Annotated in this window: 108 protein-coding genes and 2 tRNA genes (2 of these 110 cut by a window edge); 62 read left to right on the top strand and 48 right to left on the bottom strand. The window is 65.2% G+C overall.

Features of this window, described 5'->3' with window-relative positions; genetic code table 11:
- From ACI48I_RS11725 to ACI48I_RS11690, 8 genes are all read right to left on the bottom strand, one after another.
- Window positions 1–1,017, bottom strand: the 5' portion of a protein-coding gene (locus ACI48I_RS11725; RefSeq protein WP_193686719.1) for a hypothetical protein. 87 nt of this gene lie to the left of the window's left edge; the window shows 1,017 of its 1,104 coding nt (coding positions 1–1,017); its start codon is at window positions 1,015–1,017; its stop codon lies beyond the left edge, outside the window.
- Between the two features lie 49 nt (window positions 1,018–1,066).
- On the bottom strand, window positions 1,067–2,626 hold the full coding sequence (locus tag ACI48I_RS11720) for a hypothetical protein (protein ID WP_498574266.1): 1,560 nt from the start codon (window positions 2,624–2,626) through the stop codon (window positions 1,067–1,069).
- 45 nt (window positions 2,627–2,671) lie between these two features.
- Window positions 2,672–5,461: a type VI secretion system Vgr family protein gene (locus ACI48I_RS11715; protein ID WP_498574265.1), complete on the bottom strand. Its 2,790-nt coding sequence runs from the start codon at window positions 5,459–5,461 to the stop codon at window positions 2,672–2,674.
- A 122-nt stretch (window positions 5,462–5,583) separates the two neighbouring features.
- Window positions 5,584–6,813, bottom strand: a complete 1,230-nt coding sequence (locus ACI48I_RS11710) for an MFS transporter (protein WP_193686721.1) — start codon at window positions 6,811–6,813, stop codon at window positions 5,584–5,586.
- Between the two features lie 165 nt (window positions 6,814–6,978).
- Window positions 6,979–7,848 (bottom strand): hypothetical protein, encoded by an 870-nt coding sequence (locus tag ACI48I_RS11705; protein WP_498574264.1) that lies wholly within the window; start codon window positions 7,846–7,848, stop codon window positions 6,979–6,981.
- 14 nt (window positions 7,849–7,862) lie between these two features.
- Complete coding sequence (locus ACI48I_RS11700) at window positions 7,863–8,651, bottom strand: hypothetical protein (protein ID WP_498574263.1); 789 nt, start codon at window positions 8,649–8,651, stop codon at window positions 7,863–7,865.
- Window positions 8,648–9,157: a hypothetical protein gene (locus ACI48I_RS11695; protein ID WP_193686724.1), complete on the bottom strand. Its 510-nt coding sequence runs from the start codon at window positions 9,155–9,157 to the stop codon at window positions 8,648–8,650. The genes ACI48I_RS11700 and ACI48I_RS11695 overlap by 4 nt, the downstream gene beginning before the upstream one ends.
- 50 nt (window positions 9,158–9,207) lie before the next feature.
- Window positions 9,208–9,498, bottom strand: a complete 291-nt coding sequence (locus ACI48I_RS11690) for a DnaJ domain-containing protein (protein WP_193686725.1) — start codon at window positions 9,496–9,498, stop codon at window positions 9,208–9,210.
- 265 nt (window positions 9,499–9,763) lie between these two features.
- Here ACI48I_RS11690 and ACI48I_RS11685 point away from each other — a divergent pair, with 265 nt between their 5' ends.
- From ACI48I_RS11685 to ACI48I_RS11675, 3 genes are all read left to right on the top strand, one after another.
- Window positions 9,764–11,518, top strand: a complete 1,755-nt coding sequence (locus tag ACI48I_RS11685; RefSeq protein ID WP_498574262.1) for a glutamine--tRNA ligase/YqeY domain fusion protein — start codon at window positions 9,764–9,766, stop codon at window positions 11,516–11,518.
- 196 nt (window positions 11,519–11,714) lie between these two features.
- A complete protein-coding gene (locus ACI48I_RS11680; RefSeq protein WP_193686727.1) occupies window positions 11,715–13,544 on the top strand; it encodes a CHASE domain-containing protein in 1,830 nt (609 codons plus the stop codon).
- Window positions 13,545–13,795: 251 nt separating this feature from the next.
- Window positions 13,796–14,530: a glycine-rich domain-containing protein gene (locus tag ACI48I_RS11675; protein ID WP_498574261.1), complete on the top strand. Its 735-nt coding sequence runs from the start codon at window positions 13,796–13,798 to the stop codon at window positions 14,528–14,530.
- 229 nt (window positions 14,531–14,759) lie between these two features.
- Here the strand turns inward: ACI48I_RS11675 and ACI48I_RS11670 are convergent, their stop codons facing one another.
- Both ACI48I_RS11670 and ACI48I_RS11665 read right to left on the bottom strand, forming a co-directional pair.
- Window positions 14,760–15,020, bottom strand: a complete 261-nt coding sequence (locus tag ACI48I_RS11670; RefSeq protein WP_193686729.1) for a hypothetical protein — start codon at window positions 15,018–15,020, stop codon at window positions 14,760–14,762.
- Between the two features lie 25 nt (window positions 15,021–15,045).
- The gene (locus ACI48I_RS11665) at window positions 15,046–15,939 is read right to left on the bottom strand and encodes an SDR family oxidoreductase (protein WP_498574260.1); all 894 of its coding nucleotides are present in this window, start codon (window positions 15,937–15,939) and stop codon (window positions 15,046–15,048) included.
- A gap of 12 nt (window positions 15,940–15,951) precedes the next feature.
- On the opposite strand from ACI48I_RS11665, the gene ACI48I_RS11660 reads away from it, so the two are divergent.
- The 3 genes from ACI48I_RS11660 (at window position 15,952) to ACI48I_RS11650 (ending at window position 18,814) form a co-directional block, all read left to right on the top strand.
- Window positions 15,952–16,980, top strand: coding sequence for a CDP-6-deoxy-delta-3,4-glucoseen reductase (locus ACI48I_RS11660; protein WP_498574259.1), 1,029 nt, complete (start codon window positions 15,952–15,954; stop codon window positions 16,978–16,980).
- 115 nt (window positions 16,981–17,095) lie between these two features.
- Window positions 17,096–18,346 (top strand): MFS transporter, encoded by a 1,251-nt coding sequence (locus ACI48I_RS11655; protein ID WP_498574258.1) that lies wholly within the window; start codon window positions 17,096–17,098, stop codon window positions 18,344–18,346.
- A 72-nt stretch (window positions 18,347–18,418) separates the two neighbouring features.
- Window positions 18,419–18,814 carry an HPF/RaiA family ribosome-associated protein gene (locus ACI48I_RS11650; protein ID WP_193686733.1) on the top strand — a complete coding sequence of 132 codons (396 nt, stop codon included), beginning with the start codon at window positions 18,419–18,421 and terminating at the stop codon, window positions 18,812–18,814.
- Window positions 18,815–18,857: 43 nt separating this feature from the next.
- Here ACI48I_RS11650 and ACI48I_RS11645 read toward each other — a convergent pair whose 3' ends face one another.
- Window positions 18,858–19,679, bottom strand: a complete 822-nt coding sequence (locus tag ACI48I_RS11645) for a helical backbone metal receptor (protein ID WP_193686734.1) — start codon at window positions 19,677–19,679, stop codon at window positions 18,858–18,860.
- A gap of 111 nt (window positions 19,680–19,790) precedes the next feature.
- On the opposite strand from ACI48I_RS11645, the gene ACI48I_RS11640 reads away from it, so the two are divergent.
- Both ACI48I_RS11640 and sbcB read left to right on the top strand, forming a co-directional pair.
- Window positions 19,791–20,756 carry a GGDEF domain-containing protein gene (locus tag ACI48I_RS11640; protein ID WP_498574257.1) on the top strand — a complete coding sequence of 322 codons (966 nt, stop codon included), beginning with the start codon at window positions 19,791–19,793 and terminating at the stop codon, window positions 20,754–20,756.
- Between the two features lie 77 nt (window positions 20,757–20,833).
- The gene (sbcB, locus tag ACI48I_RS11635; protein WP_498574256.1) at window positions 20,834–22,282 is read left to right on the top strand and encodes an exodeoxyribonuclease I; all 1,449 of its coding nucleotides are present in this window, start codon (window positions 20,834–20,836) and stop codon (window positions 22,280–22,282) included.
- A 94-nt stretch (window positions 22,283–22,376) separates the two neighbouring features.
- On the opposite strand, the gene pyrF is transcribed toward sbcB, so the two are convergent.
- Complete coding sequence (gene pyrF / locus ACI48I_RS11630; protein ID WP_498574255.1) at window positions 22,377–23,198, bottom strand: orotidine-5'-phosphate decarboxylase; 822 nt, start codon at window positions 23,196–23,198, stop codon at window positions 22,377–22,379.
- 149 nt (window positions 23,199–23,347) lie between these two features.
- Between pyrF and ACI48I_RS11625 the strand changes: the two genes are divergently transcribed.
- From ACI48I_RS11625 to ACI48I_RS11595, 7 genes are all read left to right on the top strand, one after another.
- Window positions 23,348–23,974: a LemA family protein gene (locus tag ACI48I_RS11625; RefSeq protein WP_193686738.1), complete on the top strand. Its 627-nt coding sequence runs from the start codon at window positions 23,348–23,350 to the stop codon at window positions 23,972–23,974.
- A gap of 2 nt (window positions 23,975–23,976) precedes the next feature.
- Window positions 23,977–24,813 carry a TPM domain-containing protein gene (locus ACI48I_RS11620; RefSeq protein WP_498574254.1) on the top strand — a complete coding sequence of 279 codons (837 nt, stop codon included), beginning with the start codon at window positions 23,977–23,979 and terminating at the stop codon, window positions 24,811–24,813.
- An 11-nt stretch (window positions 24,814–24,824) separates the two neighbouring features.
- On the top strand, window positions 24,825–25,343 hold the full coding sequence (locus ACI48I_RS11615) for a TPM domain-containing protein (RefSeq protein WP_193686740.1): 519 nt from the start codon (window positions 24,825–24,827) through the stop codon (window positions 25,341–25,343).
- An 87-nt stretch (window positions 25,344–25,430) separates the two neighbouring features.
- Window positions 25,431–26,195: an SDR family NAD(P)-dependent oxidoreductase gene (locus tag ACI48I_RS11610; protein WP_193686741.1), complete on the top strand. Its 765-nt coding sequence runs from the start codon at window positions 25,431–25,433 to the stop codon at window positions 26,193–26,195.
- A gap of 578 nt (window positions 26,196–26,773) precedes the next feature.
- Window positions 26,774–27,085 (top strand): hypothetical protein, encoded by a 312-nt coding sequence (locus ACI48I_RS11605; protein WP_193686742.1) that lies wholly within the window; start codon window positions 26,774–26,776, stop codon window positions 27,083–27,085.
- Window positions 27,086–27,162: 77 nt separating this feature from the next.
- Entirely contained in the window at window positions 27,163–27,561 is a 399-nt protein-coding gene (locus tag ACI48I_RS11600; protein WP_498574253.1) for a VanZ family protein, read from the top strand.
- A gap of 166 nt (window positions 27,562–27,727) precedes the next feature.
- The gene (locus ACI48I_RS11595) at window positions 27,728–28,420 is read left to right on the top strand and encodes a hypothetical protein (RefSeq protein ID WP_193686744.1); all 693 of its coding nucleotides are present in this window, start codon (window positions 27,728–27,730) and stop codon (window positions 28,418–28,420) included.
- 257 nt (window positions 28,421–28,677) lie between these two features.
- On the opposite strand, the gene ACI48I_RS11590 is transcribed toward ACI48I_RS11595, so the two are convergent.
- The 5 genes from ACI48I_RS11590 to ACI48I_RS11570 all read right to left on the bottom strand — a co-directional run bounded on the left by ACI48I_RS11590 (window position 28,678) and on the right by ACI48I_RS11570 (window position 35,657).
- Entirely contained in the window at window positions 28,678–30,483 is a 1,806-nt protein-coding gene (locus ACI48I_RS11590) for a glycoside hydrolase family 2 protein (RefSeq protein WP_193686745.1), read from the bottom strand.
- Window positions 30,470–31,567, bottom strand: coding sequence for a galactokinase (gene galK / locus ACI48I_RS11585; RefSeq protein ID WP_498574252.1), 1,098 nt, complete (start codon window positions 31,565–31,567; stop codon window positions 30,470–30,472). Before galK ends, ACI48I_RS11590 begins: the two co-directional genes overlap by 14 nt.
- Window positions 31,567–32,655 (bottom strand): M24 family metallopeptidase, encoded by a 1,089-nt coding sequence (locus ACI48I_RS11580; RefSeq protein WP_498574251.1) that lies wholly within the window; start codon window positions 32,653–32,655, stop codon window positions 31,567–31,569. Before ACI48I_RS11580 ends, galK begins: the two co-directional genes overlap by 1 nt.
- Window positions 32,652–33,746: a galactose-1-phosphate uridylyltransferase gene (gene galT, locus ACI48I_RS11575; RefSeq protein WP_193686748.1), complete on the bottom strand. Its 1,095-nt coding sequence runs from the start codon at window positions 33,744–33,746 to the stop codon at window positions 32,652–32,654. Before galT ends, ACI48I_RS11580 begins: the two co-directional genes overlap by 4 nt.
- 396 nt (window positions 33,747–34,142) lie before the next feature.
- Window positions 34,143–35,657 carry a dipeptidase gene (locus ACI48I_RS11570; RefSeq protein WP_193686749.1) on the bottom strand — a complete coding sequence of 505 codons (1,515 nt, stop codon included), beginning with the start codon at window positions 35,655–35,657 and terminating at the stop codon, window positions 34,143–34,145.
- A 139-nt stretch (window positions 35,658–35,796) separates the two neighbouring features.
- Here ACI48I_RS11570 and ACI48I_RS11565 point away from each other — a divergent pair, with 139 nt between their 5' ends.
- Complete coding sequence (locus tag ACI48I_RS11565) at window positions 35,797–36,660, top strand: pirin family protein (protein WP_498574250.1); 864 nt, start codon at window positions 35,797–35,799, stop codon at window positions 36,658–36,660.
- A gap of 67 nt (window positions 36,661–36,727) precedes the next feature.
- Window positions 36,728–37,750, top strand: coding sequence for an asparaginase (locus tag ACI48I_RS11560; protein ID WP_498574249.1), 1,023 nt, complete (start codon window positions 36,728–36,730; stop codon window positions 37,748–37,750).
- A gap of 103 nt (window positions 37,751–37,853) precedes the next feature.
- Here ACI48I_RS11560 and ACI48I_RS11555 read toward each other — a convergent pair whose 3' ends face one another.
- Window positions 37,854–38,714 (bottom strand): hypothetical protein, encoded by an 861-nt coding sequence (locus ACI48I_RS11555; RefSeq protein WP_193686752.1) that lies wholly within the window; start codon window positions 38,712–38,714, stop codon window positions 37,854–37,856.
- A 213-nt stretch (window positions 38,715–38,927) separates the two neighbouring features.
- Between ACI48I_RS11555 and ACI48I_RS11550 the strand changes: the two genes are divergently transcribed.
- The gene (locus tag ACI48I_RS11550) at window positions 38,928–39,713 is read left to right on the top strand and encodes a hypothetical protein (protein WP_227496552.1); all 786 of its coding nucleotides are present in this window, start codon (window positions 38,928–38,930) and stop codon (window positions 39,711–39,713) included.
- Here the strand turns inward: ACI48I_RS11550 and ACI48I_RS11545 are convergent.
- The 8 genes from ACI48I_RS11545 to ACI48I_RS11510 all read right to left on the bottom strand — a co-directional run bounded on the left by ACI48I_RS11545 (window position 39,710) and on the right by ACI48I_RS11510 (window position 50,977).
- Window positions 39,710–42,382 (bottom strand): hybrid sensor histidine kinase/response regulator, encoded by a 2,673-nt coding sequence (locus ACI48I_RS11545; protein ID WP_498574248.1) that lies wholly within the window; start codon window positions 42,380–42,382, stop codon window positions 39,710–39,712. The two genes, ACI48I_RS11550 and ACI48I_RS11545, sit on opposite strands and share 4 nt — an antisense overlap.
- 184 nt (window positions 42,383–42,566) lie before the next feature.
- Window positions 42,567–43,616 carry an aldose epimerase family protein gene (locus ACI48I_RS11540; RefSeq protein WP_498574247.1) on the bottom strand — a complete coding sequence of 350 codons (1,050 nt, stop codon included), beginning with the start codon at window positions 43,614–43,616 and terminating at the stop codon, window positions 42,567–42,569.
- A gap of 170 nt (window positions 43,617–43,786) precedes the next feature.
- Window positions 43,787–45,424: a M28 family peptidase gene (locus tag ACI48I_RS11535; RefSeq protein ID WP_498574246.1), complete on the bottom strand. Its 1,638-nt coding sequence runs from the start codon at window positions 45,422–45,424 to the stop codon at window positions 43,787–43,789.
- Between the two features lie 74 nt (window positions 45,425–45,498).
- Window positions 45,499–46,869 (bottom strand): HD-GYP domain-containing protein, encoded by a 1,371-nt coding sequence (locus tag ACI48I_RS11530; RefSeq protein ID WP_193686756.1) that lies wholly within the window; start codon window positions 46,867–46,869, stop codon window positions 45,499–45,501.
- Between the two features lie 110 nt (window positions 46,870–46,979).
- A complete protein-coding gene (locus tag ACI48I_RS11525; protein WP_498574245.1) occupies window positions 46,980–47,966 on the bottom strand; it encodes a DMT family transporter in 987 nt (328 codons plus the stop codon).
- Window positions 47,967–48,189: 223 nt separating this feature from the next.
- Complete coding sequence (locus ACI48I_RS11520) at window positions 48,190–48,615, bottom strand: KGG domain-containing protein (RefSeq protein ID WP_193689161.1); 426 nt, start codon at window positions 48,613–48,615, stop codon at window positions 48,190–48,192.
- Window positions 48,616–48,872: 257 nt separating this feature from the next.
- A complete protein-coding gene (locus ACI48I_RS11515; protein WP_498574244.1) occupies window positions 48,873–49,454 on the bottom strand; it encodes a PEP-CTERM sorting domain-containing protein in 582 nt (193 codons plus the stop codon).
- Window positions 49,455–49,483: 29 nt separating this feature from the next.
- Window positions 49,484–50,977: a PhoX family protein gene (locus ACI48I_RS11510; RefSeq protein WP_193686759.1), complete on the bottom strand. Its 1,494-nt coding sequence runs from the start codon at window positions 50,975–50,977 to the stop codon at window positions 49,484–49,486.
- A 264-nt stretch (window positions 50,978–51,241) separates the two neighbouring features.
- Between ACI48I_RS11510 and ACI48I_RS11505 the strand changes: the two genes are divergently transcribed.
- Window positions 51,242–51,332: transfer RNA gene (locus tag ACI48I_RS11505), tRNA-Ser, on the top strand.
- Window positions 51,333–51,623: 291 nt separating this feature from the next.
- On the opposite strand, the gene ACI48I_RS11500 is transcribed toward ACI48I_RS11505, so the two are convergent.
- The gene (locus tag ACI48I_RS11500; protein ID WP_498574243.1) at window positions 51,624–52,427 is read right to left on the bottom strand and encodes a FadR/GntR family transcriptional regulator; all 804 of its coding nucleotides are present in this window, start codon (window positions 52,425–52,427) and stop codon (window positions 51,624–51,626) included.
- A 216-nt stretch (window positions 52,428–52,643) separates the two neighbouring features.
- Between ACI48I_RS11500 and ACI48I_RS11495 the strand changes: the two genes are divergently transcribed.
- From ACI48I_RS11495 to ACI48I_RS11475, 5 genes are all read left to right on the top strand, one after another.
- Window positions 52,644–54,296 carry an L-lactate permease gene (locus tag ACI48I_RS11495; protein ID WP_193686771.1) on the top strand — a complete coding sequence of 551 codons (1,653 nt, stop codon included), beginning with the start codon at window positions 52,644–52,646 and terminating at the stop codon, window positions 54,294–54,296.
- Window positions 54,297–54,335: 39 nt separating this feature from the next.
- Window positions 54,336–55,823: an FAD-linked oxidase C-terminal domain-containing protein gene (locus tag ACI48I_RS11490; RefSeq protein ID WP_193686772.1), complete on the top strand. Its 1,488-nt coding sequence runs from the start codon at window positions 54,336–54,338 to the stop codon at window positions 55,821–55,823.
- Between the two features lie 38 nt (window positions 55,824–55,861).
- A complete protein-coding gene (glcE, locus tag ACI48I_RS11485) occupies window positions 55,862–56,935 on the top strand; it encodes a glycolate oxidase subunit GlcE (RefSeq protein ID WP_498574242.1) in 1,074 nt (357 codons plus the stop codon).
- Between the two features lie 12 nt (window positions 56,936–56,947).
- Entirely contained in the window at window positions 56,948–58,213 is a 1,266-nt protein-coding gene (gene glcF, locus ACI48I_RS11480) for a glycolate oxidase subunit GlcF (RefSeq protein ID WP_498574241.1), read from the top strand.
- Window positions 58,214–58,297: 84 nt separating this feature from the next.
- Window positions 58,298–58,621: a hypothetical protein gene (locus tag ACI48I_RS11475; protein ID WP_498574240.1), complete on the top strand. Its 324-nt coding sequence runs from the start codon at window positions 58,298–58,300 to the stop codon at window positions 58,619–58,621.
- 233 nt (window positions 58,622–58,854) lie between these two features.
- Here the strand turns inward: ACI48I_RS11475 and ACI48I_RS11470 are convergent, their stop codons facing one another.
- The 3 genes from ACI48I_RS11470 to acs form a co-directional block, all read right to left on the bottom strand.
- Window positions 58,855–61,125 (bottom strand): TonB-dependent receptor, encoded by a 2,271-nt coding sequence (locus ACI48I_RS11470; protein ID WP_498574239.1) that lies wholly within the window; start codon window positions 61,123–61,125, stop codon window positions 58,855–58,857.
- 176 nt (window positions 61,126–61,301) lie between these two features.
- The gene (locus ACI48I_RS11465; RefSeq protein ID WP_498574238.1) at window positions 61,302–61,673 is read right to left on the bottom strand and encodes a DUF2946 domain-containing protein; all 372 of its coding nucleotides are present in this window, start codon (window positions 61,671–61,673) and stop codon (window positions 61,302–61,304) included.
- Window positions 61,674–61,732: 59 nt separating this feature from the next.
- Complete coding sequence (acs, locus tag ACI48I_RS11460; RefSeq protein WP_498574237.1) at window positions 61,733–63,730, bottom strand: acetate--CoA ligase; 1,998 nt, start codon at window positions 63,728–63,730, stop codon at window positions 61,733–61,735.
- A gap of 202 nt (window positions 63,731–63,932) precedes the next feature.
- Here acs and ACI48I_RS11455 point away from each other — a divergent pair, with 202 nt between their 5' ends.
- The 5 genes from ACI48I_RS11455 (at window position 63,933) to ACI48I_RS11435 (ending at window position 67,795) form a co-directional block, all read left to right on the top strand.
- Window positions 63,933–64,544 (top strand): TIGR00645 family protein, encoded by a 612-nt coding sequence (locus ACI48I_RS11455; protein ID WP_193686778.1) that lies wholly within the window; start codon window positions 63,933–63,935, stop codon window positions 64,542–64,544.
- Window positions 64,545–64,567: 23 nt separating this feature from the next.
- Window positions 64,568–66,100 (top strand): fumarate hydratase, encoded by a 1,533-nt coding sequence (locus tag ACI48I_RS11450; RefSeq protein WP_193686779.1) that lies wholly within the window; start codon window positions 64,568–64,570, stop codon window positions 66,098–66,100.
- Window positions 66,101–66,154: 54 nt separating this feature from the next.
- Complete coding sequence (murI, locus tag ACI48I_RS11445) at window positions 66,155–67,018, top strand: glutamate racemase (protein WP_498574236.1); 864 nt, start codon at window positions 66,155–66,157, stop codon at window positions 67,016–67,018.
- 75 nt (window positions 67,019–67,093) lie between these two features.
- Window positions 67,094–67,169, top strand: a tRNA-His gene (locus tag ACI48I_RS11440).
- A gap of 215 nt (window positions 67,170–67,384) precedes the next feature.
- Window positions 67,385–67,795 carry a hypothetical protein gene (locus ACI48I_RS11435; protein ID WP_498574235.1) on the top strand — a complete coding sequence of 137 codons (411 nt, stop codon included), beginning with the start codon at window positions 67,385–67,387 and terminating at the stop codon, window positions 67,793–67,795.
- Between the two features lie 40 nt (window positions 67,796–67,835).
- Here the strand turns inward: ACI48I_RS11435 and ACI48I_RS11430 are convergent, their stop codons facing one another.
- The 8 genes from ACI48I_RS11430 to ACI48I_RS11395 form a co-directional block, all read right to left on the bottom strand.
- On the bottom strand, window positions 67,836–68,633 hold the full coding sequence (locus ACI48I_RS11430) for an anti-sigma factor family protein (RefSeq protein ID WP_498574234.1): 798 nt from the start codon (window positions 68,631–68,633) through the stop codon (window positions 67,836–67,838).
- Window positions 68,630–69,139, bottom strand: coding sequence for an RNA polymerase sigma factor (locus ACI48I_RS11425; protein ID WP_498574233.1), 510 nt, complete (start codon window positions 69,137–69,139; stop codon window positions 68,630–68,632). The genes ACI48I_RS11430 and ACI48I_RS11425 overlap by 4 nt, the downstream gene beginning before the upstream one ends.
- Before the next feature lie 28 nt (window positions 69,140–69,167).
- Complete coding sequence (locus ACI48I_RS11420; protein WP_498574232.1) at window positions 69,168–69,545, bottom strand: COG4315 family predicted lipoprotein; 378 nt, start codon at window positions 69,543–69,545, stop codon at window positions 69,168–69,170.
- 167 nt (window positions 69,546–69,712) lie between these two features.
- On the bottom strand, window positions 69,713–70,102 hold the full coding sequence (locus ACI48I_RS11415) for a YXWGXW repeat-containing protein (protein ID WP_498574231.1): 390 nt from the start codon (window positions 70,100–70,102) through the stop codon (window positions 69,713–69,715).
- A gap of 242 nt (window positions 70,103–70,344) precedes the next feature.
- Complete coding sequence (locus ACI48I_RS11410; protein WP_193686785.1) at window positions 70,345–70,689, bottom strand: energy transducer TonB; 345 nt, start codon at window positions 70,687–70,689, stop codon at window positions 70,345–70,347.
- Window positions 70,690–70,771: 82 nt separating this feature from the next.
- Complete coding sequence (locus ACI48I_RS11405; RefSeq protein ID WP_498574230.1) at window positions 70,772–72,538, bottom strand: methyl-accepting chemotaxis protein; 1,767 nt, start codon at window positions 72,536–72,538, stop codon at window positions 70,772–70,774.
- Between the two features lie 471 nt (window positions 72,539–73,009).
- On the bottom strand, window positions 73,010–73,996 hold the full coding sequence (gene dusA / locus ACI48I_RS11400; RefSeq protein WP_498574229.1) for a tRNA dihydrouridine(20/20a) synthase DusA: 987 nt from the start codon (window positions 73,994–73,996) through the stop codon (window positions 73,010–73,012).
- 99 nt (window positions 73,997–74,095) lie between these two features.
- Window positions 74,096–75,028: an NAD-dependent epimerase/dehydratase family protein gene (locus tag ACI48I_RS11395; protein ID WP_498574228.1), complete on the bottom strand. Its 933-nt coding sequence runs from the start codon at window positions 75,026–75,028 to the stop codon at window positions 74,096–74,098.
- A gap of 258 nt (window positions 75,029–75,286) precedes the next feature.
- On the opposite strand from ACI48I_RS11395, the gene ACI48I_RS11390 reads away from it, so the two are divergent.
- The 4 genes from ACI48I_RS11390 to ACI48I_RS11375 all read left to right on the top strand — a co-directional run bounded on the left by ACI48I_RS11390 (window position 75,287) and on the right by ACI48I_RS11375 (window position 79,177).
- On the top strand, window positions 75,287–76,144 hold the full coding sequence (locus ACI48I_RS11390; RefSeq protein WP_193686796.1) for a flagellin N-terminal helical domain-containing protein: 858 nt from the start codon (window positions 75,287–75,289) through the stop codon (window positions 76,142–76,144).
- 201 nt (window positions 76,145–76,345) lie between these two features.
- Complete coding sequence (locus ACI48I_RS11385; protein ID WP_193686797.1) at window positions 76,346–77,203, top strand: flagellin N-terminal helical domain-containing protein; 858 nt, start codon at window positions 76,346–76,348, stop codon at window positions 77,201–77,203.
- Between the two features lie 202 nt (window positions 77,204–77,405).
- Window positions 77,406–78,263 (top strand): flagellin N-terminal helical domain-containing protein, encoded by an 858-nt coding sequence (locus ACI48I_RS11380; RefSeq protein WP_498574227.1) that lies wholly within the window; start codon window positions 77,406–77,408, stop codon window positions 78,261–78,263.
- A gap of 80 nt (window positions 78,264–78,343) precedes the next feature.
- Entirely contained in the window at window positions 78,344–79,177 is an 834-nt protein-coding gene (locus ACI48I_RS11375) for a hypothetical protein (protein WP_498574226.1), read from the top strand.
- Window positions 79,178–79,335: 158 nt separating this feature from the next.
- Here ACI48I_RS11375 and ACI48I_RS11370 read toward each other — a convergent pair whose 3' ends face one another.
- Genes ACI48I_RS11370 through ACI48I_RS11340 form a run of 7 tightly spaced genes read right to left on the bottom strand, consistent with a single transcriptional unit; the run spans window position 79,336 to window position 85,567 of the window.
- Window positions 79,336–81,429, bottom strand: coding sequence for a flagellar biosynthesis protein FlhA (locus ACI48I_RS11370; protein WP_498574225.1), 2,094 nt, complete (start codon window positions 81,427–81,429; stop codon window positions 79,336–79,338).
- Entirely contained in the window at window positions 81,426–82,559 is a 1,134-nt protein-coding gene (gene flhB / locus ACI48I_RS11365; protein ID WP_498574224.1) for a flagellar type III secretion system protein FlhB, read from the bottom strand. Before flhB ends, ACI48I_RS11370 begins: the two co-directional genes overlap by 4 nt.
- Entirely contained in the window at window positions 82,552–83,328 is a 777-nt protein-coding gene (gene fliR / locus ACI48I_RS11360) for a flagellar biosynthetic protein FliR (RefSeq protein ID WP_193686802.1), read from the bottom strand. The genes flhB and fliR overlap by 8 nt, the downstream gene beginning before the upstream one ends.
- Window positions 83,329–83,598: a flagellar biosynthesis protein FliQ gene (gene fliQ / locus ACI48I_RS11355; protein WP_498574223.1), complete on the bottom strand. Its 270-nt coding sequence runs from the start codon at window positions 83,596–83,598 to the stop codon at window positions 83,329–83,331. It abuts the gene before it with no gap.
- A gap of 14 nt (window positions 83,599–83,612) precedes the next feature.
- Window positions 83,613–84,401 (bottom strand): flagellar type III secretion system pore protein FliP, encoded by a 789-nt coding sequence (fliP, locus tag ACI48I_RS11350; protein WP_498574222.1) that lies wholly within the window; start codon window positions 84,399–84,401, stop codon window positions 83,613–83,615.
- Window positions 84,398–84,736, bottom strand: a complete 339-nt coding sequence (locus tag ACI48I_RS11345) for a FliM/FliN family flagellar motor switch protein (protein WP_193686804.1) — start codon at window positions 84,734–84,736, stop codon at window positions 84,398–84,400. Before ACI48I_RS11345 ends, fliP begins: the two co-directional genes overlap by 4 nt.
- Window positions 84,737–85,567: a FliM/FliN family flagellar motor switch protein gene (locus tag ACI48I_RS11340; RefSeq protein WP_498574221.1), complete on the bottom strand. Its 831-nt coding sequence runs from the start codon at window positions 85,565–85,567 to the stop codon at window positions 84,737–84,739.
- A gap of 386 nt (window positions 85,568–85,953) precedes the next feature.
- On the opposite strand from ACI48I_RS11340, the gene fliE reads away from it, so the two are divergent.
- From fliE to ACI48I_RS11255, 17 genes are read left to right on the top strand one after another with little or no spacing between them, the layout of a single operon-like run.
- A complete protein-coding gene (gene fliE / locus ACI48I_RS11335) occupies window positions 85,954–86,289 on the top strand; it encodes a flagellar hook-basal body complex protein FliE (protein ID WP_498574220.1) in 336 nt (111 codons plus the stop codon).
- Between the two features lie 29 nt (window positions 86,290–86,318).
- Window positions 86,319–88,037 (top strand): flagellar basal-body MS-ring/collar protein FliF, encoded by a 1,719-nt coding sequence (gene fliF / locus ACI48I_RS11330; RefSeq protein WP_193686807.1) that lies wholly within the window; start codon window positions 86,319–86,321, stop codon window positions 88,035–88,037.
- Window positions 88,018–89,037, top strand: a complete 1,020-nt coding sequence (locus tag ACI48I_RS11325; protein WP_193686808.1) for a flagellar motor switch protein FliG — start codon at window positions 88,018–88,020, stop codon at window positions 89,035–89,037. The genes fliF and ACI48I_RS11325 overlap by 20 nt, the downstream gene beginning before the upstream one ends.
- The gene (fliH, locus tag ACI48I_RS11320; protein ID WP_193686809.1) at window positions 89,034–89,720 is read left to right on the top strand and encodes a flagellar assembly protein FliH; all 687 of its coding nucleotides are present in this window, start codon (window positions 89,034–89,036) and stop codon (window positions 89,718–89,720) included. Before ACI48I_RS11325 ends, fliH begins: the two co-directional genes overlap by 4 nt.
- Window positions 89,717–91,033, top strand: a complete 1,317-nt coding sequence (gene fliI, locus ACI48I_RS11315) for a flagellar protein export ATPase FliI (protein ID WP_193686810.1) — start codon at window positions 89,717–89,719, stop codon at window positions 91,031–91,033. Before fliH ends, fliI begins: the two co-directional genes overlap by 4 nt.
- Window positions 91,030–91,479: a flagellar export protein FliJ gene (gene fliJ / locus ACI48I_RS11310; RefSeq protein ID WP_193686811.1), complete on the top strand. Its 450-nt coding sequence runs from the start codon at window positions 91,030–91,032 to the stop codon at window positions 91,477–91,479. Before fliI ends, fliJ begins: the two co-directional genes overlap by 4 nt.
- A 21-nt stretch (window positions 91,480–91,500) precedes the next feature.
- Window positions 91,501–92,847, top strand: coding sequence for a flagellar filament capping protein FliD (fliD, locus tag ACI48I_RS11305; RefSeq protein WP_193686812.1), 1,347 nt, complete (start codon window positions 91,501–91,503; stop codon window positions 92,845–92,847).
- A gap of 10 nt (window positions 92,848–92,857) precedes the next feature.
- Window positions 92,858–93,247, top strand: a complete 390-nt coding sequence (gene fliS, locus ACI48I_RS11300) for a flagellar export chaperone FliS (protein WP_193686813.1) — start codon at window positions 92,858–92,860, stop codon at window positions 93,245–93,247.
- Entirely contained in the window at window positions 93,240–93,557 is a 318-nt protein-coding gene (locus tag ACI48I_RS11295; protein WP_498574219.1) for a hypothetical protein, read from the top strand. The genes fliS and ACI48I_RS11295 overlap by 8 nt, the downstream gene beginning before the upstream one ends.
- Window positions 93,554–94,723, top strand: a complete 1,170-nt coding sequence (locus tag ACI48I_RS11290) for a flagellar hook-length control protein FliK (protein ID WP_498574218.1) — start codon at window positions 93,554–93,556, stop codon at window positions 94,721–94,723. Before ACI48I_RS11295 ends, ACI48I_RS11290 begins: the two co-directional genes overlap by 4 nt.
- A gap of 50 nt (window positions 94,724–94,773) precedes the next feature.
- Complete coding sequence (locus tag ACI48I_RS11285) at window positions 94,774–95,241, top strand: flagellar basal body-associated FliL family protein (RefSeq protein WP_227496559.1); 468 nt, start codon at window positions 94,774–94,776, stop codon at window positions 95,239–95,241.
- A gap of 14 nt (window positions 95,242–95,255) precedes the next feature.
- Window positions 95,256–95,996: a FliA/WhiG family RNA polymerase sigma factor gene (locus ACI48I_RS11280; RefSeq protein ID WP_193686817.1), complete on the top strand. Its 741-nt coding sequence runs from the start codon at window positions 95,256–95,258 to the stop codon at window positions 95,994–95,996.
- Window positions 95,997–96,042: 46 nt separating this feature from the next.
- Complete coding sequence (gene motA / locus ACI48I_RS11275; RefSeq protein ID WP_193686818.1) at window positions 96,043–96,954, top strand: flagellar motor stator protein MotA; 912 nt, start codon at window positions 96,043–96,045, stop codon at window positions 96,952–96,954.
- Window positions 96,955–96,957: 3 nt separating this feature from the next.
- A complete protein-coding gene (locus tag ACI48I_RS11270; protein WP_498574217.1) occupies window positions 96,958–97,893 on the top strand; it encodes a flagellar motor protein MotB in 936 nt (311 codons plus the stop codon).
- Window positions 97,894–97,928: 35 nt separating this feature from the next.
- On the top strand, window positions 97,929–98,204 hold the full coding sequence (gene flgM, locus ACI48I_RS11265; protein WP_193686820.1) for a flagellar biosynthesis anti-sigma factor FlgM: 276 nt from the start codon (window positions 97,929–97,931) through the stop codon (window positions 98,202–98,204).
- A gap of 32 nt (window positions 98,205–98,236) precedes the next feature.
- Window positions 98,237–98,656 carry a flagellar export chaperone FlgN gene (flgN, locus tag ACI48I_RS11260; protein ID WP_227496560.1) on the top strand — a complete coding sequence of 140 codons (420 nt, stop codon included), beginning with the start codon at window positions 98,237–98,239 and terminating at the stop codon, window positions 98,654–98,656.
- Window positions 98,643–99,383, top strand: coding sequence for a glycoside hydrolase family 73 protein (locus ACI48I_RS11255; protein ID WP_193686822.1), 741 nt, complete (start codon window positions 98,643–98,645; stop codon window positions 99,381–99,383). Before flgN ends, ACI48I_RS11255 begins: the two co-directional genes overlap by 14 nt.
- Window positions 99,384–99,387: 4 nt before the next feature.
- Here ACI48I_RS11255 and flgA read toward each other — a convergent pair whose 3' ends face one another.
- Window positions 99,388–100,098, bottom strand: a complete 711-nt coding sequence (flgA, locus tag ACI48I_RS11250) for a flagellar basal body P-ring formation chaperone FlgA (RefSeq protein ID WP_498574216.1) — start codon at window positions 100,096–100,098, stop codon at window positions 99,388–99,390.
- A 74-nt stretch (window positions 100,099–100,172) separates the two neighbouring features.
- Here flgA and flgB point away from each other — a divergent pair, with 74 nt between their 5' ends.
- The 12 genes from flgB to ACI48I_RS11190 all read left to right on the top strand — a co-directional run bounded on the left by flgB (window position 100,173) and on the right by ACI48I_RS11190 (window position 109,910).
- Window positions 100,173–100,535 carry a flagellar basal body rod protein FlgB gene (gene flgB / locus ACI48I_RS11245; RefSeq protein ID WP_498574215.1) on the top strand — a complete coding sequence of 121 codons (363 nt, stop codon included), beginning with the start codon at window positions 100,173–100,175 and terminating at the stop codon, window positions 100,533–100,535.
- A gap of 15 nt (window positions 100,536–100,550) precedes the next feature.
- Entirely contained in the window at window positions 100,551–100,955 is a 405-nt protein-coding gene (gene flgC / locus ACI48I_RS11240; protein WP_193686825.1) for a flagellar basal body rod protein FlgC, read from the top strand.
- A 4-nt stretch (window positions 100,956–100,959) separates the two neighbouring features.
- The gene (locus tag ACI48I_RS11235; protein ID WP_193686826.1) at window positions 100,960–101,631 is read left to right on the top strand and encodes a flagellar hook capping FlgD N-terminal domain-containing protein; all 672 of its coding nucleotides are present in this window, start codon (window positions 100,960–100,962) and stop codon (window positions 101,629–101,631) included.
- A 20-nt stretch (window positions 101,632–101,651) separates the two neighbouring features.
- A complete protein-coding gene (locus ACI48I_RS11230; RefSeq protein ID WP_193686827.1) occupies window positions 101,652–102,848 on the top strand; it encodes a flagellar hook protein FlgE in 1,197 nt (398 codons plus the stop codon).
- A 13-nt stretch (window positions 102,849–102,861) separates the two neighbouring features.
- The gene (locus ACI48I_RS11225; RefSeq protein ID WP_498574214.1) at window positions 102,862–103,587 is read left to right on the top strand and encodes a flagellar basal body rod protein FlgF; all 726 of its coding nucleotides are present in this window, start codon (window positions 102,862–102,864) and stop codon (window positions 103,585–103,587) included.
- 27 nt (window positions 103,588–103,614) lie between these two features.
- Window positions 103,615–104,400, top strand: a complete 786-nt coding sequence (flgG, locus tag ACI48I_RS11220; RefSeq protein ID WP_193686829.1) for a flagellar basal-body rod protein FlgG — start codon at window positions 103,615–103,617, stop codon at window positions 104,398–104,400.
- A 29-nt stretch (window positions 104,401–104,429) separates the two neighbouring features.
- Window positions 104,430–105,056, top strand: a complete 627-nt coding sequence (gene flgH / locus ACI48I_RS11215) for a flagellar basal body L-ring protein FlgH (protein WP_229514998.1) — start codon at window positions 104,430–104,432, stop codon at window positions 105,054–105,056.
- Between the two features lie 12 nt (window positions 105,057–105,068).
- The gene (locus ACI48I_RS11210; protein ID WP_193686831.1) at window positions 105,069–106,187 is read left to right on the top strand and encodes a flagellar basal body P-ring protein FlgI; all 1,119 of its coding nucleotides are present in this window, start codon (window positions 105,069–105,071) and stop codon (window positions 106,185–106,187) included.
- On the top strand, window positions 106,187–106,531 hold the full coding sequence (locus tag ACI48I_RS11205; RefSeq protein ID WP_498574213.1) for a rod-binding protein: 345 nt from the start codon (window positions 106,187–106,189) through the stop codon (window positions 106,529–106,531). The genes ACI48I_RS11210 and ACI48I_RS11205 overlap by 1 nt, the downstream gene beginning before the upstream one ends.
- 61 nt (window positions 106,532–106,592) lie before the next feature.
- Entirely contained in the window at window positions 106,593–107,963 is a 1,371-nt protein-coding gene (gene flgK / locus ACI48I_RS11200) for a flagellar hook-associated protein FlgK (RefSeq protein WP_498574212.1), read from the top strand.
- 9 nt (window positions 107,964–107,972) lie between these two features.
- Window positions 107,973–108,884: a flagellar hook-associated protein FlgL gene (gene flgL, locus ACI48I_RS11195; protein ID WP_193686834.1), complete on the top strand. Its 912-nt coding sequence runs from the start codon at window positions 107,973–107,975 to the stop codon at window positions 108,882–108,884.
- Window positions 108,885–108,887: 3 nt separating this feature from the next.
- Window positions 108,888–109,910, top strand: coding sequence for a hypothetical protein (locus ACI48I_RS11190; RefSeq protein ID WP_498574211.1), 1,023 nt, complete (start codon window positions 108,888–108,890; stop codon window positions 109,908–109,910).
- Here the strand turns inward: ACI48I_RS11190 and ACI48I_RS11185 are convergent.
- On the bottom strand, window positions 109,907–111,661 hold the full coding sequence (locus tag ACI48I_RS11185) for an ABC transporter ATP-binding protein (protein ID WP_498574210.1): 1,755 nt from the start codon (window positions 111,659–111,661) through the stop codon (window positions 109,907–109,909). The genes ACI48I_RS11190 and ACI48I_RS11185 overlap by 4 nt on opposite strands.
- 141 nt (window positions 111,662–111,802) lie before the next feature.
- A protein-coding gene (gene typA, locus ACI48I_RS11180; protein ID WP_193686837.1) for a translational GTPase TypA crosses the window boundary here: on the bottom strand, window positions 111,803–112,696 show its final stretch. It continues 939 nt past the right edge of the window; only the last 894 of its 1,833 coding nucleotides appear in the window; its start codon lies off the right edge, out of view; it ends in the stop codon at window positions 111,803–111,805.

Here is a 112,696-nt window from a genome sequence, read left to right as displayed (position 1 = left end):
ACGCCGCGAATGCGCATCTGCGGGAGAAAAATAAAACCCTTCTCTTGTACAGTGCTGACCAACCTCGAAACGCCCCGTTTGCTGCGACATTTCTTCTACGTCAAGTGATGCTGGCTCGAACTCATCTTTTACGATCTCAACGTAACACCAGCGTGATGAACATGAGGTGAAAGCATTTCGTGCAACCAAGCTTGGTGCGAGTTCAGGTGTCCGTGAGTCCTCGAAAAACGGATCTTTCGATAAGTCGGGGTTTGACAAGTCGTCCAGAACGAAGCGGAGCATGGCTTCCCCATCGGTCCACAGTTTGGCCCTGCCGACTGTAGCAGCTGCTGCTCTTCCCGTTCTGTTGAACGTGGTGCCGTCTAATAACTTACCGTCCGGAGAACCAGTCCACGCGAACTGAAGGGTTGCCTCGGAGTCGTCTATTGAAACATAAACGCCAGTTCTTGGAGGTAATTGGCCGCTGTGAGCTGTTAGATCAGGTCTGGCAACGAACTTTGGAATCGTGGAAAGACGAGTGGCGTGATTTTGCCAAGCTAGCGACAGTCCAAAATCCGTCCATCGCGTTGCGCTGCTCGTACGATCCATTGTTTGATCAATGTAGCGGGCATATTGATATAACTCTGCAAACATTTTATCGAAATGTTGTTGTTCGCCCGGCGTACTCCAATGCATCGAAAACTCTGCAATACCTCGTGCACATTGATGTGCTGCGGTCTTTCCAAAGATATTTGATACACGATTCGAGATATTTTCAGCAACAGATCTCTGAAAATCTGCGAGGAATGGCCAAGCATTATTTTCCCAGTTTTCGCTTGTATTACGGTTGCCCCATTGACCGCTTCGCAGCTTGCTATCGCGGCCTTCGTGCCGACTGACGTCAAGTATCCCATCAGCGAAAGATCGTAAAGCGCGCAAGCGATCCCTCAACCCTACGAGATATTCTAAAGACGAAAAGTAGTAAAGCAAGGCTGCTTGTTTCTTCTGCCAAGCAGTAAGACTAAAATTGGTCGTCATGATTTTTGATTTGAGAATATGATAAGCGTTATAGGACGAACAGGCAGCCTCATTTCTGCGGTGCCGTAGTCTGTCCTGGCAAAGACGGCAAGCCGACCCTTCCTGAAAACCCTGCGCCCTCGAAGTCTGTGTAACCCCACCCCGTGTCGAAAGGACCGCTAATATTTGGATGGGTTATCGAATCCCTTATGGCAACGTAAGCCTTTTTTTGCTCATCACTAAGCTTACCGTACTCGGCTTGGGTTAGTGAGTCTTGCAATCTGTTTTTTTGGCCACCTTTTAGTTTGTAATAACGCATTACGTCGTTTCTTGCATCGGTTCGTGCAACATTAAAAACTATTTGTTCCCAACCGCCTTCCAAATGACTATCCGGGAGACCAGCCTTCGTCTGCCCGGAAGCCGGCCCCCGCCACACCTTTAGAGAATCGCCCGGCTTTATATCATAGAGTACAAATTGTCCATTAACGTTCCAATCGGGCCATACGGCAAGGAATTTGCGCCATGCAGCCCGGGGGTCAGGGGAGTTTTGTATGTCGTTAAAAACTTTTTCGCTAATCCAGCAATCGCTCATCGCCCTACTGTTTGGTGAAAGAATCCGAATAAGACGCGCCGGGCCTTTGATCTCAGCATGGGTTAGAGAATGAAATGACTCGATGTTATGTGGTTGCAGTGGAGGCCAGCCGTCTTTTACTTTTGCTGCAACAACTGGTGCCCATGCATCGGCGTCTGCCTGCGTCCAGCGTAATGCTGAGCCATCGTTGAGCCAACTCGGCCGTGTACGCGGATTTCGCATCAACGAAATGGCCGTTGCTTCAGGTAACGCGCCTCTGTAATGAATGTTTCGTACGTCGACAATCCCCTTTTGCCTCTGTAGCGCCTCTCGCTCCAGCCGGAGAATCGCTGTGTCGACGACATCCTGTATAGGCTTTAATGCTTGAGCAAGATACCTGTTAGCTAATATCCGAATCTTTTTTACCTCAACTAAGGCATCCTTTGCTCGTCCGCCAATTAACGGCACAAACTCAACCTTGCGAACCATTACTTCGACGACCTGGACTGCTCTATCAAACGCCGAGGTCAGCTCGTCTACGCTGATCTTCGCACGGACTGCTTTGATTTCAGTTGCCAGCCATTTCAATACGTCGTCGACTTTATGTGTCTTTAAGTATTCCTGCACCTTGCGCCGACGCAAAAACGAAATAATCCAACTCATTGCAGCATCGACCGCGTCCGGAATTTTGTCTGCACCAGCGCGTCGGACGAAACCGAAGAATATTTTCAGGATACCCTTTACCAACGAACCGAGCGCCGGGAATAACCCAATAAGCGTCAAGGCGAGTGCTACCCAATTCCATATGTCGTTATGATCCCGCGAAAGCTTACGACAATTGGCGATAAGGTCGCGTAAGTCGCACACCTGATCGACGAGCGGGATCATCGAAATTCCGGCATCTACCAAAATTTGGGACGTCGTTCTGTTTTCGTTAAAGTCCCCTTCGATAGCTTCCCAAAACCATACAAAAGGGTTTTTGCTCGGTTCGACTTGGTCTTTTTCATCTGTAGCCCACGCCAACGCATCCCGCATTTGGGTCGCATTTACCTCAGCCATGGAGTTCCCCGCAAAATAAGGTAATGATTTGGGAAAAAGTGCGTATCAGCCAGTTAACTTTTCTAAGGGGTCATGTGGTTGCTCCTTTTTTGGCGTGCGGGGCAAATAGACGACCTTTTTGACAGGTCTGTTCAGCACGTTCTCATGCAGCGCTTTGCCTTCATTATCGAGTGTGCCGGTGAGCATTGGCCCTTTTTCGAAGTGGATTTGATAGTCGACCTCGGGTATCCCTTCGGCTAACTCGGGATCCAGATAGTGCAAGGAGATCCAGTGCTTTGTCTCCTCACTTAGCTCGCCTGGCAGATTCAACGAATTGGCGGCTTTGTTTGCTCCGCTATCAAAGAAATGCTTCCCGCCCTTCACCGAAAACTTCCCCGGACAAGCAAAAGTGATATTCCCGCCCTCGAGCGTGATCGCCGACTGCCCCGCCTGCAGCACGATCTTTTCCTTGGCCTTGATCTCGATGCAGTCGTTCACGGAGATCACCGTGACCTCCTTGTCTGCCACAATCTCCAGCTGATCGGTATGCGCCTGCAGCGAGACCGGCCCATTGCCGGCTATCGCCTGGATACCGCCGCCGTGCGTGAACAGACTCGCGGTGTTGGCGGCAACCGAGGACACGGTGTGCGCCGCCGTCATATGCAGGTCCGATTGCGTCGTCCAATTCAACTGCTTGCCGGCGTAAAGGATGGTCGAGGCCGGCGTGGCCCAGTTCATACTTGCGGCCGAGTCCAGCAGGACAACCGCGGAAGCGAATTTCTCGACCGGCTGCTGCGGATCGAGCTCGCGCGCCCCGCTCTTTGCCTTCTGCGCCGTCTGGCCGTTGACGGCCCCGGCATATTTCCCCTTCGCTTTGGGATCGACCTGCTCAATGAATTCCGACTGCGCCTTTGAGGCGTCCTTGCTGAACAACGCCTGCTGCTGCGCCGCCGCGTCGCCCAGCGTCTTGCCGAGCGCCTCCGCACCTTTCAGCAGCGACACCGCTTCCAAGGTATCCATCTGTGTCGAGCTCACGCCGCAGCCCTGGCGTGCACGGGCGCTCGTGGATAGCAGGACGCCCTCCCCGCCGCGCACGACGGCCCAGGCGTCGGTGCGCAATTCGAAACCGCTGCCACGGTAAGCACCGCGGTGGGCGGAACCAGGCGATTGCTGGATCAGGTAACCGAGGTTCAATTGCGTTGCTGCAGTGCTGGTGGCAAGCCGCGTGCGCACCTGGCCCGGCGTGTCGTCGAGCTGCCATTGATTGAAACCGCCGCCGTCGAAGTTGTGGCTGTGGATGCCCGACAGCGTGCCCGCATGATCGATGCCGGAATCGACGCCGGCGGCAAATGGCGGCAGGTCCGCTCCGGTGAACAGCTGGGACACGATCACGGGGCGGTCGATGTCGCCCTCGATGAAATCGACCAGCACCTCGGTGCCGACGCGCGGAGTGAACAGCGTGCCCCAGTTGGGACCGGCCAGCGCTTCGGCGACGCGCACCCAGGTGCCGGAACGGTCGTCGCCCGGCGCGCAGCCCTCGCTATCGGTGTCGTGGGACAGGCCTCCGGCGTTGGGGCGACCGCCGCGCTGCCAGGCGAACTGGACACGGACCTGATGGTCACGTGTCGTGGTCGATACCGAGTCGGCGAGCCCGACCACCAGCGCGCATTGCGCACCCGGTGCGGTAACTTTCATTGGCGCGGCCGTGAGCGCGGGTACGATCGCAACCGCATCGCGTACGCAGCCAAAGCTGTTGCGGTAGGTGCCGTTCTCGATGCCGCCGCGCGCGGCCTGTGCGATGCCGGTGTCGAAGTTGTTGCGTGCCTCGTGCTGCACCCAGAGCACCGTAAAAGCGTTCTCGCCCTCCGGATAGCGCTCGTGCTGGGTGAGTTGAAAAGCGTGGCCTGCCGCCAGCCGGCGGGCGGCGCCCATGCCTTCGAAGACCTTGTTCTCCCGCTCGAGCGCCTGCAGCATCAGTTCGCTGTGCGTGTCCGCGGCGCTCCGTTCGCTCACGATGCGCTCGCCGCTGCCGTCGTACAGCCACAGGGGCGGCAGCTCGCCCGCATCGAGGTTGGAGCGCTGTTCACATCCCGGCGCCAGCAACTGGCCCGGATCCCAGCTGCTGATCGCAACGCCGTTGGCGGCGACCCGGCGCTGGGCGCTGAAGGCGTCGATGGCGTCGTCGCGTTCGGTGGCGCGCACGCCGTGGAAGCGGATGACGTCGCCGCCCGGCGTGCCCGGCGCGATGGCCCGGCTGTCGAAGATGATCAGGCGGTGCCCGGACTCCCGGTGCTCGAAGCGCCAGTTGAGGCCTTCGGAAGCGAGCAGGCGGATAAAGAACTCCAGGTCGCTCTCGCGGTACTGGGTGCAGATCGCGCGCTTGGGTAGCTCCTGCGTGATATCGAAGTCGAAGCGCACCTGCGGATAATCGGCCAGCAGTTCGGTGACGATGTCGCGCGCGTTCTTGTCCTGGAAGATGTAGCAGTCGCGGCGCCGGGCCAGCAGCGCCAGCGCCGGTTCGAGGCGCAGGCGGTAACGCGCGACGCCGCCGTCGGCGCCCAGCCAGGCAGCTTCGGTACACAGTCCGTGCCACGAACGGCGGCTGCCGTCAGGCTGGAGCAGGCCGAGCGTCAGTTCTTCGCCGAGGAAATCGTCGAGATCGAGGTGGGTCGAGGTGCTGAGCGCATCGACGTCCAAGCAGAACAGTTCGTTGACGGCCTCGCGGCCAGTGAAGCCTTCGGCCGCCAGCGCTTCAGGCAGCGCGCTGTCCTGGCTGCTGGTGAGGGTGATGAGCCGTGCATGCTGGCTCAGGCCTGTGCCGAACAGGCCGAGGGTGGGGAAGCCGGGGGCGTTCATGCGCACTCCTTCGTCTGGAGGAATCGACGGCAAGCCTGGACGCTTGCCAACCGCCGATGTTACCGGACGTAAAGAGGGCGATGATGCTCGCGGGCATGACCCGCATCAAGACTGCGGCGGATTCAGCCGGGTGGCGCGCCGGCGGCGGCCGGGGCGCCGGCTTCCAGCGGCGCCAGGCCGCGCAGGCGCAATGCGATGAGCATGGCGCCGGCCAGGATCGCACCCAGCAGGCTGACGACGCCCGTCCAGCCGCCGTATTCCCAGACGAAGCCGCAGAGCCAGCCGACCACGCTCGAGCCGAGGTAGTAGAAGAAGAGGTACAAGGCCGAGGCCAGCGCCTGCGGCGCACGCGCGCGCCGGCCAACCCAGCTGCTGGCGACCGAGTGCGTGGCGAAGAAGCCGAAGGTGTAGAGGCCGACGCCGGCGACGACGGCGACCAGGTTGCCGAACAGCGTCAGCAACAGGCCTGCGAACATCACCGACATCACCAGGTACAGCACGTTGCGCCGTCCGAGCCGGTCGGCCAGGCGACCGGCCCAGACCGAACTGAAAATGCCCAGCAGGTAGAGCACAGACAAGGCGCCGACCGCGCTCTGGCGCAGGCCGAACTCGGGGCCGAGCAGGCGGTAGCCGATGTAGTTATACAGGCTGACGAAGGAACCCATCAGCAGGAAGGACAGGCCGAACAGCCAGGGCAGGCCCGCATCCCTTGCGTGCCTGCCGACGCCTTCCCTCAGCCCGGCGAAGCCGCCCTGCCCCGGCCGGAAGCGTTTCGAGACGGGCAGGCTGCGCCAGAATTCCCAGGCCGCGTACAGGCCCGCTGCACCCATCAGGCCGAGCGCCGCGCGCCAGGACCAGAAATCGCTGATCACCGAAGCGAGCACGCGCCCGAACATGCCGCCGAAGGCGCTGCCGCTGATGTACATGCCCATCGACAGGCCGAGCGACGATCCCTCGATTTCTTCGCTCAGGTAGGCCATCGCCACGGCCGGCATCCCGCCCAGCATGAAGCCGAGCAGCGCGCGCAGGACCAGCAGCTGGGTGTAGTCGCTGGTGAAGGCGGCCAGCAGCGTGAGCAGGCCGCCGCTGAGCATGGAGGCGGCCATCAGCGGCTTGCGGCCGAAGCGTTCGGACAGCACGCTCGATACGAGCAGAGAAACGGCCAGTGCGGCGGTGGAGATCGACAGCGCCAGGCTGCTTTGCGCGGGCGTCAGGGCGAAGTCGCGCGCGAGCAGCGGCATCAGGGGCTGTACGCTGTAGAGCAAGGCGAAGGTGGAAAAGCCACCGAAGGCCATGGCGCGGTTGATGCGTTTGAAGTCGGCGCTGCCGGCGGCGATGGCGGGAGAAGACATGGGCGAATCCTGAAACTGGACTGCTCATGATAGCGAAAAACGGAAGGGCTCGTCGGCGGGGGGCTGGATTGCGAAGCTGTGTTTACGATGATGCGGGCGTTGGTTGAACGCGTGGGCGGGAAGACCCGCCCACCCTACAAGCGCTAAACCTTGGCCGGCAACGCTTTATGGATACTCGGTATCGAGCTCCGACCCCGCATAGTTCTCCATCTCCGCCAGCAGCTGGGTCATCGGCGCCTTGGTGCGGATGCTTTGCAGGACCGTGCAATGCTCGCGGTAGGACGCGACGCGCTCGGCGATGATCTCGCGGTGCGGCGGCGGCACCTTTTCCAGCAGCGCCGCCCAGCCGGTCTCGTAGTCGGGGTTATTCTTGCGGACCGACTTCACGAAGCGCTCGAAGTCCTTCTGCCCCGCCCGTGCGACGATGGTGCCGCCGTCGACGGCGAAGATGACCGCCAGCGCGATCACGCCTTCGGCGTTCAGGTCGGGGTCGGTGACCGGGCCTTCGTAGTGGTTCTTGCGCAGCCACTTGGCGGCGTTGACGATCGCCTGCACGCCTTCCCGCTGGCGCACCTGGCCCAGGTAACGGTCGTAGCCGGTCCAGGTCTCTCCCGGGTCGGCGGTGCAGATGTCGACGAACAGTTCCTTCAGGCGCCGGCCGGCGTACACCGGGTCGTTGTCGTATTCGCCGACCAGGCTGTCCTCGGGCAGCGCGGCCAGTTCGCGGATCATGCGAAAGCCCGCCTGGAACACGTATTCGGCGCCGTCCGCGATCAGGATGTCGAGCGCCGTCTCGTCGCTGTCGTCGTCGACCAGGTGTTCGAGGCCGAGCGACATGCCGCCCACGGTCAGCATCAGCGCGCGCTGGATGCCTTCGGCGGTGCGGTCGTTGGTGAACTTCTCGGCCACCATCGCGGTGATGGACGAGAGCTCGTCGGCCAGGCCGATCGCCTCGTCGGCGTCGGCCATGGTCGGCAGCAGCCTGATCGCACGCACCAGGCGCGGCAGCTTTTCAATGACGATTGAGGGCAGCATCGATGGCGATCCGGTCACGAGAAGATGTCCGTACCGATGCTCTTGCGCACGCTGCGCCTTGGCATGGTGCGCACCGACGGCACCTGCTTGCGCAGGCGGTACAGCAGGTCGCGCGTGCTTCTCTGCTGGAAGTCCGGGTCTTCGTCCGGGTCGTCCGGGAATTCGGCCTCGGCCATTTCGTTGCTATGCCTGAATTCGGGGAAGAGCTCGATCAGCGAACGCTCCCAGCCGTCTTCGCTGGCTTTCGCCAGGTCGATCGCGAGCGGAATGATGTCGCTGTCGGACGAGGTCTGGCCCGTCACGTAACGCCCTTTCAGGTTGATTTCACCGGCTACTTCCATGATCTCTTTCGGGGCCAGCGACCACAGGATGGCGAACACGGTGGCGCCGTGGTCGGTGGCGGAGGCTTCCTGCAGCAGCTCGTGGCGGCGGTCCTCGTCCTCGGTCGCGTAGACCACGCCGTGGACGTGGTTGAACAGGCCCTCGGCGATGCGCTCGGGGTCGTCCTCGATCATGTTGTCGGGCCAGGTGGCGGCCATGTAGGCCAGGCTATCGGCCCAGGCCTTGGGCGGCACCAGCATGGTCGCCAGCGACGTCTTGGCGCCGTCGAAGCCGGCCAGGTGCAGGGCCGTCACTTGCGGCGGCAGGGTAGAGAGCACTTCGGCCACGGCGTAGTCGCCGTGTTCGTCGGCCGCCTTGGAGAACGCCTCTTCGGCGTGCCCCAGCGAGCCGGCCAGTACCAGTTCGCTCACCTGTTTGGTAAGCGCCGGCAGGTTGGCAGCATTGCTTGCATTGTCGCTCATTCGCGTTCTCCTTCGCCATCGAAGATCCCGGTGAAGTCGTCCGAGACCATGCCTTCTTCGTCTTCCTCGTCGTCGCCCTCGTCGTTCTTGCCGAGCTGCTCGAGCGACTGGTCGTCGTCTTCCCAGCGCTGCTGGTGCTTGAAGAGGAAGGCCGTGATGATCGCCTGGCGCGCCAGTTCCGGATGGTTTTCCGTCATCGATGCATACATCGCGGCGCCGTCTTCGCCCGTGCACTCGGCCATGGCGAACACTTTGGCCGGGTCGTCGCCTTCGTAGTCGGCCGCTTCGCGCAGCAGGCCTTTCGGGTCGGTGAACCTGATCTTGTCAACGAGGGCGAAGGCCATCAGGTTGACGTCGTCGATGCCTGAACCGCCGGCGTATTCCGAGACCAGGGCGTCGACCATCATCTGGTAGTTCTTCTTGTTCGGCGGGTCGCCCAGCGTGCCTTCGATCTGGCCCTCCAGCTCGCGCGACTGGTAGGCGAATTCGGGATGTACTCTTTTCATTATTTGTCCTGTGAATGCAGTAGATGCGGCGGTGGAGGCGGCCGCAGGCCTCAGGCCTGCAGCGTCACGCCGTTGAGCGCGAACAGCGAGCGCCACAACTCGAAGGCTTCTGCTTCGGCGTCGAGCACGATGCGGTGGTTCACGCTCTGGTTGTATTCTTCGCGCTTGCTCCGGTCCGACAGGATCTCGTAGGCCTTCGTGACGGCCTTGAAGCGCGCTTCGGCGCCCGGCGCGTCGTTGCGGTCGGGGTGATAGCGCATCGCCAGCGAGCGGTAGACCTTCTTGATCTCTTCGTCACTGGCGTTCGGCGCGACGCCGAGGATCGCGTATAAATTTTCCACTTTGGAACTCTCCGGCTGGTGCCGAGCAAACGGCAAAACGAGATTATCCTATAGAAAACGCCAACGTGACAGCAGCGCCGGTGTGGTGCGTTGACGGACCACACCGGCGCTGGCCTTCACTTGAGCTTCCCTTGCAGGCCGGCCGATACGCCCCAAGTATGATCCCTGCATACGAAGCGGACCGTGCGCTCCACCACATAGGGGGACCGCAGCCAGGCCGTCTACGGTAAAATGCCAGCAACTTTACCTATACAAAACACCACCAATGAGTAACGACAAGAACAAGGCGGCGACGGCGAACGCGCCGTCGTCGAATTTCCTTCGTGCCATCATCGACCACGACCTGGCGGCGGGCACCCACGACCGTCCAGGCATGCCTCCGGTCATCACACGTTTTCCGCCCGAGCCGAACGGCTACCTGCACATCGGCCACGCGAAATCGATCTGCCTGAATTTCGGGCTGGCGCGCGACTACGCCGGCCGCTGCCACCTGCGCTTCGACGACACCAATCCGGAGAAGGAAGACCAGGAATACGTCGACACCATCATGGACAGCGTCAAGTGGCTCGGCTTTTCGTGGGAGCAAGGCGGCGAGGAATACCTGCACTACGCCAGCGACTATTTCGACAAGCTCTACGAGATCGCGGAATACCTGATCCAGCATGGTTTTGCCTATGTCGACAGCCAGAGCGCCGAAGACATGGCGAAGAACCGCGGCAACTTCGGTACGCCGGGCACGAATTCGCCCTTCCGCAACCGCCCGGTCGAAGAGTCCTTGCAGCTGTTCCGCGAGATGAAGGCCGGCAAGTACAAGGACGGCGAGCACATCCTGCGCGCGAAGATGAGCGAGGACGCGATGTCCTCGCCGAACATGACCAACCGCGACCCGGCCCTGTACCGCATCCGCCATGCACACCATCACCGCACGGGCGACGACTGGTGCATCTATCCGATGTACGACTACACGCACCCGCTGTCGGACGCGATGGAGTCGATCACCCATTCGATCTGCACGCTCGAGTTCCAGGACCACCGCCCGTTCTACGACTGGCTGATCGCCACCGCGACCGCGGGCGGCTTCTTCCAGCCTCCGGTACCGCGCCAGTACGAGATGTCGCGGCTGAACCTGACCTACGTCGTCATGTCGAAGCGCAAGCTGCGGCAACTGGTGGACGAGAAGATCGTGTCCGGCTGGGACGACCCGCGCATGCCGACCATCGTCGGCCTGCGCCGCCGCGGTTATACGCCTGAATCGATCCAGCTGTTCTGCGAGCGCATCGGCGTCTCGAAGGCCGACGGCTGGATCGACATGAGCACGCTGGAAGGCTCGCTGCGCGACGACCTGGACCCGAAGGCGCCGCGCGCGATCGCTGTCCTCCGTCCGTTGAAACTGATCGTCGATAATTTCCCGGAGGGAGAGTCGCACGCGTGCACGTCGCCGGTCCACCCGCACCACCCGGACATGGGTGTGCGCACCTTCCCGTTCACGCGCGAGCTGTGGATCGAGCAGGAAGACTTCATGGAAACGCCAACCAAAGGCTATTTCCGCTTCACGCCGCCCGTTGGCGACCAGCCGGGCAGCCGCGTGCGCCTGAAGTACGGCTATGTGGTCGAGTGCACCGGTTTCGAGAAGGATGCCGACGGCAAGGTCACGGCCGTGCACGTGAAATACTTCGAAGATTCGAAGTCGGGCACGCCCGGGGCTGACAACTACAAGGTCAAGGGCAACATCACCTGGGTCAGCGCGGCATCGGCACTGGCTGCGGAAGTGCGCCTGTACGACCGCCTGTTCCTCGATGCGCACCCGGACGCCGGCGGCAAGGATTTCAAGGCCCTGCTGAACCCGAATGCGCTGGAAACCGTCACCGCCTACCTCGAGCCGGGCATGGCCAATGCACAGCCCGAGCAGCGCTTCCAGTTCGAGCGCCACGGTTATTTCGTGGCCGACCAGGTCGATTCGAAGCCGGGCAAGCCGGTATTCAACCGCGTGACGACGCTCAAGGATAGCTGGGGCAAGTAAACGAACGCACAGGGGCGCTAACGCCTTTCCCTGCCTGCAGCGCCATGATCGAACCCGCCCGGGGCCTACCCGCGGCGGGTTTTCTTTCGTCCTGTCGGGCCGCTGCACGCAACTAGCAATGTTGATAGGTTTCGGGCTCGCGCTATCTGAGGGATTCTGATCCAAATCAAATAGGTCCCATTCGATTGGATTGGAAATGAGAACGGCCGACCCGATCACGAAGATTAAGGCGATCAAGCCTGGTTCCTGGCTGGGCGCGCTGCTGTCGCTGAGCGTGGGCGCAGGCTTGTATGTCAGCACCAGCCAGGCGGTCGAAAACGACGCGCTGGCGCGCTTTAACCACATGGCGCGCAACGTCCAGACGATCCTGGACGGGCGCCTCAAGACCTATGCCGACGTGCTGCGCGGGACGGCCAGCCTGTTTCTTGCGGCCGACGGTATCACGCGCGATGAGTTCCGCCGCTACGTGGCCGGCCTCGACTTGCCAAATCATTTCCCGGGTGTCGAGTCGATCAACTTCGCCCGCTACGTGACCGACGCCGAACGCGAGCGGTTCGAAGCGGAAATGTTGCAAAACATCGATGGACGTGGGCGCAACGCGAAGATCGTGCCCGAGGGCCGGCGCGCCGAGTACACGGTGCTCACCTTCGTCGAACCAGGCACGGCCTGGATCGAGCGGATCGGTGTGGACATGCACACCAACCCAAACGGTCCGGCGCTCCTGGCGCACGCGCGCGACACAGGCGAGGTGTTGACGTCCGGCGCCCGTTTAAAGTCCGGATCGCTGCTATTGGGCCTGACGATGCGCTTGCCGGTGTACCGCGCCGTCATGCCCCCGCAGGATATAGCCCAGCGCCGCGCCGCCTATCTGGGTACGGTCGGCATCGGCTTTCGTGTCGACGGCCTGGCCCACAGCATGCTCGACAACATGCCGAAAAACGCGACCCGACTCGTGATCTCCGGAATGACCCCGGTCGACAGCCGCGACAGGCCGTCGGGCTACCGCCGCACTGTGTTCTTCGACAACCGCCCCGGCGTGGCCCATGACGAGCAGGCCGAGTTTCGTGCACGAATGCCTGTGGGTGTAGACGGACGTGGATGGGACCTCGATTTCGCCGTGTCGAAGCGCGGCCTGTATTCCGAGCTCGACAGCATCCTGCCCTGGGTGGCGATGCTGGCCGGGACGACCGGCACCGCCCTGCTGTATGCGCTGTTCCAGACGCTCAGTTTGTCGCGCCGGCGGGCCATCGTCCTGGCCGAGGAAATGACCGGGGAATTGCGGGCGAGCGAAGCGAAGCTGCAGAAAACCAACGACAACCTGCGGCGCCTGGCGGCCCACGCGGAAAGCATCAAGGAAAGCGAACGCAAGCGCATTGCGCGGGAGATCCATGACGACCTCGGCCAGAACCTGCTGGCCCTGCGCATCGAGGTCGACCTGCTCGCGTCGCGCACCAACAAGCGCCATCCCCGCCTGCATACCCGCGCGCACTGGATGCTCGAGCAGATCGATGCGACCATCAAGAGCGTACGCCAGATCATCAACGACCTGCGGCCCCACGTACTCGACCTGGGCCTGACGGCGGCAGTGGACTGGCAGATCGCCGAATTCCAACGGCGCACCGGCCTGGCCTGCGAACTGATTTCGCACAACCACGACCTGCACGTAAGCGACCGCTGCGCGACAACCCTGTTCCGCATCCTCCAGGAATCGCTGACCAACGTGTCGCGCCATGCCCGCGCCACCAAGGTACGGGTCGAGCTCGCCGTCGATCCCGAATCGATCTCGATGACCGTCAGCGACAATGGCATCGGCCTGAGCAAAGCCGGCGGGCAGAAACCGGGCTCGTTCGGGCTCGTCGGCATCGAGGAACGGGTCAGGATCCTCGGCGGCAGATGCATCATCACCAGCTCGGCAAATGCCGGTACGACGGTGCACGTATCGCTCCCCGCTGCGGACAACCTGCTTGCCGTGTCCCCCGCACCGGCACCTGCTTCCGCTCCCCATCCAGCCTTCGATGGTCTGTAGGCGTATCCATCGCGATCGTGTAGGCCTACTGCCCGTGCAGATGTAGTCCAATTTACGACAACATGCCTCAACTTGCGCAAAATCAACGTTTTTTGGATGCTTGAGGTAGAGAATTCATATCAATGCTTCGCGTCAATAACGACGTAAGCAGCAAAAACCGAGGAGGCCTACCCATTTGCCAGCATCACTTCATCGATTGCCCGCACGCAAGCCAAAATAACGATGCAGTAGCCAAAACAAAAGGATAGATCATGATTTCGAATAACGACTTCGCCCTCATTGCCGCTCTGGATTTGAACCCGATCAAAATAAAACTGATGCACAAGGAATCCGGCGAGGGTTGGTCCCTGGAACGCGCGAACGCCATCGAAACCGAGTACCGTCGTTTCCTTTACCTGATGGACGCCTTCCCGGAGGAGCAGGTGGCGCCGACCGTGGATGTCGACACTTTCTGGCATTACCACATCCTCGATACGATGAAGTACGCCCTCGATTGCGAGCTGACCTTCGGGCGCTTCCTGCACCACTACCCTTACCTCGGCCTGGAGGGCGAGGACGACATGGAAATGCAGCAGCAGGCGGGCGAGCGCACGCGCGCCTTGTATGAGTCCACTTTCGGCCTGTCGTATGTGCGTCCATCGAGGGCCGACGGTGCGCTGGAAGCTGCGGACGTGCAAACGGCGTCTTTCGCCGCAATGGGCGAAGCTGCAAACTCGGCTTATTGCCTCGGCCCTGGCATCGCCAAGGCAGCTGCCGTCCGGACTGCTTATTGCCTCGGCCCAGGCATCAGGGCAGCCGCCGTCCAGACCGCTTATTGCCTCGGCCCAGGCATCAAGGCAGCCGACGTCCAGACTGCTTATTGCCTCGGCCCAGGCATCAAGGCAACTGCTGTCAAGACCGCTTATTGCCTCGGCCCAGGCATTGTCAAGGCAGCTGAAGTCCAGACCGCCTATTGCCTCGGCCCAGGCGTCCCGCAAGCAGCCTGATACCGCACATGGTCCGGTGACTGGGGCGCAGCATGCGCAGTCCGCCGGAGCCTGTATCCGGTGCGCCGGCTTCCAGGCCTCGGCCCGCCCGCGATCAGCACCGCACTATCCAACGCTAACGCTGTTCAAGCAGCATGCCAGCCGGCGGCCCGCGCCGCCGATCGGCAGGGTGCTGTGGCGGGGCTGCGCGGAGTGTCCCCGACGCGGATACGACGAGGCGGGAAAGGCCTCAGGTTTTCTTCTGCCGTGCGCGCAGTTGCTGCCTGCCCTGGGTCTGCGCCCGGTTCTGCTTGTTCTCGTAGAGAGCGACCGCTTCCTTTTTCGCCTGCTCGAGTGTCCGCATCTCTTCGTGATCGTCATGCGCCACGAAATAATCGTCGGCTTGCGCATCCACGACCAGCTTGATGGCAGCCTCGTCGTCGAGCTCATAGAGCTCGGTGAGCAGGGTCGTTATTTCGTCCAGGAAGGCTTCGTAGGTCAGGGTCGTCATGATGTCGGCTTTTTCGTGAGGGACGTTATTGTACCAGCGCCCATTGCTCCAGGGCGCGATGGACGTCGGGATAGCGCAGCCGCACGCCGAGCTCGCGGCGCATGCGCGTGTTGTCCAGGCGGCGCGATTCCGACATGAAGGAAAGCAGCATTGGCGACACGGCCGCGCGCAGGGCTTCGCGTTCCAGGCGCGGCGGACGCGCCAGGCCGAAGGCGTCGGCAACGGCGTCGAAGTACTCTCCCATTTTCAGGCGGGTGTCGTCGGTCGCATGATAAACCCGTCCCGGCAGCGCACGGAACAAAGCCAGCGCGATAATCCGCGCCAGGTCGTCGGCCTGGATGTGATTGGTGTAGACATCGTCCTCGGGCCGCAAGGCCGGTGTGCCTTCGCGCAGGCGCTTGAGCGGCAGGCGCTCGCGCGCATAGATGCCGGGCACGCGCAGGATCGCGACACTGCCTCCGAGGCGCCGCGCCCAGCCGCGCAGCACGCGCTCGGCATCGACGCGGCGGGCGGCGCGCGCGTTTTTCGGCGCCACGCTGCGGGTTTCGTCGACCAGCGCCCCACCGCAATCGCCGTAGACCCCGCTCGTGCTGACATAAACGAGGCGTGTCCCCTCGGGTAGAATGGCGGTCAGGTTGCGTGTGCGCACGTCGCGCGCGCCTTCCGGCCGGGGCGGCGCCAGGTGCACCACGTACGGCGCGAGCCCGCGCAGGCGCGCCAGGCTGGCCGGCTGGTCGAGGTCGGCCACGACCGGTATGGCGCCGAGTGCGCGCAGTCCGGCGGCGCGCTCCGCATCGCGTGTGACGGCAAAGACCCGGAAGCGCGGGACCAGCAGCGGCAGCAGGCGCATGCCGACATCGCCGCAGCCGACCAGCAGCAGGCGCGGGCGGCCCAGACGAAATTTATTATTGAAATTCATGTTGAGGATTGTATGACGTTCCAGATCACTGTCCAGCCCAGCGGCACCCAATTCGCCTGCGAAGCCGACGAAACCGTGCTGTCGGCCGCCATCCGCGCCGGTGTGGGGCTACCGTACGGCTGCAAGAACGGCGCCTGCGGTTCGTGCAAGGGCAAGGTCGTCGGCGGGACGGTGACGCACAAGCCCCACCAGGCGCGCGCCCTGACCGAGCAGGAAAAACTGCAAGGCATGTCGCTGTTCTGCTGCGCCCTGCCCGAAGGCGACGTCGTGATCGAGGCGCGCGAAGTGGGCGGCAGCAGCGATTACCCGATCCGCAAGATGCCGACCCGGGTCGCCTCGATCACGCGCGCGGCACCGGACGTGGCGATCGTCACCCTGCAATTGCCGGCCAACGAGGCGCTGGCCTACCGCGCCGGCCAGTATGTCGAGTTCCTGCTGAAGGACGGCAAGCGCCGCGCCTACAGCCTGGCCTGCGCGCCGACGCTCGAGCGTCCGCTGGAACTGCACATCCGCCACCTGCCGGGCGGCCTGTTCACCGACCACGTGTTCGGCGCCATGAAGGAACGCGACATCCTGCGCTTCGAAGGGCCGCTCGGCACCTTCTTCCTGCGCGAGGAATCGGATAAACCGATCGTGCTGCTGGCCTCCGGTACCGGCTTCGCGCCGGTGAAAGCCCTGGTCGAGCACCTGATGCACCTGAAATCGACCCGTCCCGTGCGCCTGTACTGGGGCGGGCGCCGTCCGCAAGACCTGTACATGGACGAGCTGTGCCGGGCCTGGACCACGACCATGCCCGATTTCGAATACGTACCGGTGATCTCGGATGCGCTCCCGGAAGACAACTGGAGCGGCCGCACCGGTTATGTCCACGCGGCGGTGATGCAGGACATTCCCGATCTGTCGGGCTGGCAGGTGTATGCCTGCGGCGCGCCGGTGATGGTCGATGCCGCGCGCAGCCAGTACACGGCGCAATGCGGGCTGCCGGCGGACGAGTTTTATGCGGATGCGTTCACGACGGAAGCGGATCTCGCCGCGGAATAAACTGTAGGGTGGGCGTAATTCCGGCCATTGGCCGAAATTACCCCGCCCACCCTACGCAGCAAACAATGAAATCAGGCACAATCGACAACTTCCCGCCAGTCAATGTGCCTCTTCAATGTCCCTGCTTTCCTCGTCCAGCGGCCTCAGTGTCCTGCGCAACCGTAATCTCTCGTTCTACCTTTCCGCACGCTTCCTCGGCACCCTTGCCGTCCAGATGCAAAGCGTGGCCGTCGGCTGGCAGGTGTACCAGATCACCGGCAGCCTGTTCGACCTCGGCCTGATCGGGCTGGCGCAGTTCGCGCCCTTCCTCGTGTTGATCCTGTGGGCCGGCCACGTCGCCGACCGCCATGACCGCCGCAAGATCATCGTCTTGTGCATGCTGACCCAGCTGCTGGTGAGCGCGCTGCTGCTGGCCTTTACCGCCAGCGGCAGCCGCGTGGTCTGGCCCGTGTTCGCGGTGCTGGTGCTGTTCGGCAGCGCGCGCGCCTTCATGATGCCGGCCTCGCAGGCCGTGCTGCGCAACCTGGTGCCGGACAAGGATTTCGGCCAGGCCGTGGCGCTCGGCTCCTCGACCTTTCACGTGGCCGTCATCGCCGGCCCCGTGCTCGGCGGCCTGCTGTATGCCTTCGGTCCGACGGTCGTCTACCTGGTCGCGGCGGCGCTGCTGCTGGTCGCCACCCTGCTGATGGCCTCGACCACCAGCGCGCCGCAGGTCCGCAGTACCAAGCCGGCGAGCTGGCATACCCTGCTGGAGGGCCTGCGCTTCGTGCGCTCGCGTCCGATCGTGCTGGGTGCGATTTCCCTCGACCTGTTCGCGGTGCTGTTCGGCGGCGCCACCGCCCTGCTGCCCGCCTACGCGCACGACGTGCTGCATGCCGGCCCGACCGCGCTCGGCTGGCTGCGCACGGCCCCCGGCGCCGGCGCCGCGCTGTGCTCGATCGCACTGGCCTTCATGCCGATCCGGCGCCATGTCGGCGCCTGGATGTTCGGCGGCGTCGCCCTGTTCGGCATGGCCACGCTGGCCCTCGGCTGGACGACCCATTTCGCGGTGGCCCTGGGCGCCCTCTTCCTGCTCGGCGCCGGCGACATGGTCAGCGTTTATGTGCGCCATTTGCTGGTGCAGTACGAAACGCCGGACGAGATCCGCGGCCGCGTCAGCGCCGTGAACGCCGTTTTCATCGGCGCCTCGAACGAGCTGGGCGAATTCGAATCCGGCGTCACTGCCGGCTGGTTCGGCCTGACGCGCGCAATTTTGCTCGGCGGCGCGGCGACGCTGGTGGTGACTGGGCTCTGGACGGTGCTGTTCCCGGTGCTGTCGAAGATGGATCGTTTCCCGCACCACAAGGATGATGGGAAATCCGCCTAGTGTGCGGAACGCGGTAAAAATGGCAAAAAGTGTAAGATCGGCTTCAAGATCTTTGATAACGGAGCCATCTATATGCAAATCAATGTCAACACCGACCGTACCATCGATAAACATCAAGGCCTGGATGAGCACGTGCAATCCGTCGTCGAAGGCGCGATCGGCCGCTTCGAGGACCAGGTCCACCGCGTCGAGGTTCACCTGAGCGACGAGAACAGCCAGAAAGGCGCCGACGGCGGCAACCGCTGCATGATGGAAGCGCACGTCACCGGCTATGCGCCGGTGGTCGTCAACGAACACGCGGCCAACCTGCACCAGGCCATCACCAGTGCCGGCAACAAGCTCAAGCGCGCGCTCGACAGCGCCCTTGGCCGCCTGACCGACAAGGCGCGCCGCGAGCCGGTACCGCTGGGCGACATCGACGGCGATCTCGCACCTGAACAGAACAAAAACCTGACCAGCGGCATGTAATTCAGCATTCTGCAGAACCGAGCGCGGCCCAGGCCGCGCTTTTTTACGTCCCCTCCAGCATCGCGCGCAACTGCCGCAGGTAACGCAGCCCCGCCAGCGCCCGGCTGCCATACCACGACATCATTTCGCCGTCGACCAGGAACACCGGAATGCCGAGCTGCTTTTCGAGCGCGTCCGCGTGCGCCTCGGTGAACCGGTAGGGCTCGGTCGACAGCAGCACGGCGTCGAGACCACCCGCGAGCCCGGCCACGAGTTGTTCCGACCAGGCGAAGCGCGGGTAGCGGCTGGTGTCCGGCAGCGCCGGCACCTTCCAGCCGAGCTCGCCGAGCATGCGCGCGATATACGTGTCGCCTGAAACGCTCATCCACGGATCCTGCCAGATGCAGTAGAGCACCGTGCACGCCGGGCCGGCAGGTGCGGCCTTCAAAGCCGCGTATTCGGTCTCGAAGTCCGTGCACCAGCGCTCGGCCGCCTCGCTGGCGCCGAAAATGCCGCCCATCAGCCGCGCCAGCGCCAGGTTGTCGCGCGGCGCCAGCGGATGCGTGACGACCAGGTGCGGCACGAAGGCGGCCAGCGCCTCGGCGGTCGGCTTTTCGTTTTCGTCGATGTTGACGATCACATGGGTCGGCGCCAGCTTGCGGATCTTGTCGAGATTCACGTCCTTGGTGCCGCCCACTTTCGGGATCTGGCTGACGATCTTTTCAGGATGGATGCAGAAGCCGGTACGTCCGACCAGCAGGTGTGCAAGGCCCAGGTCGCACAGCAGTTCGGTGATCGAGGGAACGAGCGACACGATGCGTGCATCAGGCGCCGGCTGGTGGCTTACGCCAAGGGCGTCAATGAGGTGTTCGGGAGAGGCATTCATGGGCGCTATTGAAACATTCCTGTTTCCGAAACACCAGCAGGAACGCGGTGGCGAATGGTTTATCATGAAGTCTTCATCGTCGCCATCCAGCGACCAACGCGGAGAATCGTTTTGAAACTTATCGGACCATTTCGGGATTCGGGCTACACGGTCGACAAGCTGGAGCTGTTTCGCGGCGCCGACACAGCCGCCGCCGCGGTCGCGCTGGCCGATTGCGAGGTGGTGCAACTTGCCGCGGGTGAAGCTATCGAGGATGCCGTGCGGGCGCGCCTGTATATCGTGCTGTCGGGCATGCTCGAAGTCGAAACCGACGGCCATGCCGGCACCTCGGACGGCAACGTCAACCGCATCCTGCCGGGCGAAAGCGTGGGCGAGCAGTCGGTGCTGGACGACGCCGCCAATCTCGACGCCGTCCACGCCGTCGAAGAAACGTGCTTGCTGGTGATCGAATCGCAGCTCGCCTGGGAACTGATCGACCAGTCGAACGCCGTGGCGCGCAACCTGCTGCGCCTGATGTCTTTCCGCATCCGCGCCGCCAATGCCCTGCTGCGCCGGCGCCAGAAGCTCGGCGAGTTCTACCGCCAGCTCTCGCTGAACGACACCCTGACCGGCCTCTACAACCGGGCCTGGCTGGCGGACATGCTGCCGAAACTGGTGGGCCGCGCCCGTGCCCAAGGCAGCCCGCTGTCCCTGCTCATGGTCGACCTCGACAACTTTAAAAAGTTCAACGACACCCACGGCCACCTGGTTGGCGACGCCGCCCTGTGCGCGGCGGCAAACGTCATCCGCGACGGCTTGCGGCCATCGGATTTTGCGGTGCGCTATGGCGGCGAGGAATTGATGGCCGTGCTGCCTGAAACGACCGTCGAGCTGGCCCACATGGTGGCCGACCGCCTGTGCCATCAGATGCGCGAAGCCGTGCTGTTCCCCGACATGCGGGTGCCGATGCCGCACCTGACGGCCTGCTTCGGCGTGGCCGTGCTCGATCCGAACGGCGACGAAACCAGCCTGATCGAGGCGGCCGATGCCGCCCTCTACCGCGCCAAGGAAGCAGGCCGCAACTGTGTGAGCGTTTGATTGACGGATCGCGGCTGCGGCCCGACAATCCCTGCCATTCTTGATGCTCCATCAGGATGGCCACATACAATAAAACGATGAGCACACACACTTTCCTCTGGCACGACTACGAAACCTTCGGCGCCCAGCCGCGCCGCGATCGTCCGGCGCAGTTTGCCGCGATCCGCACCGATGCCGAGCTCAACGAGATCGGCGAACCGCTGATGCTGTTCTGCCAGCCGGCCAACGATTACCTGCCAGATCCGCAGTCCTGCCTGATCACGGGCATCACGCCGCAGCAATGCCTCGAACTGGGGGTGCCCGAGCACGAATTCGCGCGCCAGATCGAGGCGGCGTTCGCCGAGCCGGGGACGATCGGCGTCGGCTACAACACGATCCGCTTCGACGACGAAGTCACGCGCTTCCTGTTCTGGCGTAACCTGCTCGACCCGTATGCGCGCGAATGGCAGAACAATTGCGGCCGCTGGGATCTGCTCGACGTCGTGCGCATGACCTATGCGCTGCGTCCGGAAGGCATCGAATGGCCGACGCATCCGGACGGCCGTCCGAGCTTCCGCCTCGAGGACCTGACCCGCGCCAACGGCCTGTCGCACGAGGCGGCGCACGACGCGCTGTCCGACGTGCGCGCCACGATCGCATTGGCGCGCCTGATCCGGAATAAACAGCCGCGCCTGTTCGACTTCTGCCTCGAACTGCGGCGCAAGGACAAGGTCGCCAGCGAAATGGGCCTGCACCTGGAGCGCGCAGCGCGCCAGCCCTTCCTGCACGTATCGGGCATGTTCCCGGTCGAGAACGGCTGTCTGGCCCTGGTCTGGCCACTGGCCCAGCATCCGAGCAACAAGAACGAAATCCTGGTATGGGATTGCCGTCACGATCCGTCGGAACTGTTTAGTCTGGATGTCGAGACGATCCGGCTGCGCATGTTCACGCGCAGCGCCGACCTGCCGGAAGGTGTCAGGCGGCTGCCGATCAAGAGCGTCCACCTGAACAAGTCGCCGATGCTGGTCGGGAACCTGAAGACCCTGAGCCCGGCGATGGCGACGCGCTGGGGACTCGACCTCGACCAGGCCAAAGCCCATGCGCAGCTGGCGGCGAACGGGCCGGACATGGCGGCGATCTGGGCGCAGGTGTACCAGAAGCCGGCCTCCGGCAACGAGACCGATGTCGATGAAGACCTGTATGGCGGGTTCGTCAGCAACAACGACCGCCGCAAGCTCGAATCCCTGCGCATGCAGACGCCTGCACAGCTGGCCACAAGCCGGCCTTCGTTCGAGGACGAGCGGCTGGCCGAACTGCTGTGGCGCTACCGGGCGCGCAATTTCCCGCAGACGCTAAGCGAGCAGGAGATGGAGAGCTGGGAAGAACACCGCGCGGCGCGGCTGTTCGATGGAGCGGGCGGAGCGCGCACGGTGGACCAGTTGTTTGGGGAGATCGATGCGCTGTCGGAGACCGCGGACGAGCGCGCCGAGGAGATACTGGGTGCCTTGTACGAATACGTCGAGGCGATTGCGCCGAGCAGGTATTAAACTTGGGCATGCCCTGCCCTGTCGCGCAGGGCGCTTCGCGGGCGGGCAGCGTGCTGCCCGAATTCCCCGCTACGCCCAACGCGGGGGTTTATCATTACCCCCGATACCGATTGATCTCATCCCGCGTCTCGCGTGCGACACGCCGTGCCGCCGCCGCAAAATCCTCGCCTTCCTGCGGCACCGCATACAAAATCGCCCGCGACGAATTGATCATCATCCCGGTCCCACCGGCGGTCCGCCCGGCACGCACGGTCGCCTCGACATCGCCACCCTGCGCACCGACACCCGGCACCAATAAAGGCATGTCGCCGATGATCTTGCGCACCTGCGCCAGTTCTTCCGGGAAGGTCGCCCCCACCACCAGCGCGCACTGGCCGTTGCGGTTCCATTTCTCGGCCACGAGTTTCGCCACATGCTGGTACAGCGGCAGGCCGCCCACATCCAGGAACTGCAGGTCCGAACCGCCTGCATTCGAAGTGCGGCACAGCACGATCACGCCGCGGTCTTTCCACGCCATGTAGGGCTCGACCGAATCGAAACCCATGTAGGGATTGACCGTGACCGCGTCCGCGCCGTAGCGGTCGAAGGCTTCGCGCGCGTACTGGTGGGCGGTCGCCCCGATGTCGCCGCGCTTGGCGTCGAGGATCAGGGGGATGTGCGGATAAGTGTCGCGCAGGTAGGAGCAGATTTCCTCGAGCTGGTCTTCGGCGCCGAGGGCGGCGAAATAGGCGATCTGCGGCTTGAAGGCGCAGGCGAGGTCCGCCGTGGCGTCGATGATGGCCTTGCAGAACCGGACGATCGCGTCCGGTTGATCCTTCAAATGAGCAGGGAAGCGCGCCAGATCAGGGTCGAGTCCGACGCACAGGAGCGAGTCGTTGCGGGTCCAGGCCGCGGAGAGTTTATCGATGAAATTCACGTTGGGCCCCTTGTAACGGTGTCATTGCAAACCCGGTATTGTACCCGTCACGGGCTCCCTGCCCCATCGCGGGCACGACCGTGCGACCGGACTTGATGGACTCCTGTATATTTTTAATCATTCGACAACTCGCAATGGACAGGGACATCATGACGTCTTCCGCATCGGCTTCTACTTTATTCTCGCGCTGGACCCGCCTGCTGGCGCTCGCCACCCTCGCCGGCTCGCTGCTCTCGGGCTGCGGCTACAACGAATTCCAGACCAAGGACGAAGCCACCAAGGCCGCCTGGAGCGAAGTGGTCAACCAGTACCAGCGCCGCGCCGACCTGATTCCGAACCTGGTGAACACGGTCAAGGGCTATGCCACGCACGAACGCGAAACCCTGGAGGCGGTCACCCGTGCGCGCGCCGCCGCGACCAGTTTCCAGATCACGCCGGAAGTGCTGAACAATCCCGAAGCATTCCAGAAGTTCCAGCAGGTGCAGGGCGAGCTGTCGAGCGCGCTGTCGCGCCTGATGGTCGTGTCCGAGAAATATCCGGACCTGAAGGCGGACACCAGCTTCCGCGACCTGCAGTCGCAGCTCGAGGGCACCGAGAACCGCATCACGGTGGCGCGCCAGCGCTATATCGCCTCGGTGCAGGACTATAACGTCTCCGTGCGCCAGTTCCCGAACAACCTCACCGCGATGATGTTCGGCTACAAGGCCAAACCTTCGTTCACGGTCGAGAACGAAAAAGCGATCTCGACCGCGCCGACGGTCAACTTCGGCAAATAACGATGAACTTGTTTCGCACCCTGTGGCTGCTGGTGCTCTCCTTCGCGCTCAGTGGGCCGGCCCAGGCCCAGCTGAAGGAAGTGCCGGTCTTGACCAGCCGCGTGACCGACCAGGCCGGCATGCTCGACGCGACGCAAAAGCAGCGCCTGGAAGCCGTGCTGGCCGAGCATGAGGCCAAGAGCGGCAACCAGATCGCGGTGTTGCTGGTGAAGTCGACCGAGCCGGAAGCGATCGAGCAATACGGCATCCGCGTGGCCGATGCATGGAAGCTGGGACGCAAGGGCGTCGACGACGGCGTGCTGCTGATCGTCGCGCGCGACAACCCGGGTTCGCTGCGCCGCTTGCGCATCGAGGCCGGGCGCGGGGTGCAGGGCGTGCTGACGGATGCCCAATCGAAACGCATCCTGCAGGACGTGATAGCGCCGCATTTCAAACAAAACCATTACTACGAGGGCCTGGTCGCAGGCGTGGGCGCGATTGCCACGGTGCTGAACCGGGAACGATTTCCCGAGCCGGCGCCCCAGGTAGCCCCGGCAGCACCGGCAAATGCAAGTGACGCAGGACAAGGAGGCGGGATCGGTATGTTTGGCATCTTGATGTTGGTTTTCGGTTTCATGCTGTTGCGCTCGATCTTCCGGCCACGCCGCTCGCGCCTGTCGCGCGGCGGCTGGGGCAACGGCGCGACCGGCTTCATCCTCGGCAGCATTCTCAGTAACGCCGGTCGTGGCGGCGGCGGCTTCGGCGGCTTTTCCGGCGGCGGCGGCGGCTTCGGCGGCGGTGGCGGTTTTTCCGGCGGCGGCGGCAGCTTTGACGGCGGCGGCGCCTCGGGAGACTGGTAATGGCAGAGCACATGACACATGAGTCGTTCGGCCAGCGCGTCGGCCGCGTGCTGCGTCACTGGCGCAGCACCAAGGCGGACGCCCAGCGCGCCTTCCCGGAAAGCACGCTGGCCGCGGCAGCGCAGGCGATCACGGCGGGCGAACAAACTCACCGCGGCGAGGTCCGTTTCATCGTCGAAAAATCGCTGCCGACCGACGAGGTCTGGGACGGCGTGACCAACCGCCAGCGCGCGCTGGCCCTGTTCGCCGACTACGGCGTCTGGGACACCGAGGACAATTGCGGCGTACTCATCTACGTGAACCTGGCCGAACACAAGGTCGACATCGTGGCCGACCGTGGTATCGACCGCAAGATCGATGAAGCTACCTGGCAGGCGGTCTGCCGCACGATGACCGAAGGCTTCAGGCAAGGCAAGTTCCACGACGCCACGCTGGCGGCAATCGAACAGGTGAATGCGCTGCTGCGCCAGCACTTCCCGGCCAGTGGTGCGCGGCCGAACGAGTTGCCCGACAGCCCGATCATGCTGTAGGCCGTCGAACGCTGACGCCCGGCGGCTATCGCGATGGACAGCCCTGCCCTTACAATAAGGGTCACTGCCCTTCGTGAAAGCCCCGCCATGAAACTCGAAAACAAGATCGCCCTCGTCACCGGTGCCAGCCAGGGCATCGGCCTGGCCTGCGCCCAGCGCCTGGTGCGCGAAGGCGCCCGCGTGATGCTGGCCGACGTGCGGCCGGAAGTGGCCGAGGCCGCCGCCGCGCTGGGCGAAGCCGCCCGCTACTTTGTCGCCGACGTCAGCCAGAAGTCCGACGTCGACGCACTCCTCCAGGCTACCCTCGACGCGTTCGGCCGCGTCGACATCCTGATCAACAATGCCGGCGTCACGCATGCGGCCGACTTTCTCGACCTGCAGGAAGAGGATTTCGACCGCGTCCTGCGGGTGAACCTGAAATCGATGTTCCTGTGCAGCCAGGCTGCGGCGCGCGACATGGTCAAGCGCCAGAGCGGCTGCATTATCAATATGTCGAGCGTGAACGCCGAACTGGTGATTCCAAACCAGGTGCCCTATGTCGTCTCGAAGGGCGGCGTCAACCAGCTGACGCGCGTGGCGGCGATCGGCCTCGCCCAGCACGGCATTCGCGTCAACGCCATCGGCCCGGGCACGATCCTGACCGAACTGGCGAAGCAGGCCGTGCTGGCCAGCCCGGAAGCGCGCCATACGATCCTGTCGCGCACGCCTCTCGGCCGCTGCGGCGAACCCGAGGAAGTGGCATCGATTGCCGCCTTCCTCGCCAGCGAAGACGCCTCCTACATCACCGGCCAGACGCTGTATGCCGACGGCGGGCGGATGCCGCTCAACTACACGGTCGCTGTACGCGAATAAGGGAACCGGCAGGTTCATCGAAACAGCCGAACTCGTCCATATTCACAGTTCGCATATCTGGTATCCGAATACGCAATTAGACAAATATATCGCAACGCAACATAATGAACCTGTCTCCACTATTCTCCTCCAAGAAAATAGTTTTAAGCCCGCTCATGAAGCGGGCTTTTTTTTGCCCAGCACTTATAGATTCTCATCCGGCGAAATCGTTCGCGGTAGAGCTCGAATGCTTGCGGTAGGTCATACTCGGGTCACAATCGCTCCCTATACTGAATTCATCTGCAGTACACGCAACCGATATGCCTGATTGCAGACAGGTGTGCAGCGCAAACGCCTTGCACACCCACCGAACAATGTCTCTTGGCCCGATCTTGGGTTGTGCCCACCCTCTCTCCGGTGGGCATTTTTTTGTTCAAGATTGCCTGCCCACATCAGACTACCCGCATTGTATAAATGTGAAGACTGGCCTTGCAGCCTGTCGACTTTTGACTATGATGAAGTTCGTGCTACCGCAAGCGGGATTGCCGGCAAGATCCCAAGGCGGGCGCTGCCAACCACCAGACAAGGGAGCCAGACCGATGAATTTGCAAGCCTCAGAAAAGCATACCCACCTCAGTTCCGCCAGCCGCCGCCAGCACCAGGACGTCGATTGCCTGGTGCTCAGCGAGCTCAACCCACTTGTCGTGGTCGACCATCTCGATGGCGAACAGGCCACGCTCACCCTCCTCACCTTCGGCAACGTGCGTGAAATCTGCCCGAAATGCCAGCAAGGGAACCTCAAGCTCGTGTTGCGCCAGACTTCGGTGCGCATGGCCCATCTGTTCTGCGCCGATTGCGAGAGCTGTTTCGACGCACGGTATGCCGACGGCGCCCCGGCGCTGACCATCTAATTCCAGTTACACCCGGCCGTGCAGGCGCGCGGTCGCATGGCGTGGTATGGTTGCCGTTTTTTGCCAGCTCGTCAGCCATGCCGTCTTTCCTCTATTTTCTCCTGCTTGACCCGCGCCTGAACAAACTCCGCTATGCCGCGGCAATCCTCATGTTCCTTGCGATCGTGATTGCCGGATCGATCCCGGGCGCGCGTGCCGGGATCGGCGAATACGCGCCCGGCGTGGTGCTGCACTCGTCGGCCTACTCGGTCCTTGCCCTGCTCTGGTTTACCGCCAGCCGCGGCAATGCGGCCAGCAGGACGGTCGCGACGGTCCTCGCGATCGCCGTCATGGGCGCGATCGACGAATCGGTGCAGAGCTTCTTCCCCTATCGCGGCGCCGACGTGCGCGACTGGATGGTCGACTGCAGTTCGGCCCTGGCCACCTGCGCGATCCTGTGGATGATCCTGCCGAAAGCGGCGCTGCAGCGTAGCTGAGCCCTGCGCTGTGGCGCGTTTTTGTTTCTCCATGATCAGCTTCGCTTGATCTGGCTCATGCAAGACCTGAGCGAGCTGGAACGTTGTGCCTCGATTTCCTCTCTAACAGCAGTGGCAGACTCCATCGTCACGCATACCCACTGACAAAATCAACGGAGGATCGATCATGAAACAACAACATCAGAGCCTGGTCCTGGCGGGCCTGCTGGCCACGGCGCTCGGCCTGTCGGGCTGCTCCGGCATGCGCGGCGGCAGTGACACGGGCGGCGACACCTCGGGCAGCGGCGCCAGCGGCAGCAGCAGCTCGCCCAGTGCCACGACCGGCAGCTCGACGACCGGTGCGACCGGCAGCGACGCCGGCGGCATGTCGGGTACGGGCGCCGGCACCAGCACCAGCGGTTCGGCCGGCTGGGGCGGCGGCACCAGCTCGGGCACCTCCGGCAGCGCGGGCAGCTCGGGCACTTCGGGCACCAGCGGCTACGACCAGTCCGGCGGCGCCGGCAGCGCAACGTCGGGCAGCACGACCCAGGGCAGTTCGACCGGCACGATGTCCGACACCGCCAGCGGCAGCTCCCAGGGCGGCGCCGCCACCGGCAGCTCCGCGGCCGCCGGCGGCAGCCCGAACAGCACGGTGGTCTCGATCGAACTGGTGCCGCGTCCGTCCGGCGGCATGGGCGGCAGCGGTGCCAGCGGCAGCAGCAGCACCGGCACCACTGGCAGCTCGATGACTTCCGACCGCGTCTACCGGGTCACCCTGCGCATGGACGACGGCAGCACCCAGGTCGTCACGCAGGACACCACGCCCAGCTTCCGCAGCGGCGACCGCGTCAACCACAGCGGCGGCATGATCAAGCACTAAGTTGCTCCCGGCGTATTTCTACCCGGCAGGCGCGGGCGGGCCCGCCTGCCGCTCCTGCGGCTGCAAGGGCGCAATCGATGTCTGCAAAATGCGTGAAAACTGCGTGGAATCTGCGCAGGGATATGCGTGCGTGCGCGGCATGGCCGCGTCAAGGCAGTGACGAGCAGTGATGGTCAGTGATGGGCAATGTTGGGCGGTGATGGGCAGGAGATGGGCGGCCGGTCCAGCCGCCCATTTCCTGCGCCACAGTGGGAGAATCAGGCCGGATCGGCCCCGTTCTCGTCCTCGGCCTTGACCGGCTTCACCTGCGCATTGCGCGTCGCCGCCGAGATCATTTCGAACGGTAATTTCGGCGTGCGATCGGCGTTCAGCAGGCCGTTGGCCTCCTGGAAGGTATCGGCGAACTGGGTATAGCAGAAGCCGCTGAACATGAAGGTTTCGTTGACCACCTTCAGCAGGCCGCGGTACAGGTTGTGGAAGCCATCGGCCGTGGTCGAGCGCGAATAGCCCCAGGTGCCCTCTTCCGGCGTGCCCGTGGTGTCGTAGGCGATGCCGCCGAATTCGGTCAGCACGATCGGCTGGCCGCGGTGCGGGAAGCCGTCCAGGGTCAGGATGCGTCCGCCCGGACGCCGTTGGTCGAACAGGGTGCGCACCGGGTCGCTGACCTCGTAGCGCGCCTTGACCTTTTCCGGATCGCAGTCGTAGTCGTGGATGCCGAGGATGTCGGTGGCCGAGGCCTCCCAGCCATCGTTGCCGATCACGGGCCGCGTCGCGTCCAGCGTGCGCGTCAGGTGGTACAGCGCCTCGACGGCATTGCGGTGCGCCTGGGTCAGCGTCAGGTTCGGCACGCCCCAGGATTCGTTGAAGGCCACCCAGACGATGATGCAGGGGTGGCTGTAGTCGCGATCGATCGCTTCGGTCCACTCGCGCACCATGCGCGTGATCGCCTTCGGGCTGAAGCGGTAGGCCGATGGCATTTCTTCCCACACCAGCAGGCCGAGCTTGTCGGCCCAGTACAGGTAGCGCGGGTCTTCGATCTTCTGGTGCTTGCGCACGCCGTTGAAGCCCATCAATTTCGCCAGTTCGACGTCGCGTTTCAGGTGGTCGTCGGACGGACCGGTGAGGAAGGATTCCGGCCAGTAGCCCTGGTCGAGCACAAGGCGCAGCTGGTATGGCCTTCCATTCAACATCAATCGGTCGCGGTTGATCGCGAACGAGCGCAGCGCAGTGTAGGACTTGATGCGGTCGACCACGCGGTCGCCGCAGCGCAGCGTCACTTCGGCGTCGAGCAGGGTCGGACGCTCCGGGCTCCACAGCAATTCGTTGCGCGAATCGTCGATACCGGGGTCGGACAGCGCGATCTTGCGGTTCGCTTCGCCGGCCAGCAGCTTGTAGTGGTCGTCGGCCAATAAATGTTCGCCGTGCCAGATCTTGACTTCGATGAACATGTCGTCGCGGATCTCGCCGCCGGCGAACACCTCGCAGCCGATCTCGAAGGTCTCGAAAATCGGGGTCCACTTCAGCTTCTGGATGAAGGTCTTTTCGACCTGCTCGACCCAGACCGTCTGCCAGATGCCGGTCGTGCGCGGATACCAGATCGAGTGCGGCTCGAGCAGCCAGTCCTGCTTGCCGCGCGGCTTGGCAAGGTCGGCCGGATCATCCTCGACATATACGGTGACGACCTGCTTGCCGTCGGCCTTCATGGCCGAGGTGATGTCGGCCGAGAACGGCGTGTGGCCGCCCTCGTGCTCGGCCACGAGATAGCCGTTGACCCAGACACGCGCCGAATAATCGACCGCGCCGAAGTGCAGGATGGTGCGGCCCTCGTTGGGCAGCACGGTGAATTCGCGCTCGTACCAGCAGACACGGTGGAAACCGGTGTCGCCGATGCCGGACATTTTCGTTTCCGGCGCGAACGGCACCTCGATCTCGTGGGTCCATTCCGGGACCTCGCCCGGCAGCTTGAAGCGCATCTCGTCGTCGAAACAGAAGCGCCACTTGCCGTTCAGGCTGATCCAGTTGTCGCGTACCAGTTGGGGACGTGGGTATTCAAACTGACTCATTGTTTTCCTTTCCTTCAGTCGGAACCGGGATCAGCAGACGACCCTGGCGCCCGTTCCTGTTGTATTCGTTAAGTGCGGCCTCGGCCGCCGCTTGGGCGTGACCGGTCTTGCACAGCGCCACGCAGGCGCCGCCGAAACCGGCGCCGGTCAGGCGTGCGCCGACCACGCCTTCCTGAGCACGCAGCAGCGCGCACAGTTCGTCGAGTTCGGGGATCGATACTTCGTAATCGTCGCGCAGGCTGAAGTGCGAGGCGTTCATCAGCTCGCCGAAGCGCTCCAGGGAGACGCCGCCGGCCGCTTCCAGCACGCGCAGGTTTTCCTGCACCACGTGGCGGGCACGGCGTTTCAATGGCTCGGGCAGGCTTTCCACCGACTCCGGGTCCGTCACGTCGCGCAAGGCCGTCACGCCAAGCTTGCGCGAGGCTTCCTCGCACTCGGCGCGCCGTTCGTTGTACTTGCTGCCGGCCAGCTTACGGGCGATGCCCGAGTCGATGACGATGATTTCGGCGCCCTGGGGCAGCGGCGCCAGACGGTGTTCGAGCGTGCGCGCGTCGATGAACAGCATGTGCGACTCGTCGGCCAGGCTGGACGCCATCTGGTCCATGATGCCGCAGTTCACGCGCGCATATTCGATCTCGGCGCGCTGGGCGATGCGCGCCAGTTTCACGTCGTCGAGTTCGAAGCCGAGCATCTGGCGCAGTGCGCGCAGGGTCGCCACCTCCAAGGCCGCGCTCGAGGACAGGCCGGAACCGACCGGCACGTCCGTCGACACCCAGACCCGCAGCGGCGGCACGGTGACGCCCTCGGCTTCGACCAGGCGGATGCAGCCTTCGATATAGCTGCCGAAGCCGGCCGGCGCGCTGCCGTCCGGCGCGAAGGTGACGTTCGCATCGAGCGTACTTGAATAGAAGACGAAGTGGCCATCGTTGCTGCGGGAGAGCGCCACCGTCGTGCGCTGGGGCGTCGCCACCGGCAGCATGAAGCCGTCGTTGTAATCCGTATGTTCGCCCAGCAGGTTCACGCGTCCGGGTGCGGAGGCGTTGACCTCGGGCGCGCCGCCGAAGAAGGAATCGCTTGTCACCATCAGTTTGTCTCCAGCCAAAGGGGCCGCTGGCGGCCATGCACGGTCACGGCGGGCCACTGCGGATCCAGGGTCAGGTTGTCCAGTCCCTGCGGGCCGAGGAGGAAGGTATCCTCGATTTTCAGGCCCGCAAAGCTGGGGTTGAACGCAAAGGCCATGCCCTCTTCCAGTTCGGTCGCCGTACTGGGCGTGGCGACGATCTCGCGCGCCAGGTAGCCGGTGATGCCGCCCTGGTGGTGCTCGTTGATCGCGTCCAGGCGGTCGGCATGGTTGTAGGCCGCGGCGAACGCGTGATAGACGGCGGACAGCGATTTGCCGGGCGTGACAGTGGCCAGACCCGTGGCCTCGACCTCCATCAGCGCGGCCTGGTCCTGCGGCGCCTGTCCAAAGCTGACGAAGCGCGTCAGATTCGCATACAGGCCGTGCCGGCGCGCGCAGAACACCAGCATGGCGCGCGCGCCGAGCGGTGCATGCGACGGCGTCGGATGGCGGTAGAGCGGCAGGCGCCCTTCGCCGGCCGCCAGCACCAGCGCCGGGTGGATCCCGCGCCGCCACAGGGACGCCGCGCCGGCCGCGGCCAGCTCGTATTCGGTCCATTCGGGGCGCACGGCGCGCATGGTTTCCGTCATTGCCTCGGCCGCTTCGCGCCCCAGCACGCGGTAGCGCGCCTGCTCCGATGCACTCAACACGAGCCTGCGCTTCTGCAGGGCCGTCGGCAAGGGCTGCTCGCCGTTGCGCGGACGGTCCGACAGCACCGGCCGATCGCCGGCCAGGCCCAGCACATAGCGTTCGCGCAGCTCGACCTGGGCCCAGGGCGTGACGTGGAAGGTAAAGCCTTCCGGGACCTCTTCCTCGCGCAGGCGGGCCGCCTCGATCTCGTCGGTGAGAATCACCGCGTCCTCGCGCGTGACCAGCACTTCGGCCACGCCCAGTTCGGACGTATGCAGCACGGCGCTCGATCCGCCCGCCGTGGCCCAGGCGAACCAGTCGATGCCGCGCAGGTGGATCGCGGCCGCGCCGGTGCGCTCCAGGCAGTCGCGCAGCAAGGCCAGCTTGGCCGCCACCTCGGCGGCGCGCTCGAAACCGCTCATGCGCCCTCCTCCAGCGTCACCTGCACCGCCTGCAGCTCGGCCGCCGTGTTCTCGGGCAGCACGTCCATCGCGAACATGCCGGCGCCCAGCTCGGTGCCGGCCAGGTATTTCAGGCGGTCGCGCGAGCGGTAGGGCGGATAGAACTGGGCGTGCAATTGCGTTTCCGGGTGTGCTGCGCCATCGGTCGGCGCCTGGTACCAGGCCATCAGGTAAGGGAATGGCCGGTTCCACATCGTCTCGTACTTGAGCAGCACGGTCTTCAGGCAGCGCGCGAGGCTGGCGCGCTGCACATCGGAGAGCGAGGCGAAATCCTGGCACGGCTCGGTCGGCATGACCCAGACCTCGTACGGATAGCGCGCGCAGGCCGGCACGAAGGCAATCGCATGCTCATCCTGGAACAGCACGCGGCGCCCGTCGGCCGCTTCGTTCTTCGCCATGTCGCACAGCAGGTTGGTTCCGTGCTGGAGGAAGTACTCGCGCTCCTGGGCCAGCATGCGCGCCGGCACCTGCGGCACGAAGGGGTAGGCATAGATCTGGCCGTGCGGATGGTGCAGCGTCACGCCGACCTCGGCGCCGCGGTTCTCGAACGGCAGCACGTACTCGATCTGCGCGTTCGCCCCGATGCGCCGCGTGCGGTCGCCCCAGACTTGCAGCAGCAGCTCGATACGCGACAGCGGCAGGTGCACCAGCGCCGTGGTCGGGTCCTGGGTGAACACCACCACTTCGCAGTGGCCGTTGGCGGGCGCGGTGGGCACCGTCAGGTGCGGCGGGTCGTGCGACTCGAGCGCCAGCGAAGGAAAGCGGTTGTCGAACACGGCGATCTCGTAATCGCCCTGGGGCAGCTCGGTCGGGTTCGCGGGGTCTTTCGTCACCGCCAGCGGGTTGTACTCGGGCGGCGGCAGGAAGGTACGGTTCTGGCGGAACCCGGCGTAGGTCACCCACTCGCCGCGCAAGGGATGCCAGCGCAGATGCGGGTTGGCATTCATCGGGTCGGGGAAAGGACTGGGCGCAACCATCCCCTCCGGAATCGGCCGGTTGCTGTAGAGAGTCAGGTGTCGTCCGTCGGGCTTTGTCAGTTCTTTACTATGCATGGCATCGCTTTATCTCGGGAGATCACATACGCGCGCAGGCAATTCAATCCCTGCGTACGCGGCTAGGGAGTGATCCTAACATGGCGTTTACGCCACATTTTCTTCACGGAATGTATGTTTTTTCCAACAGTTAATGACTTAACTGAGCAGTTCTACCAGATAGCGGGTCAGGCGGTCTGTCTCTCCTATGAAAACGCATTCCTTCGAGCAGTACGGCAGCTTCTTCCAGCGCTATTTGTAGTCCCATACCTACAAAACTAATGGAAGTATTTACGGGGTTCGGCAAGACATACACTGACAAGCCCAACTGGAGCGGAGAAGATCGAAACGGCCTCTTGCAGACTGTTGTGGCAGCCAGGAAAACGCCGGCGCGGGGAGCGCCGGCGTAACGAGCGCCTACTTCGCCAGTTCGGCCAGCACCGCCGTGTACATCTGCAAGTTGAGCAGCAGCTGCTTGAGCGTGATGAATTCATGCTCGGAATGGCCTGTGTAGACCTGGCCCGGCATGCCTGGCCCGAAGCTGACCGCATTCGGGAACAGGCGCGAATTGGTGCCGCCGCCGATCGCCACCGGCTTCGGATCCTTCATGCCGGTGAAGTAGGAAAACACGTTCATCAGCACCGGCAGTTGCGGCGCATCCTTGCGCAGCCAAGGTTCGCTCGTTTTCACCGTGACGTTCGCCAGCGCCAGGTTGCGGCTCTGCCAGCCTTCGAGGGCTGCATTGACCTCGCCCGTCAGCTGCTCCGCACTCTTGCCCTGCGGACGGCGCAGGTTGATCGAGACCTCGATGCCCTCGTCCTTCTGGCGGATCACGGTCGGGGCCACCGTCATCGGGCCCATGAAGCTGTCGCGGTAGGCGATGGCGCCGAATTTTTCCCCGTACAGGCCGGTGCCGACCAGCTCGTTGAGATAGTTGACGGCGGCGCCGGCCGTCGTATTCGGCCAGGGCCGCACGGCCAGCGCATCAGCCAGCATCGCCACCGCGTTCACGCCATCCTCGGGCTTCGAGGAGTGCGCCGACACGCCGCGCGCGCGCACCTCGAGCTCGCTGCCCTTGCGCGTGAATTCGTAGCGCATGCCCTCCTGCTTCGCGCCGCGCTCGCGCACCTGCGCTTCCAGGGCCGGCGTCGCATTCGCGATCGTCGCGTTCGCGTCTTCCGGAATCTGGCTGCCGAAGAAGCCGCCGCCGAAGGCCGCGAGGTAGGGTTCGCCCGCCGCCGGCACCACCGCCTTCGCTTTCGGGAAGGTGACGGCGATCGTGCCCGAGGCCTTTTCGGCGACGACCGCCGGATACTCGGCGTCGAGCGTGATGTTCATCTGCGGCGGCTCGTTCGTTTTCAGGAAATCGATCAAGGGCTGCCAGTTCGATTCCTCGCCCATGTAGACATACAGCTCGATGCGCTTCGACAGCGGCAGCTGTTGGTCCTTCAGGGCCTTCATCGCGTACAGGGCGGTGGCGATCGGCCCCTTGTCGTCCTCCGCGCCGCGCGCCAGCAGCTTGCCGGGCTCGCTGGTCTGGTCCAGCACGAAGGGCGACTTCTTCCACTTCGACGGATCGACCGGCTGGACGTCGCCGTGGGTGACGACACCGACGCGTTCATCGCCTTTGCCCATGCCGACGACGACGACCCAGCCATGGTCGGCGAAATCGAAACCGAGACGGTTTGCCTCGGTTTTCAGATAGTTCTTGAAGGCGATGTGCTGCGGGTCCTGGTCGGACGGGATCTTCGGATCGGCCACCGTGTTGAAGCTGACCAGGCTGGCGAGCGTCCTGACGACGTCGGTACGGTAGGTGGTGACGGCATACTTGGCGGCCTTGACGGCGGCCGGACTCGGCGCGGCGGTGTTCGGCGCGGCGTGTGCATGCAGCGCGCAGGCCAGCAGCAGGCTGGCGAGTATCGTTTTTTTCATGTCGCGGATGGTCTCCATTGCATAGGCGCAACGAGTCTAGCACAGGGGTCCGCGGCAGGCAGGCGCGCCAGGGCGACAGACATTACGGTATCGTGGCACTCATTGACTACATCAATCGACAAGACCAACGAGAAAGCACATGAGCGATAAACTGGTACGCCGGATTCACCCGGCGCTGCGCGACGATATCGGCGACCTGATTACCCAGCGCCCGGTCCCCACACGCCACCTGGACCAGGTCGATCCCTTCCTGTTCCTGAACCACCACGGCCCGCAAACCTACCCGCCGCACAACCGCGGCCTGCCCTTCGGGCCGCATCCGCACCGCGGCTTCGAAACCGTCACCTTCATCCTGGAGGGCATGCTGATGCACAAGGACAGCGCCGGCTATGAGAGCATCATCCGCGCCGGCGGCGTGCAGTGGATGACGGCCGGCAGCGGCCTGATTCACGCGGAGATCTCGCCGCCCGAATTCCTGCAGGCCGGCGGACCGCTCGAGATCCTGCAACTGTGGGTCAACCTGCCGCCGCACCTGAAAATGACGAAGCCCGCCTACACCGGCCTGCAGCAGGACGAGATCCCGGCGCTCGCGCTCGACGGCGGCCGGGTCACGATGCACCTGACTGCCGGCGAATACGAAGGGACGCGCGGCCCGGTGCAGTCGCTGACCGGCGTCTTCATGAGCACGATCGCCTTCCAGCCGGGCGGGCGCCTGCGCGTGCGCGCCCTGGCCGAGCGCAACGTGTTTCTCTACGTCGTGCGCGGGGCGCTGCAGGTCGGCGTGGCGGAAGACCGCGTCAGCGCCTTCCATCTCGTCGAACTCGGGCATGAAGGCGACGAACTGGAGATGACGGCGCTGGAAGATGCCGTGGTCCTGTTCGGCCATGTCGAGCCGATCGGCGCGCCGGTGGTGTCGCACGGTCCCTTCGTCATGAATTCGCGTGCCGAGATCGAGCAGGCCATTCGCGATTACCAGGCCGGACGATTCGGGGTGCCGATGTAAGGGGGTGCGCTGCGTTTTTGCCGGCTCGATTAGAGTAAACGGATACCCAACTACACGAGATCCGAGCATGAGCGCAGTTCCCCTTGCCGCCACCACGCGCGGCTATCCAGATTCCGGCTACACGATCGAAAACGTCCACGCCGGCTCGATCGCCGTCGTCGACACCGCGGGCCACCTGCTCGCCTGGGCCGGCGATCCGCACTATCAAACCTTCACCCGCTCGGCCCTGAAGCCCTTCCAGGCCCTGCCCTTCCTGCTCGCCGAAGGCCCGGCCAGATTCGGCCTGGCGGAAGAAGAACTGGCGCTGCTGTGCGCCAGCCACTCGGGCGAAGAAAAACACCTGAACGGCGTGCGCTCGATCCTCGCCAGGATCGGCCTGGACGCCGGCCACCTCGAATGCGGCTGCGGCGCGCCGCTGTACTACGAGGCGAACAACCTGCCGGTGCCGCAGGACCGCGCCTGGACCCCGCTCCACCACAACTGCTCGGGCAAGCATGGCGGCTTCCTGGCCTGGTGCCGCCAGCACGGCGCGCCGACGCGCGGCTACGTCGAACCGGACCATCCGCTGCAGCGCGCCATCCGCAGCGCCCTGGCCGATGCCGTGCACTTGCCGGAGTCGAAGCTGCCGAGCGGGATCGACGGCTGTTCGGCGCCGAACTATGCGCTGCCGCTGGCCAGCCTGGCCCACCTGTACGCGCGCCTGGCGCAGGGCGCGGCCGACCCGCTGCTCGGGAACGCGCTCGGGCCCCTGTTCGACGCCATGACGCATCGGCCGGACATGGTCTCGGGTACCGAGCGCAGCGACCTGGTCCTGATGACGGCGGGCGGCGGCGACTGGGTCGCCAAGATCGGCGCCGACGCCGTGCAGGCGATCGGCATCCGCTCGAAAGGGATCGGCATCGCGATCAAGGTCGCGGACGGGAATAACCGCGGGCTGCACACGATTACCTACAACGTGCTCGATCAATTGGGCTTGCTGGACGAGGGAAAACGCGCCGTGCTGGAACGCTTCCGCCAGCCCCTGATTCGCAATGCGCGCGGAACGGTGGCCGGCGATATCCGCACGCTGTTCACGCTGCAGCACGCGTAACGTAGGGTGGGCACTCGTGCCCACGCGGTGATACGTACTCCCTCCGATTTCGTGCTCGACGATCTCGCCGTCGCGTATCACCGCGTGGGCATGAATGCCCACCCTACGAAACCATTCGCCTCAACATCCCCGCCAGCGGCTCGAGCACTTCCTTGTCTTGCCAATAGCTGTTGTGCGACAGCGGATTCCAGCTCTTGAGCATCCACCCCACCGCCCCTTGCCCGGCATTGATGACACGGTCTTCGACCAGCGTCCGATAGCCCTCCGACAGCGGCTGCAGCGGCCAGCCGAGCACGTCGTCCGGATCGTACAGGTTCAGCCAGCGAAACAGCGGGGTCGGCGGCGCGATCGGCTTGATCTGCATTTCCTTGTGCGCGGCGACGAAAATCGGAATGTTGCAACCGGTCGTCACCAGGCCGGTGCAGGTGCCGCCCGCCAGGTAGTGCTTCTCGCGCTCGCTGAGCAGGCGCCCCAGCGCCGGACGCGACCAGGCATCGATGTCGCGCCAGATGCCGGCGCCGACCCGCCCGCCGCCAAGCGCCTTCTGCCCGTCGTAGATATAGCTCGACAGCACCTGGCAGCCGAGCGAATGCGCGAGGAACACGACCGGCATGCCGGGGTTGGCGGCGCAGGCAGCCAGCAGGGCACGTGCGATCTGGCCTTGCGCCAGTTCGTAGACCGAGGCCGGGTCTTCCTTGCGGTTCTCCAGCCCGGCGGCGTCGGCGAAGCCGAACAGCATGAACTTGCGCAGCTGGTCGTAATGGACCTTGCTGCCGCCGTCGACGCGGTCCCAGACGAGCTGCTCGTTCTTTTGAAGGATGTCCTGGTAATACACCGAATACAAGGCCACGCGTTCGCGCAGCGCCGGGCCGAGGCGGTTGCGCATCTCGCCGAATACGCCGGCCGCGTAGTCGCGCGGCGTTTCGCCCATTCCGTGAACCGTGATCAATGCGACCTGGGGCATGGTGACCTCCTTCCGGACCAAGAGCCTTTTGTCAGAAACGTCCTCATGACTGAAGCCGATTCCTAACTCCAGCTTACCACCAGCCGAGGCGCAATGGATGGCCGCACGCGTCCGGAATCCGGGCGCGCACGCTTGCCCTTTGCTGCATTTGTTATAGGAACTATAATTTTCTTAAACATAACTGCATTTGCTCAATTGTATGTACACACTATTGTGAACCCGCTGCTGTTTCCCGAATACGCCGATGCCATCCGCGCACTCGACCTGGCGGCGATCGGTTCACCGGCCGCCCTGCCCGAGCGCTTCCTGCTGGCGCACGAAGGCCGCTTCAGCGTGCACTACATCCCTTTCGAGTATGTGAACCCGGCGGCGCGCATCGTCGTCGTCGGCATCGCGCCGGGCTTCGTGCAGTGGAAGAATGCGATGGCGGAAACCCAGCGCCGCATGGCCGCCGGCGCCGCGCAGGACGAGGTGCTGCGCGCGGCGCGCCTGGCCGGGGCCTTCAGCGGCGCCATCCGCCCGAACTTCGTCGCCCTGCTGGACGCCATCGGCGTGCAGCGCTGGCTCGGCATCGCCAGCTGCGCTTCGCTGTTCGACCACGATGCCCACCTGGTACAGATCAGCGCCATCCTGCGCCACCCGGTGTTCGTCGACGGCCGCAACTACAGCGGCACGCCCGGCATGGCCAAACTCCCCTTCCTGCGCGAACAGGTGCTGCGCTATTTCGCGCACGAGGCGGCGCAACTGCCCGATGCGCTCTACATCCCGATGGGCGGAAGCGTCGCCGAAGGGCTCGACTGGCTGGCGCGCGAAGGCGTGATCCGGCGCGAGCGCATCCTGCACGGCTTGCCCCACCCGTCCGGCGCGAATGCCGAACGGGTCGCCTATTTCCTCGGCCGCAAGGAGCGCGCGGCCCTCTCCTCGCGCACCAACGCGCGCCAGATCGATGCCGCGCGCGCGACCTTGCTGGCGCAGATGGCCGCGCTCAGCGAAAGCTAGGAGCGCGAAGCCGCCTCTTGCAGGATGCGCACCAGGGCCCCCATATCGACCGGCTTCACCAGGTGGTGGCTGAACCCGGCGGCGCGCGCCCGGGCGCGGTCCTGCTCGCCCCCATAGCCGGTCGCCGCGATCAATACCGCATTGCGCGTGGCCGGTTCCGCGCGCAGCAGCGCGCCCAGCTGGTAGCCGTCCATGTCGGGCAGGCCGATGTCGACCACCATCGCGTCGGGCGCTTCGCGCATGGCTCGCCGCAGCGCGGCGCTTGCCGTATAGTCGACCGCCACCGTATGGCCCTGGGCGCGCAGCAGCGTGGCCAGGCCGTCGGCGGCGTCCTCGTTGTCGTCGACCACGATCACGCGCAAGGGGCGGTAGGCCGCGGCATCCATCCGGACCGCCGCGCCGTCCGCAGCGGCATCCGACTCCGCTTGCGCGCACGGCAGCTCGATCGTGAACACGCTGCCCAGCCCCACCCCGTCGCTGTGGGCAGCGACCGCGCCGCCATGCATCTCGACCAGCTTCTTCACCAGCGCCAGGCCGAGTCCAAGGCCGCCCTGCGAGCGCGCCAGCGTGCGCGCTCCCTGTGTGAACAGCTCGAACACGCCCGGCAGCAGATCGGGCGGCATGCCGGAACCGTTGTCGCGTACCTGCAGGCGCGCGCGGCCATCTTCGCGCGCGAGCGTAATGCGGATGGTGCCGGCCGGCGGCGTGTACTTGGCGGCGTTGTTGAGGATATTCGCCACCGCCTGCACCAGGCGCGTCGCATCGCCGCGCACCTGCACCGGGCACTGCGGCAGGTCGAGTTCGACGCGGTGCGCTTGTTCGTCGATCAGCGGGCGCGCCTGGTCGAGTGCGCTCCTCACCACTTCGCACAGGTCGAGCTCGTCCACCTGCAGCGTCACCAGGCCGCGCGTCACGCGCGAGACGTCGAGCAGGTCGTCGATCAGGCGGCTCATGTGCTTGACCTGGCGCCCGATGATGGCGCTGGCCTGGCCGATGCGCGGCTCGTCGCGGAACTGGATGTTGAGCAAAGCCGCCGAGCTGCTGATCGGCGCCAGCGGATTGCGCAGCTCGTGCGCCAGCATCGCCAGGAACTCGTCCTTCATCCGCGACAGGCGCTCGGCCTCGACACGCGCCGCACGTTCGCTTTGGAGCAGCGCGTCGCGCTCGATAGCCGCCTTGCGCGCCGCTTCGTACAGGCGCGCATTGTCCAGCGCGACCGCCGCCTGGGCCGCCACGCCGGCGACGATGCGTTCGGTGCGTTCGCTGAACACCCCTGCTTGCGGATGGCCGAAGAACAGGCCGCCGAGCACCGTGCCCGAGCGCGCAACCACCGGCACGGCCAGGTAGCTGCGCACCGGCAGGTGCCCGTGCGGCATGCCGTAGTGCGGGCTCGACAGGCCGTAGCGCGGGTCGCGCGTGATGTCGTCGCTGCGCACGATGCCTTCGTTGTAAAAAGTCGGATGGAAGATCGCCGTCGGACGCGGATTGCCGAAGCCTTCGAAGGCCGCGCGCGGTGCGCCGGACAGGGTGTAGAGCAGCAGGTCCTCGCCAGGATCGCCCGGCACCTTGTAGAAGAAGGCGCCGAACTGGGCCCCGCTCAGCTGGGTGCCGGCGTCCGTGATCGCCTGCAGCAGCACGTCGGCGTCGAGGGTCGAGGCGAGCGCCTGGCCGGTGCGGTTCAGGACTTCGAGAATGCGCGTTTCGTCGCGCAGCGTCTCTTCGACGCGGGCGCGGCGCACGGCCTCGCGCGTCTGGCGCGCCACGTCCTCGGCCAGCGCCGCCTCGCGCGCGCTCCACTCGCGCGGCGCCGGCTCGTGCAGATAAAAGATGGCGGCCAGCCGTCCGGCCTCGATGATCGGCACCACGATCATGGCGCGCGCGCCGATGCTCGCATAGCCGGCCGCATACGGCGCGGCCAGCGGATCGGCCGCGACATCGTCGAGCTGCAGCGTGCGCCCGGCGCGCAGTTCGGCGATCAGGGCCGGGCCGAAGCCGTCGAGCGCACGCGTCTCGCCGGCCAGGCTGGCAATCGTGCCGTCGGTCCAGTCGCGCTCGACGCTGACGGTCTGTCCGCCCGCGTCGATCTCGCCGTAGCCGACGCGTCCCACCGCCAGGTAGCGCCCGACGAGCGCACTGGCCGCTTCCATGATGGCGACCGGGTCGAGCAGTTCGCGCAGGGTCGCGCCGAGCTCGCGCTGGAAGCGGTCCTGCTGCGCCGCCAGCACGCGCGTGGTGGTATCGGTCAGCACGCACAGAACGCCGGCGGGCTCGCCGCGTTCGCGCAGGGGCGAGGCCGACAGCGTGACGTAGCGGCGCGCCAACCGGTCATGCCGCGCCGCCTCCAGCGGCAGGTCCTCGGCCAGCGCCGCCTCGCCGGCCAGGGCGGCATCGAGGACAGGCATCACGTCGGCCCAGGAACCGGTGAAGGCCTGCGCCAGGGGCTGTCCGAGCCAGGCGGGATGGCGCTCGCCCAGCAGCTCGACGAAGGCGTCGTTGTAGACCAGGCGCAGGTCACGGCCCCAGGCCGCGAACATCGGGAAGCGCGAACCGAGCATCAGGTCGATCGCCGCGCGCAGACCGTCCGGCCACGGCGCGCCGACGGGGGCCGGCAAGGCGCGCAGCAGCGCGCGCACGCTGATGGCGTCGGCGTCGTGGTGGGATGCGCGCATCGCTCGGCTCATGCGGAAATGGTGCCATATCGACAAGGGAATCAGTCGATTATAGCGGCCGAACGCGCGCCGAAACAGCGAATGTCACACTGCCGTGACGATGTCATGCGCACCGGGTAGAAGCCATGCGGCGCGCATGAAAAACGGGCCGATTCGGCACAATCGGCGTGCCGCTGCCTTGCGATCAGGGCTCGATCGAAAAGCGGAACCGCGATTCGGTCGCGTAGACCTCGCCCGGCCGCAGGATCGTGTCCGGAAAGGCCGGTTGGTTCGGCGAATCGGGGAAATGCTGCGGCTCGAGGCAAAAGCCGCTGCGGTACGCATAGACCCGGCCCTTGCCGGCGAGCGAACCGTCGAGGAAGTTCCCGCTGTAGAACTGGACGCCCGGCTCCTGCGTAAACAGCTCGAGCACGCGGCCGGAACCGGGATCACGCACGCGCGCCGCCCGGCTCATCGCGCCCGGCGCCGGTTTGTTCAGGACGAAGCAGTGGTCGTAACCGCCGCCGTTGCGCAGCTGTTCGTCGGCCTCGTCGATGCGCGCGCCGATCGGCCGGGGGACGCGAAAATCGAAGGGCGTGCCGGCCACGGGCGCCAGATTCCCGAGCGGGATCGAACCGGCATCGATCGGGACAAATGTGTCCGCATCGATCGTCAGCTCGTGGCCCAGGATGTTACCGCCGCCGGCGAGATTGAAATAGCTGTGCTGGGTCAGGTTGACCGGCGTGGCGCGGTCGGTGACGGCCGAAAAACGCACCACGATTTCGTTGTCGGCGGTGAGCTGGTAACGGACGCTGGCATCCAGCGTGCCGGGATAGCCCTGCTCGCCGTCGGGGCTGCGGTAGTCCAGCACCAGTTCGTCACCCTCGATGCGCGAGCGCCACAGCACGCGGTCGAAGCCGGGTACGCCGCCGTGCAGGTGGTTCTTGCCGTTGTTGACCGGCAGCGCGAAGTCCTGGCCGTCGAGCGTGAAGCGGCCGGCGGCGATGCGGTTGCCGTAGCGGCCGATCAGCGCGCCGAAATACGGGCTGTCGCCGCGGTAGGGTTCGAGCGTGTCGAAGCCGAGCGCCACGTCGGCGAACACGCCGTCGCGGTCGGGTACGTGGATCTCGGTGATGATGCCGCCGAAGTCCAGGATCCTGACCGTCATGCCGGCCGCGTTGGCGAGCGTGAAGACCTGCACTTGCGCGCCGTCGGGCAGCTGGGCGAAAGGGGCTTGCTGGATGCCGGGTTGCACTGGATTGCGTCCTTTCTGGGTTGGCTGTCGTGATGCCGCGATCCTAGCATGGGCGCCGCATCGCGCCGCGCCGCCTTGCGCGCCCGGCATCCCGCCACGCAAGCCGAGCGCCGGATGTATGCGGCCAGGCGCGCCGGCAAGGGCCAGGCGCTGCGAAACCCCGGCTCGCTTCAGCGCTTGACCCGCCCGAACGCATCCCCCTGCTTCCACGTCGGCATGGCCGGCGCGTTCGCCACCGCATAGCCCAGGTTCAGCGTGAACTGGGCCTGCTGCGTCATGCCCGACAAATCCCAGTTCGCGTGGTACTCGTCCGTCACCTGGTGGTAGTCGCCCTTGAAGCCGACCATGGTGGCGCTCGCGCGCGCATGGTCGTGCTCGAACTCGAAATGGCCGTCGCCCGAGAACACGGCCGAGCCGACATTAAAGGCCGGCACGCCCGCCTTGGCGAAATTGAAGTGGTCGGCGCGGAAGTAGGCGCCGGACAGGTCGGGAATGGTCGGCGCCAGGGTCAAGCCCATCTTTTTCGCCACCGCCGCCGCCGTGCCATACAGGCTGCTGCGCTCGGCGCCGGGCACGCCGATGTCCTTCGTGCGGCCGACGAAGTTCAGGCTGTCAAGGTTCAGGTCGGCGGCGGTCCTGGCCAGCGGGATCACCGGGTTGGCGACATAGGCGGCGCTGCCCAACAAACCCTGCTCTTCGGCGGCCGGCCACAGGAAGACCTGGGTGCGGCGCGCGGGTTTGCGCACCGCCTCGGCCGCCATCGCCAGCAGCGCGGCGCTGCCGGTGGCGTTGTCGACCGCGCCGTTGAAGATGCGGTCGCGCCCTTCCGGGATGTTCTGGTCGATGCCGAGGTGGTCCCAATGCGCCGAATACACGACCGCCTGCTCCTTCAGCTTCGGATCCGTACCCGGCACGATGCCGACCACGTTGAAATCCTCGACCTGGCGGATCGCCGATTTCAGCTCGACGTGGGCGGCGGTCTTCAGGTCGACCGGCGTGAAGTCGCGCCGCTCGGCCTGGGCGCGCAGCTTGTCCAGATCGAAACCGGCGGCCGCGAACAGTTCGCGCGCGGTGTCTTCCTGCAGCCAGCCCTCGATGCGGTTGCCGGCGCCGGCCAGGTGGAAGCGCTCGTGCGAGAAGCTGTTGGCCGGCACGCTCCAGGCATAGGATGCCGATGGCGTGGTGTGGATCAGCAGCGCGCCGGCGGCGCCGCGGCGCACGGCCTCTTCGAATTTGTACAGCCAGCGGCCGTACCAGGTATAGGCCTTGCCGGCGAAGCGGTTCGGTTCATCAGCGGTGGGCTGCGGGTCGTTGACCATCATGACGAGGATCTTGCCCTTCACGTCGACGCCCTTGTAGTCGTCCCATTTCTCTTCCGGCGCACTGACGCCGTAGCCGACGAAGACCAGCGGCGCGTCGAAGGACAGGCCCGTTTGCCCGCTGCCGGTGCCGAACACGATGCCCTCGCCCAGCTTCGGATTCAGGCGCTTGCCGCCGGCGTCGAAACTCACCGCGCTGCCCGGCAGCAGGCGGGTGCCTTCGATGGCGACCTTCTGGCGGTAGCCGCCCGATGGCATGGGTTTCAAACCGATCGCCGCGGCCTGGGTTTCGAGGTAGCGCACCGCCAGCGCGCCGCCGCGCTGGCCGGTACCGCGGCCCTCGAGCAGGTCGTCGGCGAGGAAGGACAGGTGGGCACGCAGCGCCGCTTCGGAGATGGCGGGCGCCTCTTGCGCAAGGGCGCTGCAGGACAGGGACAAGGCGGAGAAGGCAGAGAAAGCGGCGCGGGCGGCCAGGGGGCGAAGACGCATCGATTGGTTCCGTCGGGAGTGAAAGGATGCGCAACATGTTACCGCAGCGCGAACGCGCGCGGCGGCATGACCGATTACAGCGGGACGCGTTCCAGCGCGCGCTTGAGGGCATCGAAGCAGCGCGCATCGAGGGCCGTGCCGACCGTCTTCTCCATCATCTCGAGCGCCTGCGGCACCGGAATCGCGCCGCGGTAGGGGCGCTCGGCGGTGATGGCATCGAAGATGTCGGCGGTGGTGATGATGCGCGTCTCGATGTCGATCTGGTCGCCCGACAGGCCGCGCGGATAGCCGCCGCCGTCGAGGCGCTCGTGGTGGGCGCCGGCGATGCGGCCCAGTTCCGCGAAGGCGCTGATGCGGCCCAGGATGGTTTCGGTGAATTCGGCGTGCTGGCGCACGGCGGCCCATTCCTCGCGGTCGAGGGCGCCGGCCTTGTCCAGCACACTGTTGCTGACGCCGAGCTTGCCGACGTCATGCAGCAGCGCGCCGCGCTTGAGCCAGCGGCGGCGTTCGGCGGACAAGCCGAGGGCTTCGGCGATCATGTCGGTGTAGAGCGCCACGCGTCCGCTATGGCCGCTGGTATAGGGACTCTTCGAGTCGACCACCTGGCCGAAGGCGGCGGCGATGTCGTCCAGGTAGTCGTCGTCGAGCGGGATCGTGTGCTCGGCCGGCTCCATGGCGAACACGGTCTTGTCGAGGTCTTTTGAGGCGAGCATGTCCCAGAAGGCCTCATTCTTCGCGACGCGCTCGAAGGCGTCGACCAGGCGCGGGTCGAACCAGCTGCCGGCACGCATACGCGCTTCCTTCAGGGCGGCGGCGCGTCCGCCGTCGGCATGGAAGACGTCGACCACCTGCGCCAGCAGGGCGATGCGGGCGTAAACCGGAATGGCCTCCCCCGCCAGCTGGGCCGGCTTGCCCTTGCCGTTGAAATGTTCGTCGAGGCTGTAGATGCCGTTCGCGACGCGCTCGGGAAAGCGCAGCAGGCGGGCGATCTCGGCGCCGCGCGAACAGCGGGTGGCGATCATCTCCTGGGCGATCGCGGGACCGTCGCGCAGGATCGTCATCACGCTGCGGAAGCGCTCGGCCAGGCCCGCCTTCAGGCCGGTATGCTTGAGCACGAAGCCGAGCACCTGCGGCAGGCTGTCGCCGACCGTCTTGAATTCCCGCTTGAAGTCGAGGTCGTCCGTCAGGTAGAGCTCGCAGATGCGCGCGGCGTTGCTGCTGCAGCCGAGGTCCTTCAGCAGCAGGGTGTAATACAGCTCCCACAGCTGCTCCGAATTCATCCCGGCGTCGCGCCCGATGTGCATGCCGATCCAGCAGACGCGCACGCAGTGGCCGGCCGGTTGGCCTTCGGTGATGTCGAGCGCATAGCTCAGCGAGCCGATCAGCTCGGACAGTTTCAGGTCCGTTGGCTGGATGGTGGCGGCTGTATGGGGGAATCGGTCCATGGCTGAATTATTGCCGTGATGAAATAAGCCATTGTACTCAGCAATATCTCCCTGTGCGCCCGGGGCTGGCGATTCGTGATGTTCGCCAGCTAAATTGTGCTGTTCTGTCGTCAGGCCGCCACGGCGCTGGGGCCGGGTGCCGCATGCAGACGCACCGACCAGGTGACGCCGAGTACCAGCAGCGCGATGGCGGCGAGTTCGAGCAGGCGCGGCGCCTGCGCACGCCAGACGAAACCGTAGAGCATGGCGGACACCGTCTCGAACAGGATCAGCTGGCCTGTCAGCGTGACCGGCAGGCGCCGGCTGGCGATGTTCCACAACTGGTTGCCGATCACCGAGGCGCCCAGCGCCAGCAAACCGTTATAAGCCCAGAACAGGAACCAGTCGCGCGCGGGCGCAGCCGCCTCGAGGACGCCGGCGTGGGAGAACAACAGGCTGGCGGCGCCGATCGGCAAGGCGACCAGGCCGCTGGCCAGGCCGTAGAGCGAGGACCACTGGCCGCCGCTGAACTGGGGATTGCGCTTCAGGTAGCGCGCATTGTCGACGGCATACCAGGTCCAGCAGGCGAGCGCGCCGACGGCGCAGGCCAGGCCCATCACGGTCGAGGACAGCGGCGCCCCGCCCGCTTTGGCATGCTGGAAGGCGTCGACATTGATGCAGGCGATCGCGATGCCGACGATGGCAAGCGGCGCAGCCAGGCGCCGCAGCGGCACCGCGCCCTGGTCGCGCCGGCCGAGCAAGGTAACGGCCACCGGGATCAGTCCGATGATGAGCGAGGTCGGCGCCACCCCGGCCAGTTTCACGCCCAGCGCCAGCAGCATGTAGTAGACGAGGTTGCCGCTCAGCGCCTGGCGCAGCAGGGCAAGATAATCGGGCGGGGCGAGACGGCGCAGCAGGCGGCGCAAACCCGGCAGCATCAGCCCTAACGAGATCGCGCCATAGGCCAGGTAACGCCCGACCGCCAGTTCGACCGGGGTAAAGCCCGGCAACAATTCCGGCACGATGAACACCATGCCCCACAAGGCGCCGGCCAGCACGCCACACAATACTCCAGTCAACACATGCGCTCCAGCGACCTGCTGCGGCGCCCGAGGCATGCCGCGAAAACACGATTGTGCCAGAGTCGGCCGGCGGGCGTTGGCGTGCCTGCCGCGCATTAATGCATGGCGCGCAGGATTCAGAAACGACGAAACGCCGCACGCGCGGCCGAACGACCGGAGTGACGGCGCGTTTGCACGGTCGGAGTGGGAGTCCCCGCCGCTACCTGCATCAGCCTGCCCTGCGGCCGAGGCCGCTCAGGCAGGGTAGGATGACAACTACTTAGCGCTTGTTGTCGTTTTTGTGGCTTTGACGGCCGGCTTCGGCGTGCTGCTCGGGCGAGCCGCCGCGGGTGTTGCCACCCTGGCCGCCCTGGTTGCCGCCCTGGTTGCCCCCGCGGCCGGCCTGGTTACCGCCCTGGCCGCCGCTCTGCTGGCTGCCGCCGCCACCCGACTGGTTGTTACCGTCGTTCTTGTGGCTCATCGAGCCGGCACGGCGTGCTTCTTCCGAGTTGAACTCGTGCGCGTTACCGGATGCGTGTGCTGCACGACCGCCTTCGCTGGCGATCTCGCGCTGGCGATCCGGATCCATCGATGCGAAGCCGCGGTTGCTGGTATCGCCGCTCTGCTTGCTGCCCTGGTTGCCCTGGTTGCCGCCCTGGTTGCCCTGGTTGCCGCCCTTGTTACCACCTTGGTTGTTCGATGCCATCATTGCCTCCTGTTATGAGTGAAGTGCCAGCCTCGGAATCGGCTGAGACAGGTACATCCTAGTCATCGCGAAGCGTAGTGACCACTTAGCGCGTCCCGTCGCCCGGTAGGACTAGACCCCATTGGCTTGTCGTCCAGGACTTCCAATTTTGAGTGCAATTTTTCTCTTTCGACAGCATCGTCGCTCATCTTCTGCTCTGCGAAACACTCTATCCAGCCGAAGGCAGCGGCCGCAGCCGGTGCCTTCGGTGGGCCGGCTCAGCCCTTCCTGCGGCGGCGCGCGGCCATCACGCTCGCCATGCACAGGGCCGGCAGCAGCAGCGCAACAGTGGACGGCTCGGGGACCTCGGCGCTGATGGCGAAGGTGTCGCCGGCAGCCAGGCCGCGCGTATCGAGGAACCAGTCGGTCTGGTTCGCCAGCGCCAGCGGATTACCGAAGTGGAACTCCGCCCACTCGGGTGAAGCGAAGGCGATGCCGGCGGCGTCCGCGCCATGGGTGACGCCGCCCAGCGTGCCGAAGGTTGGCGTCACGCTGCCGGCCGCCAGGTAAGAAATCCCCTGCAGGTTGAAGTAAAAACCGTTCAGCGCCGCCCCGCTCAGGTTGCGCACGATGGCGTTCAGGCTCAGCGGTCCGAGCAGGTCGTCCGCCTCGATCACGAAGCGCAGCGTGGTCGGGCTCAGGTGTTCCAGGTCGAGGTCGAAGGATACGGTGCCCGGTGCGCTGTAATCGGTGACCGTATTCGCGGCCGAGCCGGTCGAACCGAGCAGGAGCGCGGCGTCGGCCGAGGCCGAGAAGGACAGCGCGGCCACCAGCGCGGCGGCATATTTGGCGAAATGCATGGAGTTCCTCTATTTTTCGATGATGATGATTACAGCGGGCCCTTGGCCCATGGGCCGGCGATCGCGAAGGTGATGCCGGGCGTCTGGATGTTCACGAACAGGTAGCGGCCGGTCGGATCGAAGCAGGCGCCGGCGAATTCGTTGGCGCGGTGGTCGCCTGCCAGGCCCGCCTGCTTGCCCGCGCCCTGCAGCTGGGACGCGGTCAGCACGACATTGTTCTTGGCGAAGATATAGGCGTCGCCCTGCCCCGTGATGCCCATCAGGCGCTGGCCGAAGCCGAACGAATCGGTGGCGGCGGTCGAGGCGTCTTCGCAGATCAGGATCGCGTTGCGCGGGCTCACCGTCAGGTTGTCGCCCATGTTGCCGACCAGCGGGCTCGGGCTCGAATAGATGCAGGTCAGCACCTGGGTTGCCAGGTCCAGTTCCCAGATCGCACCGCGTTGGACGGCGCCGCCCGCGGTATCCATAATGAACATCTTGCCCTGCGCGAACCAGATGCCTTCGCCGCGGTTCATGCGCAGCGCGCCCAACTGCCAGCCCTGGACAAACGGACCGGCGGCATTCGTGATCGCGATGCCGGTCTGGCCGACGGCATTGCCGCGATTCGCGTCCGGGTCGGCAATGGTTACCCATTCCAGCTCGTAACGCGCGTTCAGCTGCGCGGTGGCCAGGTTTGCGTTGGGCATGCCCTTGACCTTGGCCATCTGCAGCACCCCACCCAGCGCCAGCGAACCTGGCGCACCGGTTTTGACGTCCGGCACATAGCGATAGAAACCCGACTTGCCCGAGCTGTCTTCGGTCTGGTAGACGTTGCCGGTCACCGGGTCGACGGCTGCCGCTTCGTGGCCGAAGCGGCCCATGCCGACGATCGGCAGGCCGGTGGTGAGGGCCGGATCAGGATGGACTTCGAACACATAGCCGTGCTTGCGGCCCGATGCGCTGACGGCGTCCGAGCTGACTTCCTCGCAGCTGAGCCAGGTACCCCAGGGGGTAATGCCGCCGGCGCAGTTGGTCTGCGTGCCGCCCAGGCTCGGCGTCATGCTGACCCAGTTCCCGTCGCGGAAGACCAGGTTGGTCGTGCCGCCGCCGAACTTGTTGCTCGAGCTGGCCGTGCTGTTGCCGCTGTCATAGACGCCGGGTGCGTTGATGAAATTGCCGGCCGAGGTGGCGCCGACTTCGTGGTTCCGCACCAGCACCAGTTCGCTGCTGCGGCCGACCTTGCGCGCGACGACGACGCCCATGCCGTCGTGCCCGGCCGGACAAGGCAGCCCATTGGCCATCGTATCGCCGCGCCAGCCGAAGCTTTTATAGGTAAAGCCCGGCGGCAGCTGCAGCAGCGGCAGGCCGGTCGTCATGTCGGCAACCGGGCGGATCGGGCCGTAGGGGCTGGCGATCAGTTCGGTAGCGCCGTTGGCGGCGCGGGACTGTTGCGACTGCATCGCCATGAAAGCCCCGACGAAAGGCAGCGCCGACGCGCCCTTGAGCAGATTGCGCCGCGAGGGCGAGAGGTCCTTGTTAGTCATGCTGAGCATTCTCCGAGTGGTCGAATCGAGCCGGGTCTTCCGGCGATGGAGGGCGACCGGTGACTCCGGCCCCGCCGCGCCTGGCTTGGCGCGGATGCATTCATTACAACAAACAAAAATGTCCGTTCGATGACAGCAAAATGACAAGCTTAAATATTTGCTCTTCGGTATCTGAGGCGTGGCCGTGCGGCTGGCGGTGGGAATGTGCTTGAACTGCCGAGAATTGTTGCTATAATAGGCGGCTTCGTTACGGCGAAGCATGCAGGAGAGATGGATGAGTGGTTTAAGTCGCACGCCTGGAAAGCGTGTGTAGGTTCATAGCCTACCGGGGGTTCGAATCCCCCTCTCTCCGCCAGGACAACAATGCAAAAAGGCCACCTTCGGGTGGCCTTTTTGCATTGTTTCCTGTCGGAGAGAAGCAGAGCCCCTGCGGGCTCTGCGTGGGGGATTCGAAGGGCTGGGCATACTTGCCCAGCACTCTTCGAATCGTCTGACTGCCGTCGCCCTTGGGCGACGGCCCCGCGCGCCGAGGGCGCGCGCCCTACCTCTGACTCTCAGTCCTCACTCAACAAGCGCCGTTACCCACACGAAGCAAACGCGTGGGCACAAGTGCCCACCCTACGTGACGCTCAGCCCCCGGTCATCCTCACCGTCCCGCCCGACTCAACACCGTCTCCTCCGACTCCGCCAGCCTCCGCGCCACCTCCCTGCTCGCCTCGCTCCACGACTCCACATCCGCCCCGCGAATCCGCGCCGCCACATTCGCAATATGATGCCGCGCCGCCTCGCGCGCCCCCTCCACATCCTGCCGGTCGATGGCCGCGGCCACCGCATGGTGCTCATCATGCAGCTGCGCCTCGATATCCCCGAAGCGCGGCTCGCTCATGCGCCCCAGCGTGACCGCCTCGCGCAGGAACTGGCGCAGGAAGCCCAGCAGCGAGGTATACAAAGGATTGCCCGTCGCATCCGCGATCGCGTTGTGAAACGCCAGGTCCTCGTCGACGCCGTTGTGTCCGGCCGCCACCGCGGCGTCGATTGCGTGCAGGGCGCGCTGGATCGCGGCATTCTGGGCCGCGGTGCGGCGCTGCGCCGCCAGGGCCGCCACCTCGGCTTCGAGCCCGCTGCGCAATTCCATCACGCGCAGCACCGCCGGCACCGAACCGCCGGCGTCGACATCGATCTGGAAACGCGCCGACTGGCTGGGGCCGATGATCAGCGTGCCCTTGCCCTGGCGGGTGGCCACCACCCCTTCGGCCTTCAGCCGCGACACCGCCTCGCGGATCACGGTGCGGCTGACGCTGAAACGCAGCGCCAGCGCCGCCTCGGACGGCAGGCGGTCGCCGGCGGCGAATTCGCCGCTGCGGATCTTCCCCAGGAGTACGTCCGTCACGCGGTCGGCCAGCGTGGCGGGCAGGCCGATCGATTCGTTCGGTGGATCTTCATTTTCCATACGTGACTCTCCTACAACATCGTTTCACAGTGCGACAACACGATTGACAATTATAAATGCTGTTGCCTACACTGTGGTTTCAAACTTGTATGACAAGTTATCGTCATACAAGCGGAAACACGATAAAAAGCACGATCCAGCCACGACGCCGCGATCACCAGCCCCTTACAACAACCACAGGGCTGGCCGAATGACTTTCTGAGGAGACCCAGCAGTATGTGGAGCCAAATTTATAACCCGTTCAACAATGCCGTGCTATCGACCCTGGCGGCGGCGATTCCCGTCGCCGTGATGCTGGCGGCGCTCGCCTTCTTTCATATCAAGGCGCACATCGCCGCCCTGCTCGGCCTTGCCGCCGCGCTGCTGGTGGCGATCTTCGCCTACGCGATGCCTGCCAATACCGCGGTCGCAGCCGCCCTGTACGGGGCCGCGAACGGCCTGCTGCCGATCGGGTGGATCATCCTGAACGTGATCTTCCTGTACCAGCTGACCGAACGGAAGGGCTATTTCAAGGTCCTGCAGGAGTCGATCACCACCGTGACCACCGACCGCCGCCTGCAGCTGCTGCTGGTGGCGTTTTCGTTCGGCGCCTTCTTCGAGGGCGCGGGCGGTTTCGGCACGCCCGTCGCCGTCACCGGCGCGATGCTGATCGGCCTGGGCTTCGCGCCGCTGGCCGCGTCCGGCCTGTCGCTGATCGCCAATACCGCGCCGGTCGCCTTCGGCGCGCTGGGCTCGCCGCTGATCGCGCTGGCCGGCGTCACCGGCCTCGACCTGCTCCAGCTGTCGGGCATGGTCGGGCGCCAGCTGCCCTTCTTCTCGATCATCGTGCCGTTCTGGCTGATCTGGGCCTTCTGCGGCTTTGCCGGCATGGCCGCGATCTGGCCGGCCATCCTGGTCGCGGGCGCCGCCTTCGCCATCCCGCAATACCTGATCTCGAACTTCCACGGCCCGTGGCTGGTCGACGTCGGCGCATCGATCTCGTCGATGTTCTTCCTGACGATGTTCCTGAAAATGTGGAAGCCGGCCACGATCTGGACCAACGCCGCCGGCAAGTTCACCGGCAGTGAACACGCCGTCGCACCCGAGTCGATCGCCTACGACCACTCGCGTTCCGCCGTGCTCAAGGCCTGGACGCCCTGGCTGATCCTGTCGGTGCTGGTGTTCCTGTGGGGCGTGCCAGAGTGGAAGAAGCTGCTCGACAGCCTGTCGGTCTTCAAGTTCGAATGGCCTGCCCTGCACAAGATGGTGCAGAAGATGCCGCCGGTCGTGACCAAGCCGACTGCGGAAGCTGCGGTGTACACCCTGAACTGGCTGTCGGCCACCGGCTCGGGCATCCTCATCTCGGCCCTCATCTCGGGCCTGGTCATGGGCTACAAGGTGCGCGAGCTGTTCGCGGTGTACTGGGACACGATCAAGCTGCTGCGCTTCTCGCTGCTGACGATCGCCGCCATGCTGGCCCTCGGCTACACCACCCGCTACTCGGGCCTCGACACGACGCTCGGCCTGGCCTTCTCGCACACCGGCGTGCTGTACCCGTTCTTCGGCACCCTGCTCGGCTGGCTCGGCGTGGCCCTGACCGGCTCCGACACTGCGTCCAACGTCTTGTTCGGCGGCCTGCAGAAAACCTCGGCCACCCAGCTCGGCCTCGATCCGGTGCTGATGGCGGCGGCCAACTCCTCGGGCGGCGTGATGGGCAAGATGATCGACGCCCAGTCGATCGTGGTGGCCTCGACCGCGACCAAATGGTATGGCCACGAGGGCGACATCCTGCGCTACGTGTTCTTCCATTCGATCGCCCTCGCCTGCCTGGTCGGCATCCTGGTGACGCTGCAGGCTTACGTTTATCCGTTCACCGCGCTGGTCCATTAAGTAGCCGATCAAGCGCAGCACTACCAAGAAGGAAACAGCATGAAGATGTCACCCGATCCGGACAACCTGGCCGCGCGCCGTCAACAGGTGGTCGAGGCCCTGCGGCCGGTGCTGCCGGCCGGCTCGCTGCTGGCCGACGTGGAGGACACCCGTCCCTACGAATGCGATGGCCTGTCGGCCTACCGCCAGCTGCCGATGGTGGTGGCCTTGCCGGAAAACGAGCAGCAGGTCATCGACGTGCTGGAAGTCTGCCGCCGCTTGCAGGTGCCGGTCGTGCCGCGCGGCGCCGGTACCGGCCTGTCCGGCGGTGCGATGCCGATCGTGGACGGCCTGGTGCTGTCGACCGCAAAGCTGAACCGCATCGTGCGCATGGATCCGGTCAGCCGCACGGCCATCGTCCAGCCGGGCGTGCGCAACCTGGCCATTTCCGAGGCGGCCGCGCCCCACGGCCTGTATTACGCGCCCGATCCCTCCTCGCAGATCGCCTGCAGCATCGGCGGCAACGTGGCCGAGAACTCGGGCGGCGTGCACTGCCTGAAATATGGCCTGACCGTGCACAACGTGCTGCGCGTACGCGTCGTCACGATCGACGGCGACGTCGTCGAACTGGGCAGCGAGGCCCCGGATGCACCGGGCCTCGACCTGCTGGCCGTGTTCATCGGCTCGGAAGGCATGCTGGGCATCGTCACCGAAGTGACGGTGAAACTGGTGCCGAAGCCGGCCGCCGCCCAGGTGATCATGGCCTCGTTCGACGACGTCGTCACCGGCGGCAATGCAGTGGCCAGCGTGATCGCGGCCGGCATCATCCCGGCCGGCCTGGAGATGATGGACCGCACCTCCTCGCGCATGGTCGAACCCTTCGTCAAAGCCGGCTACGACACCGATGCCGCCGCCATCCTGCTGTGCGAGGCCGACGGCACCGCGCTCGAAGTGGCCGAGGAAATCGAGCGCATGTCCGAGGTGCTGCAGGGGGCCGGGGCGACCGCGATCGCGGTCTCGCAGAACGAGGCCGAGCGCCTGCGCTTCTGGTCGGGGCGCAAGAACGCCTTCCCGGCCGCCGGCCGCATTTCGCCCGACTACTACTGCATGGACGGCACCATTCCGCGCAAGCAGCTGGGCCATGTGCTGACCAGCATCGAGCAGATGGAATCCGTCTACGGCCTGCGTTGCGCGAACGTGTTCCACGCGGGCGACGGCAACATGCATCCGCTGATCCTGTTCGATGCGAACCAGCCGGGCGAATTCGAACGCGCCGAGGAATTCGGGGCCGCGATCCTGGCCCTGTGCGTGGAAGTGGGCGGCACCATCACCGGCGAGCACGGGGTCGGCATCGAGAAGATCAATTCGATGTGCGTGCAGTTCTCGAGCGCCGAACTGGAAGCCTTCCACGCCGTCAAGCGCGCCTTCGACCCGCACCGCCTGCTCAACCCGGACAAGGCGATTCCGACGCTGAACCGCTGCGCCGAGTTCGGCCAGATGCACGTCCACGCCGGGCACCTTCCGCACGCGCACCTGCCGCGCTTCTGAAAGCACGCCTCTCAAGCTCTACTTCAAGGTTTTAAAGAATGGAACAGGTACTTCAGCAATTCCGCGACCGCATTGCGGCCGCCCATGCCGCGCGCACCCCGCTGCTCCTGCGCGGCGGCGGCAGCAAGGACTGGTACGGACAGGCGAGCGAGGGCGAGGTGTTCGATACCCGCGCCTACCACGGCATCGTCGACTATGAACCGTCCGAACTGGTGGTGACCGCGCGCTGCGGCACGCCACTGGCCGAACTCGAGGCGGCACTCGCCGCGCAGAACCAGATGCTGGCCTTCGAGCCGCCCCATTTCGGGCCAGGGGCCACCGTCGGCGGCATGGTCGCTGCCGGCCTGTCCGGACCACGCCGCCAGGGCGCCGGTGCGCTGCGCGACTTCGTGCTCGGTGTCGACCTGGTCGACGGACGCGGCGAGCTGCTGCACTTCGGCGGCCAGGTGATGAAGAACGTCGCCGGCTACGACGTGTCGCGCCTGATGGCCGGCGCGCTCGGCACACTGGGCCTGTTGACCAGGGTGTCGCTCAAGGTCCTGCCGCGACCCGTGCGCGAGACGACGCTGGTGTTCGAGCTCGGCCAGCAGGAGGCGCTCGACAAGCTCAATGCCTGGGGCGGCCGTGCGCTGCCGCTGTCGTCCAGCGCCTGGCAGGACGGGCGCCTGGCGCTGCGCCTGTCGGGCGCGAACGCGGCCGTCAGTGCCGCCACGCGTGAGCTGGGTGGCGAAACAATGCCTGAGCCCGACCGTTTTTGGCACGACCTGCGCGAGCAGCGCAGCGCGTTCTTCGCCGGCGCCGGCGAAGGCACTGGCCTGTGGCGCCTCGCCCTGCCCACGACTTGCCCGCCGCTGGCCCTGCCGGGGCGCCAGCTGATCGAATGGGGCGGTGGCCAGCGCTGGCTGCGCAGCGAGGATGGCCTGGACGCCGGCGCCATCCGCGCCGCGGCGGCGGCACACGGCGGCCACGCGACCCTGTTCCGCGGCGGAGATAAACGGCTCGGCGTATTCGCGCCCCTGCAACCCGCGCTCGCGCGCGTCCACCAGCGGCTGAAGGAAAGCTTCGACCCGGCCGGCATCTTCAATCGCGCGCGCATGTACAACGAACTTTGACTGTCTTTTATTATGCAAACCAATCTGGCTGATTTCATCAAGGGCACGGCCGACGGCGACCAGGCCGAGTCCATCCTGCGCAGCTGCGTGCACTGCGGCTTTTGTACGGCAACCTGCCCGACTTACCAGCTGCTGGGCGACGAGCTCGATGGCCCGCGTGGGCGCATCTACCTGATCAAGCAGGTGCTCGAAGGCGTGCCCGCGACCGCCAAGACCCAGCAGCACCTGGACCGCTGCCTCACCTGCCGCAATTGCGAAAGCACCTGCCCGTCGGGCGTGCAGTACGGGCGCCTGCTCGACATCGGACGCAAGGTGGTCGACCGCCAGGTGCAGCGCCCGCTGCGCCAGCGCGCCGCCCGCGCCGCACTGGCCGAACTGCTGCCGCGGCGCTGGATCTTTTCGCCGGCGATGAAGGCCGGCCAAGCCCTGCGCCCGCTGCTGCCGGCCGCCCTGAAACAGAAGGTGGGCAAACGCACCGCGCCCACGGCCTGGCCCGGACGCGCCCACGCGCACCGCATGCTGGTGCTCGACGGCTGCGTGCAGCCGTCGATGGCGCCGAACATCAACGCCGCCGCCGCGCGCGTGCTGGACAGCCTGGGTGTGCAGCTGGTCGTGGCGCCGAAGGCAGGCTGCTGCGGCGCGCTGCGCCACCACCTCGACGAACAGGAAGCGGCGCTCGCCGATATCCGCCGCAACATCGACGCCTGGTGGCCATATGTCGAGGGCGTTGACGGCGGCGGCGCGGCGGTCGAGGGGATCCTGATGACGGCCTCCGGTTGCGGCGTGATGGTCAAGGACTACGGCCACCTGCTCGCGCAGGATCCGGCGTATGCGGACAAGGCGGCGCGCATCTCGGCGCTGACCCTCGACCTGTCCGAGACGCTGGCGCGCTTCGAGCCGGAACTGCGGGCGCGCCTGGCCGGACGCCAGGGCCCGCGCGTGGCCTACCATCCGCCCTGCACGCTGCAGCACGGGCAGAAGATCCGCGGTACCGTGGAACGCTTGCTGGGGCTGGCGGGCGTCGACGTTAAGCTGTGCCAGGACAGCCACCTGTGCTGCGGCTCGGCCGGTACCTATTCGGTGCTGCAGCCGGCCTTGTCGACCCAGCTGCGCGACCGCAAGATCGCCAACCTGGAGGCAACCGGTGCGCAGGAGATCGTCTCGGCCAACATCGGCTGCCAGAGCCACCTGCAGGGCGGCACCGACTTGCCGGTGCGTCACTGGATCGAAGTGATCGACCAGGCGCTGGCGGCGCAGCCTGTGCCGAAGGCTGCCTGATTCGATCAACACCAGGCTGTTGAACACGCCCGTCATCGATGGCAAACTGGGGGTCTGAACACTCACCCACTCAGGAGATTTTCTATGGCCACCATGACGGGCGGTAAGTTACCAGCAGCTAAACTCTCCGGCAAAAGCCTGCTGCGCATCGCGCTCGTCACGGCCGTGATCCTGCTGGTGCCGCTGGCCGCCATGCAGTTTACGCGCGAGGTGAACTGGACCTTGGGCGACTTCGTGGTCGCCGGCGTACTGCTGATCGGGACCGGCTTGCTGGTCGACCTGGCAGTGCGCAAGATCCGGACCCATAAGGCGCGCTTGATCACCATCGGCGCGATCGCGCTTGGCTTCCTGTTTGTTTGGGCGGAGCTGGCTGTTGGCATCGTCGGCAGCCCGTTCGCCGGATCCTGAGCCTCTCGAGAAGGCTGATGCCGGTCAGTTAAACTGGAACTGTTACGTTGACTGTCGCGTAACGTAGGGTGGGCTCCCGAGCCCACGCGGTGATACGTACCGGCTCTGGTGCCGTAATCGACGATCCTGATGGTACGTATCACGCGTGGGCACAAGTGCCCACCCTACGGTACTCGACGGCCAACGACACCGGTCATGGCCAGGGAAGGCCGCCTGTTTCATTCACGACACCCTCACAAGTCGTACTTCAGCTCCGCCAGGAAGGTGCGCTGCGGGTAGGGATGGAAATTCCAGTACTTGTAATTGTTCAGGTTATCGATCCCCAGGGCGACGCTCCACTGCGCATTGAGCCGGTACGTCGCGCGCAAGTCGGCCGTGAAATACTTGCTCGCGCCTTGGTACGCAAACCCGTTCGGGTCCGAATTGTCCAGGGTCGAAAACTGGTTGCCGCTATAGCGCGCGGCCAGGGTCACGGCAAGCTTGTCGTTGAAGCGATAGCTGGCCACGCCGGTGGCGCGCCACTTCGGAATACGCGGCTGGCGCTTGCCCACGCTGGCCGGAAACTTGTCGTTGCGCTCGATCGTCGAATCGGTCCAGGTGAGACTCGCATTCAGATCGAATCCCGGCCGCAGCACATCGGTCGCGCCATAGGCCAATTCGACACCTTGCGTGTCGATGCGTCCGACGTTCTGCACATTCGTCACGTTCGGCGTCACCAGCACGTTGGTCTGCGAATACAGCGCGTCGCGCGTGCGCTCGCCGAAGGCGGTCAGGCGCAGCGAGCCGGTCTCGAGTTTGCGCTCGGCCGTCAATTCTCCGGTCCAGGAGCGTTCCGGCGCCAGGTCCGGGTCGTTATTGATCAGCACGCCCGCGCCGTTCACGCCGCCCTGGTAGAGCTCGGACACGGTCGGCATGCGCACCGCGCGCCCGAGCGAGGCTTTGAGGGTCCAGTCGGGCGTCGCCTGCCAGGCCAGCGCCGCTTTCGGCGACGCGTAGTTTCCGCTGCGCTCGGGGTGCGTCACGGTAGCGGTCGCGTTCGCCGTGCGGCCTTCGCTCGCGTCCCAGCGTTCCATGCGCAAGCCGAGTACGGCTTTCCAGTCGGGTGCGAAGCGCCAGGTGTCCTGGGCATACAGGGCCTGGGTCCGGGTGCGTCCGCCGAAAGCCGCGTTACGCGCTACCGGGGCGCCGTCGATCCAGTCCGGCGTGGCGTTCTCGATGCTGGCCAGTTTATATGCTTCGCGCTGGTAGCCGAACTCGACGACATGCCTGCCTCCGGGCCGCCACACGCCTTTTGCGGCAAAGGTGTTCCAGCCGGTACCGCTGCCGTCGACGATGCGCCCTGCCCCGCCACCTAGCGCGCCCGGCACCGCCACCGTGGCGGCACGCAGCAGGTCCTGGTCGTAATCGTAGAGGCTGGCCGCCAGTTCCCAGTCGAACATGCCTTTCGTGTTGGTCTTCACCGAGAGGCCATGCATCACATGGCGCAAGGCTTCGTTCGACACATTGAAGTCGGTCTGGCCGAGCGTGTACCTCCGTCCGCCAACCGTCACCGGCCCGCTATAGACGGGCTGGCCGCTGCCGCCCCGCAGGTAGCTGTCGGGGCGGCCTTCGGATTCGTTGCGCCACAAGCCCAGCACATAGGTCGCGCGCAGAGTCGGCGAAAAGTCGTAGGCGAGCTTGGCTTTTACATGATCCTGCACCGTGTGGTATTGGGTGGCCGTCCCGAGTACGAGCCAGTCGCGGTAGCTGCGGTCCTGGCCGGGCACGGCGCCGCTCACGCTGTCGGGGGCGTTTGTTGCGACGCCGGCCGACGGCAGGCGGGTGACGAAAGTCTGGGGCTGGCCATCGCTGTCGTTGCGGCTCAGGTCGACAAACCAGGACCACGCACCCTGCCGGTTGCCGAGCGAGACACTCCCCTGGTGCCCGTTGAAATCATCGCGCGTGTTGTAGAGCCGGAACGGCTGATGCGACAGCGACAGCCTGGCGTGGGCTTCGAAGCGGCGCGGCATGCGCGTGACGTAATCGACGACGGCGCCGACGGAATTGCCGCCATAGGCCGCCGAGAAAGGCCCGTACAGCACGTCGACGCGCTCGATTTCGCTGGGGGTGACCATGCCCCAGCGCGGCGCGAAGGTCGCGCCGTTGCCGAGGTAGTTCGAGAGCAGGATGCCGTCGGCGTACACGGCCGAGCGCGCGCTGTTGCCGGTGCCCGAGGCGCGCGTCGACAGCACGGCGTGGTTGTAGTCGCCGATATAGCGCTTGCGCACCAGCAGGCTGGGCAGGTATTTGAGCGCATCTTCCGCGTCAAGGGCGTTGACGGTGCGCGCGATTTCCTCCGCCGTGATGCCTTCGATCGTGGTCGGGATCTGGGTCGGCAGCGAGGTCGGGCGGTTGCCGGTGACGATCACGGTGCCCATCTCTTTCTCGGGGGCTTCCTGGGCCTGCACACCGGTGGCGAAAGCGCCCGCGATGGCGAGCGCGAGGATCGATTTGCTTGGTTTCATTTTTTTCCTGTTCAGTACAGTCACGCAAGGAAGGTGCGTGAACCTTAGATGCTGTGACGCGGGCGCGCGTGCCGGCGACGGTCGAAAAACGCGGTCGCCTGCGCAGGCTGCGCGAGCCGGTGCATTCCATTCAGATGCAACATACCAAGAGGCATGTGCACCCGGTCAGCGGAAGATCAGGAAAGGCGCGGTGGCGCCCGCGACTGGGGCGCGGCCCAGTGGAACAGCGGCGTCGGCGCCGTATAGAACAGGGGAGGAAGAATGTGTCCGCCAATGGCAACGAAGGCGGCAGGCGCCTGCGGCAACAGGCCCGGCGCGTGGTGCTGGTCGACGCAATACGGACAGTGTTTGGATGGATCGGCAGCCGGCTCGGGAAGACCGGGCAGCTTGACGCCGGCCGTGTGGCCCACGGCGCTGCAAATCGGAAACTCGAGCGACTGCGCCGCCGCTGGCGCAAACGCATGCGACAGCGCCGGCGCGAGCGCACCGAACACGATCGCCAGTACGGCGATCCAGGCAGTCAGCGCACGTCGAAGAATCCGGGTCATGCGCAAAGTATAACGAAAGCGGCCCGCGCACGGTGCGCGGGCCGTCTCCTCTGCAAGGATTACGCCGATTCCTTGAGCTGATCGAGGATCGCCGGATTTTCCAGCGTCGACACGTCCTGGGTGATCGCTTCTCCCTTGGCCAGCACGCGCAACAGGCGGCGCATGATCTTGCCGGAACGCGTTTTCGGCAGGTTGTCGCCGAAGCGGATTTCCTTCGGTTTCGCGATCGGGCCGATTTCCTTGCCGACCCAGTTGCGCAGCTCGGCGGCGAGTTTCTTCGCTTCTTCGCCGGTCGGACGGGCCTGCTTCAGGACGACGAAGGCGCAGATCGATTCGCCCGTCGTCTCGTCCGGCTTGCCGACCACGGCCGCTTCGGCCACGATCGGGTTCGCCACCAGGGCTGACTCGATTTCCATCGTGCCCATGCGGTGGCCGGAAACGTTCAGCACGTCGTCGATGCGGCCGGTGATCGTGAAGTAACCCGTGTCCTTGTTGCGGATCGCGCCGTCGCCGGCCAGGTAGTACTTGCCGCCCAGTTCTTCCGGGAAATAGCTCGTTTTGAAACGCTCCGGATTGTTCCAGATGGTGCGGATCATCGACGGCCATGGACGTTTCACCACCAGGATGCCGCCCTGCCCGTTCGGCACGTCGGCCCCGGCTTCGTCGACGATGGCCGTCATGATGCCCGGCAGCGGCAGCGTGCAGGAACCCGGCACCATCGGCGTCGCGCCCGGCAGCGGGGTGATCATGTGGCCGCCCGTTTCCGTCTGCCAGAAAGTGTCGACGATCGGGCAGCGTTCCTGGCCGACGTTCTTGTAGTACCACATCCAGGCTTCCGGATTGATCGGCTCGCCGACCGAACCGAGCAGGCGCAGCGAGGACAGGTCGTAGTTCTTCGGATGCACTTTTTCGTCGACGTCGGACGCCTTGATCAGCGAACGGATCGCGGTCGGCGCAGTGTAGAAGATACTGACCTTGTGCTTGGCGATGGTGTCCCAGAAGCGGCCGGCGTTCGGGAAAGTCGGAATACCCTCGAACACGATCTCGGTGGCGCCGACGGCCAGCGGACCGTAGGCGATGTAGCTGTGGCCGGTGACCCAGCCGATGTCGGCCGTGCACCAGAACACGTCGTCCGGCTTGATGTCGAAGGTCCATTTCATCGTCAGCGCGGCCCACAGCAGGAAGCCGCCCGTGGAATGCTGGACGCCCTTCGGCGTGCCGGTCGAGCCTGACGTGTAGAGGATGAACAGCGGGTGCTCGGCATCGACCCATTCCGGCTCGCACTCTGCGCTCTGGTTCTCGACCAGTTCGTGCAGCCAGATGTCGCGCCCTTCGGTCCAGGCAATGTTGCCGCCCGTGCGCTTGTAGACGATGACGTCGCGGATGGTGTCGCAGCCGCCCATGGCAAGCGCTTCGTCGACGATGGCTTTCAGGGGCAGCGATTTGCCGCCACGCTGTTGCTCGTCGGCCGTAATGACGGCCACGGCGCCGGCATCGATGATGCGTTCCTGCAGCGATTTCGCCGAGAAGCCGCCGAACACGACCGAGTGGGTCGCGCCGATGCGGGCGCAGGCCTGCATTGCGGCCACGCCTTCGATCGACATCGACATGTAGATGATGACGCGGTCGCCCTTTTTGATTCCGCGCGATTTCAGGCCGTTGGCGAACTTGCAGACGCGCTCATGCAATTCACGATAGGTGGCGCGGGTAACCGTGCCGTCGTCGGACTCGAAGATGATCGCGGTCTTGTCGGCGTTGCCGTTCTGCAAATTGCGGTCGAGGCAATTGTACGAGGCGTTCAACTGGCCGTCGGCGAACCATTTATAGAAGGGCGCGCTGGACTCGTCGAGGGTGCTGGTGAAAGGCTTGTGCCAGTCGAGGTGTTCGCGGGCCAGGCGGCCCCAGAAGCCTTCGTAGTCGGCGGCGGCTTCGTCGCACAATTTGTTGTACGCGTCCATGCCGGAGATGGCCGCGTTCGCTGCGAACTCGGCAGGCGGCGGGAATACACGGTGTTCGTGTAGTGCGCCGTGGTCTTGATTGGTCTCGGTCTCGGCCATGCTAGTCTCCATAATAGTAATAGTTTTGCCATACCTTAGGCGTGCCCGCTTACTGAAGCCTTACGTCGTTGCGAGGCAGCCCTTCCCTATTCAGATGCGATTCTACCAACCTGCGGGCAAACCGATGCGGTCATCTGCAAGCGCGCGCGAGAGGTGTAAAATGATGGGCTGTATTTTGCCCGGCACTCTGGAGTCGTACTCGATGTCCCAACAGCTTCCCCCGAACCACACACCCAAGCTCACCCCGCTCAATCAGCTGATTTTCTCCAGCCGCTGGCTGCAATTGCCGCTTTACCTCGGCCTGATCCTTGCGCAGTGCGTCTATGTGTTTCATTTCTGGGTCGAACTGAAGGACCTGATCGGCGCCGCGATGGGCAACATCGATTCGCTCAACCACATCCTCGACGTCGTCACCGTCCCCGGTTCGATCCGCCCGACCAAGCTGACCGAAACGACCATCATGCTGGTCGTGCTGGGCCTGATCGACGTGGTCATGATCTCGAACCTCTTGATCATGGTGATCGTCGGCGGCTTCGAGACTTTTGTTTCGCGCATGAACCTGGAAGGCCATCCCGACCAGCCCGAGTGGCTCTCGCACGTGAACGCCTCCGTGCTGAAGACCAAGCTGGCGATGGCGATCGTCGGCATTTCGTCGATCCACCTGCTGAAAACCTTCATCAACGCCGGCGCCTACGATCCCAAGGTGCTGATCGCGCAAACCATCATCCACACCGTGTTCCTGCTGTCGGCGCTGGCGATCGCCTATACCGACCGCATCGTCACCTCCACGTACAACCAGTCCAAGCCTCATTAACACCTCCACTTCTGAGAATCGTCATGACCGTCATCAAACAGGAAGACCTGATCGAATCCGTCGCCGCGGCGCTGCAATACATCAGCTATTACCACCCGGCTGACTACATCCAGCACCTGGCGCGCGCCTACGAGGCCGAGCAAAGCCCGGCGGCAAAGGACGCGATCGCGCAGATCCTGACCAATTCGCGCATGTGCGCCGAAGGCAAGCGCCCGATCTGCCAGGACACCGGCATCGTCAACGTCTTCCTGAAAATCGGCATGGGCGTGCGCTTCGAAGGCTTCAGCGGCAGCGTCACCGACGCCGTCAACGAAGGCGTGCGCCGCGCGTACAACTTCGCCGACAACAAGCTGCGCGCCTCGATCGTCGCCGACCCGCATTTCGAGCGCAAGAACACGAAAGACAACACCCCGGCCGTGGTCCACATGGAACTGGTCGAAGGCAATACCGTCGACGTGAAGGTCGCAGCCAAGGGCGGCGGCTCGGAAAACAAGACCAAGTTCGTGATGTTGAATCCTTCCGACTCGCTGGTCGACTGGGTCATGAAGACCGTGCCGCTGATGGGCGCCGGCTGGTGCCCGCCGGGCATGCTCGGTATCGGCATCGGCGGCAGCGCCGAAAAGGCGATGCTGATGGCGAAAGAGTCGCTGATGGAAGACATCGACATGTACGAGCTGAAACAGCGCGGCCCGCAGAACAAGCTTGAGGAACTGCGTATCGAACTGTGCGACAAGATCAACGCGCTCGGCATCGGCGCCCAGGGCCTGGGCGGCCTGACCACCGTGCTGGACGTGAAGATCAACATGTACCCGACCCACGCCGCATCGAAGCCGGTCGCCATGATCCCGAACTGCGCGGCCACCCGCCACGCCCACTTCGTGCTCGACGGCTCGGGTCCTTCGTACATCGAACCGCCGGCGCTGTCGACCTGGCCTGACGTGCAGTGGACCCCGGACACGCAGAAATCGAAGCGCGTCGACCTGAATACGCTGACGAAGGAAGAAGTCGCATCCTGGAAGCCGGGCCAGACCCTGCTCCTGAACGGCAAGATGCTGACCGGCCGCGATGCTGCCCACAAGCGCATCCAGGACATGCTGGCCAAGGGCGAGCAGCTGCCGGTCGACTTCACCAACCGCGTCATCTATTACGTCGGCCCGGTCGATCCGGTGCGCGACGAAGTCGTGGGCCCTGCCGGCCCGACCACCGCGACCCGCATGGACAAGTTCACCGACATGATGCTGGAGAAGACCGGCCTGATCTCGATGATCGGCAAGGCCGAGCGCGGCCCGATGGCGATCGAATCGATCCAGAAGCACAAGTCGGCCTACCTGATGGCGGTCGGCGGCTCGGCCTACCTGGTGTCGAAGGCGATCAAGTCGGCCAAGGTGGTCGGCTTCGAAGACCTGGGCATGGAAGCGATCTACGAGTTCGACGTGCAGGACATGCCGGTCACCGTCGCCGTCGATTCGAGCGGCACCTCGGTGCACAACACCGGGCCGAAGGAATGGGCGGCGAAGATCGAATCGCTGAAGGGCATTCCGGTCAACGTGGCCTGAATACGTGGGGTGGACGGCTTGCCGTCCACCCGTTCACGTTTCGCATACCCGCCCATGCCATCTACCCTCCCCGACGCCCCCATCGGCATCTTCGATTCCGGCGTCGGCGGCTTGTCCGTCCTGCGCCACATCCGCGCGCAGCTCCCGCACGAACACCTGATTTATTTCGCCGACTCCGGCTTCGCCCCCTACGGCGGCAAGCCCGAACACGTCCTCATCGAACGCGTGCTGGCCATCGGCGCCTTCCTGGTCGAACAGGGCGCGAAAGCCATCGTCGTCGCCTGCAACACGGCCACGGTCGCCGCGATTGCCGCCCTGCGCGAACGCTATCCCGGCATGCCGATCGTCGGCGTCGAACCGGGCCTGAAACCGGCCGCCGCCGCCAGCCGCAACGGCCTGGTTGGCGTGCTCGCCACCGAACGCACGCTGAGCGGCACCAAGTTCCTGCTGCTGCGCGACCAGATCGCGGAAACGACCGGCGCCCGCTTCCTGCTGCAGCCCTGCATTGGGCTGGCCGACCAGATCGAGTTCGGCACCCTCGAGTCGGCAGAGACCGATGCCCTGCTGCGCCGCTTCATCCTGCCGCTTCTGGAAGAAGGCGCCGACACGCTGGTGCTCGGCTGCACCCACTACCCGCTGGTGCAGGCATCGATCGAGCGCGTGATCGCAGGCAGCACGGATCGTCCGGTCACGCTGATCGACACCGGCGAAGCCGTGGCCCGCCAGCTGGCGCGGCTGCTGGCGGCCGGCGGCATTTCGCGCGCGGCGACGGATGCGCCTGCCCGCCTCGATGGCTACACGAGCGCCAGCAGCACCGCGCTCGCGAGCGCCTTTTCCGGCCTGCTCGGCCTCGACCCGCCGACCCACGAGGTCGTCGCGGACAGCGCGGGCGGCATGTTGATCGGGCAGAACAATTAGATTTGCCAGTTGGCCGTGAAGTTTGTATAATCTCGTTCTGTCTCGGCAGTGCTGAGATAGAAAAGCAAGACAATGGTGGCTGTAGCTCAGTTGGTAGAGTCCAGGATTGTGATTCCTGTTGTCGTGGGTTCGAGTCCCATCAGCCACCCCAAGAATTCGCAGTAAAAAGAAAGGCTTACATGCTTCGGCGTGTAAGCTTTTTTGTTTTCCGATGATTCTCTTTATGAGTACCTAGGCGGTGCGTGGTTGCAGTCTGATTCCGCTCAACACCCGCGCAGCCATCACGCGTAAATTCGAAAAGCCTTTTGGCGGGGCAAGCGTGTGTTTTTGCCTTCAGTGCATTTCAACTTCGTTGAGGTGATCAGCGTGGCCGTCGTGGACAAGGATATTCTGGCTGGGCTTTCCACGTTCATCGTGCTTCTGCTTGTGGGCACCATCTTTCGACGCTTGCACGGCGGTGGCGACGGTGCGCTCGATCCCCTGGGAGATCGCGTTGCATGCGGGCTCCTGGCCGTTCCGCTGATCTTCCTCCTTGTACGCCTGGCTTTCCCCAAGGAAGACCCGGCCTGGGCACTTGCCGCTCCTTTGCCGGTCCTTGTCTACACGGCCTTGCTTGCCGGTGGCGACACGGAGTGGGAAACGATCAAGACCCATTTTACGAAGATTCTCTTCGGGACTCTTGTTGCCCTTTATCTCTTCGGCGCCGCCTATTTTATCGGAGCGCACGCCAACGGCGGCGTGACCTTGACTGTGACGAAGACAGTATCAGGCAAGTAAGCCTACAAGCCTCCAATCGGCGACTGCCGGCCAAAGCCGTCTACTGCGCAACGTCCAACTGCTCGTGAACGGCCATCGCAATCGTCCCGAGTTCATTCTTCGTCACCCCCGCCGACAAGGCATAGCCGAACTTGCCATCGATCCAGTAGAACACGCCGACCGGTCCTTCCTGGGCAAAGCGGAAACCGGTATCGCGGTTGTGCGTCTGCCCGGTCGACACATACAAGGTCAGGCGTTGTCCCGCGAGGTTGTGATACATGAACTGTGCAACCGGTCCGCTCTCGCCGGGCAAGAGCCGGCCTCCAATCAGCTCGTAGCCGAGCTTGCCCAAGTGCGGCGGCCGGACGGGCGCGCCGAGCCGTTTGGAGAGCCAGGCAACGAGGTGCTGCTCCTGGTCGGCGCCGACTTCGACCGGATGCCGCAGTTCGGGACTGTAGACCACGTGCGCGATGGCGGCCTGGCGCGGCAGGCTGTTCGCGGCCGGCCCCGCGTCCGCACTGAGAGAAACCGCGCCGTGCGCATCGGCCGCGGCGCGCAGCGTCCAGCCGGCAAGGCCACCGGCGAAGGCGATCGCCAGCGCCGCCGCACAACGCCCGGCGGGACCGCTCCACCAGGCGCGGCGCGGCGCCGGAGCGCGCAGCGCCGTGGGGATGGGTTCATCGAGCACCGGATCGAAGAGGCGGTGCAGTTCGCGGTTTTGCTCGCGGTAGGCGGCAAGCCTTTCCGCTTCGTCGGGCCGGGTCAGCAGCCAGGCCTCCACCTCGGCCTGGCGCGCCGGCGGCAACAGGCCATCGACATAGGCATGCAGGTCTGCTTCGGTCACTGGTAAGCCATTCATTTGATTACCTGCAAGGAGGCGGCAGGCGCCGCCCTCCCCTCCATCAAGGCGCGCAGGCTCGCGCGTCCGCGCGACAGGCGCGACATCACGGTCCCGGCCGGCAAGCCGAGTGCCTGGGCCACCTGGTCGTAGCTCAGTCCCTCCAGCGCGACCAGCAGCACGATTTCGCGCTGCTCCGCCGGCAGCAGGTCGAGCGCGGTCTGCATGTCGCGCACCTCCAGCCGCGCGGCCGGGTTGGCAGCCGGGGATGGATACGGCGCTTCGTCGTCCAGCGCCGTCGTCTGCAGGCGCCGCGCACGCATCTGGTCCACGTGCAGGTTATGCATGATCCCGAACAGCCAGGCCCGCATGTCGCCATCGCGGCGCCATTCGCCGATCCGGCTCCAGCCACGTTCGACGGTGTCCTGGACCAGGTCGTCCGCGCCGTTGCGCTCGCCCACCAGCGCCCGCGCGTAACGGCGCAGGCGCGGGATGCAGGCAAGCAGCTCTACGTCGGGGTCAAGCATGGCGAAAGCGGGTGCGCAGCCGATACGCTCAATCGGACACGACGTGCCAGACATCCTTGACCTTGTCGCCCTTCCGCTCGCCCGGCTTCGTATCCTGGGCATAGAGGTACAGGGGTTTGCCGTTGCGGGCCAGTTGCCTGCTGCCGTCGTCGCGCGTGATCACCGAATAGGGGGCCGCATAGCTCGCTGCCGTGGCAGGCACCGCCGGCCAGAGGCCGATACATGGCCCGGCGCAGGCGCTTTGACCGCTGCCGGCGACGTCCTTGTCGAAGGTATAGACCGTCATGCCCGCATCGTTGACGAGCACGCCGTCGGCGGTGCGCAGCGGGGGACTGGACATCGAGGCACAGGCCGAAAGGGCCAGCATGATGCTTGCGGTGCCGAGTGCGGTACGGATAAAGGGCATGGCGATCTCCTGTTGTTGTGGTTGGGATACCTGTCGTATACGCAAACGGCAACGGGATTATTCCATGTCGGTAAAAATATTTTTCGGCTTTCGCGTCGACGACGAAAAAGGCCACCCGCAGGTGGCCTTTTTCATTTCAGGCGCCGGCTTCCGCCAGCCCTTCCCGATCAGCTACGGTTCGGGTTGTTCGGACGCGCATCGTCGCGGTTGCGGATGCCGTCGCCATCGCGGTCGCCGTTCGGGCCGCGGCGCCAGCCGCCGCGCTCCAGGGTCCAGCCGTTATCGCCCTGGCGCCATTCCGGGCGGGAATACACATAACCATGGCGGACTTTTTCGTAGTGGCCCTTCACCCAGGTGTAGCGATGGCCGTTCCAGTTCCAGTAGCCAGGCGCCCATTCGTAGCCGCGGCGTGCGCGCGGAGTCGATTCGTGGCGCGGCGCAGGCGGCGCCTTCTGCACGACGATCACTTCGGTGCGGGTGTGCTGGGCTTGTGCCACCGGGGCGAAAGCGGCGGTGCTGATCACGGCTGCTGCAAGGGTGATGAGGATTCGTTTCATGGTAGTGCTCCTTTCGGTTCGGTGTGAGACCACTATAGCCAAACGTTCCAGTGCACAGTAGAACTGATGCAAGTGCTTACAATCGATACATTTGGCCAGATTCCATTAACAGACTGGAAACCTTATGCTACCTCGGCAGGCGTTTTGCCAGCGCACGGTCGAGCTTGCCATCGAATCGGGAATCCACAACAAAACAGCCGGCGCAAAGGCCGGCTGTTCTTCATGCAGGGATCGACGGATGATCAGTCGAGCTTCCATGCGTAGTCGACCTTGGCCCAGGTTTGCGCTGGTGCGCCATCCTTGGTGCCCGGCTTGAACTTGCAAGCCGACAGGCCTTTTTGGGCTGCCTTGTCGAGGCCTTTGAAGCCGCTCGACTTTTCCAGCTTCGAGTCGGCGACGCTGCCGTCGGTGTTGACCAGGAAGGACATCGAGGTCGTGCCCTGCTCTTCGTTCATCAGCGAGGCTTTCGGGTATTCGACCTTGCACTTCGACGGGTCGAACGAGGCCGGGACTTCACCGGCGAATGCCGAGCCGGCGATGGTGGCGAAAACGAGGGTGGCGATGGCGCTCAGGTAAGGCTTTTTCATGATTTTTATTTCCCAAAAAGGTAGTTGGTCTGCCGCTGACTGCCTGCGGTCTTTCAGTGAGTCCGGCTGGATTCGCCGTAAATTAAAATTCTTCCCATTCGTCGCTGCCCGCTGCAACCGGTGCCTTCTTCGGCTTGGCCGGAGCTGCCGCAGCGGCGGGCTTCTTCAGTGCCGCGCGCGGCGTACGTGCCGGACGCGCTGCCGGCGTACGCACTGCCGGCAAGGTCGCTACCGGTGCCGCTGGTGCCGGGGCTGCCAAAGTCGGCTCGACGCTCTGCTCTTCGCCTTCGACCAGCTTGAAGATGCTGACCACGCGGCCCAGTTCGCCGGCCTGGTCCTGCAGGCTCTGGGCGGCGGCGGCTGCCTCTTCGACCAGGGCTGCATTCTGCTGGGTCATGCTGTCCATCTCGATGATCGACATGTTCACCTGCTCGATACCGGCGCTCTGCTCGGCGCTGGCGTTGGCGATCTCGCCCATGATGTCGGTCACGCGCTTGACGCTGGCCACGACTTCATCCATCGTCACGCCGGCCTGGCCGACCAGCTTGCTGCCGCGCTCGACCTTCTCGACCGAGTCGCCGATCAGGGTCTTGATCTCTTTGGCGGCCGCAGCCGAACGCTGGGCCAGGTTGCGCACTTCGGAGGCCACGACCGCGAAACCACGGCCCTGCTCGCCGGCACGTGCCGCTTCGACTGCCGCGTTCAGCGCCAGGATGTTGGTCTGGAAGGCGATGCCGTCGATGACGCCGATGATGTCGGCGATCTTGCTGGCCGAGCTGTTGATCTCGCCCATCGTGCCGACCACTTGCGACACCACGTCGCCGCCCTTGCGGGCCACGTCCGAGGCGCTGGCCGCCAGCTGGTTCGCTTCACGAGCGTGCTCGGCGTTCTGGCGGACGGTGGTGGTGAGGGTTTCCATGGCCGAGGCCGTCTTTTCCAGCGAGCTGGCCTGCAGTTCGGTACGCGAGGACAGGTCGATGTTGCCGGCGGCGATTTCACGCGAAGCGGTGCCGATGGTCTCGGTACCGCGGCGCACCTGGCTGACGATGTCGACCAGGCTGTTGCGCATGCCGTTCATTTCGGCCAGCAGGCTGCCTTGTTCAGCGGTACGGGTGTCGATGGCGATCGCCAGGTTGCCGTGGGCAATGCTGCCCGCGATCTTCGTGGTGTAGTCCGGCTCGCCGCCCAGTTGTTTGATCAGGCCGCGGGTGATGACCCAGGCCGCAGCGACGCCCATCACGACGGCGACGGCCAGCAGCACCAGCATGAAGTTACGGGCGTTGACGAATGCACTGGCCGCGTCTTCCTGGCTCTGCAGGCTCTGCTTGTCTTCCAGCTCCACCAGCTTGTCGAGCGCTTCGGTCCACTTCTTCTGGACCGGACGCACTTCCTTGATCATGACGCGGGTGGCGCTCATGGCGTCGTTCTTCAGGTACAGCTCGGACGCCTTGGCGATGGCAGGCATCGCGGTGGCTTCATGGCCCTTGATCTCGGCCAGCAGCGCCTTTTCGGCGTCGGTGCCTTCGGCGCCGAAGATCTTGCTGACCTTGCTCTGGGCCGCGTCGTACTTGGCGGTCTGCTCCTTGAACTTCTTGAGCTCCGGTTCCATTTCGGTCGCGTCGGTCATCAGGGTCAGCACGCGCAGCGAGGCCAGGCGGTCACTGACGTTGTTGCGCATCTCGATGACGGCGCGGCTCGACACGTTGTTGACGCTGACCACGTGGTCGAGGCGGTCCTGGATCTGCGCCATGCGCAGGACGCCGACCACGGTGACCGCGACGAGCAGCACCAGCACCAGGGCGAAGCCCAGTCCCAGGCGCATGCCGACTTTCATCTTCGATAAATTCATTTCGCTTCCTAGCTGTTGATCAGATTTGCTTCGGTGGTGCCGTCGTCGGAGGCTGCGTTCCCTAACGGCAAGTCTTTCCCGTAGGATAAATCAAAAACTTACCGCCAAGGCTCGAAAACAGTGCAGTTATCAAAAAACGCAGGGCCGGGCGCAGAACGTTTTGTTGCAAATCCTCAATTCCGTGTTCGAAATTATGGAGCGGACCTTGCCCTAGAGCAAGCGCGGCCTTCACCTGTCTACACAAATTCATATTTCCGTGTAGTAAATTTCCTACATGCAAGCAAAACAGCACGCATATTCTTGTCGTACGCACCATAGCTGGTGACATAGGGTAATCGACATGATTGCCTCGACAATAACTGAACTACAAGAGGTGGGATTGGGAGAACGAAGCGCCTGCGAGCGCTGGGAGCAAACAGGAAGGCGAAGCAGGCGGCCGTCTGGCAGCCCCCTGCCGGTAAGGCGATGGCCTTACAGGCTGCGGATCTGGGCTGCCGCTTCCAGCAGCAGGCCGGGGTTGGCCGTGGCCAGCTTCTTCGGGTCCGACAACATCTGGCGGAAAGCACGTGCGCCCGGCAGGCCGGCCGTCAAACCGAGCATGTGGCGCGTGATGCTGTTGAGCTTGAGGCCGTGCCCGCCATATTGCGCGAGCTGGGCGGCGATATACGGCACCATTGCCGCCAGCACCTCGGCGCGCGTCTTCGGCGCGGCGGCGTCGCCGTAGAAGCGGGCGTCCCAGTTCGCCATCGAATACGGGTTGTGGTAGGCCTCGCGGCCGAGCATGACGCCGTCCACGTGCTGCAAGTGCAGCGCGATTTCGTCATCCGTCTTGATGCCGCCGTTGATGATGATTTCCAACTCCGGAAACTCGCGCTTGAGTTCATATGCCACTTCGTAGCGCAGCGGCGGAATCTCGCGGTTCTCCTTCGGCGACAGGCCCTTCAGGATGGCATTTCTCGCGTGGACGATGAAGGTGCGGCAGCCGGCATCGGCGATCGTACCGACGAAATCACGCACGAAACCGTATTCCTCGTCCTTGTCGATGCCGATCCGGTGCTTCACCGTGACGTCGATCGACACCGCATCGCGCATCGCCTTGACGCAGTCTGCCACCAGCTGGGGCTCGTTCATCAGGCAGGCACCGAAGGCGCCGCGCTGCACGCGCTCGGATGGGCAGCCGCAATTGAGGTTGATCTCGTCATAGCCCCACTCCTGGCCCAGCTTCGCGCTCTTCGCGAGGTCAAGCGGCTCACTGCCGCCCAGCTGCAGCGCGACCGGATGCTCGATCTCGTCAAAACGCAGGTGGCGCTCGACGTCGCCGTAGACCAGGGCGCCGGTGGTCACCATCTCTGTATACAGCCAGGTATGGCGCGTGATCTGGCGGTGGAAGACGCGGCAATGGCGGTCGGTCCAGTCCATCATGGGGGCAACGCTGAGGGTGCGGGGGCGGTAGGTCATGCGGAACAATCCTTTGCTGGCGCCTCGCGCGATCGGGGAAGGCGCAGGCAAGCCGGGCATTTTACAGAAGAATCGCCCTCCCCCTCAAGCGGGGCCTGTTTATGCGTCAGCCGGCGGTGCGCTGCGGCGGATGCCGTCGGCCAGGGCGATCCGTGGCTGCCAGCCCGGCGGCGGCGCGCCTCCCGTCCAGGGAAGCAGCATCTCGCGCGGTCGGTCGGGGCGCGCACCCCAGTCGGCGGCGATCGGCAGGCCGGTCGCGGCCTGAAAGGCGGCCACCAGCTCCGTCAGGCGCAGCGGCGCGCCGGACGATACCCGGTAGTGCAGCTGTCCCGGCGCGGCCGTGCGCAAGGCATCCGCCGCCGCGATATAGGCATCGACGACGTCGTCGACATACACCAGGTCGAGCAGCTGGCGGCCGCTGGACATGGCCAGCCGTTCGCCGCTGCGCGCCGCGCGCCACAGCGCGGTCATCAGCTTGGGGCGGAGGTCGCCCGGACCGTAGGTGTCGAACAGCACCAGCGTCGCGACCCGGAATGCGTGGGCGTTGACGTAATACGCCAGGATCGCTTCGAAGGCCTGCTTGGTGGCGGCGTACAGATTGACCGGATCGTAGTCGCGGTCGCCGTAGTGCTGCCAGGCGGTGCCGGTATTGACCAGCTTGCGCACGCCGGCGACCCGCATCGCCTCGGCCAGCTGGGTGGCGAACAGCAGGTTCGCCTGCACCAGCGGCGCGACGTCTTGGGGCCGGTGCTCGGCGACGAAAACGGCCGCCAGGTGAAAGACGACATCCGGCGCGGCCTGCTGCACGATCCGGACCAGGTCCTCGGTACCGCCGTCGAAACGGTGCACGGTCAGGGCCGGCGCCGGTGTCGGAAAGCTGGAACCGGCGCGCAGCAGGACGTGCACCTTCCAGCCCGCGGCCAGGAGCCTGCGCGCGAGATGGGACCCGACGTAGCCGCTGGCCCCGGTGACCAGGGCGCGGCGAGCTGGCGCTTCGTTCACGTTGGTGCTCTGGACGAACAGGTTCGGCAACCAACGACATCGTCAAGACCTGCGGTAACGCCGCAAACCGGGCTGGCATGGGCTGCTGCCTGTTCCATCTGTCTTCCTCGTGACCCTCATGTGTGATAGCAAGATTATACGCTCGGGCAGCATGAGGCGCGCCGAGCGCTCCCACCTAAAATATTTCCACACGGCACTTAATGAACTGCTGAAAGCGGTCGTCTTGTACTTGTGAGAGCGCGAAGAGGCGCACCATTCAACCGATTCACCCAATACCAGGAGTTCACCATGCTGAGCCTTCACACCAACGCCGCCGGCCTTTCCGCCCAAAACTCGATCTCGCGCACCCAGACCAGCCTGTCGACCTCGATGACCCGCCTGTCGACCGGTTACCGCATCAACTCGGCAATGGACGACGCTGCCGGCCTGCAGATCGCCACCCGCCTGAAAGCACAGACCAGCGGCATGGCCGTTGCAATGCGTAACACCCAGAATTCGACTTCGATGCTGCAGACCGCCGAAGGCGCGCTCGACGAAGTGAGCAACATGCTGGTCCGCATGAAAGACCTGGCAACCCAGGCCGCCGACCAGTCGTCGACCCAGGCCGACAAGGACGCCATGCAGCTGGAATTCGACGCACTCGGCCTGGAACTGGGCAACGTGATGAAGAACACCACCTTCGGCGGCGCCAAGCTGCTGGTCGGCGGTACCGTTGCCAGCGCCATGAAATTCCAGATCGGCGCGAGCTCGACCGAAACGATGGCGGTCGACCTGTCGGGTGACGTGACTGCGGCCGACACCAACGTCGGACTGGCCACCGCCAACTACGGCGGCGCCGCCACCGGCACCGAAATCGCCAGCGGCGCTGCCGCCACCGCCTCGATCGCCAAGCTCGACACCGCGCTGGCATCGGTCGGCAAGGTGCGTTCGGGCCTGGGCGCTGCCGCCAACCGCCTGGAACACGTGTACAACAACCTGGCCAACGTCAGCACCAACAGCAAGGCCGCAACCGGCCGCATCATGGACACCGACTTCGCCACCGAATCGTCGAACATGACCGCCAAGCAGATGCTGATGCAAGCCGGCACCGCCATGCTGAAGCAGACCAACCAGATGTCGTCGATGGTCATGTCGCTCCTGCAGTAATCGAATTTGTCACCGCGGCCTTTCGGGGCTGCAGGACTACCCGAAGCCAACCGCCGCGCGGTTGGCTTTTTTTTTCCCTTCGAATAAACCTGAAAATAATTTCCGTACGGCATTTAATGAATCGACGCGGGCGGTCGTCTTGTATCGTTGAGAGCGCGCAGAACCTTGCTCCAAACGACCCAACCAACGAGGAATAACACCATGCTGAGCCTTCACACCAACGCCGCCGGCCTTTCCGCCCAGAACTCGATCTCGCGCACCCAGACCAGCCTGTCGACCTCGATGACCCGCCTGTCGACCGGTTACCGCATCAACTCGGCAATGGACGACGCTGCCGGCCTGCAGATCGCCACCCGCCTGAAAGCACAGACCAGCGGCATGGCCGTTGCAATGCGTAACACCCAGAATTCGACTTCGATGCTGCAGACCGCCGAAGGCGCGCTGGACGAAGTGAGCAACATGCTGGTCCGCATGAAGGACCTGGCAACCCAGGCCGCCGACCAGTCGTCGACCCAGGCCGACAAGGACGCCATGCAGCTGGAATACGATGCACTGGGCACCGAACTGGGCAACGTGCTGAAGAACACCACCTTCGGCGGCGCCAAGCTGCTGATCGGCGGCACCATCGCCGGCGCCATGAAATTCCAGATCGGCGCGAGCTCGACCGAAACCATGACCGTCAACCTGGGCACCGACGTGGGCCAGATCGCCACCGACGTCGGCGCCGCGACGGCTTCGTACGCTGCGGGTGCAGCCGGTACCGAAATCTCGACCTCCGCCGGCGCCACTACCGCCATCGGCAGCCTCGACACCGCACTGGCATCGGTCGGCAAGGTCCGTTCGGGCCTGGGCGCTGCAGCCAACCGCCTGGAACACGTGTACAACAACCTGGCCAACGTCAGCACCAACAGCAAGGCCGCGACCGGCCGCATCATGGACACCGACTTCGCCACCGAATCGTCGAACATGACCGCCAAACAGATGCTGATGCAAGCCGGCACCGCCATGCTGAAGCAGACCAACCAGATGTCGTCGATGGTCATGTCGCTCCTGCAGTAATCGAATTTGTCACTGCGGCCTTCCGGGGCTGCGGGACTATCCGAAGCCAACCGCCGTACGGTTGGCTTTTTTTTGGCCCTTCGAAACCAGCTGAAAATAATTTCCACACAGCACTTAATGAAACCCGGCGCGTAGTCGTCTTGTATCTTTGAGAGCGCGGAAAACCTAGCGCCAAACGTCTAACCCAACCAGGAATAACACCATGCTGAGCCTTCACACCAACGCCGCCGGCCTTTCCGCCCAGAACTCGATCTCGCGCACCCAGACCAGCCTGTCGACCTCGATGACCCGCCTGTCGACCGGCTACCGCATCAACTCGGCAATGGACGACGCTGCCGGCCTGCAGATCGCTACCCGCCTGAAAGCACAGACCAGCGGCATGGCCGTTGCAATGCGCAACACCCAGAATTCGACTTCGATGCTGCAGACCGCCGAAGGCGCGCTGGACGAAGTGAGCAACATGCTGGTCCGCATGAAGGACCTGGCAACCCAGGCCGCCGACCAGTCGTCGACCCAGGCCGACAAGGATGCGATGCAGCTGGAATACGATGCACTGGGCACCGAACTGGGCAACGTGCTGAAGAACACCACCTTCGGCGGCGCCAAGCTGCTGATCGGCGGCACCATCGCCGGCGCCATGAAATTCCAGATCGGCGCGAGCTCGACCGAGACCATGACCGTCAACCTGGGCACCGACGTGGGCCAGATCGCCACCGACGTCGGCGCCGCGACGGCTTCGTACGCTGCGGGTGCAGCCGGCGCCGAGATCAAGACCTCGGCTGGCGCCACCACCGCCATCGGCAACCTCGACACCGCACTGGCGTCGGTCGGCAAGGTGCGTTCGGGCCTGGGCGCTGCCGCCAACCGCCTGGAACACGTGTACAACAACCTGGCCAACGTCAGCACCAACAGCAAGGCCGCAACCGGCCGCATCATGGACACCGACTTCGCCACCGAATCGTCGAACATGACCGCCAAGCAGATGCTGATGCAAGCCGGCACCGCCATGCTGAAGCAGACCAACCAGATGTCGTCGATGGTCATGTCGCTCCTGCAGTAATCACGGCTAGCTCCGGCTGAACCCAGCCGGGCGTAACATGGGCCAGCCGCACTCCGGCTGGCTTTTTTTTGGATCGCGCCATGAATCCTCTTTCGCTCTCGGCTCCCCTTCTCCCCCCGACCATGCCGCAGTTGCAGGTCGGTGCGGTCTCCCCGGTCGCGGCGGTCGCCTTTGCCGCCGCAGAGGCCGAACTGCCGCTGCCCCAATCGCAGCCGCTTCCCCTCGCCCCTGCCGCTGCGGACACCGGGCCGGGAGACGGCGCCGCGATGCGTCCGGACCAGGTGTTCATGTCGCGCCAGATGAGCTTCGGGCCCAGCGATGGCCGCACGCTGGCCGGCAACTGGCGCACGATGGTCGGCAATTACGGGGCGACGCTGCTCGAACGCGACCTGCGCACCCGCGGCGGCGCGCTGGCGCCTGCCTCGCTGCTCGCGGGCCAGGAAGGACGTACGCCGGGGCGCGCACTCGACGGCCAGCTGCTGCCGGCCGATGCCTGGCGCTTCACGGTGCACGCGGGCAGCGCCCAGGCCCAGCATTTGCAGGTCTTGCGCAAGGGAGCCGACGGCAGCGGCGGACGCCGGCGCCAGCCGCGCGCGGCGCTGCGACTCGAACTCGAGCTGGCCGATGGCACCCATGTCGCGGTGCAGGTCGAGCCGGTGCCGGGCGGCGTCGCCATCGAGATGGCGGCGCCCGATGCCGCGGCGCTGGCGCGCCTGCGCGCCCTGCAGCCGGCCCTCGACGCGGCGGTGGAACGCGCGGGACTGGTCGTGGTGAGGTGGCATTTCAGGACCGGCATCGTGCCGGCCGGGGCGGCGCACGCGCTGCTGGCGGCGGAGGATGCGGCGGAGGTGTTGACCTTGCCGGTGTTCCGGGCGGTGGCGGAGTTGGCCTTGATGTTGCCGGCGCAGGGGTGATTGGCTGGCCGTAGTGGTTTGCATGGGTACGAACGCGTGGGCACGGGTGCCCACCCTACGTTACACAAGCGCCAATGGTGAAAAACACCTGCTACCGTCGTGCATCGTAGGGTGGGCACCTGTGCCCACGCGTTTTACACCGTGTGCACGGCCGCGAATTACCCCACCGTCCCCACGATCGACACTTCCCGGTTCTCGGGAATCTCGTTATACGACAGCACATTCAGCCCCGGCGCAAACAGCTTGGCATAACGCGCCAGCAGCGGCCGCACCTGCGGCAGCACCAGCAGTAGCGGCGGCGTGTGCTGCCCCTTCATCTGCTCGCGCGCGACCGGCATGTTGATCTGCAGTTGCGACAGCAGTTGCGGATCGATCGGGTAGTTGTCCAGCGCGACCTTCCCGCCCCCGCTCTGGCGCGCCTGGTTCAGGGAACCGAGCAGCATGTTTTCCAACTCGGCCGACAGGTTAAAGGCCGGCATGTCCTTCTTCTTGCCAAACAGGCCGGAGACGATCTGGCGCCGCAGCGCGCAGCGCACTTCGGCCGCCAGCAGGATCGGATCCTTGGTGGTCTCCGAAGAGTCCAGCAGCGTGGTGCCGATGACGACGATGTCCTTCAGCGACACGCCTTCCGCCAATAACACGCGGAACACGCGCAGCAGCTGGGTGTGGTTCAGCGCCTTTTCCAATGCGCTCGAGAGCTTCGGCGAGAGCGCAGTCAGGCGTTCCATCAGCGCCGGCACGTCGTCGTGGCGGAACAGTTCGTGCAGGTGGTCGCGGATCACTTTCGAGCAGTGGGTCGCGATCACGCTCGGCACCTCGACCACCTGGTAACCGAGGCCCAGCGCATGGCCCTTCTGGTCGGGCGTGATCCAGGTGACGGCCATTCCGAAGGCCGGTTCCAGGCCCGGGATGCCATCGAGTTCGCCGTAGACGTTGGGCGACGGGATCGCCATCAGGTGTTCGGGATGGACCTCGCCCTCGGCCACGACCACGCCCGACAGGCTGACCGAATACTGCGAGGGCCGCAATGCGAGATCGTCGCGCACGCCGATGGCGGGCAACAGCACGCCCATCGACTCGGACAGGCTCTGGCGGATGCCCTTGATGCGCTTGGTGAGCTGCTCGCCCTGCGCCTTGTCGACCATGTTCACGAGTTTATAACCGACCGCCACCGAAATCGGCTGCACCACCGGCAGCTGTTCCCAGTCGAGTTCCGGCGCGCGGTCGTCGCGCAGGGCCGCTTCGATCGCGGCCACGCCGACATTGTCCGCCGGCTGCACGCGGGTATGCAGGCGCCAGCCGGCGTAGCCCAGGGCGGCGGCGAAGACGAAGAAGACCAGCTTCGGCATGCCCGGCACCAGGGCCAGGATCACCATCACGCCGGAGGCGGCGAACAGGGTCGTCGGCTGGGCCAGCAGCTGGCTGCCGACCTGTTTATCGAGGTCCCCTGCTTCGCCGATGCGCGTCACCAGGATGGCCGCGGCGGCCGACAGCAGCAGCGCGGGGATCTGCGCGACCAGGCCGTCGCCGATGGTGAGCAGCGCATACACGCGGAAGGCTTCGCCGAGCGGCAGGTCGTACATCAGCGAACCGATTGCGATACCGCCGATCAGGTTGATGATCAGGATCAGGATCGAGGCGACGGCATCGCCGCGCACGAATTTGGAAGCGCCGTCCATCGCGCCGTAGAAGTCGGCTTCGGCGGCGACTTCCTTGCGGCGCAGCTGCGCTTTTTCCTGATTGATCAGTCCCGCGTTCAGGTCGGCGTCGATCGCCATCTGTTTGCCGGGCAGCGCGTCGAGGGTGAAGCGCGCCGACACTTCGGAGATACGTTCCGAACCCTTGGTCACGACCACGAAGTTAATGATCATCAGGATGATGAACACCACCAGGCCGACCACGAAATTGCCGCCGATGACGACGTTGCCGAAGGATTCGATGACGTTACCGGCCGCGTGCGTGCCTTCGTGGCCATGCAGCAGGACCACGCGCGTGGAGGCCACGTTCAGGGCCAGGCGCATCAGCGTGGTGCCGAGAATGACCGTCGGGAAGACCGAGAAGTCGAGCGGCCGGCGGGCAGAGACCGCGACCAGGATCACGATCAGGGCCAGCACGATGTTGAAGGTGAACAGGACGTCGAGCAGCACCGGCGGCAGCGGCAGCATGATCATCCCCAGCAGCATCAGGAGGAAGACCGGGGCGGCAAACTTCTGGCGCCGCAGTTCGGCGATAAAGGCGTTCAGGGAATTCATGAAGCGGATACCTCGCTCAAATGGTGTGGCACGGCCACGTCATTGGGGAACCGTGGGGGCGCCTGGCGCCGGCCATCACGGAAAGCATTCAATTGCAGCACATAGTTCAGCACCTGCGACACGGCCTGGTAAAGCTGGGCCGGAATCTGTTGCTGCACCTGGCTGGTGTTGTAGATCGCGCGCGCCAGCGGCGGCAGCGACACGGTCTCGATCTTGTGTTTCGCGGCGACGCCCTTGATGTAGAGCGCCATCTCGTCGACACCCTTGGCCACCACGAACGGCGCCTCGGCGCGGTTCGTATCGTATTTCAGGGCCACCGCATAGTGCTCGGGATTGACGATCACGACGTCGGCTGTCGGCACGGTCTTGTTCACGCTGCGCTGGGCCAGCTGGCGCTGCAACTGGCGCACGCGCTGCTTCACTTCAGGGCGGCCCTCGCTGGTCTTGTGTTCTTCCTTCTGGTCCTGCTTGCTCATCCGCTGGTTCTTCGCAAACTGGAAGGCCTGGATCGGCACATCGAGCACGGCGAAGATCACGAATACGGCGACCAGCGCGAACAGGGCGTCGAACATCATCGTCCCGCCGTGCACGATGGCGTCGCCCAGGGGCAGGCGTTGCAGGTCGATATAGCCCGAGATGCCGGAGCGCGTCACGTGCACCAGCACGAAGCCCAGCACGACCGCCTTGCCCACCGCGACCGCAAAGCCGACCAGGTGCTTCTGGCTGAGCAGGTTGCCCAGGTTTTTCATCGGACTGAGGCGCTCGGCCTTCGGCATCAGGTTCTGCCCCGACATCACCCACCCGCCCGGCACCAGGCCGCCGACGACGATCGCCGCCGGCACCACCGCCAGCGGCAGCACCATCTTGACGAACAGCGTGGCGGCGGCCATGAAGACCACCGACATCGCGTTTTCCATCGCCCCCGTCTCTCCGAGCGGAACGAAGACGAGCCTGAAGATCGACCTGAACGATTCCAGGTAGGTCGGCAGCATCATCGAGAACACCTTCAGGCTCACCAGGATACCGATTGCGGTGGCCAGATCGCGCGAGCGGACCACCTGCCCTTCCTGGCGCGCTTTCCTCAGCTTTTGCGCTGAGGCCTTTTCGGTCTTGTCGCCGGTATCAGCCACGGGCGGCCCTCATCTGTTGCTGCAGCATTTCGAGCACCGCATTCGTCACCTGGATATAGTGTTCGGGAATGAAGCGCACCAGCTGCACCAGCATCATCAGGCCGAAGATGGTCACCAGCGAAAAGCCCAGCGAAAACAGATTCAGAGAGGGCGCCACGCGGTTCAGGAAGCCGAAGCCGATCTGCACCACCATCGTCGAAAACACGATCGGGAGCGCCAGCAGCATGGCCGCGGCGAACACCCAGCCCACGTTCAGCGCCACCGTCTGCAGCACGATCGACCCGAGCCCCTGCCCCACCGGCCAGGCGTGGAAGCTCTGGCCCAGCACCGTCGTCAGCACGAGGTGCCCGTCGATCGCGAAGAAGACGAAGATCGCGACCAGCGCCAGCAGGCTCGAGATCACATCCGACTGCTGGCCGTTGACCGGGTCGTTCATCTGCGCCATCGAAAAGCCGATCTGGCTCGAGGCGAGAAAGCCGAGCATCGAGATGGCCGAGGTGGCGAACTGCAGCGCGAAACCCATCACGCCGCCGATCACCGCCTGTTCGAACATGGCGACCACGCCGGCCAGCGAAAACGGATCGGGCATGGCCATGTTTTTCGTCAGCGGCAGCATCAGGAAGGCGATCACCAGCGACAGCAGCGCGCGCACGGGAATCGGCACCATGCCGTCGCCGATCGCCGGCGCGCTCGATAACAGCGCCATGATGCGGCAGAACGGCCACCACAGGGCGCCGATCAACGGCAGCAGGTAGCTGACGAAATCCATCTAGCTTGCTAATGTGGCCGCGCGCTGGAACACCGACACGCAATAGTCCATCAGGTAGCCGGTCATCCAGTGACCGGCCAGGATCAGCGCCGCCAGCGTCACCAGGAGGCGCGGCAGGAAGCTGAGGGTTTGTTCGTTGATCTGGGTGGCCGCCTGCACCAGGGCGACGACCAGGCCCATGAGCAGGCCCGGCACCACCAGAACCAGCACCAGCAGCATCACCACGCGCAGCGCTTCGGCGACCAGGTCGACCGCAACATCAGGATTCATTTGAAGGCTCCGGGCTAATAACCGTGGATACTGCCCACGAGCGTGTTGACGGTCAGGGTCCAGCCGTCGACCAGCACGAACAGCAGCAGCTTGAACGGCAGCGAAATGACGAGCGGCGACAGCATCATCATGCCCATCGCCATCAGCACCGAGGACACCACCAGGTCGATGATCAGGAAGGGAATGAAGAGCATGGCGCCGATCTGGAACGCGGTCTTCAGTTCGGACAGCACGAAGGCGGCCAGCTTGACGGTGAAGGCACGCTCCTCGGGCTTCATCGCAGGCGCTTCGCCGGCCAGGTGCGCAACCTGGGCCAGCGCGCTCTTGCTGGTCTGGGCCAGCATGAAGCGCGACAGCGGGACTTCGGCCGTTTTCAGGGCCTGCTCCAGGCCAATCTTGTTCTGGTCATAGGGCAGGAAGGCTTCGTTCCAGACCTGCACGCCGATCGGGCGCATCACCAGCAGCGTGAGGATCAGCGCGATGCCGGTCACGACCCGGCTCGGCAAGCCTTGCTGCAGGCCGAGGGCCTGGCGCAGCAGCGAGAGCACGATCACGAAGCGGGTGAAGCTGGTCGTCATCATGACCAGCACGGGCAGCAGCCCGAGCAGCGTCATCAGCACCAGGATCTGCGACTTGACGCTCATCCCGGTCTTGGCGCCAGGGATGACGCCCGCCATCAGGTCCTGGGCGTTGGCAGCGGAAGCAAACAACAGAAGAGCGGCGCCCGCCAGCGTCAACGCTGTCGCAGCGCGTAGCGCGGTGTCCCCGACACGGCGCGTAGCGGTGCTACTTACCCTCATCATGCCGTGATCAGGTCCAGGTTCAGGCCGTCGAGATCGATCACCTTCAGGCCGTACTGTTCACCCGACACCACGACTTCAGCGCGCCCGATCGGAGCGCCGTTGACCTTGATGACCAGCGGTTCGCCGGCCACCGCGTCGAGCGGCAGCACGCTCGACGGACCGAGGTCCATCAGGTCCTGCAGCGAGATGCGGGCCGAGCCCACTTCCAGCGTCAGCGTGACCGGGATGCGGCGCATCATCTGCGGCAGGCGAGGATTGCGCGCGGGTGCGCCGACTTCCACGTTTTCGTCCAGCAGCACGTCGACATCCAGTTGATCGTTGAGGTTCATGTCCATTTATTCAGCGTCTTCAAAAGAGGTTAAACACAGCTTGCCCTTGTGCTCGGCGACAGCCGCCGTGAACAGGCGCGCTTCGTCGAGCAGGACGTCGGCGCGGCCGACGGAAACCGGAATCACGTCGCCTACCTTCAGGCCGAACAGCGCCTCCAGCGTGATTTCATGGCTGATCAGGCGTCCGTCCAGCTTGACCTTCAGGCTGGTGCCGATCGATTCACCGGTGCGCTGCGCGCGTTGCGGGCGCTCCGGCTGCAGGGCCTGCAGGATCAGGCCCATCATGCGCGCATCCGGCGCCATGAAGCAGCGCGCGGTACTGCCGCCCTGCGGTTCGCGCAGGGTGACGGCCAATACCCAGGCGTTCTTGCCGGGTGCCGCAGCCGGCGTTGCAGCGGTGGGAGTCGATGCCGCCGCGCGCCGTTCGACCTCGACGCCGGCGGCGCTGGCGGCCACCCGTACGCGCATCGCCAGCACTTCGAACAATTGCTGCGTCAGCGTGACGGCAAGGCGCTCTTCGGTGGCGGTGACGCGCTCGCCGGCCGGATCGCTCAGCGGCCTGGCCGGGCCCTTGGCGCTGTAGCGCGCTTCCAGCAGGCCCACCAGCAGGGCGCGCTCGAAAGCGACGGCGGCCACGCCATGCGGTCCGCTCATCGACAGCCAGCGCAGGGCGCCGCCCTCCGGTGCGCGTTCGAAGGCGACCTGCGCCAGTTCGAAGCTGCTCCAGTAGCGGCGCCAGCCGGGTGCGGACAGCATCGCCGTCATATCCTCGGCGAAGGCGCCCGCAAACGACGGCAGCAAATGCACGGGCCGGCCCAGCAGGGTCGGATCGAGCACTTGATGGGGACGCTCTTGAACAGTTGAATTGTTAAACGGCATAAATGTCGTATTTAGAATAATTGGCAGGAAGTGTTTTTATTTCATTCCCTAAGGCAACAATTATACCTGCTTAGATGTTTCGGATCACTTGATATTCCTCTTTGAATTCCCCGTTGCCCTACGGTAAGATCGTATCTTCAATTGCGCGCCTTCCTGCGGCACAGAGCGGCCTTACGAGGGAAAACGTGAACTTTACAGCGGTTTGGATCATGTTTCTATGTAAGTTTAACATGCGCAATATTTAACATTTGGCGTAAAGGTCGCAGATTTTAATCGTCGAATGTCGCAGAAAAGCTACTCAGCCTGTCACCCACACGCAACATTGAACGCATAGGATTTAACAAATGGGAATTGAAATAGCCGGTCAGATCAAAGCCGACCTTGCCGCACTGACAAACGAAGCGCAACGCCTGGCGATTGCACCATCTGTCGAACTGGCAACGCCCAGTGGTCAAACCGACTTCTCTTTTGCCCAGACGATGAAGAATGCGATCCAGGGCGTCGATGCCCAGGACCAGGCAGCGGCCGTCAAGATGGCGGACGTCGACAGCGGCAAGAGCGACGACCTGGTCGGCGCCATGCTGGCCAGCCAGGAAGCCAGCCTCTCCTTCTCGATGCTGATGCAGGTACGTAACAAGGTCATGGGCGCGGTCGACGAACTGATCAAGCTGCCGGTCTGACTTAGTTGGAATAAACGGAAAACCTTAACGTGATTTCGAAACTCAAGAATGCCTTTGGCGGCGCCAGGTTCGGCGCCCTGCCCGGCCTGCCGCCGGCGCTGCGCAACAACCTGACGCCGCTGCTCGTGCTGGCGGTGGTCATTACCGCCGCCGTCATGATGTTCATGTGGCAGGACCAGGCCAACTACAAGCCGGTCTTCGGCGCCCGCGAAAAGGTCGCGGCCAGCGACATGATGACCGTGCTCGAAGCCGAGCACATCCCCTACCGCATCCATCCGGACAGCGGCCAGGTAATGGTGCCGTCCGGCGATCTGGGCAAGGTCCGCATGCTGCTCGCGGCGAAGGGCGTCACCGCCCAGCTGCCGGCGGGCCTGGAACTGATGGACAAGAACGATCCGCTGGGCGTGTCGCAGTTCGTGCAGGACGTGCGCTTCCGGCGCGGCCTGGAAGGCGAACTGGCGCAAAGCATCCTGACGCTGGACGCGATCGCGTCGGCGCGCGTGCACCTGGCGATCGCCAAGACCAATTCGTTTGTCGCCGGCGCCTCGGACCAGAGCTCGGCCTCGGTCGTGATCGCGACCAAGCCTGGCCGCACCCTCGGCAACGAGCAGATTGCCGCCATCGTCAACATGGTCTCGGGCAGCGTCGCCAGCCTGTCCCCGGCGCGCGTGTCGCTGGTCGACCAGGCCGGTAACTTCCTGTCCTCGCGCGTCGACCTGGCCGAAGGCTTCGATGGCGCCTCCCAGGGCGACGCCGCCGCGCTGCGCGTGTCGAACGAAGTGCGCGCCAACGTGAACGAGCTGCTCGGTCCCGTACTGGGCGCGAACAACTACAAGGTCAGCGTCACCGCCGACATCGACAACGACAAGATCGAAGAGACCCAGGAAAAATACGGCGAAGCCCCAAAGGTCACCAGCGAAGCGATGCGCGAAGAGCTGGAAAAGAGCCGCCTCGCGATGGGCGTGCCGGGCACCCTGTCGAACCGTCCTCCGGTCGCTGCCGATCCGGCCACCCCTGCCGCACCGGGCGCGGATGGCGCACCTGCCGCCGACAAGGGCAACGACAACGCCAACTCGCGCAAGAACGCGACCACCCGCCAGTACGCCTACGACCGCGCGATCACCCAGATCAAGCGTTCGCGCGGCCGCCTGCGCAAGCTGTCGGTGGCGGTGGTGCTGAACAACGCCAGCGCGGCCAACGCGAAGACCGGCTACACCCCGGCCGAACTGGCGAACATCGAGAAGATGCTGCGCGGCGGCCTCGGTATCGACACGGCGCGCGGCGACGTTCTCGCCGTGTCGGCCCTGAGCTTCCCGAAAGCCGCTCCGGTCGAGCCGTGGTGGCAGGAGCGCGACACCATCGTCGACGCCACCGGCTACGGCCTCTGGATCGTCGGTGCCCTGCTCGGCTATCTGCTGCTGGCGCGTCCGATGCTGCGCACGGTGACGGCGCGCATGGCGCCGGCCCTGCCGGCCCCGGGTGCGGCCGGTGCCGGCCCGGCCGCCGCGCTGCCGAATGCGACGGCCGCTGCGGCCCCTGCCCTGGCCAACGCCGCGGCCGTGGGCGCATCGCCGAGCGGCGCGGCCGCGGTCGTGCCGCTGCTGGAAAACTATGATCTGCCGCCTGCGGGTTCCGCCGTGGATGTGATGGTCGATCACCTCAAGGTGCTGGCCGGTAAAGAGCCGGAGCGCGTTGCCGAAGTCGTCAAACAATGGGTGCAGAAAAAACATGGCCGAACTGAACAATAACGACGAGGGCGTCGTCCTGACCCCGGTCGAGCAAGCTGCGATCGTCCTGCTGTCGATCGGTGAGGAGCCGGCCGCCGCCGTGCTGCGCTGCCTCGAGCGCGACGAACTGATCGAACTGACCCAGGTGATGTCGCGCATGAGCGGCATCAAGGTCGACTCGGTCAAGTACGCGGTCCAGAATTTCTTCGACGACTACCGCGAACAGAGCGGCCTGCACGGCGCCTCGCGTACCTATCTGAAGCGCTCGCTCGACCTGGCTTTGGGCAGCGACATCGCCAACAGTGTCCTGAACACGATCTACGGCGATGCGATCCGCCCGATGATGGCGCGATTGCAGTACGCCTCGCCGAAGTGGCTGGCCGAATTCATCTCGCACGAGCACGTGCAGATGCAGGCCGTGTTCCTCGCCTTCCTGTCCCCGGCGCTGGCCGGCCAGATCATCGAAGGCCTGCCGGAAGCCAGCCGCGACCTGGTGCTGCTGAACCTGGCGCGCCTGGACGAGATCGACCGCGACCTGCTGAAGGAACTCGAAGACCTGGTCACGCGCTGCCTGTCCGCGCTCGACACGCAAAGTGCGAGCGTCGAAGGCGTGCGCCAGGTGGCCGAGATCCTGAACCGCTTGCCGAACAACCGCGCCGGCATGGTCGAACTGCTGCGCGCCCACGATCCGGACGTCGTGTCGCAGATCGAGATGTCGATGTACGACTTCTTCATCCTGTCGCGCCAGACCGAACAGGTCATCACGCGCCTGCTCGACGACATCCCGCTCGAGCAGTGGGCGATCGCACTGAAGGGCGCCGAGCCGGCCCTGCGCGACGCCATCCTCTCCGCGATGCCGAAGCGCCAGGCGCAGAGTTTCGAGGACCTGATGCGCCGTTCGGGTCCGGTGCCGATGTCGCGCATCGAGCAGACGCGCAAGGACATCATGGTTGCCGTGAAGGCGCTGGCCGACGCCGGCGAAATCGACGTGCAGCTGTTCGCCGAGGCTACTGCGGAATGAAGCAGTTCCGGCCTTATCACTTCCCGCCCCTGCACCAGGTGCGCGCCGCGAACGGTACCCTGCCTGCCGCCGGTGAGGGTGCGCCCTCGCAGGAGGACTGGGACAGCGCGCTGGCCGCCGGCTACCGCCAGGGCCAGCAGGACGGCTTCGACGCCGGCTACGAAGCCGCGCGCGCCGAAGGCTTTGCCCGCGGCCAGGAAGAAGGACTCGAGCGCGGCCTGGAAGAAGGCCGCGCCCAGGCGCTGGCCCACCTGGAGCAGATCGGCAAGCCGGTCGACAATGCCCTGAAAGCCCTGAAAAAACTGAAAAGCGATTTCAAGGCCGCCCAGCGCAAGGAAGTCGTCGACCTGGTCGGCAAGATCGCGCGCCAGGTCATCCGCGCCGAGCTGGCCCTGCAGCCGACCCAGCTGCTGGCCCTGGTCGACGAGGCCCTGGCCGCGATGCCGCCGGCGCGCGACACCGTCGAAGTGCTGATGAATCCGGAAGAACTCAAGCGCGTCAGCGAACTCGATCCGAAGCGCGTGAAGAAGTGGAGCCTGCTGGCCGACCCTTCCCTGGCGCCGGGCGAGATCCGCGTCAAGGCGGGCGACCACGAAGTCGATGCCGGCTGCCAGGGCCGCCTCGCCGCCTGCATGGACCAGGTGCGCGACGCTGTCGCCGGCACGGAAGAAGAACAGGCATGAGCGATCTCCTCGCCTCCCTGCGTTCGCTCGACATCGGCGCGGTTCCAGTCGCGACGCCGACCGGCCGCCTGGTCGGCGCGCAAGGCCTGCTGCTGGAGTCCGTCGGCTGCAAGCTGCACACGGGCCAGCGTTGCCGCGTCGAACTCAATGACGGCGGCTGGCTCGATGCCCAAGTCGTGGGTTTCCGCGACAAGGTCTCCTACCTGATGCCGTTCAAGAAGTCGAACGGCCTGGCAACGGGCGCGCGCGTGCTACCGGAGAAGTCCGCAGCGAGCCTGATGATCGGCCCGTCCTGGCTTGGCCGCATGGTCAATGGCCTCGGCGAAGAGATCGATGGCCTGGGCCGCCTCGGCGGCGACCAGCCCCTGAATTTCACCCCGCCGAAGGTCAACCCGCTGCGCAAGACGCCGGTGGACGAACCGCTCGACGTCGGTGTGCGTGCGATCAATTCGATGCTGACCCTCGGTAAAGGCCAGCGTGTCGGCCTGATGGCCGGTTCCGGCGTCGGCAAATCGGTGCTGCTTGGCCTGATCACGCGCCAGACCGTGGCCGACGTGATCGTGGTCGGCCTGATCGGCGAGCGTAACCGCGAGGTGCGCGAATTCGTCGAGAAATCGCTTGGCCCCGAAGGCCTGAAACGTGCCGTGCTGGTCGTGGCGCCGGCCGACGAATCGCCGATGATGCGCGTCATGGCCACCGAATTGTGCCATTCGGTCGCGGCCCATTTCCGCGACCGCGGCCAGAACGTGCTGTTGCTGGTCGACTCCCTGACCCGCTATGCGATGGCGCTGCGCGAAGTGGCGCTGTCGCTGGGCGAACCGCCGGCCACGCGCGGCTATCCGCCGTCGGTGTTCTCGAACCTGCCGCAATTGGTCGAATCGGCCGGCAACGGCGAAAACCCGAACGGCAGCATGAGCGCCATCTATACCGTGCTGGCCGAAGGCGACGACCAGCAGGACCCGGTGGTCGACACCGCGCGCGCGATCCTGGATGGCCACATCGTGCTCACGCGCGAACTGGCCGAGCGCGGACACTATCCGGCGATCGACGTCGCCCAGTCGATCAGCCGCTGCATGGCGCAAGTGGTGACGCCCGAGCATTCGAACGCGGCGCGCAAACTCAAGGCCGCGATGGCAAAGCATGCGCGCGTGCGCGACCTGATTCCGCTGGGCGCCTACACGCCGGGCGCCGATCCGGAAACCGACCGCGCCGTGCGCCTGCAGCCGCACATCGACGCCTTCCTGTGCCAGGGCACGCGCGAAGGCGCGCCGCTCGACACTTGCGTCACCCAGCTGCAAGGGATGATGGCATGACCCGGCGCGACCAGATTCAGAGCCTGGGCACGCTGGTCGACCTGCGCAGCCTCGAGGTCGACAAGCTGCAGACGGAACTCGCGCGACAGCAGGCGACGCGCGCGCGCTACCAGGCCAACCTGGAACGGCTGCAGGCGCTGGCCGAAGGCAGCGGCGCGTCAGGCAATCCCCCCGCGGGCCGCCTGGCGCCGGCGCTGGCCCTGAACTGCGGACAGTACAAGCAAGCCGTGTTCGCCATGGCCGACACCCACCGCACCGACCTCCAGCTGCATGAGGCGAACATGGCGGTCTCGCAGCGCAACCTGGCGCAAGCCTGGACGCGCCGCGAACTGCTCGGCAAGGTGCTCGAGCAACAGCAGGACGCGCTGGCGCGCGAGCAGGATCGTGCCGCCCGCAAGCGCGAAGACGATATCGCCACCCAGTCGTGGCTGGCAGGCCGGGCGTAACGCCCCTCACAAGGAAAACTCATGGCAACTATCGGCACCTATGACCCGACAACGACGGCCCAGGCACTGGCGCAAAGCTTTACCGCCGGCACCCAGCAGATCCTGACGCGCCAGACCGGAACCGCCACCGCCGTCCAGAAGGCATTGACGTCGCTGAGCTCGGCGCTGTCCGGTTTCCAGACCAGCCTCTCGGCCCTGACCGGCGTGGGCAAGAGCCTGTCGGCCAACAGCGCCCTCTTCAGCGACACGAGCGTTGCCAGCGCCACCGCGACGCCGACGGCCGCGGCCGGCACCTATTCGTTCTTCGTCGAGCAGGTCGCCACCGCGCACAAGCTGTCGTACAGCGGCATGACCGACTTTGCCGGCACGGGCTCGATCACGCTGGGCGTCGGCAGCGGCTCGTTCACGATCGACCTCAGCACCAAGGCGACCTGGACCACGCGCGACCTGGCGGCGGCGATCAATGGCGCCACCGGCAACACCAGCCTGTCAGCCTCGGTCGTCACCACCGGCGCCACCTCCGAACTCGTGCTGAGCTCCACCGCCACCGGCGCGGCGAATACCATCAGCGTCAGCACCAGCGCCACCGCCGACACCGCACTGAAGACGAAAGTGGGCGCCGCGCCGACCCTGCTGTCGGCGGCACAGGACGCGATCGTGCACATCGGCTCGAGCAGCGGCACTGCCATTACCCAGCCCGGCAACACCTTCAACGTGATCGACGGCGTCAGCATGACGCTGACGAAAGCGCAGGCCCCCGGCAGCACGCCGGTCATGCTCACCGTCGCCGCCGACGCGTCGAAAACGACCTCCAACGTCCAGGCCTTCGTCGACGCCTACAACAAGCTGAAGACGGCGATCGACGGCATGGTGAGCCCGGGCGACACCGTCAGCGGCGGCGCGGCCGGGGCCTTTGCCGGCGACAGCGGCGTACGCGCCCTGCGCGACCGGCTCGTCAGCCTGGTGCGCGGCAGCGGTGGGACCAGCCTGGCCGTGTTCGGCATCATCGCCACCCGCGAAGGCACGCTTTCCGTCGACAACGCCAAGCTGACCAAGGCGCTGGCGGCCAACCCCACCGGACTCGATACCCTGATCGGCAGCAGCGGCGCCACGTCGACCGGCATCGCCGGCAAGCTCGACACCTACCTGAAGACCTGGACCAGCAGCAACGGCCAGATCAGCAGCCGCAAGGAGGCCGTCACCAAGCTGCAGGCGAGCTTGACGGATCGTCAAACCTCGCTCGACCGCCAGTACGACAGCGCCTACAAGCGCTACCTGGCGCAGTTCACGCAGCTGCAGTCCGTTCAAAGCAGCATGTCCTATAACACCTCGCTGTTCGACGCTTTGTTCAGCAGCGCCAAAGAGTAAACTCATAGCCATGTCCTATCAAGAAGCTTACGGTAATTATCATGCGGTCAATCTCGATGCGCAGACCTCGCGCGCGACTCCGGTCGAGCTTGTTTTACTGCTGACCGACGGCCTGCTCGACGAACTGGCGCGCGTGCGCGGCCACATCGTCGGCAAGCGTTACGAGCAGAAAGCGGCCGGCATCGACAAATGCTGCGAAATCATCAACGGCCTGGCCAGCTCGCTCGACTTCGAGCAGGGCGGCGAAGTCGTCGCCAACCTCGCCAACCTGTACGACTTCTGTTCCTCGCGCCTGCAGGGCGCGGGCATCAAGATGGATCCGGCGATGGTCGACGAAGTGGTCGGCGTGCTGACCACGATCCGCCAGGGCTGGCAAGGCGTGCAGGAACGCAATGCCTAAAAGTGCTGCGATCGGCAAGCTGGCCGCCGCCTTCCACGACGCCGGCGCCGCGCGCGACTGGGAACGCCTGGACGCCCTCGCCCGCGCCCTTCCGGCGCAGTTGTCCAGCCTCGGCGCGCGCGCTTCGTGGAGCCCGGCCGAACTGGCCGCGCTGGCGCAGCTGCGCGCGGCCCACGACGGCGCCGCCGCTGCCTGCGGCGTGGCGCTCGACACCCTCGGCGCGCGCCTTGCCGACATGCGTAACAACAAGGATGGCTGGATCGCGTATGCGCTCACCAGCGAAACCGAATTAGCCGGACACCAAGAATGAATGTGACCCTGACCAACCTGAACCAGCCGGCCGCATCCGCCTCATTGGCAAAAGGCGCAGCTCCCGCGGCGGCGAACGATGCCGCGTCGCCCGCCGCGCCCGTCGCGTCCGATACTGCAGGCGCGGCGCCTGCTCAAGCCGCGGCACTCGACGTCGGCCAGCCGATCCCGGCCCAGCCGGCGCTCGGCTTTGCCCAATGGCTTGGGCTCGACCAGCTGGCCGCGCCGGCCGCCGACGCGGCCCCCGCCACACCGGACGGCGCGGTCGCCGAAGCCGACGCCGAGCCCGCGGCCGACGAACAGCAAGCCGCCGACACGCTCCTGCTGGGCGCGATGGCGATGGCGATGCCGCTGCTGCCGGTCGCGCAAGCCACGCTGGCGGCGGTCGTCGCCGCGCTGCCGGGCGTACCGGCTGCTAAAGAATCCGAACCAGCCGCCGATACCGACATTTCGCTCCCGGGCGCATCGGCCAGGACGGGGCGCGCCGAACCGGCCGCGCAGTCCACCATCGCCGCCGCGCCTGCGCTGCCGCTGACCCAGGCCGCCGTCGAGGCGGCACCGGCCAGCGCACCGAAAGCGGCACCGGTCACGCTGGCCGCCGACACGCGGGCAGCGAACGGCGACGCATCGCGGGACCAGGCCGCACCGGCCGTCGAGCGGGGCGCAGCGAACAGCTTCGGCGTGGCCGCACCGGCGCCTGGCGCCGCGCAGCGCACGTCCGATACGGTCACGCTGTCGGGTCCACCGACCGCCTGGCGCCAGACCCTGCAGGAAGCGCTCGGCGAGCGCCTGCACCTGCAGGTCGGCAAGAACGCCGAGCAGGCCGTGATCCGCCTCGAGCCGCCGATGCTGGGCCGCGTCGAGATCGCGATCCGTCACAGCGCCGGTTCGCTGGAAGTGCATATTTCGGCGACCAACGGCGAAGTGCTGCGCCAGCTGCAAAGCGTCAGCGAAGGCTTGCGCAACGACCTGGCCCAGCGCCAGTTCACCGACGTCGCGGTCAACATCGCCCAGGCGCCGCGTGGTGCGAGTTCGGCGCCGATGTTCGCCGGCGGCGAAGGCCGCGGGCGCCAGCAGGACGGCCGCCAGCAGGAGCAAACCCCGGGCGAAGCCCTCGCAGAAGCGAATACCGGCAATTCCCCGTTCTCCTTGAACGGGCGCGGTTGATCCGGACATTCGGCCGTAGCTAACTAACTGAACGAACAATGAACAGCAAGATGAAAATGATTGTCGGCGTGTTCGCCGTCGTGCTCGTGGCAGCCGGTGCGGCCGGTGGCGCCATGTGGTGGATGAAGTCGCAGGAAGCCGCGCCCGGTGCGGAAAAAGTCGCGCACGCCGAGCCGAAAAAGGAAAAGAAGTCGGACAAGCCGGCCAAATACGTCACCCTCGACAAGGTGATCGTGATGCTCAAGCGCGGTCCGAACGAAACGACCACGCACTACCTGTCGACCGACCTGGTGCTGGCGACCGACGAGGAAGGCGAGAAGCCGACCAAGGAACACCTGCCGCTGCTGCGCGCGGTCGCGGTGCGCTCGCTGTCGGCCTACACGCTGGCGGAAGCCTCGACGATGTCGGTCGAGCAGTATGCCGCGCAGCTGAACAAAACCTTCAATGCCAGTTATGCCAGCGAAGAACGGGAAAAACCGTTCGGCGAAGTCATGATCGGCAAGCTGATCGTCGAATAAGGCCCGGGGATCGAATGGCCTATTCAGCCGACTACCTTGACGCCTCCTGCGCCAGCGACTACCAGGAGGCATCCGCTGCCGCCGGCATGAGCGCGCGCGAGGAGCAGCAGCACCTGGTCGCCTATGCGCCGCTGGTCAAGCGCATCGTGCGCCAGTTGAATTCGCAAGTGTCCGGCGTGATGTCGCGCGAGGACATGGAGCAGATCGGCCTGATGGGCCTGTTGGAGGCGCTGCGCCGCTACGGCGCGCCCGACACCGGCTTCGGCAGCTTCGCCTCGCTGCGCATCCGCGGCGCCATCCTCGATGAGCTGCGCCGCCAGGACTGGCGCCCGCGCGCCGTGCGCCAGGACGCGCACCGCGTGCGCGACGGCCTGCGCGCCCTCACCCGCAACCTGGGCCGCGAGCCGACCCCGCAGGAAGCCGCCGATTCGCTCGGCATCACCCAGGAAGCGTATTACCAGCACCTGCTGGACGACGGCGCCGAAGAGATGCTGAGCTTCGACGAAGTCCTGCAGGAAGCGACCGAGAATGCCCACAGCACGCCCGGCCCGGAAGATTCCTTCATGGTGCGCCGCAGCCTGGAACAGGCATTGGGCGCGCTGTCCGAGCGCGAACAGCGCGTGATCCAGATGATCTATGAGTTCGAGCTCAGCTACAAAGAAATCGCCGCCGTGCTCGACCTGTCCGACGCCCGCGTCTGCCAGCTCAACAAGAGCGCGCTGGCCAAGATGAAGGCCGCCATCGGGGCGCGCTGACCACAACAAGAGAAACAACCATGATCCTCATCCAGAAAGGCCTGTCATGCAGCAATTCCTAGGTATCTTCATCGTGCTCGGCTGCGTGTTCGGCGGCTTCGCGCTGATGGGCGGCACGGCCACGGCCATCTGGCACCCGGTCGAGATCCTGATCATCGTCGGCGCGGCCTTCGGCGCCCTCGTGATCGGCAACGAGAAGCACGTGCTGGCCGAGATGGCGCACCAGCTCAAGAAAATCGCGTCGCGCAAAAAGCACGACTCGGAATTCCAGCGCCAGCTCCTGCTGCTGATGTACGAACTGCTGCAACTGGCCGCCGGCGGCCTGAAGGCGCTCGACGCCCACGTCGAGGCCCCGCGCGAAAGCGCGATCTTCCAGCGCTACCCGCGCATCCTGGACGAGCCGAAGCTGCTGGCCTTCATCGTCGACAATTTCCGCCTGATGGCGATGGGCAAAATCAACGCCCACGAACTGGAAGGCGTGCTCGAACAGGAACTGGACGCGATCCACGAAGAACTGACCCAACCGTCGAAATCGCTGCACAAGATCGCCGAAGGCATGCCGGGCTTCGGCATCCTGGCCGCCGTTCTCGGCATCGTGATGGCGATGTATTCGGTGGCGGAAGGCGCGGATTCGGGCGCGATCGCGGAGAAGGTCGGCGCGGCGATGGTCGGTACCTTCATCGGCATCTTCTTCTGCTACGGCCTGCTCGACCCGCTGTCGAACATGATGAAGCAGCTCGTCAACGGCGAAGCGTCGACCATGGAAACCGTGAAGGTCGTGCTGTGCACCCACGTGGCCGGCAAGCCTGCCCTGCTGGCGATCGACGCCGGCCGGCGCCTGATCCAGCTGAACACGAAGCCGAGCTTCGCCCAGCTGGAACAGTGGATCAACGCGATGGGCGGCGACGACGAATCGCAGAACAAGCGGCGCCGTAACAGCGATCGCATGACGGGGTAAGCTGTGTCCAAGCTGAACGACAAGCATCACGAACAGACCATCATCAAGCGTGGTGGCGGCAAGCACGACCACGACGAGCACGGCGGCGCCTGGAAAGTCGCGTTCGCCGACTTTTGCCTGGCCCTGCTGTCGCTGTTCCTGGTGCTGTGGCTGATGGCCGCGCGCGAGAAGGAAGCGATCCAGGCCATGACGAAGGACGCCGCGGCCGGCCAGCTGGAAGGTCCCGGCAAGCGTCCGGAAATCGCCACATCGCCGAGCGGCAGCCTGATCGAACGCTTCCCGACCATGCATGACGGCATGGGCCCTGCCCAGGGCACCGGCGCCACGGCCGACACCCGCGTCTCCTACGACTCGCCGGCCGACCTGAAGTCGCTGTCGAAAAAGCTGGAACAGATGAGCGAAGAAGCCGGACTGGCTGCCAACCTGCACGCCGAGGTGACGCCCTACGGCCTGCGCGTGATGCTGCACGATACCGACCGCCAGGGCATGTTCATGCGCGGCAGCGCGCTGCCGACCGGACGCTTCGCGCGCCTGCTGCAGAAAATGGGCCCGCTGTTCGCGCAGATGGAAAACCAGATGCTGATCGTCGGCCACACCGACTCGGTGCAGTACACGTTTGCAGAGAAGACCGGCATGTCGAACTGGTCGCTGTCCTCGAACCGTGCGATGGCCGCGCGCGCCCAGCTGCTCACGGGCGGCATGCGCAGCGACAGCGTGCTGCAGGTGGTCGGCATGGCCGACCGCGCCCCGCTCGACGACAAGCGGACCGATGCCGACGTCAACCGCCGCATCGAGCTGATGATTTTGACCCGCGCCCAATCGCGCTCGGTGGCCGCGATGTTCGGCGCACCCGGCGCGACCGAGCTGCTGACTGACGGCGTGTCGGTCAGCGCTCCTGGCGGAGAGACCAGGCCGCTGCGCGGCCAACTGGCGAAGTAACCATGACGATTCAATCCAAGACCCGAGGTACCCGCATGAAAATCACTGGAACCGGCGCCCCGACCATGACGCCTGCGATTGGCGCAGTTGCCGCTCCTTCCGATGCCGCTCCTGCCGCGGCCCCGGTGGCGGACAGCAGCCCTGCCCTGCAATCGGAAGTGCTGCAGCCCGCCGCCAGGGCGCTGGCCGCCCTGCCCGACTTCGACGCCGCGCGCGTGGCCGAACTGCGCGACGCGCTGGCCAAGGGCGAACTGCCTTTCGATGCGGGGCGCCTCGCGGGCCTGATCCAGCGCTTCCACGGGAGCCGCTAATGTCCGCTTATTCGCCCGCAGTTTCCCCTCGCATGACACGCCAGCAGGCGGCGGCCTCTCTGGTTGAAGGCGTCGAGCAGGACCTGGGCGCCGCGAGCGCGATCCATGCGCTGCTCGAGCGCCAGTTCCAGGCTGCCCTGCGGCACCAGGGCGCGGAACTGGGCGCCCTCGCCGAGGAGCTGACGCCGGCGCTGGACGCCATGGATGCGCGCCGCCGCCAGCGCGTGGCGCTGGTGCGCGCGCTGCAGGGCCCCGAAGGCACGATGGCCGGCTTCATCGCGGCCCAGCCGGAACCCGGCCGCGCCAGGCTGGCGGCGTCGTGGGGCGAGCTGGAACGCCTGGTCGTGCTGTGCAAGAGCGCGACCACGCGCAACAGCAACCTGCTGGCCGAACAGTTCTCGACCATGCAGCGCGTGCTGCACAACGCGGACGGTACCTATGCGCCACGCTGAGTTCTCGACGTCCTCGATCGCGGCCACGCTGCCGACGGAATCGACCCGCCCGACCGCCGCGATCGGTGGCGGCAGCGGCTTCGGCCAAACCTTCGCCAGGGTGCAGGGCGAAGTCGCCGATTTCATCCAGAACGGCGGCGGTGCCTCGGCGCCCGACCTGACGCCCGAGGGCAGCCTGTGGCGCGCGCGCAGCGCCGCCTCGGTGCTGGCCGCGCCCGAGGTGGATGGAAATTCCGACGACAAGTCGACCAGCGAAGACCAGCAGGCCTTCCTGGAAAGCATCGCGCCGTGGGCGAAGGAAGCGGCCGATAAACTGGGCGTTGCGCCGGAACTGGTGCAGGCTCACGCCGCGCTCGAATCGGGCTGGGGCCAGCGCCCCATCATGCGCACCGGCGCCGGCGACGGTGCGAGCAGCCACAACCTGTTCGGCATCAAGGCCGGCGGCAAATGGGATGGCGCCGTGGCCGAATCGGCCACCACCGAATACGTGGGCGGCGCCGCACTGAAGACGAAGGAACGCTTCCGCGCCTATCCCGACGCGGCCAGCGCCTTCCGCGACTACGCCCGGATGCTGCTCGATAACCCGCGCTATAAAGGCGCGATCGGCGCCGGCAACGACGCGCATGCCTTCGCCCAGGGCCTGGCGAAAGGCGGCTACGCCACCGACCCGGCCTACGCGTCCAAGCTGGCGCGCCTGGCCGGCAAACTGCAAGGCATCAACGGCTGATGAATCAGCGGGTCAGGCGAGACATCTCGCTCGGTTCCACCGTGCCGGGCGCGACGACCCGCATGCGCAGGGTCTGGCCGCTGGCGCTGTTGCGCACGCGGATCGTTGCACCTTTGGTACCGGCATCGAGCGCTTCGCCGGCCGTGCTGACCTCGATGCCTTCGATGCGCGCAATCATGACGACGGCGTCGCCGCGTTTGACCAGGACGGGTGCCGATAGCGAACTGTTACGGAGAACGTCGCCCGCGCGCAACATTCTGCGGCTCGTTTGGCCGACAGCGTCATTTGGATCAATCACAGGGTCCGTAATGCTGGTAATGTCCCGTTGCTCTACGGTAACATGTGACTCCGTGAGTGCTTCGTTTGCCGCGACCGGGGCAGCCATGACGACGACCTCCGCCGAAATGCGGGCCCGGACGATGTATTCGAGGCGGGAATTGCCGGTTTGAGGGCAGCGCACTGCGAAGCGCATACGGTTCGGTTGCCGGGTATCGAGCGTTTCGACCTCGACCGGCCCCGGGCACGCGATTGGTGCCCGCGGCGGCACCACGGTCAGCTCGAAGCGGGGAGCGCGCAAGCCGGAGGCGCTGGCCTGTTTTTCCAGCTGGGCGCGGGCAGCCTCCTCGACCTGGGTGGCGACGGAGAGCGCGGCGAACACCGGCGCCGAGGCCAGCGCAAGGGGCAGGACGAGAACAAGAACAGCACGAAGAATCATTGCAGCAACCCTGGCAATCAAAGATTTACCCATTCTAACGAAACACACTGCAGTTCACCGATGGAGGATCGAGCATGACGATTAATTTTAAGGACGCACTGGGAGTCCATGCCGACGCGCTGCAGGTACGCGCCGAGCGGACCAAGGTGTTGGCCGCGAACATCGCCAACGAAAGCACGCCCGGCTACACGGCGCGCGACCTCGACTTCGCCGCAGTGATGCAGGATCGGACCGCCGAAGAAAACGGCGAACTCTCGCTCGACGGAAGCAGCGAAGCGCTGTACCGCGTGCCTTTCCACCCCAGCGCCGACGGCAACACGGTCGAAATCGGCGTCGAGCAGGCGGCGTTCTCGCAAAATGCCTCGGACTTCCAGACCAGCCTCACCTTCATCAACATGAAGCTGCGCGGTCTGGCCAAAGCCATCAATGGTCAATAAGGCGGGTCAATAACCATGAGCTTCAAGGACATCTCCACTATCGCAGGTTCCGCGATGACGGCGCAGTCGGTACGCCTGAACACCATCGCCTCGAACCTGGCCAATGCCGATACCGCCGCGCGATCGGAGGCCGAAGCCTATCGCGCGCGCAAACCGGTCTTCGCCGCCGTCATGGAAAACGACGCCGGCGGCCGCGTGCAGGTACTCGACGTCGTGCAGAGCGCCGACCCGGTGCGCAAGGTCTACGAGCCGGGCAATCCGCTGGCCGACGCCGAAGGCATGGTCGTCTACTCGAACGTCAACTCGGTGGCCGAGATGGCCGACATGATGTCCGCCTCGCGCGCCTTCGAGACCAATGTCGAGGTGCTGGGCCGGATCAAATCGATGCAGGCCTCCCTGCTGAAACTGGGCGAAGGCTAAGACCATGCTGACCAATAACTCCCTCGCCGCCTCGAACAACACCGCCGGCACCGACTCGGTCGCGCCCAGCGCCGAGGTCTCCGCCAACAAGGACATGTTCACCAAGCTGCTCGTGGCCCAGATCCGCAACCAGGATCCGCTGGCGCCGTCCGACCCGAGCCAGTTCGTCAACCAGCTGTCGCAGTTGTCGCAGACCGAAGCGCTGCAGAACCTCTCCAAAACCACCAGCGCCAGCGCCAGCGTGCTGCAAAGCCTGCAGGTGCTGGCGATGGGCGGCCAAGTGGGCTCGCAAGTGACGGTCGCCACCGACCGCCTGCGCCTGGACGGCGCGCCTGTCAGCGGCAGCATCCAGCTGCCGTCGGCGTCCGGCGCGACCAACCTGGTGCTGACCGGTGCCGACGGCCAGGCGCACAACCTGGCCCTGCCCTACCACGCGGCAGGTTCGCAAGCATTCACGATCGACCCGAGCGCCCTGGGCCTGGCGCCGGGCAGCTATTCGATCGCGGCCCGGACCGCAGACGGCGCCGCCGTGCCCGTCGAAATCGCCGGCACCGTGAGCAGCGTGCGTCTGTCGGGTACCGGTTCCGTCGTATTGCAGGTGGCTGGTGTCGGCGACATCGACCCGTCCGCCATTACTGGTTTCAACGGCAAGGCTCCCGCCTTCGCCGCTAACTGATATTCAAGGATCAAACAGCCATGAGCTTTAACATCGCCCTCTCCGGTATCCAGGCCATCAACGAGCAGCTGGAAGCCGTCTCGAACAACATCGCCAACTCGAGCACCTACGGTTTCAAGAGCAGCCGCGCCAACTTCTCCGCCATGTACGCAGGCGAGCAGGCGAACGGCGTCTCGGTCGGGTCGCTGACCCAGAACATCGGCACCAACGGCTCGGTCGAATCGACCGGCCGTTCGCTCGACGCCGCCATCGAAGGCCGCGGCTTCTTCGTGACCCGCGACAGCCAGGGCACGATGTCGTACAGCCGCGTCGGCATCTTCGCCGCCGATAACGCCGGCAACCTGGTCGACGCCGCCGGCCGCAAGGTGCAGGGCTATGGCCCGGCCGTCAATGGCGCGCTCGGCACCATGGGCGACATCAAGATCCCGACCGGCCAGATCGCGGCCAAGGCCTCGACCAGCGTCACGTTTGTGGGCAACCTGTCGGCCGACTGGAAACCGCCGGTCAATCCGACCTTCGACGCCAGCAAGTCCGACAGCTACAACATGGTGAAGCAGTCGGTCCTCTACGATTCGCTCGGCAGCCAGCACACCGTGTCGCAGTACTTCGTCAAGTCGGGCAATAACGTCAATGTGTATTACGGTTTCGACGGCGCCCTCCCGACCGCCGCGACCGCGACGCCGAATACCCTCACCTTCGACGGCAAGGGCCAGCTGACCAGCACCCCGACGTCGGGCACGCTCACCCTGACCACGACGAACGGTTCGAACCCGATCGCCTTCACGGTCGACTACACCGGCACCACAAAGTTTGCCGGAGAAGCGACCAGCACCACCAACCGCACCGACGGCTACGCCTCGGGCAACTACGTCGGCGTCGAGCTGGCGGCCGACGGTTCGGTCGTGGCGCGCTACAGCAACGAGCAGAAGCAGACGGTCGGCACCATCGCGCTGGCCACCTTCGGCAACGAAGGCGCGCTGACCGCGACCAGCGACACCAGCTGGCAAGCCAACGCCGCCTCGGGCCTTGCCCTGTACGGCACCCCGGGCTCGGGCCTGGCCGGCAAACTCAATACCGGTGCGCTCGAAGGCTCGAACGTCGACATCACCTCCGAACTCGTCGGCCTGATGACCTCGCAGCGTAACTACCAGGCGAACTCGAAGGTCATCACGACCGAGAACCAGATGATGCAAACCCTGATGCAGGCGCTGGGCTAAGGACTGACGCGCGATGGATAAACTGATCTTCACCGCCGTCTCCGGCGCCGAGCACACGCTGCGTGCCCAGCAGGTCCACGCGAACAACCTGGCCAACATGGACACGCCGGGCTTTCGCGCCAACCTGGAACTGGTGACCACCCAGAAGCTCGGCGGCTACGGTTACGACGACGTGCACATGGCCCGCACCCAGGCCGACGCCGTCTCGACCAAGCCGGGCACCGTGCGCGAGACCGGGCGTCCCCTGGACGTCGCCATCAACGGCAACGGTTATTTCGCGGTCGAATTCGGCGGCGCCGAGGCCTATACCCGCGCTGGCGCGATCGACATCGACGCCAACGGCGCCTTGTCGGTGGCCGGCCGTCCGCTGCTGGGTGAAGGCGGGCCGATCGTGCTGCCGCCGCATTCGGCGGTGGAAGTCGGTACCGACGGCACGATTTCGGTGATGGCCGAAGGCGCGACCACGATGCAGGTGATCGACAAGCTGCGCCTGGTGAATGCGGAAGGCCCCGAGCTGACCAAGAACGAAGCCGGCCTGCTCGTCGCCCGCAATGGCGACCAGCTGCAGGCGGATGCGAACGTCTCCGTGCGCGCCCGTTCCCTGGAAGGCAGCAACGTGTCGGCCGTCGAAGAGATGGTCGCGACCATGGCCCTGAACCGCAGTTTCGAGCTGCAAATGAAACTGTTCCAGGCCGGTGACAAGATGAATGAGGCGGGTAACCGCCTGCTCGGCGCCTAAGCACGCTGACAATCAAAGGAGAATTTAATGAATCCAGCAATGTGGATCAGCAAGACCGGTGTTCAGGCGCAAGACGCCAAGCTGCAGGCGATCGCCAACAACCTGGCCAACGTCAACACCGTCGGCTTCAAGCGCGACCGCGTCGTCTTCGAAGACCTGCACTACCAGGTCGACGCCCAGCCGGGCGCGCAGAGCGCCGACAACACGGTGTCGAACGGCGTCCAGCTCGGTAACGGTACGCGCCTGGTCGGCACCCAGAAGGTGTTCACCAACGGTTCGATCCAGACCACCAGCCAGCAGCTCGACGTCGCCATCTCCGGCAACGGCTTCCTGCAGGTGCGCCGCCCGAACGGCGACGCCGCCTTCACCCGTGCCGGCCAGCTGCAGGTCGACGCCAACGGTACCCTGGTCAATGCCCAGGGCCTGCCGCTGGTGCCGCAGATCACCGTGCCGAACAACGCCACCGCGATCACCATCGCCGAAAACGGCACCGTCTCGGCCACCGTTCCCGGCCAGGCCGCCCCGACCGAAATCGGCGCCCTGACCCTGACCGGCTTCGTCAATCCGGCCGGCCTGCTGGCCCTCGGCGAAAACCTGTTCTCGGAAACCGCCGCCAGCGGCGCGCCGAACGAAGGCCGTCCTGGCGACGGCGCCCTGGGCAAGCTCAAGCAAGGCGCGCTCGAAGGTTCGAACGTGCAGGTCGTCGAAGAAATGGTCGACATGATCGCTGCACAACGTACTTATGAGATGAATACCAAAGTGTTGTCGGCGGCTGACAATATGCTGCAATACCTGGCGCAGGCGGCCCGATAATGCTCCGTTCTAGCCTTGCGGCAACTATCATGACGGTGTTGCTGGTGGGTTGTGCTTCCCGCGCACCGATTGATGCCGCCCCCGACCAGGATGCGGTACCGGTCGCGCGCACTGCCCAGCACGGCGTTTCCGGCGGCGTGTTCAGCAGCGACGCGCTGTCGCTGACCTCCGACGCCCGCGCTTACCGCGTGGGCGACGTGGTCACCGTGATCCTGCAGGAGACCACGCAGGCGAGCAAGCGCGCCGGCACCAGTTTCAGCAAGGGTTCGTCGGTGGGCGTTGCTCCGCTGGGCGCGCTCGGCAAGACCTTCGGCAAGACCCAGCTCGACATGTCGGCCGACCGCAGTTTCAAGGGCGACTCGACCAGCACCCAGCAGAACGCCCTGTCCGGCGCGCTGACCGTGATCGTGCAGGAAGTGCTGCCGAACGGACTGCTGCGCGTGTCGGGCGAGAAGAACATGACCCTGAACCAGGGCGAAGAATTCCTGCGCCTGAAGGGCTATATCCGCGCCGCCGACGTCGATGCCGACAACCAGGTGTCCTCGCTGCGCGTGGCCAATGCCCGGATCGCCTATTCGGCGAAAGGCGTGCTGGCCGACGCCAACTCGGCAGGCTGGTTGACGCGTTTTTTCACCGGACCGCTGATGCCCTTTTAAATTAGGACCGACATGATCCAGATTCGCCGCACTGCCCGACTCCTTCTCGCCGCTGCGCTCGCATTGAGCGCCGTGGTGCCCGCGCAGGCCGCCCAGGCCCTGCGCAACCTGGTCAGTATCGAGGGCGTGCGCGAAAACCCGCTGGTCGGCTACGGTCTCGTGGTCGGCCTGAACGGCTCCGGCGATTCGACCCAGGTGAAGTTCGCCAGCCAGTCGGTCGTGAACATGCTCAAGCAGTTCGGCGTCAAGCTCCCCGAGGGCCAGGACGCCAAGAACAAGAACGTCGCCGCCGTCATGGTCTCGGCCGTGTTCCCGCCGGGTTATCGGCGCGGCCAGGCGATCGACGTTACGGTGTCCTCGCTGGGCGACGCGAAAAGCCTGCGCGGCGGCACCCTGCTGCTGACGCAAATGCGCGCGGCCGACAACGAAACCTATGCGCTGGCCCAGGGCAACCTGGTGGTCGGCGGCCTGAACGCCACCGGCAAGAGCGGCTCCTCGGTGACGGTCAACACCCCGACCACCGGCCGCATCCCGAACGGCGCCATGATCGAGCGCGAGATCGCCACCGATTTCGCCACCCGTCCGCAAGTGCTGCTGCGCTTGCGCCACCCGCATTTCGAGACCGCGACCAATGTCGTGGAAGCGATCAACCGCCGCTTTGGCCCGGTGGCCACCACCGCCGACGGCACCAGCGTCGAAGTCGTGGCCCCATCCGATCCGACCGCGCGCGTCGCCTTCGTCGCCAAGCTGTCCAACCTCACCGTCGAATCCGGCGTCGAAGTGCCGAAGGTCGTCTTCAATTCGCGCACCGGTACCGTCGTCATCGCCGAGGGCCTGCGCGTGAAATCGGCCGCCGTCACCCACGGCTCGCTGAAGGTCGTGATTTCCGAAAGTTCGAACGTGAGCCAGCCCGGCCCGCTCTCGCGCGGCCAGACCGCGGTCACGCCGCAGTCCCAGCTGTCGGTCGACCAGGGCGGTGGCCGCCAGATGTTCAAATGGCCGGGCGGCGCCAAGCTGCAGACCATCATCGACGTGGTCAACAGCCTGGGCGCCTCGCCGGACGACATCATGGCGATCCTGCAGGCGCTCGACCAGGCAGGCGCCATCGAAGGCGAACTGGTGGTGATCTGATGGACCGCACCCTCCCCCTGAATCCCCTCCTGCCCCGCGCCGGTGTCGACAAGCCGGATGCGGTGACGCCGGCGGCCGAAGATGCCGCCCACGTCGCCAAGGCTACCCGCGCCGCGGTCGAGTTCGAGAGCTTCTTCATCTCGCAGATGCTCAAGGACATGCGCGCCACCACGCGCGAGATGGCCGACGAGGACAGCGTCTTCAAGGACAAGGTCAACCAGGACATGCAGGACATGGCCGACGGCATCCTGTCAAAGCAGATGGCCGGCCAACGCGCCTTCGGCGTGGCGGACGCGATCCTGCGCCAGCTCGTCCCTGCAAAAATTACTCCAGGCAACACTTAATATTTCCATGCAACTGGTCGCCTGTCTCTGATAGGCCCCATGTTTCTCGAGAAAGACCTCCATGACCATCATGACCAACGCCCTGTCGGGCGCGCTCGCTTCGCAGATGGCGCTGTCGGCAACCAGCCAGAACATCGCCAACCTGCAGACCAAGGGCTATACGCGCCAAGCGGCCTTACTGTCGGCAGTGGGCGCCGATGCCAGCGGCAAGGCCGTCGGCAACGGCGTACAGGTCAGCTCGCTGCTGCGCTTTGCCGACAGCTACAAGAGCCAGCAGATGTGGCGTGCGGCCGGCGAGACGGGCCAGTATTCCCAGACCCAGCCCTACATCACCCAGCTCGAGCGCGTGATGGGCGACGACACGGCCAGCCTGTCGGTCGCGGTCGACCAGTTTTTCGCGGCGCTGAACGCCGTCGGCGGGGACAACGCCACCTCGACGCCGCTGCGCCAGCAGGTGCTGACCGCCGCCGGCGTGCTGTCCCAGCGCTTCAACAGCCTGAACAACGTCTACAACGCCCAGCAGCAATCGGTCAGCCAGCAGCGCAGCGCGATCGTCGACTCGGCCAATTCGAACATCGCCAAGATCGCCGCCCTGAACGCCCGCATCACCCAGGCGAATGCCGTCGGGACGCCGGCGTCAAGCCTGATCGATGCGCGCGACCTGGCCATCGACGAACTGGCCAGCCAGATGGGCCTTGAAGTGTCGGACCAGCCGGGCGGCGTGCGCGACGTCTCGCTCAAGACCGGACAGGCCCTCGTGATCGGCAACGTCCCCGGCAAGCTCGAGGCCGTTGGCGGCGTCGGCGCCCAGACCTTCGTCCTGAAGTTCGCTTCGACTACCTTCGGCCTGGACGCGGCCAAACTCGGCGGACAGCTGGGCGGCCTGACGACCTATGAACAGGACGTGCTGAAGCCGATGCAGCAGGGCGTCGCCGACATCGCCAGCCAACTGGCGACCAAAGTGAACACCCAGCTGGCAAGCGGCTATGCCATGGACGGCACCGCGGGCAAGCCGCTGTTCGTCTACACGCCGGGAACGACCAACATGATGGGTGTCTCGGCCAGCCTCGATCCGACCGGCCTTGCCTTCTCCAGCGACGGCAGCCAGGGCGACAGCGGCAACCTGCTGCAACTGGTGAACATCAACAGCCAGGCGATCAACGTCACGGGCCTCGGCTCGGTCCTGCTGAGCGACGCCGACACCCAGCTGGTCGGCAAGCTCGGCCTGCTGAGCCAGCAGAACCAGGCGGGCCTGGCCACGGCCCAGACGATGCGCACCCATGCGGTCGACGACTGGCAGTCCACCAGCGGCGTCAACCAGGACGAGGAAGCCGTCAACCTCGTCGAGTACCAGAACATGTACCAGGCCAACATGAAAGTCATGTCGGTCGCCAACTCCCTGTTCGACGCCACGCTGGCGATGATGGGTTAAGGAAGAATCATGCGCATCGCTACCGCCCAGTACCAATCGAACATGAACCAGTCGCTCCAGCTGAACCAGGAGCGCATGAGCAACCTGACCCAGCAAATGGCCACCGGCAAGCGCATCCAGCTGCCCTCGGACGATCCGGTCGACAGCGTGCGCCTGTCGCGCCTGCAGCGCGAGGAAGCGGCGATCGGCCAATACCGCGACAACATCGCCTCGATCAAGATCCGCCTGACCAAGACCGAAGGCTACCTCGGCAGCATGGTCAACGACATCAACTCGGGCCGCGACCTGATGGTCTGGGCGCTCGACGGCAGCAACACGCCGGCCGACCTGCGCGCGATGAGCACGCCGCTCGAGGCGCTGCGCGACAGCCTGTTCTTCAATGCCAATTCGGTCGACCAGGAAGGCCGCTACGTCTTTTCGGGCACCAAGACCGCGACCCCGCCGATGGCCTACAACCCGAATGCCGCCCCGGGCTCGCGCTACAGCTATGCCGGCAACACCAACGAGCAGCGCGTGGTGGTCGGCAACGGCCTGACCCAGGTTGCGAATGACAACATGAAGGGCATGGAAGCGCTGCTCAACAGCATCGACGCCACCATCGCCACGCTCGCCGGTCCCGCCATCAACGTGAATGCCCCGGCCACGCGCAACGTGCTGGTGGCCAACCTCGATGCCTTCGACGCCGGGCTCGACATGGTCTCGAGCAAGATCGCCGTCCTCGGCGGCAAGCAGAACATCCTCGACACGCTCGACGCCAACCATGGCAATATCAGCCTGTCGAACCAGATGGCCATCACCGACATCGGCCAGCTCGACATGGGCCTGGCCGCGACCGAGCTGAACGGGTATTCGACGGCCCTGCAGGCCACCTACAAGGCGTATGGCCGCATCGGCACGCTGTCCCTCTTCTCTGCCCTGTAACCGATGGACACCACCCTGCGAACCGCTTCCACCACGCTTCCCGTCAACACGACGGTCAACGCCGGCGCCGCCCAGGGCGCGCCGGCGCTGGTCCGTCCCCAGCCGCCGCAAGACAACACGCCAGAAGCGCGCTCGGCCAAGCGCCCGGCCGCGCAGGCGCTCGCGTCCCGCAACAAGGCGAACTACGATACCCGCCTGCAGAGCAATGTTGCCAGCGCCCAGCAAGCCCGCGATTACCTCGAGCGCGTGGCGGCCCAGCTCGAATCGGTGAAAGCGGCGCTGTCCGCGAAAATCGCCGGCATGAAGAGCGGCGCGCGCGACCTCGAAGCGCGCGCCCGCCAGCTCGGCGCCACCATCGCCGCCCGCAGCGCCCAGGCCGGCGGCTCGGTCGATGCCCAGCTCGAATTCTCGGACGGCGAACCGGCCCAGCAGCGTTTCCGCATCACCGGCCTGGACGTGAGCATGCTGCAGGCGGCCGCCCCGCTGTCGCTGGCCTTCTCGGTCGGCGGCGCCGGCGGTCCGCAGCTGGCCGCCGCGTTCGAACCCGACATGACGCCCGAGCAGATTGCCGGCCGCCTCGACCGCACCCTGGCGCCGGTGAACGTGCGCGCGCGACTGGACAAGGGCGGCCGCATCGAATTCACGACTCCTGAATCCAACTGGTCGGGCGTGCGCGACAGCATCGCCATCTCCGGCCGCGGCCGGGTGACGACCGAGACCGTCGCACCTGACGCCAAACTGCAGGACCTCGGCACCGGCAACGCGGAAGCGCTGCGCCAGAGCCTGCGCGAAGTGGTGCAGGCCCTGGAGCGCGTGCGCCGCTCGCAGGACGCCGCCAGCGCGGCCCTCAGCGCCGCCACCCAGCGCGCGGCACAGTCGGAACTGAGCGCCGACGACCTCGTCCTCACGGCCCAGGATTTCGCCTCGACCGCGGTCAGCCACGATTACGAGTCGCTGCTGGCGATCACCTCGGCCCTCGTGGGCGTGAGCCGCGAGCGGGTCGTCGCTTTGCTGGGCTTGCGTTAAGGGGCCGGGAGCGGCCCCGGCCGCTCCCCGATCTGCTGCCGCCACATCGCGTAATACAATCCGCGCGCCTCGACCAGTTCGTCATGCGTCCCGCGCTCGACGATCCTCCCCTTCTCCAGCACGAAAATCGTGTCCGCATGCATCACGGTCGAGAGCCGGTGCGCGATCAAAATCGTCATCTGCGCCGCGCGCCGTGAAATCTCGCGCACCGTATTCGTGATCTGCTCCTCGGTAATCGAATCGAGCGCCGACGTCGCCTCGTCGAAAATCAGCAGCGCCGGCTGGCGCACCAGCGCCCGCGCGATCGACAGTCTCTGCTTCTCGCCGCCCGACAGCTTCATCCCGCGCTCGCCGATCACGGTGTCCAGCCCCTCGGGCGAACGCTCCAGCAGATAGGCACAGGAGGCCTGGCGCATCGCCGCCACGATCTCGTCGTCGGTCGCATCGGTCTTCACGAAGCGGATGTTGTCGCGGATCGTACCCGCAAACAGATAGGTCTCCTGAGTCACGAAACCGATCTGGCGGCGCACCCGGTTGTAGCGCAGGTCGGTCGTGCGCACGCCGTTGTACGAGACCTCTCCCGCGTTCGGCGTGTACAGCCCCACCAGCAGTTTCACCAGGGTCGACTTGCCCGAGCCCGAGGGTCCGACAAAGGCCACCGTCTGCCCCAGCGTGGCCGCAAACGAGATCCCGGCCAGCGCATCCTCGGGCGCGCCTTTGTGCCGGAAACGGACCTCATCGAAACGCAGTTCGGTCAGCGGCCCGATCTCGACCGGATCGGGCGGGCGCCGCTCGACCGGCTTGTCCATCAGCGTTTTAAAATTCAGCAGCGAGGCCTCGGCTTCGCGGTGCGCCAGGATGATGTTGCCCAGCTCCTGCAGCGGCGCGAAGATCGACACCGAGATGAACTGCATCGCGATCAGCTCACCGGTCGAGAGCACGTCCCGAAAGATCAGCCACAGCAGCGCAAACAGGATCGCCAGTTTCAGAAGGCTGAGCGTCGAACCCTGCAAAAAGGAGAGCATGCGGATGCGTTTGACCTTTTCCATCTCGAGGGCAAAGATCGCATCGGTCTGGCTGCGCAGGCGCCGGATCTCGGGAAAGGTCAGCCCCAGGCTTTTGATGAGCTCGATGTTGCGGAGCGACTCGGTGATGAAGCCGGAATTGCGGTTGGTCTCGCGCGTAATCGAGCGCTGCTGGGTCTTGATCTCGCGGGAGAGTAGTCCCGTCAGCCCGCCCAGCACCAGCACCCCGACCAGGAACACCGGCACCAGCAACCAGTGCCTGGTGACCGCATACCACGCGAGAAAACTGACGCCGACCAGGGCCGCAAAGGCCGTGTTGATGAAGGTGTTGATCAGGCGCTCGCTGTCGGCCCTCACCTTCTGCAACAGGGACAGCATCTCGCCGCTGCGCAGGTCCTCGAATTCCTGGAATTTCAGCCGCAACAAGTGCCGCAGGCCGTCATTGAAAATCGCCACACCCAGCTTCTGCACGACCAGGCGCGTCACGTATTCCTGCAGGGCTTTGGCCAGGCGCGACAGCACGGCCACCAGCACGGCCAGGCCGAGCAGGCGCATCACGTAGGGCATCGGATCGGCGTCGCCGGGATGGCGCTGCGTGACGTGGTCGATGATGCGGCCGAAAATGATCGGATCGACCAGGGCCAGCACCTGGGCGATGCCGGCGAACAGCAAGGCCAGCAAGGCCAGGCGCCAATGGGGTTTCAGGTAAATCCAGAGGATGCGCATGCGGCATCTTAGCAATCCGGCAGGAACTTCCGCACACGGATGAGCCGGGCGCCGGACCGCCGGAACGAAAAAAACCGCTGCCCCGCATTTGCATGCGGTGACAGCGGTTTTTCGAAACGCGGAGACGAACTCCGCGTTGTCTTACGCTTCGCGCGAAGCCTTCTTGCGCTCGTGCTCTTTCAGGTAACGCTTGCGCAGGCGGATCGACTTCGGCGTGATCTCGACCAGCTCGTCGTCCTCGATGAACTCGACGGCGTACTCGAGCGACATCTGGATCGGCGGCACCAGGCGCACGGCTTCGTCGGTACCCGACGAACGCACGTTGGTCAGCTGCTTGCCCTTGATCGGGTTGACGACCAGGTCGTTGTCGCGCGAGTGGATGCCGATGATCATGCCTTCGTACACCGGATCGTTGTGCGACACGAACATGCGGCCGCGGTCCTGCAGCTTCCAGATCGCGTAGGCGACAGCGGCGCCGTCATCCTGCGAGATCAGCACGCCGTTACGGCGGCCGGCCATTTCACCGCGGGTGTTGTCGACTGGTGCGTATTCGTGGAACACGTGGCTCATCAGGCCGGTGCCGCGGGTCAGGGTCATGAATTCGCCCTGGAAGCCGATCAGGCCACGCGCCGGGATCAGGTACTCGAGACGCACGCGGCCCTTGCCATCCGATTCCATGTTCTGCAGGTCGCCACGACGGCGGCCCAGTTCTTCCATCACGCCGCCCTGGTTGGCTTCTTCGACGTCGACCGACAGGTTCTCGAACGGCTCGTGGCGCACGCCATCGACCATCTTGAAGACCACGCGCGGACGCGACACGGCCAGCTCGAAACCTTCGCGGCGCATGTTTTCGATCAGGATCGTCAGGTGCAGCTCGCCGCGGCCCGACACTTCGAAAATCGTGTCGTCGTCGGTCGGCGCCACGCGCAGCGCGACGTTGGCTTTCAGTTCGCGGTCGAGGCGGTCACGCAGCTGGCGGCTGGTGACGAACTTGCCTTCGCGGCCGGCCAGCGGCGAGTTGTTGACCATGAAGTT

The sequence above is a fragment of the Massilia sp. LXY-5 genome, assembly GCF_059801075.1.
This window is presented reverse-complemented; position numbering and strand designations above follow the sequence as displayed.

Coding starts and splice junctions, on each gene's coding strand:
- ACI48I_RS11455 (WP_193686778.1), top strand. CDS start 63,933: ATGTCCCAACAGCTTCCCCCGAACCACACACCCAAGCTCACCCCGCTC.
- flgC (WP_193686825.1), top strand. CDS start 100,551: ATGAGCTTCAAGGACATCTCCACTATCGCAGGTTCCGCGATGACGGCG.
- ACI48I_RS11295 (WP_498574219.1), top strand. CDS start 93,240: ATGCCTAAAAGTGCTGCGATCGGCAAGCTGGCCGCCGCCTTCCACGAC.
- flgH (WP_229514998.1), top strand. CDS start 104,430: ATGACGGTGTTGCTGGTGGGTTGTGCTTCCCGCGCACCGATTGATGCC.
- fliQ (WP_498574223.1), bottom strand. CDS start 83,598: ATGAATCCTGATGTTGCGGTCGACCTGGTCGCCGAAGCGCTGCGCGTG.
- ACI48I_RS11210 (WP_193686831.1), top strand. CDS start 105,069: ATGATCCAGATTCGCCGCACTGCCCGACTCCTTCTCGCCGCTGCGCTC.
- ACI48I_RS11475 (WP_498574240.1), top strand. CDS start 58,298: ATGGCCACCATGACGGGCGGTAAGTTACCAGCAGCTAAACTCTCCGGC.
- ACI48I_RS11530 (WP_193686756.1), bottom strand. CDS start 46,869: ATGGACCGATTCCCCCATACAGCCGCCACCATCCAGCCAACGGACCTG.
- ACI48I_RS11625 (WP_193686738.1), top strand. CDS start 23,348: ATGACGTCTTCCGCATCGGCTTCTACTTTATTCTCGCGCTGGACCCGC.
- ACI48I_RS11450 (WP_193686779.1), top strand. CDS start 64,568: ATGACCGTCATCAAACAGGAAGACCTGATCGAATCCGTCGCCGCGGCG.
- ACI48I_RS11470 (WP_498574239.1), bottom strand. CDS start 61,125: ATGAAACCAAGCAAATCGATCCTCGCGCTCGCCATCGCGGGCGCTTTC.
- ACI48I_RS11465 (WP_498574238.1), bottom strand. CDS start 61,673: ATGACCCGGATTCTTCGACGTGCGCTGACTGCCTGGATCGCCGTACTG.
- fliD (WP_193686812.1), top strand. CDS start 91,501: ATGGCAACTATCGGCACCTATGACCCGACAACGACGGCCCAGGCACTG.
- ACI48I_RS11380 (WP_498574227.1), top strand. CDS start 77,406: ATGCTGAGCCTTCACACCAACGCCGCCGGCCTTTCCGCCCAGAACTCG.
- ACI48I_RS11345 (WP_193686804.1), bottom strand. CDS start 84,736: ATGGACATGAACCTCAACGATCAACTGGATGTCGACGTGCTGCTGGAC.
- ACI48I_RS11605 (WP_193686742.1), top strand. CDS start 26,774: ATGAATTTGCAAGCCTCAGAAAAGCATACCCACCTCAGTTCCGCCAGC.
- ACI48I_RS11645 (WP_193686734.1), bottom strand. CDS start 19,679: ATGAATGCCTCTCCCGAACACCTCATTGACGCCCTTGGCGTAAGCCAC.
- ACI48I_RS11710 (WP_193686721.1), bottom strand. CDS start 6,813: ATGTCTTCTCCCGCCATCGCCGCCGGCAGCGCCGACTTCAAACGCATC.
- ACI48I_RS11425 (WP_498574233.1), bottom strand. CDS start 69,139: ATGCTTGACCCCGACGTAGAGCTGCTTGCCTGCATCCCGCGCCTGCGC.
- ACI48I_RS11620 (WP_498574254.1), top strand. CDS start 23,977: ATGAACTTGTTTCGCACCCTGTGGCTGCTGGTGCTCTCCTTCGCGCTC.
- ACI48I_RS11235 (WP_193686826.1), top strand. CDS start 100,960: ATGCTGACCAATAACTCCCTCGCCGCCTCGAACAACACCGCCGGCACC.
- ACI48I_RS11665 (WP_498574260.1), bottom strand. CDS start 15,939: ATGAATTTCAATAATAAATTTCGTCTGGGCCGCCCGCGCCTGCTGCTG.
- motA (WP_193686818.1), top strand. CDS start 96,043: ATGCAGCAATTCCTAGGTATCTTCATCGTGCTCGGCTGCGTGTTCGGC.
- glcF (WP_498574241.1), top strand. CDS start 56,948: ATGCAAACCAATCTGGCTGATTTCATCAAGGGCACGGCCGACGGCGAC.
- ACI48I_RS11655 (WP_498574258.1), top strand. CDS start 17,096: ATGTCCCTGCTTTCCTCGTCCAGCGGCCTCAGTGTCCTGCGCAACCGT.
- ACI48I_RS11225 (WP_498574214.1), top strand. CDS start 102,862: ATGGATAAACTGATCTTCACCGCCGTCTCCGGCGCCGAGCACACGCTG.
- ACI48I_RS11555 (WP_193686752.1), bottom strand. CDS start 38,714: ATGCCCCAGGTCGCATTGATCACGGTTCACGGAATGGGCGAAACGCCG.
- ACI48I_RS11595 (WP_193686744.1), top strand. CDS start 27,728: ATGAAACAACAACATCAGAGCCTGGTCCTGGCGGGCCTGCTGGCCACG.
- ACI48I_RS11515 (WP_498574244.1), bottom strand. CDS start 49,454: ATGCATTTCGCCAAATATGCCGCCGCGCTGGTGGCCGCGCTGTCCTTC.
- ACI48I_RS11385 (WP_193686797.1), top strand. CDS start 76,346: ATGCTGAGCCTTCACACCAACGCCGCCGGCCTTTCCGCCCAGAACTCG.
- ACI48I_RS11520 (WP_193689161.1), bottom strand. CDS start 48,615: ATGGCATCGAACAACCAAGGTGGTAACAAGGGCGGCAACCAGGGCAAC.
- ACI48I_RS11720 (WP_498574266.1), bottom strand. CDS start 2,626: ATGGCTGAGGTAAATGCGACCCAAATGCGGGATGCGTTGGCGTGGGCT.
- ACI48I_RS11490 (WP_193686772.1), top strand. CDS start 54,336: ATGAAGATGTCACCCGATCCGGACAACCTGGCCGCGCGCCGTCAACAG.
- ACI48I_RS11420 (WP_498574232.1), bottom strand. CDS start 69,545: ATGCCCTTTATCCGTACCGCACTCGGCACCGCAAGCATCATGCTGGCC.
- ACI48I_RS11415 (WP_498574231.1), bottom strand. CDS start 70,102: ATGAAACGAATCCTCATCACCCTTGCAGCAGCCGTGATCAGCACCGCC.
- ACI48I_RS11405 (WP_498574230.1), bottom strand. CDS start 72,538: ATGAATTTATCGAAGATGAAAGTCGGCATGCGCCTGGGACTGGGCTTC.
- ACI48I_RS11390 (WP_193686796.1), top strand. CDS start 75,287: ATGCTGAGCCTTCACACCAACGCCGCCGGCCTTTCCGCCCAAAACTCG.
- ACI48I_RS11185 (WP_498574210.1), bottom strand. CDS start 111,661: ATGCGCATCCTCTGGATTTACCTGAAACCCCATTGGCGCCTGGCCTTG.
- ACI48I_RS11255 (WP_193686822.1), top strand. CDS start 98,643: ATGCGCCACGCTGAGTTCTCGACGTCCTCGATCGCGGCCACGCTGCCG.
- ACI48I_RS11290 (WP_498574218.1), top strand. CDS start 93,554: ATGAATGTGACCCTGACCAACCTGAACCAGCCGGCCGCATCCGCCTCA.
- ACI48I_RS11685 (WP_498574262.1), top strand. CDS start 9,764: ATGAGTAACGACAAGAACAAGGCGGCGACGGCGAACGCGCCGTCGTCG.
- ACI48I_RS11545 (WP_498574248.1), bottom strand. CDS start 42,382: ATGCGCGCATCCCACCACGACGCCGACGCCATCAGCGTGCGCGCGCTG.
- ACI48I_RS11675 (WP_498574261.1), top strand. CDS start 13,796: ATGATTTCGAATAACGACTTCGCCCTCATTGCCGCTCTGGATTTGAAC.
- galK (WP_498574252.1), bottom strand. CDS start 31,567: ATGGTGACAAGCGATTCCTTCTTCGGCGGCGCGCCCGAGGTCAACGCC.
- fliP (WP_498574222.1), bottom strand. CDS start 84,401: ATGATGAGGGTAAGTAGCACCGCTACGCGCCGTGTCGGGGACACCGCG.
- fliS (WP_193686813.1), top strand. CDS start 92,858: ATGTCCTATCAAGAAGCTTACGGTAATTATCATGCGGTCAATCTCGAT.
- flgB (WP_498574215.1), top strand. CDS start 100,173: ATGACGATTAATTTTAAGGACGCACTGGGAGTCCATGCCGACGCGCTG.
- acs (WP_498574237.1), bottom strand. CDS start 63,730: ATGGCCGAGACCGAGACCAATCAAGACCACGGCGCACTACACGAACAC.
- ACI48I_RS11510 (WP_193686759.1), bottom strand. CDS start 50,977: ATGACTAACAAGGACCTCTCGCCCTCGCGGCGCAATCTGCTCAAGGGC.
- dusA (WP_498574229.1), bottom strand. CDS start 73,996: ATGACCTACCGCCCCCGCACCCTCAGCGTTGCCCCCATGATGGACTGG.
- ACI48I_RS11190 (WP_498574211.1), top strand. CDS start 108,888: ATGGACACCACCCTGCGAACCGCTTCCACCACGCTTCCCGTCAACACG.
- fliR (WP_193686802.1), bottom strand. CDS start 83,328: ATGGATTTCGTCAGCTACCTGCTGCCGTTGATCGGCGCCCTGTGGTGG.
- ACI48I_RS11560 (WP_498574249.1), top strand. CDS start 36,728: ATGAGCGCAGTTCCCCTTGCCGCCACCACGCGCGGCTATCCAGATTCC.
- flgN (WP_227496560.1), top strand. CDS start 98,237: ATGACACGCCAGCAGGCGGCGGCCTCTCTGGTTGAAGGCGTCGAGCAG.
- ACI48I_RS11410 (WP_193686785.1), bottom strand. CDS start 70,689: ATGAAAAAGCCTTACCTGAGCGCCATCGCCACCCTCGTTTTCGCCACC.
- glcE (WP_498574242.1), top strand. CDS start 55,862: ATGGAACAGGTACTTCAGCAATTCCGCGACCGCATTGCGGCCGCCCAT.
- ACI48I_RS11500 (WP_498574243.1), bottom strand. CDS start 52,427: ATGGAAAATGAAGATCCACCGAACGAATCGATCGGCCTGCCCGCCACG.
- ACI48I_RS11205 (WP_498574213.1), top strand. CDS start 106,187: ATGGACCGCACCCTCCCCCTGAATCCCCTCCTGCCCCGCGCCGGTGTC.
- fliH (WP_193686809.1), top strand. CDS start 89,034: ATGAAGCAGTTCCGGCCTTATCACTTCCCGCCCCTGCACCAGGTGCGC.
- ACI48I_RS11695 (WP_193686724.1), bottom strand. CDS start 9,157: ATGAAAAGAGTACATCCCGAATTCGCCTACCAGTCGCGCGAGCTGGAG.
- ACI48I_RS11325 (WP_193686808.1), top strand. CDS start 88,018: ATGGCCGAACTGAACAATAACGACGAGGGCGTCGTCCTGACCCCGGTC.
- ACI48I_RS11600 (WP_498574253.1), top strand. CDS start 27,163: ATGCCGTCTTTCCTCTATTTTCTCCTGCTTGACCCGCGCCTGAACAAA.
- ACI48I_RS11610 (WP_193686741.1), top strand. CDS start 25,431: ATGAAACTCGAAAACAAGATCGCCCTCGTCACCGGTGCCAGCCAGGGC.
- ACI48I_RS11570 (WP_193686749.1), bottom strand. CDS start 35,657: ATGAAAAAAACGATACTCGCCAGCCTGCTGCTGGCCTGCGCGCTGCAT.
- flgG (WP_193686829.1), top strand. CDS start 103,615: ATGAATCCAGCAATGTGGATCAGCAAGACCGGTGTTCAGGCGCAAGAC.
- ACI48I_RS11705 (WP_498574264.1), bottom strand. CDS start 7,848: ATGCTGCCCTCAATCGTCATTGAAAAGCTGCCGCGCCTGGTGCGTGCG.
- ACI48I_RS11615 (WP_193686740.1), top strand. CDS start 24,825: ATGACACATGAGTCGTTCGGCCAGCGCGTCGGCCGCGTGCTGCGTCAC.
- fliE (WP_498574220.1), top strand. CDS start 85,954: ATGGGAATTGAAATAGCCGGTCAGATCAAAGCCGACCTTGCCGCACTG.
- sbcB (WP_498574256.1), top strand. CDS start 20,834: ATGAGCACACACACTTTCCTCTGGCACGACTACGAAACCTTCGGCGCC.
- ACI48I_RS11670 (WP_193686729.1), bottom strand. CDS start 15,020: ATGACGACCCTGACCTACGAAGCCTTCCTGGACGAAATAACGACCCTG.
- flgM (WP_193686820.1), top strand. CDS start 97,929: ATGAAAATCACTGGAACCGGCGCCCCGACCATGACGCCTGCGATTGGC.
- ACI48I_RS11680 (WP_193686727.1), top strand. CDS start 11,715: ATGAGAACGGCCGACCCGATCACGAAGATTAAGGCGATCAAGCCTGGT.
- ACI48I_RS11715 (WP_498574265.1), bottom strand. CDS start 5,461: ATGAACGCCCCCGGCTTCCCCACCCTCGGCCTGTTCGGCACAGGCCTG.
- flgK (WP_498574212.1), top strand. CDS start 106,593: ATGACCATCATGACCAACGCCCTGTCGGGCGCGCTCGCTTCGCAGATG.
- ACI48I_RS11495 (WP_193686771.1), top strand. CDS start 52,644: ATGTGGAGCCAAATTTATAACCCGTTCAACAATGCCGTGCTATCGACC.
- ACI48I_RS11525 (WP_498574245.1), bottom strand. CDS start 47,966: ATGCCTCGGGCGCCGCAGCAGGTCGCTGGAGCGCATGTGTTGACTGGA.
- galT (WP_193686748.1), bottom strand. CDS start 33,746: ATGCATAGTAAAGAACTGACAAAGCCCGACGGACGACACCTGACTCTC.
- fliJ (WP_193686811.1), top strand. CDS start 91,030: ATGACCCGGCGCGACCAGATTCAGAGCCTGGGCACGCTGGTCGACCTG.
- ACI48I_RS11590 (WP_193686745.1), bottom strand. CDS start 30,483: ATGAGTCAGTTTGAATACCCACGTCCCCAACTGGTACGCGACAACTGG.
- ACI48I_RS11430 (WP_498574234.1), bottom strand. CDS start 68,633: ATGAATGGCTTACCAGTGACCGAAGCAGACCTGCATGCCTATGTCGAT.
- ACI48I_RS11370 (WP_498574225.1), bottom strand. CDS start 81,429: ATGAATTCCCTGAACGCCTTTATCGCCGAACTGCGGCGCCAGAAGTTT.
- ACI48I_RS11700 (WP_498574263.1), bottom strand. CDS start 8,651: ATGAGCGACAATGCAAGCAATGCTGCCAACCTGCCGGCGCTTACCAAA.
- murI (WP_498574236.1), top strand. CDS start 66,155: ATGCCATCTACCCTCCCCGACGCCCCCATCGGCATCTTCGATTCCGGC.
- flgA (WP_498574216.1), bottom strand. CDS start 100,098: ATGATTCTTCGTGCTGTTCTTGTTCTCGTCCTGCCCCTTGCGCTGGCC.
- ACI48I_RS11230 (WP_193686827.1), top strand. CDS start 101,652: ATGAGCTTTAACATCGCCCTCTCCGGTATCCAGGCCATCAACGAGCAG.
- fliI (WP_193686810.1), top strand. CDS start 89,717: ATGAGCGATCTCCTCGCCTCCCTGCGTTCGCTCGACATCGGCGCGGTT.
- ACI48I_RS11650 (WP_193686733.1), top strand. CDS start 18,419: ATGCAAATCAATGTCAACACCGACCGTACCATCGATAAACATCAAGGC.
- ACI48I_RS11565 (WP_498574250.1), top strand. CDS start 35,797: ATGAGCGATAAACTGGTACGCCGGATTCACCCGGCGCTGCGCGACGAT.
- flgL (WP_193686834.1), top strand. CDS start 107,973: ATGCGCATCGCTACCGCCCAGTACCAATCGAACATGAACCAGTCGCTC.
- ACI48I_RS11535 (WP_498574246.1), bottom strand. CDS start 45,424: ATGCGTCTTCGCCCCCTGGCCGCCCGCGCCGCTTTCTCTGCCTTCTCC.
- ACI48I_RS11580 (WP_498574251.1), bottom strand. CDS start 32,655: ATGAGCGGTTTCGAGCGCGCCGCCGAGGTGGCGGCCAAGCTGGCCTTG.
- ACI48I_RS11280 (WP_193686817.1), top strand. CDS start 95,256: ATGGCCTATTCAGCCGACTACCTTGACGCCTCCTGCGCCAGCGACTAC.
- ACI48I_RS11285 (WP_227496559.1), top strand. CDS start 94,774: ATGAAAATGATTGTCGGCGTGTTCGCCGTCGTGCTCGTGGCAGCCGGT.
- ACI48I_RS11660 (WP_498574259.1), top strand. CDS start 15,952: ATGACGTTCCAGATCACTGTCCAGCCCAGCGGCACCCAATTCGCCTGC.
- ACI48I_RS11375 (WP_498574226.1), top strand. CDS start 78,344: ATGAATCCTCTTTCGCTCTCGGCTCCCCTTCTCCCCCCGACCATGCCG.